82 protein-coding genes, 1 tRNA gene, 1 other RNA gene and 1 pseudogene are annotated in these 82467 nt (G+C 66.9%); 54 read left to right on the top strand and 31 right to left on the bottom strand.

What is annotated here, in order from left to right; translation table 11 throughout:
* The coding region (locus tag H623_RS21300) for a helix-turn-helix domain-containing protein (protein WP_245558830.1) at window positions 1-197 on the bottom strand (197 nt) is incomplete at its 3' end.
* Between the two features lie 319 nt (window positions 198-516).
* On the opposite strand from H623_RS21300, the gene H623_RS0100420 reads away from it, so the two are divergent.
* Window positions 517-1365, top strand: coding sequence for a carbon-nitrogen hydrolase family protein (locus tag H623_RS0100420; RefSeq protein ID WP_022898980.1), 849 nt, complete (start codon window positions 517-519; stop codon window positions 1363-1365).
* Between the two features lie 94 nt (window positions 1366-1459).
* Here H623_RS0100420 and H623_RS0100415 read toward each other — a convergent pair whose 3' ends face one another.
* Window positions 1460-2659: a pyridoxal phosphate-dependent aminotransferase gene (locus H623_RS0100415; protein ID WP_022898979.1), complete on the bottom strand. Its 1200-nt coding sequence runs from the start codon at window positions 2657-2659 to the stop codon at window positions 1460-1462.
* A 504-nt stretch (window positions 2660-3163) separates the two neighbouring features.
* Here H623_RS0100415 and H623_RS0100410 point away from each other — a divergent pair.
* From H623_RS0100410 to H623_RS16965, 7 genes are all read left to right on the top strand, one after another.
* Window positions 3164-3721: a hypothetical protein gene (locus H623_RS0100410; RefSeq protein WP_157560843.1), complete on the top strand. Its 558-nt coding sequence runs from the start codon at window positions 3164-3166 to the stop codon at window positions 3719-3721.
* Window positions 3722-3771: 50 nt separating this feature from the next.
* A complete protein-coding gene (locus H623_RS0100405; RefSeq protein ID WP_022898977.1) occupies window positions 3772-4476 on the top strand; it encodes a PKD domain-containing protein in 705 nt (234 codons plus the stop codon).
* Window positions 4477-4631: 155 nt separating this feature from the next.
* Window positions 4632-6650, top strand: a complete 2019-nt coding sequence (locus tag H623_RS16970; RefSeq protein WP_022898976.1) for a trypsin-like peptidase domain-containing protein — start codon at window positions 4632-4634, stop codon at window positions 6648-6650.
* Window positions 6651-6800: 150 nt separating this feature from the next.
* Entirely contained in the window at window positions 6801-7874 is a 1074-nt protein-coding gene (locus H623_RS0100395) for a glycosyltransferase family 2 protein (protein WP_022898975.1), read from the top strand.
* A gap of 1 nt (window position 7875) precedes the next feature.
* Window positions 7876-8685, top strand: a complete 810-nt coding sequence (locus H623_RS0100390) for a CDP-alcohol phosphatidyltransferase family protein (protein ID WP_022898974.1) — start codon at window positions 7876-7878, stop codon at window positions 8683-8685.
* Window positions 8682-9596, top strand: coding sequence for a glycosyltransferase family 2 protein (locus tag H623_RS0100385; protein WP_022898973.1), 915 nt, complete (start codon window positions 8682-8684; stop codon window positions 9594-9596). Before H623_RS0100390 ends, H623_RS0100385 begins: the two co-directional genes overlap by 4 nt.
* Window positions 9597-9685: 89 nt before the next feature.
* Window positions 9686-10984, top strand: coding sequence for a CDP-glycerol glycerophosphotransferase family protein (locus tag H623_RS16965; RefSeq protein WP_022898972.1), 1299 nt, complete (start codon window positions 9686-9688; stop codon window positions 10982-10984).
* Here the strand turns inward: H623_RS16965 and H623_RS16960 are convergent.
* On the bottom strand, window positions 10974-11837 hold the full coding sequence (locus H623_RS16960; RefSeq protein ID WP_022898971.1) for a hypothetical protein: 864 nt from the start codon (window positions 11835-11837) through the stop codon (window positions 10974-10976). The genes H623_RS16965 and H623_RS16960 overlap by 11 nt on opposite strands.
* 104 nt (window positions 11838-11941) lie before the next feature.
* On the opposite strand from H623_RS16960, the gene H623_RS20780 reads away from it, so the two are divergent.
* The 3 genes from H623_RS20780 to H623_RS16950 all read left to right on the top strand — a co-directional run bounded on the left by H623_RS20780 (window position 11942) and on the right by H623_RS16950 (window position 13939).
* Window positions 11942-12544, top strand: a complete 603-nt coding sequence (locus H623_RS20780; protein WP_157560842.1) for a tetratricopeptide repeat protein — start codon at window positions 11942-11944, stop codon at window positions 12542-12544.
* A 278-nt stretch (window positions 12545-12822) separates the two neighbouring features.
* Window positions 12823-13467: a hypothetical protein gene (locus tag H623_RS0100365; protein ID WP_022898969.1), complete on the top strand. Its 645-nt coding sequence runs from the start codon at window positions 12823-12825 to the stop codon at window positions 13465-13467.
* A 175-nt stretch (window positions 13468-13642) separates the two neighbouring features.
* On the top strand, window positions 13643-13939 hold the full coding sequence (locus H623_RS16950; RefSeq protein WP_022898968.1) for a helix-turn-helix domain-containing protein: 297 nt from the start codon (window positions 13643-13645) through the stop codon (window positions 13937-13939).
* Between the two features lie 69 nt (window positions 13940-14008).
* Here H623_RS16950 and H623_RS0100355 read toward each other — a convergent pair whose 3' ends face one another.
* The 4 genes from H623_RS0100355 to H623_RS0100340 all read right to left on the bottom strand — a co-directional run bounded on the left by H623_RS0100355 (window position 14009) and on the right by H623_RS0100340 (window position 16782).
* Entirely contained in the window at window positions 14009-14314 is a 306-nt protein-coding gene (locus tag H623_RS0100355; protein WP_022898967.1) for a hypothetical protein, read from the bottom strand.
* Window positions 14315-14402: 88 nt separating this feature from the next.
* On the bottom strand, window positions 14403-15182 hold the full coding sequence (locus H623_RS0100350; RefSeq protein WP_022898966.1) for an ABC transporter ATP-binding protein: 780 nt from the start codon (window positions 15180-15182) through the stop codon (window positions 14403-14405).
* Entirely contained in the window at window positions 15182-15985 is an 804-nt protein-coding gene (locus H623_RS0100345; RefSeq protein WP_022898965.1) for an ABC transporter permease, read from the bottom strand. Before H623_RS0100345 ends, H623_RS0100350 begins: the two co-directional genes overlap by 1 nt.
* A 98-nt stretch (window positions 15986-16083) precedes the next feature.
* A complete protein-coding gene (locus H623_RS0100340; protein WP_022898964.1) occupies window positions 16084-16782 on the bottom strand; it encodes a phosphocholine cytidylyltransferase family protein in 699 nt (232 codons plus the stop codon).
* Between the two features lie 528 nt (window positions 16783-17310).
* Here H623_RS0100340 and H623_RS22005 point away from each other — a divergent pair.
* The 3 genes from H623_RS22005 to H623_RS0100325 all read left to right on the top strand — a co-directional run bounded on the left by H623_RS22005 (window position 17311) and on the right by H623_RS0100325 (window position 21004).
* A complete protein-coding gene (locus H623_RS22005) occupies window positions 17311-19083 on the top strand; it encodes an ABC transporter ATP-binding protein (protein ID WP_022898963.1) in 1773 nt (590 codons plus the stop codon).
* The gene (locus tag H623_RS0100330) at window positions 19059-20639 is read left to right on the top strand and encodes a hypothetical protein (protein ID WP_022898962.1); all 1581 of its coding nucleotides are present in this window, start codon (window positions 19059-19061) and stop codon (window positions 20637-20639) included. The genes H623_RS22005 and H623_RS0100330 overlap by 25 nt, the downstream gene beginning before the upstream one ends.
* A gap of 77 nt (window positions 20640-20716) precedes the next feature.
* The gene (locus H623_RS0100325) at window positions 20717-21004 is read left to right on the top strand and encodes a DUF3039 domain-containing protein (protein ID WP_022898961.1); all 288 of its coding nucleotides are present in this window, start codon (window positions 20717-20719) and stop codon (window positions 21002-21004) included.
* Between the two features lie 41 nt (window positions 21005-21045).
* Here H623_RS0100325 and H623_RS0100320 read toward each other — a convergent pair whose 3' ends face one another.
* Window positions 21046-22302: a nicotinate phosphoribosyltransferase gene (locus H623_RS0100320; RefSeq protein ID WP_051143021.1), complete on the bottom strand. Its 1257-nt coding sequence runs from the start codon at window positions 22300-22302 to the stop codon at window positions 21046-21048.
* A gap of 189 nt (window positions 22303-22491) precedes the next feature.
* On the opposite strand from H623_RS0100320, the gene murI reads away from it, so the two are divergent.
* From murI to H623_RS0100300, 4 genes are all read left to right on the top strand, one after another.
* Window positions 22492-23316 carry a glutamate racemase gene (murI, locus tag H623_RS0100315; RefSeq protein WP_026939744.1) on the top strand — a complete coding sequence of 275 codons (825 nt, stop codon included), beginning with the start codon at window positions 22492-22494 and terminating at the stop codon, window positions 23314-23316.
* A gap of 97 nt (window positions 23317-23413) precedes the next feature.
* On the top strand, window positions 23414-24175 hold the full coding sequence (rph, locus tag H623_RS0100310) for a ribonuclease PH (RefSeq protein ID WP_022898958.1): 762 nt from the start codon (window positions 23414-23416) through the stop codon (window positions 24173-24175).
* Complete coding sequence (gene rdgB, locus H623_RS0100305; protein WP_022898957.1) at window positions 24172-24837, top strand: RdgB/HAM1 family non-canonical purine NTP pyrophosphatase; 666 nt, start codon at window positions 24172-24174, stop codon at window positions 24835-24837. Before rph ends, rdgB begins: the two co-directional genes overlap by 4 nt.
* A 73-nt stretch (window positions 24838-24910) precedes the next feature.
* Window positions 24911-25825: a cation diffusion facilitator family transporter gene (locus H623_RS0100300; protein ID WP_022898956.1), complete on the top strand. Its 915-nt coding sequence runs from the start codon at window positions 24911-24913 to the stop codon at window positions 25823-25825.
* A 147-nt stretch (window positions 25826-25972) separates the two neighbouring features.
* Here H623_RS0100300 and H623_RS16945 read toward each other — a convergent pair whose 3' ends face one another.
* Complete coding sequence (locus H623_RS16945) at window positions 25973-26779, bottom strand: DedA family protein (protein WP_084485439.1); 807 nt, start codon at window positions 26777-26779, stop codon at window positions 25973-25975.
* Between the two features lie 170 nt (window positions 26780-26949).
* A tRNA-Leu gene (locus H623_RS0100290) sits at window positions 26950-27031 on the bottom strand.
* 158 nt (window positions 27032-27189) lie between these two features.
* Here H623_RS0100290 and H623_RS0100285 point away from each other — a divergent pair.
* From H623_RS0100285 to H623_RS0100255, 7 genes are all read left to right on the top strand, one after another.
* A complete protein-coding gene (locus H623_RS0100285; RefSeq protein ID WP_022898954.1) occupies window positions 27190-28413 on the top strand; it encodes a TadA family conjugal transfer-associated ATPase in 1224 nt (407 codons plus the stop codon).
* Window positions 28410-29273 carry a type II secretion system F family protein gene (locus H623_RS0100280; protein WP_022898953.1) on the top strand — a complete coding sequence of 288 codons (864 nt, stop codon included), beginning with the start codon at window positions 28410-28412 and terminating at the stop codon, window positions 29271-29273. The genes H623_RS0100285 and H623_RS0100280 overlap by 4 nt, the downstream gene beginning before the upstream one ends.
* Window positions 29270-30208: a type II secretion system F family protein gene (locus tag H623_RS0100275; protein WP_026939741.1), complete on the top strand. Its 939-nt coding sequence runs from the start codon at window positions 29270-29272 to the stop codon at window positions 30206-30208. Before H623_RS0100280 ends, H623_RS0100275 begins: the two co-directional genes overlap by 4 nt.
* Window positions 30209-30284: 76 nt before the next feature.
* A complete protein-coding gene (locus H623_RS0100270; RefSeq protein WP_022898951.1) occupies window positions 30285-30530 on the top strand; it encodes a hypothetical protein in 246 nt (81 codons plus the stop codon).
* Window positions 30514-30927 (top strand): TadE/TadG family type IV pilus assembly protein, encoded by a 414-nt coding sequence (locus H623_RS0100265; protein ID WP_022898950.1) that lies wholly within the window; start codon window positions 30514-30516, stop codon window positions 30925-30927. The genes H623_RS0100270 and H623_RS0100265 overlap by 17 nt, the downstream gene beginning before the upstream one ends.
* Window positions 30902-31378, top strand: coding sequence for a hypothetical protein (locus H623_RS0100260; protein WP_022898949.1), 477 nt, complete (start codon window positions 30902-30904; stop codon window positions 31376-31378). The genes H623_RS0100265 and H623_RS0100260 overlap by 26 nt, the downstream gene beginning before the upstream one ends.
* Window positions 31375-31965, top strand: coding sequence for a pilus assembly protein TadG-related protein (locus H623_RS0100255; RefSeq protein ID WP_022898948.1), 591 nt, complete (start codon window positions 31375-31377; stop codon window positions 31963-31965). The genes H623_RS0100260 and H623_RS0100255 overlap by 4 nt, the downstream gene beginning before the upstream one ends.
* Before the next feature lie 106 nt (window positions 31966-32071).
* Here the strand turns inward: H623_RS0100255 and H623_RS0100250 are convergent, their stop codons facing one another.
* A complete protein-coding gene (locus tag H623_RS0100250) occupies window positions 32072-33502 on the bottom strand; it encodes a right-handed parallel beta-helix repeat-containing protein (RefSeq protein ID WP_022898947.1) in 1431 nt (476 codons plus the stop codon).
* 217 nt (window positions 33503-33719) lie between these two features.
* Window positions 33720-34985 carry an MFS transporter gene (locus tag H623_RS0100245; protein WP_022898946.1) on the bottom strand — a complete coding sequence of 422 codons (1266 nt, stop codon included), beginning with the start codon at window positions 34983-34985 and terminating at the stop codon, window positions 33720-33722.
* A gap of 115 nt (window positions 34986-35100) precedes the next feature.
* On the opposite strand from H623_RS0100245, the gene prfB reads away from it, so the two are divergent.
* The 4 genes from prfB to smpB all read left to right on the top strand — a co-directional run bounded on the left by prfB (window position 35101) and on the right by smpB (window position 39159).
* Window positions 35101-36207, top strand: a complete 1107-nt coding sequence (gene prfB, locus H623_RS0100240; protein WP_022898945.1) for a peptide chain release factor 2 — start codon at window positions 35101-35103, stop codon at window positions 36205-36207.
* Between the two features lie 56 nt (window positions 36208-36263).
* On the top strand, window positions 36264-37664 hold the full coding sequence (gene ftsE / locus H623_RS21285) for a cell division ATP-binding protein FtsE (protein ID WP_026939737.1): 1401 nt from the start codon (window positions 36264-36266) through the stop codon (window positions 37662-37664).
* The gene (ftsX, locus tag H623_RS0100230; protein ID WP_022898944.1) at window positions 37661-38575 is read left to right on the top strand and encodes a permease-like cell division protein FtsX; all 915 of its coding nucleotides are present in this window, start codon (window positions 37661-37663) and stop codon (window positions 38573-38575) included. Before ftsE ends, ftsX begins: the two co-directional genes overlap by 4 nt.
* A gap of 107 nt (window positions 38576-38682) precedes the next feature.
* Window positions 38683-39159: an SsrA-binding protein SmpB gene (smpB, locus tag H623_RS0100225; RefSeq protein ID WP_022898943.1), complete on the top strand. Its 477-nt coding sequence runs from the start codon at window positions 38683-38685 to the stop codon at window positions 39157-39159.
* 90 nt (window positions 39160-39249) lie between these two features.
* On the opposite strand, the gene H623_RS20770 is transcribed toward smpB, so the two are convergent.
* Both H623_RS20770 and clpS read right to left on the bottom strand, forming a co-directional pair.
* Window positions 39250-39747, bottom strand: a complete 498-nt coding sequence (locus H623_RS20770; protein WP_157560841.1) for a DUF2017 family protein — start codon at window positions 39745-39747, stop codon at window positions 39250-39252.
* A gap of 29 nt (window positions 39748-39776) precedes the next feature.
* Window positions 39777-40109 carry an ATP-dependent Clp protease adapter ClpS gene (gene clpS, locus H623_RS0100215; RefSeq protein WP_026939736.1) on the bottom strand — a complete coding sequence of 111 codons (333 nt, stop codon included), beginning with the start codon at window positions 40107-40109 and terminating at the stop codon, window positions 39777-39779.
* 123 nt (window positions 40110-40232) lie between these two features.
* On the opposite strand from clpS, the gene ssrA reads away from it, so the two are divergent.
* Window positions 40233-40628: a transfer-messenger RNA gene (gene ssrA, locus H623_RS21280) on the top strand.
* 80 nt (window positions 40629-40708) lie between these two features.
* Here ssrA and H623_RS20765 read toward each other — a convergent pair.
* The 7 genes and pseudogenes from H623_RS20765 to H623_RS0100180 all read right to left on the bottom strand — a co-directional run bounded on the left by H623_RS20765 (window position 40709) and on the right by H623_RS0100180 (window position 47330).
* Window positions 40709-41467, bottom strand: coding sequence for a recombinase zinc ribbon domain-containing protein (locus tag H623_RS20765; RefSeq protein ID WP_051143017.1), 759 nt, complete (start codon window positions 41465-41467; stop codon window positions 40709-40711).
* Window positions 41468-41498: 31 nt separating this feature from the next.
* Window positions 41499-42275: pseudogene (locus H623_RS22345) on the bottom strand (recombinase family protein); the annotation flags it as partial.
* A 106-nt stretch (window positions 42276-42381) separates the two neighbouring features.
* Window positions 42382-43395 carry an RES family NAD+ phosphorylase gene (locus H623_RS0100195; protein WP_022898937.1) on the bottom strand — a complete coding sequence of 338 codons (1014 nt, stop codon included), beginning with the start codon at window positions 43393-43395 and terminating at the stop codon, window positions 42382-42384.
* Window positions 43396-43430: 35 nt separating this feature from the next.
* The gene (locus H623_RS16925; protein WP_033370947.1) at window positions 43431-44384 is read right to left on the bottom strand and encodes a sce7725 family protein; all 954 of its coding nucleotides are present in this window, start codon (window positions 44382-44384) and stop codon (window positions 43431-43433) included.
* 1 nt (window position 44385) lies between these two features.
* Complete coding sequence (locus H623_RS0100185) at window positions 44386-45249, bottom strand: sce7726 family protein (protein WP_157560840.1); 864 nt, start codon at window positions 45247-45249, stop codon at window positions 44386-44388.
* A 330-nt stretch (window positions 45250-45579) separates the two neighbouring features.
* On the bottom strand, window positions 45580-46086 hold the full coding sequence (locus tag H623_RS21585; RefSeq protein ID WP_157560839.1) for a hypothetical protein: 507 nt from the start codon (window positions 46084-46086) through the stop codon (window positions 45580-45582).
* A gap of 68 nt (window positions 46087-46154) precedes the next feature.
* Window positions 46155-47330, bottom strand: a complete 1176-nt coding sequence (locus H623_RS0100180; protein WP_157560838.1) for a hypothetical protein — start codon at window positions 47328-47330, stop codon at window positions 46155-46157.
* 988 nt (window positions 47331-48318) lie between these two features.
* Between H623_RS0100180 and H623_RS16920 the strand changes: the two genes are divergently transcribed.
* The 5 genes from H623_RS16920 to H623_RS0100155 all read left to right on the top strand — a co-directional run bounded on the left by H623_RS16920 (window position 48319) and on the right by H623_RS0100155 (window position 51064).
* Complete coding sequence (locus H623_RS16920; protein ID WP_022898932.1) at window positions 48319-48882, top strand: sigma-70 family RNA polymerase sigma factor; 564 nt, start codon at window positions 48319-48321, stop codon at window positions 48880-48882.
* Entirely contained in the window at window positions 48839-49501 is a 663-nt protein-coding gene (locus H623_RS0100170) for a hypothetical protein (protein WP_157560837.1), read from the top strand. Before H623_RS16920 ends, H623_RS0100170 begins: the two co-directional genes overlap by 44 nt.
* The gene (locus H623_RS0100165; RefSeq protein WP_033370943.1) at window positions 49498-50511 is read left to right on the top strand and encodes an ImmA/IrrE family metallo-endopeptidase; all 1014 of its coding nucleotides are present in this window, start codon (window positions 49498-49500) and stop codon (window positions 50509-50511) included. The genes H623_RS0100170 and H623_RS0100165 overlap by 4 nt, the downstream gene beginning before the upstream one ends.
* A gap of 66 nt (window positions 50512-50577) precedes the next feature.
* On the top strand, window positions 50578-50733 hold the full coding sequence (locus H623_RS21870) for a hypothetical protein (protein ID WP_022898929.1): 156 nt from the start codon (window positions 50578-50580) through the stop codon (window positions 50731-50733).
* A gap of 70 nt (window positions 50734-50803) precedes the next feature.
* Window positions 50804-51064 (top strand): DUF3892 domain-containing protein, encoded by a 261-nt coding sequence (locus H623_RS0100155; protein ID WP_022898928.1) that lies wholly within the window; start codon window positions 50804-50806, stop codon window positions 51062-51064.
* 229 nt (window positions 51065-51293) lie between these two features.
* Here the strand turns inward: H623_RS0100155 and H623_RS0100150 are convergent, their stop codons facing one another.
* Window positions 51294-51872, bottom strand: a complete 579-nt coding sequence (locus tag H623_RS0100150; protein WP_022898927.1) for an RICIN domain-containing protein — start codon at window positions 51870-51872, stop codon at window positions 51294-51296.
* Between the two features lie 1104 nt (window positions 51873-52976).
* Here H623_RS0100150 and H623_RS0100140 point away from each other — a divergent pair.
* From H623_RS0100140 to H623_RS0100120, 5 genes are all read left to right on the top strand, one after another.
* Window positions 52977-53912 carry a LysR family transcriptional regulator gene (locus H623_RS0100140; RefSeq protein WP_022898926.1) on the top strand — a complete coding sequence of 312 codons (936 nt, stop codon included), beginning with the start codon at window positions 52977-52979 and terminating at the stop codon, window positions 53910-53912.
* Between the two features lie 58 nt (window positions 53913-53970).
* Window positions 53971-54570, top strand: a complete 600-nt coding sequence (locus tag H623_RS0100135; protein WP_022898925.1) for an NAD(P)-dependent oxidoreductase — start codon at window positions 53971-53973, stop codon at window positions 54568-54570.
* An 8-nt stretch (window positions 54571-54578) separates the two neighbouring features.
* Window positions 54579-56015 carry an MFS transporter gene (locus H623_RS0100130; RefSeq protein ID WP_022898924.1) on the top strand — a complete coding sequence of 479 codons (1437 nt, stop codon included), beginning with the start codon at window positions 54579-54581 and terminating at the stop codon, window positions 56013-56015.
* Between the two features lie 199 nt (window positions 56016-56214).
* Complete coding sequence (locus H623_RS0100125; RefSeq protein WP_211217950.1) at window positions 56215-56715, top strand: carboxymuconolactone decarboxylase family protein; 501 nt, start codon at window positions 56215-56217, stop codon at window positions 56713-56715.
* Window positions 56708-57154, top strand: coding sequence for a carboxymuconolactone decarboxylase family protein (locus H623_RS0100120; protein WP_022898922.1), 447 nt, complete (start codon window positions 56708-56710; stop codon window positions 57152-57154). Before H623_RS0100125 ends, H623_RS0100120 begins: the two co-directional genes overlap by 8 nt.
* 55 nt (window positions 57155-57209) lie before the next feature.
* Here the strand turns inward: H623_RS0100120 and H623_RS16915 are convergent, their stop codons facing one another.
* From H623_RS16915 to H623_RS16905, 3 genes are read right to left on the bottom strand one after another with little or no spacing between them, the layout of a single operon-like run.
* Window positions 57210-58163 carry a BadF/BadG/BcrA/BcrD ATPase family protein gene (locus tag H623_RS16915; RefSeq protein WP_022898921.1) on the bottom strand — a complete coding sequence of 318 codons (954 nt, stop codon included), beginning with the start codon at window positions 58161-58163 and terminating at the stop codon, window positions 57210-57212.
* A gap of 30 nt (window positions 58164-58193) precedes the next feature.
* Window positions 58194-59483 (bottom strand): ROK family transcriptional regulator, encoded by a 1290-nt coding sequence (locus H623_RS16910; RefSeq protein ID WP_022898920.1) that lies wholly within the window; start codon window positions 59481-59483, stop codon window positions 58194-58196.
* Complete coding sequence (locus H623_RS16905; RefSeq protein WP_022898919.1) at window positions 59480-62557, bottom strand: alpha-mannosidase; 3078 nt, start codon at window positions 62555-62557, stop codon at window positions 59480-59482. The genes H623_RS16910 and H623_RS16905 overlap by 4 nt, the downstream gene beginning before the upstream one ends.
* A 205-nt stretch (window positions 62558-62762) precedes the next feature.
* On the opposite strand from H623_RS16905, the gene H623_RS0100100 reads away from it, so the two are divergent.
* From H623_RS0100100 to H623_RS0100065, 8 genes are all read left to right on the top strand, one after another.
* Window positions 62763-64076 (top strand): ABC transporter substrate-binding protein, encoded by a 1314-nt coding sequence (locus H623_RS0100100; protein WP_022898918.1) that lies wholly within the window; start codon window positions 62763-62765, stop codon window positions 64074-64076.
* A 27-nt stretch (window positions 64077-64103) separates the two neighbouring features.
* Complete coding sequence (locus H623_RS0100095) at window positions 64104-65057, top strand: carbohydrate ABC transporter permease (RefSeq protein WP_022898917.1); 954 nt, start codon at window positions 64104-64106, stop codon at window positions 65055-65057.
* Window positions 65054-65962 (top strand): carbohydrate ABC transporter permease, encoded by a 909-nt coding sequence (locus tag H623_RS0100090; RefSeq protein WP_022898916.1) that lies wholly within the window; start codon window positions 65054-65056, stop codon window positions 65960-65962. The genes H623_RS0100095 and H623_RS0100090 overlap by 4 nt, the downstream gene beginning before the upstream one ends.
* 16 nt (window positions 65963-65978) lie before the next feature.
* Window positions 65979-66989, top strand: coding sequence for an SIS domain-containing protein (locus tag H623_RS0100085; protein WP_022898915.1), 1011 nt, complete (start codon window positions 65979-65981; stop codon window positions 66987-66989).
* 46 nt (window positions 66990-67035) lie between these two features.
* A complete protein-coding gene (locus H623_RS0100080; RefSeq protein WP_022898914.1) occupies window positions 67036-68718 on the top strand; it encodes a hypothetical protein in 1683 nt (560 codons plus the stop codon).
* Entirely contained in the window at window positions 68715-69896 is a 1182-nt protein-coding gene (locus H623_RS0100075) for a Gfo/Idh/MocA family protein (RefSeq protein WP_026939731.1), read from the top strand. Before H623_RS0100080 ends, H623_RS0100075 begins: the two co-directional genes overlap by 4 nt.
* A complete protein-coding gene (locus H623_RS0100070; protein WP_026939730.1) occupies window positions 69884-70744 on the top strand; it encodes a DUF6807 domain-containing protein in 861 nt (286 codons plus the stop codon). The genes H623_RS0100075 and H623_RS0100070 overlap by 13 nt, the downstream gene beginning before the upstream one ends.
* A gap of 125 nt (window positions 70745-70869) precedes the next feature.
* Window positions 70870-72312 (top strand): phytoene desaturase family protein, encoded by a 1443-nt coding sequence (locus tag H623_RS0100065; protein ID WP_026939729.1) that lies wholly within the window; start codon window positions 70870-70872, stop codon window positions 72310-72312.
* A gap of 17 nt (window positions 72313-72329) precedes the next feature.
* Here H623_RS0100065 and H623_RS16900 read toward each other — a convergent pair whose 3' ends face one another.
* The 3 genes from H623_RS16900 to H623_RS21580 form a co-directional block, all read right to left on the bottom strand.
* On the bottom strand, window positions 72330-72716 hold the full coding sequence (locus H623_RS16900; RefSeq protein ID WP_022898912.1) for a TraR/DksA family transcriptional regulator: 387 nt from the start codon (window positions 72714-72716) through the stop codon (window positions 72330-72332).
* A 15-nt stretch (window positions 72717-72731) separates the two neighbouring features.
* Complete coding sequence (locus H623_RS0100055) at window positions 72732-74006, bottom strand: Nramp family divalent metal transporter (protein ID WP_022898911.1); 1275 nt, start codon at window positions 74004-74006, stop codon at window positions 72732-72734.
* A 156-nt stretch (window positions 74007-74162) separates the two neighbouring features.
* Window positions 74163-74336, bottom strand: a complete 174-nt coding sequence (locus tag H623_RS21580; protein WP_022898910.1) for an SHOCT domain-containing protein — start codon at window positions 74334-74336, stop codon at window positions 74163-74165.
* A gap of 318 nt (window positions 74337-74654) precedes the next feature.
* Here H623_RS21580 and H623_RS0100045 point away from each other — a divergent pair, with 318 nt between their 5' ends.
* Both H623_RS0100045 and H623_RS0100040 read left to right on the top strand, forming a co-directional pair.
* Window positions 74655-77090: a LuxR C-terminal-related transcriptional regulator gene (locus H623_RS0100045; RefSeq protein ID WP_169514879.1), complete on the top strand. Its 2436-nt coding sequence runs from the start codon at window positions 74655-74657 to the stop codon at window positions 77088-77090.
* 214 nt (window positions 77091-77304) lie between these two features.
* On the top strand, window positions 77305-77505 hold the full coding sequence (locus tag H623_RS0100040) for a hypothetical protein (protein ID WP_022898908.1): 201 nt from the start codon (window positions 77305-77307) through the stop codon (window positions 77503-77505).
* Between the two features lie 38 nt (window positions 77506-77543).
* On the opposite strand, the gene H623_RS0100035 is transcribed toward H623_RS0100040, so the two are convergent.
* Window positions 77544-78383 (bottom strand): inositol monophosphatase family protein, encoded by an 840-nt coding sequence (locus H623_RS0100035; RefSeq protein ID WP_022898907.1) that lies wholly within the window; start codon window positions 78381-78383, stop codon window positions 77544-77546.
* Between the two features lie 154 nt (window positions 78384-78537).
* Here H623_RS0100035 and H623_RS0100030 point away from each other — a divergent pair, with 154 nt between their 5' ends.
* Together H623_RS0100030 and H623_RS0100025 are read left to right on the top strand one after the other, a co-directional pair.
* Window positions 78538-80412: an alkyl/aryl-sulfatase gene (locus H623_RS0100030; protein ID WP_022898906.1), complete on the top strand. Its 1875-nt coding sequence runs from the start codon at window positions 78538-78540 to the stop codon at window positions 80410-80412.
* Between the two features lie 64 nt (window positions 80413-80476).
* Complete coding sequence (locus H623_RS0100025) at window positions 80477-80755, top strand: DUF2277 domain-containing protein (RefSeq protein ID WP_022898905.1); 279 nt, start codon at window positions 80477-80479, stop codon at window positions 80753-80755.
* A 22-nt stretch (window positions 80756-80777) separates the two neighbouring features.
* On the opposite strand, the gene H623_RS0100020 is transcribed toward H623_RS0100025, so the two are convergent.
* On the bottom strand, window positions 80778-81095 hold the full coding sequence (locus H623_RS0100020) for a DUF7882 family protein (protein WP_026939726.1): 318 nt from the start codon (window positions 81093-81095) through the stop codon (window positions 80778-80780).
* Complete coding sequence (locus tag H623_RS0100015; protein ID WP_022898904.1) at window positions 81083-81337, bottom strand: hypothetical protein; 255 nt, start codon at window positions 81335-81337, stop codon at window positions 81083-81085. Before H623_RS0100015 ends, H623_RS0100020 begins: the two co-directional genes overlap by 13 nt.
* Before the next feature lie 151 nt (window positions 81338-81488).
* Here H623_RS0100015 and H623_RS0100010 point away from each other — a divergent pair, with 151 nt between their 5' ends.
* Window positions 81489-82139 (top strand): helix-turn-helix transcriptional regulator, encoded by a 651-nt coding sequence (locus H623_RS0100010; protein ID WP_022898903.1) that lies wholly within the window; start codon window positions 81489-81491, stop codon window positions 82137-82139.
* Window positions 82140-82285: 146 nt separating this feature from the next.
* A partial coding sequence (locus tag H623_RS16890) for a hypothetical protein (RefSeq protein WP_033370939.1) occupies window positions 82286-82467 on the top strand: 182 nt, incomplete at its 3' end.

Genomic DNA, 82467 nt, shown 5'->3' with positions numbered 1-82467 from the left:
TCCACGACCGCCGGCGAGGTCGCGTTCGGTGAGGTGACGGGACGTCGGGAATGCGGCTGAAACGCGCTCTCACCCTCGAGCCGATATCGGGCCACCAGTTTGGACACCCAACTCTGCGATACCCCGTAACGACGGGCGGCCTCCGACTGCGAAATACCGGACAGAACGGCACTAATCACGAGACGCTGCTTGGTCATGCCCCAGCGTCAGTCGCCCAGCTACTCCCACCTCCGCAGACACGGTATTCCAATGACGCGAGACACCCATTCCGATGACGCGAGACACCCATTCCGATGTCCTGAACCAGGACACTGTCCCCGCAACGAAAAAAGAGAAGGCGTCCCGTGAGGGGCGCCTTCTTCTTTTGCGTTCGGGTCAAGGCTTTGGGGCTTATCGGCCAGAAAGAGGGACTTATCGGCCAGACCGCGTTGATGGGTATGGGGTGCATGTATAAACCGACGAGGGCACGTTCACGCACCGGTTCACTCCGGCCGCGCCCGTTCTAGGCTGAACGGCATGGCGAGCATCCCTTCGGCCGATCCCTCGGCGCAGCCCGGCACATCCAGTGTCGGCGTCGCCGTCGCGCAGTTCGCGCCCACCGACAACACGGAGCAGAACCTCGCCGTCATCCGCGACCTCGCCACGGTGGCAGCGGGCCGAGGCGCGCGCATCGTCGTGTTTCCCGAGTACGCCTCGTACTTCGCCGACCCCGTCGATCTGCGGTTCGTCGATCACGCCGAACCGCTCGACGGCCGGTTCACCGCAGCCCTCGTAGGCCTTGCTGACGAGCTCGACGTCGCGATCGTGGCGGGATTCGCCGAGCGCGTGGATGTTCCCGACCACTTCTCGAACACGGTGGTCGCGGTCGTGCCGGGTGCAGGCATCCAGGCGGCCTATCGCAAGCAGCACCTCTACGACGCGTTCGGCGCGAGAGAGTCCGAGGTCGTGGTGCCGGGCCCACTGACCCCGCCCCAGCATTTCACCGTGGATGCCCTCACCTTCGGCCTACAGACCTGTTACGACCTGCGCTTCCCCGAGATCACGCGCACCATCGTGGATGCAGGCGCCGACGTCGTCCTCGTCCCGAGCGAGTGGGTGCGGGGCCCGCTCAAGGAACAGCACTGGCGCACCCTGATCACGGCTCGGGCCATCGAGAACACGGTCTTCGTCGCCGCGGCGGACCACACCGGGCCTATCGGTGTCGCCTCCAGCCTGCTGGTCGACCCGATGGGAGTCGTACTCGCGGATGCCGGCGAGCAGCCCGGCGTCGGCCTCGCCTGGCTCGATCGCTCGCGACTCGATCAGGTGCGTGCCGTCAACCCGGCACTGGCTCTTCGGCGCTACGCGGTGGTGCCGCAGCGCTGACGGCCGGTCGCACCCCTCGCAGGTCGGCGCGGTGATTCCGGCGTCATGATCGAGCGCGTTCCCGACGAGCCGGGCCTGTCGTGCTGCCTCGCCGTCACCCGAGTCGAGCGAGCTGCGCCGCCGCACGCTCGAGCACATCCACCCGCTTGCAGTACGCGAACCGCACCAGTGAGGCGGCCTCGTCCTTCAACACGGGTCCGCAGAACGCCGAGATCGGCACGGCGACCACGCCCGCCATCAGCGGGAGCTCGCGACAGAACGCGACGGCATCCGGGTAGCCGAGCGGGGCAGCATCCGCCACCACGAAGTATGACCCGTGCGCGTCGAACACGTCGAAGCCCGCACGCTCGAGGCCGCCGGAGAGCAGGTCGCGCTTCGCCGCCAGTGTGGCGGCAGCCTCGGTGAAGAAGCTGTCGGGCATCCGCAGTCCGGCCGCGATGGCCGGCTGGAACGGCGCGCCGTTCACATAGGTGAGGAACTGCTTCACGGCGGTGATGGCGGTCACGAGCTCGTGCGGCGCGACCAGCCAGCCGATCTTCCAACCTGTCGTGTTGAACGTTTTGCCGCCGGAGGAGATCGTGACGGTGCGATCGCGTGCGCCCGAAAGGGTGGCGATCGGAATGTGCGGCTTGTCGAATGTGAGGTGCTCGTACACCTCGTCGGTCACGATGATCGCGTCGTGCTCGTGCGCGAGTTCCACGATCGTCTCGAGCGTCTCGCGGCCGAACGCCGCGCCCGTAGGGTTGTGCGGATCGTTCACCAGGATGACGCGCGTCCGGTCGGTCACGGCTGCTCGCAGCTCGTCGAGATCCGGTTCGAAGCCGGGCGCCCGCAACGGCACGGTGCGATGGATGCCGCCGGCCAGCGCGATCGTCGCCCCGTACGAGTCGTAGAACGGCTCGAAGGTCACCACTTCGTCGCCGTTCTCGACGAGGGCGAGCATCGTCGCGGCGATCGCCTCCGTCGCACCGGCAGTCACCAGCACCTCCCGGTCGGGATCGACGGAGAGGCCGTAGAAGCGCGCTTGATGCTCGGCGATCGCCTCGCGCAGCACGGGCGCTCCCATCCCCGGCGAATACTGGTTCACACCGTCATGGATGCTCCGCACCGCCGCCTCGAGAACCTCCGCTGGCCCGTCTTCGTCCGGGAATCCCTGCCCGAGGTTGATCGCACCGGTGCGCGCCGCGAGGGCGCTCATCTCCGCGAAGATCGTCGCGGCCACCGAACCGTCGTCGCCCAACAGGCCGGCGCCGCGTGCTGCTCGCTGCCAGGGTCCCGATACCAGCTGGTTCATCTCGACTCCGTCTCGCCCTGGCCGCAACGCCGAGGGGAAGTGATCGCGCTCATCACGGCGGCGCGGGCCTGAACCGCGCCATCTCCGGGCGCGGCTGCGTCCCGAGCTCCACGGTCACCCTAGCGCCGGCGCCCGGAGGGCTGGCCCGTGCTGTCCCGTGCTCGCCGGCGCCCGGAGGGCTGGCCCGTGCTGGCCCGTGCTCGCCGGCGCCCGCCGTGCTCGCCCGTGCACGCCGGCACTTGCGTGGGGATTCTCAGCTCGCGACCTCTTGCGCCGGTACCCCTGTCCCTCTGCAGGTGTTCATATTTCAGGCCGGCGGCCGTGCGACCGAGCAGTCTCGCCGTGAATCTGGGCCGCCCGCGGTCGCGCCCGCCCTGGCCTCCTGAGTTGTGAACCGAAGCCGAGGCACATCAGTCGCGCGCCGCGGCTACTGCCTCCCTCTTCTGGCGCCTGCCCTGTGGAGAACTCCGGCGCGAGGGCCCGAGGTGTCCTACGGTGGTGGCCATGCCGCTTCGCCGATGGATGCTCGTGCCCGCCCTGGCCGCGTCCCTCGCCCTGCCGCTTTCCGGTTGCACGCCCACGACGCCGAAGCCGACCCCGACGAAGTCCGCGTCTCACGCCCCGCTCTTCTCGTCGGACGAGGAGGCGCTCGCCGCGGCGACGAAGGCATATGCGGCGTACCAGGCGGTCACCGACGAAGTACTCCATGACGGAGGAGAGTCGCCTTTCCGGTACCGAAAAGTTGCCGCGGGCAGCGCGCTCAGAGACGCGCTCACTGGCGCAAAGGATATGCGCGAGAGTGGTCTTCACACGGTTGGTAAGACCACGTTTGACTCAGCAAAGCTTCAATCACGCTCGCGGTTGGCGAAGACCCGCGTGCAGTTCTACGTTTGCGATGACGTCAGCGGGACGGACCTAGTTGACGCATCTGATGTATCTCAGGTGACGAACCCGAAGAACCGGCGGACTCCTTGGGAAGTTGAAATTCAGTTCAGCACCCGATCACATGGCCTGGTCTACGTGCGCGACTTTTGGTCAGGTGATGACTTCTGCGCCCAATAGTCTTAGCGATAGTCCTTCTAAGTCCCGTATCGATCGTGCACGCAGCAGGTATGGACAATTGTGGGCCTGTTGGGCAGTATGCGGGCACTTGCACCTCCTCCGGCTCCATCGCCGGCGACCATGTCGACGTCGGTGCCGAGACGGGCGGGAGCGGCGGCTCGCAGGCATCCGAGGGCCGCGACGGAAGCAGCGAGGACGACGCGACGTCGCCTGCCGGCAACGGCTGCCGACCCGACGTCGTGTGCGGGCTGACGGCGAACCTCGTGTTTCCGGACTTGTCGCTGTCCGACCTCGCGTCCTTCTATCCGTCGAAGCCGTCGGTGAGCGCGGAACCGAACGGGTGGGCCGTCATCGGGCTGGACACGAACTTCTTCTCCGACGCGAAGACGCACACGGCCTCCGGCACGCTGCTCGGGCAGAGCGCGAGCGTGCGCTTCAGTCCCGTGGGATTCCACTGGGAATACGGCGACGGCGGCAAGGCCACGACCACGAGCGCGGGCAGCAGCTGGCAGGCGCTCGGCGTCCCCGAGTTCAGCCGCACAGCCACCAGCCACGTCTATTCGACTGAAGGGTCTTATTCGGTGAGCCTCACGGTGTCGTACTCGGCCCAGTACCGTGTCGCGTCCGGCCCCTGGCTCGACGTGCCCGGTACTCTGACGCTGTCCGCACCGACGTTCACAGTGCTCGCCTCCGACGCGAAGACCGTGCTCGTTCAGCGCGATTGCCTGCTCGACCCGGGCGGTCCCGGCTGCTGAACCGCCGTGACGGATGAGGCGACTCGTCGGTCCAGCAAGCCTGCGAGCATCCATCATTCAGTGTCCATGGAATTGTTCTAGACGGTTCACAGACTTCCCATAAACCATGCCCAGCACGATGGCCGATGCTTGAAGTGCTTGGAAGGAGCACGACCATGACCGACACACCGAAGGACCCCGCGGAGACGCAGGAGCCGGCGCCCCACCAGACCGCCGCGCAGGGCTCGGTTGCCGACGCCGCGCAGCCCGCCGATGGCGAGAACATCACGCCCAGCGCCGAAGGCGACAACACCATGCCGCGCGCCGAGTTCGACGCCGTTCGCGAGGCGCACGCACCCCAGACCTCTCCCGGCTCCACTCGGGCCGCACAGGATGCCGCACCGCGGCCCGCCGACGCGTCCTCCGACACCGACGCCGCGGCATCCGCGCCCGCCCAGCCAGCGCAGCCTGCGGCCGGCCAGCCCTCAGCGCCGCAGCCGATGACGGTGCACCCGACGATCGAACAGCCCACCGTGCCGGCGCCGGCCGCGGAGCAGGCGGCGCCACAGTCGCCCGCTGCATACCCGTCGTATCCCGTCGCGAATCCGCAGGCTGCGACGAACCAGACCCAGCCCACCGAGCAGCTGCCCCCGTACGGCGCCTCCGCTCCGTCACAGCCCGCACCGGGAGCGCAGAACCCGTACGCCGCGCAGCAGGGCGGCTACCAGTACAACCAGAATGCGTACGGTCAGCAAGGCGGCTACCAGTACTCGGGCCAGCACGCCGCACCGCAGCAGCCTGCTGCACATCCCGGCCCCGCGGGCGCTCAGGCGAGCGGCCAGCACGTCGGTGACCCGCAGACCGGTGCGTTCGGCCAACCGGCCTACGCGGGCCAGCAGTACGCGCAGCAGCCGGGCCAGCCCGGTCAGCCCGGCGGTCCGGCCCGTCCCGCGAAGCAGAAGGACGGCAAGGGCAACCGTGCAGGACTCCTCGTGACCGGATTCGTGCTCGCCGGACTCCTCGGCGGGGGTGTCGGCGCGGGAGTGGTCGGCATCTACGCCGCGAACTCCAACAACGCGGCGCCCGTCACCTCCAGCGGCGCCACGAATGTCACGGTGAACGATCCGAAGACCGCCACCGCCGTCACGGCGATCGCGTCGAAGGTCAGCCCGAGCGTCGTCACCATCAACGTGACGGCAAGCAGTGAGGCAGGCACCGGATCCGGCGTCGTCCTCAGCTCCGACGGTTACGTGCTGACGAACACGCACGTGGTGACGCTCGACGGCGAGACCGGCGCGGGGAGCATCTCGGTCACCACGAACGACGGCAAGATCTACAAGGCCAAGGTGGTCGGCACCGATCCGATTCTCGACCTCGCGGTGATCAAGCTTCAGAACGCCAGCGGGCTGACGAAGGCCACGTTCGGAGACTCCGACAAGGTGAACGTCGGCGACACCACCGTCGCGATCGGCGCTCCGCTCGGTCTCTCCGGCACCGTGACCAACGGCATCGTGAGCTCGCTGAACCGAAGCATCCAGATCGCCTCGTCGGCCGCCCCCGACCAGGACCAGCAGGACAACGGCGACGACAGCAACCCGTACAACTTCTGGAACTTCGACAACGGAGACGGCAGTGGCGGCGATAGCGGTGGAAACAACTCCTCGTCGAGCCAGAGCACGATCTCGCTCCCGGTAATCCAGACGGATGCCGCCATCAACCCCGGCAACTCCGGCGGACCGCTCATCAACGGCAAGGGCCAGATCATCGGCATCAACGTCGCCATTGCGAGCGCGAGCTCCTCGAGCGACTCGAGTGACCAGTCGGGCAGCATCGGCGTCGGCTTCGCGATCCCGTCGAACGTGGCGCAGCGCGTCGCGAACGACATCATCCAGGACGGCAAGGCCACCAGCGGCCTGCTCGGCGCGACGGTGACCGACTCGACGGCCGACAGCGACGCCACCACGGTGGGTGCCCTCATCAAGTCGGTGACCTCCGGAGGAGCGGCAGCGAAGGCAGGGCTGAAGGCGGGCGACATTGTCACCAACTTCGACGGCAAGCCGATCACGAACGCGACCGACCTCACCGCTCAGGTGCGAGCGCTCGCGGGCGGCGCCGACGCGAAGCTGACCTACCAGCGCGACGGCAAGACCGAGCAGGTCTCCGTCACACTGGGCACGCTCTCCAGCGACGACTGATCTGACGTTCCGCACCGCGACGCTCGACGCGCGTGCCGGCATCCTGTCCCAGCACGGGCCTCGGATGCCGGCACGCGCGTTCGTGCGTGCGCCATGGGTCGGCCGATCGCGCGCTGATAGGCTGAGCCGACGGTTCGACGAGCGGATGTGATGGGCGAATCCAGCAGTACAGGTGCCACCGGCGCCGGCAGTGACGGCGCGCTTCCCGGTGTCTCCTACGTCATGCCGGTGCTGAACGAGGCGCCGTATGTGCGTGCCGCGGTCGAGCGCCTCCTCGCGCAGGACTACCGCGGTCCGTCCGACATCACGCTCGCGGTCGCGCCGAGCAACGACGGCACCGAGCAGGTACTGGCACAGCTGGCACGGGAACACCCCAACGTGCGCGTGGTGCCCAACCCGGCGGCATCCACGTCGGCCGGACTGAACGCCGCCATCCGGGCATCCGCGTACCCGATCGTCATTCGAGTGGATGCCCACTCTCTGCTTCCGCGCGACTACGCCAGCATCGCGGTCGACACGCTGCAGCGCACCGGAGCCGACAACGTCGGCGGACTCATGGATGCCCGCGGCACGACCCCCTTCGAGAAGGCCGTCGCACGCGCCTACGGTTCGCGCGTCGGACTCGGCGGCACCCAGCACCATGTCGGCGGCAAGGAGGGTCCGGCGCAGACCGCCTATCTCGGATCATTCCGGCGCGACCGGCTCGAGGCGGTCGGCCTGTTCGACGAGCGAGTGCGCCGGGGACAGGACTGGGAGCTCAATCGTCGGCTGCGCGCCGCGGGAGGCACGGTGTGGTTCACCCCGCGACTGGTGGTCACCTACCAGCCGCGGTCGAGCATCCGTTCGCTCGTCAACCAGTTCTTCGCCACCGGCATGTGGCGCGGTGAGCTCGTTCGGCGGTTCCCCTCGGCCAACTCGCTTCGGTACTTCGCGCCGCCGGTACTCGTGGTGCTGCTGATCGCCACCGTGATCCTCGGTCTGATCGGCCTCGCCGGGCTGATCATCGGCGCGTCGTTGGGCTGGCTGATCCTGGCGTTCGCCTTCCCTGTGCTCTATCTGCTCTTCGTCGTGATCGCCGCGCTCACGGCCGGCAGCAGGGACGGGTTCGCCGCTATGCTGCGGTTCATCGTGGTCGTGCCGACGATCCATGTGAGCTGGGGCGTCGGTTTCATCGGTGGATTCTTCGAGCTGTCGCACGACCTGCACAGCCGATCGGGGAGGTAGCGTGTCGGCTCCGGATTCGTATCGCCGGCCCGAGTCGATCGCGCAACTCCGCGAGGTGACCCAGCCGCCCGAGGTGCGTCAGCGCCGCAACGCCGAGCACTGGACGGCGCACCTCTACCTGCGCGACGTCTCGCCCTACCTCACCTGGAATCTGCTCAAGACGCGCATCAGCGCCAACGGCGTGACCGCGTTCATGATCCTGACCGGGTGGGCCACGGCGGCCGCCCTGCTCATCCCCGGAATCTGGGGGGCCGCGCTGGCCGTCGTGCTCGGCCAACTCCAGATGCTGTTCGACTGCTGCGATGGCGAGGTGGCCCGCTGGCGGCACAGCTCGTCGCCCGCGGGCCATTTCTTGGATGCCGTCGGCCACTACACGACGGAGACCCTGATCGCGATCGTGATCGGCCTGCGCGCCGCAGCGTGGCCGATTCAGTCGCCTGCCGACTACCTCTGGACGACACTGGGCTTCGCGCTCGCCGTCGTGCTCGTGCTGAACAAGGCGCTGAACGATCTGACGCGCGTTGCGCGCGCGTACGCCGGGCTGCCCAAGCTGGGGAATGCCGAAGCGGATGCCGTGCCCCAGCAACATCTCATCGCGCTCGCTCGCCGCGTGGTCAAGTTCTTCCCGTTCCACCGCATGTTCCACTCCGTGGAACTCACGCTCGTCACGTTCGCCGTCGCGATCATCGCCCTGTTCACCGGGACGCCCGGCACGGAGCGCGTGTACCTGGTCGTGCTGCTCGCCTTCGCGATTGTGGGACTCATCGGCCATTTCGTCGCGATCATGAGTTCGCGGCGCCTGCGCGCATGAGCGCCGCGAGGGCACCCGGGGTTGCCGGAACCAACCGGAGGGGCGCCGTTCCCACGGTCGGGGTCGTGGTGCTGACGCAGGGAACGCGACCCGAGGAGCTCGGGCGGGCACTGGCATCCGTGCTGGCACAGCGGGCCGTGCAGGTGGATGTCGTCTGCGTCGGCAACGGCTGGGAGCCCACCGGGCTGCCCGACGGCGTCAGGGCGCTCGCGCTGAGCGAGAACCTCGGCATTCCCGCCGGACGCAACGCCGGTGTTCCGCACACCACGGGGGAGTACCTGTTCTTCCTCGATGACGACGAGTACGTCCCCTCCGAGACGTTCCTTGCGGATGCCATCGCCCGCTTCGACGCGGACGCGTCGCTCGGCGTGCTCCAGCCGCGCGTGCGCACGATCGATGACTCCCCGGCGCCGCGGCGCTGGGTTCCCCGGCTGCGCAAGGGGGACCCGGCCCGGTCCAGCGCGGTGTTCGCGCTCATCGAGGGAGCGGTCGTGATGCCGCGGGCGGTATTCGAGGCCGCAGACGGCTGGGCCGCGCCGTTCTTCTACGCGCACGAGGGCATCGAGCTCGCGTGGCGGGTGTGGGATCAGGGCAAGCGCGCCTGGTACGCGGGCGATCTCGAAGCGCGGCATCCGAACGTTCCGACCACGCGGCACGCCGACTTCTACTGGCGCAACGCCCGCAATCGGGTGTGGCTGGCCAGGCGGAACCTTCCGGCGGTGTTCATCCCGCTCTACGTGGGTGCCTGGACCGGGGTGCACGTGCTGCGGGGCGCGAAGTCGCCGCGAACGCTGCGACCGTGGTTCGCAGGCTGGGCGGCCGGATGGCGCGAACACCCGGGGAAGCGACGTCCCATCAGGTGGCGCACGGTGTGGCGGATGACCCTGGCCGGCCGGCCACCCGTCATCTGACGTCGGCGCACCTGTGAAGCCCGACACCGTCGAGCGCAGGCATAGGGCATTCAGAGAATCCTGGGTCACCCACCAATATCCTGGTGCTCATGGGTCTGTTGCATGACGCGCGTTCCGGCGTGCGGCTGGTGAAGAACGCCTTCGTGCAGAGAAGGGCCAGAGCCGCTCTCGCGGCCAGACTCGCACAGGCCCCGGAACTCGAGCCGGGCACCTTCAAGATCGGCGTCTACTTCGCCGACAGCAAGGTGAACATGTACCAGATTCGGCAGTGGTACAAACCGCTGGTCGAGCTCAGCAAGACGTGGCCGGTGGTGATTCTCTCGAGATCTCCGGTGGGGGCATCCACGTTGCTCGACGAGTCGCCGCTGCCGGTGGCCTACGTGCGCACCGTGGTCGATCTGGAGAACACGATCGCCCAACAGGACCTGCGTGTGATCTTCTACGTGAATCAGAACACGCGCAACTTCCAGATGATGCGCTACGGCCGTCGCTGGCACGTGTTCATCAACCACGGCGAGTCCGACAAGATGTACATGACCACGAACCAGTTCAAGGCGTACGACTACGCCCTGGTGGCCGGAGACGCGGCGATCGCGCGCCTGAGCAAGGTGCTGTGGGACTACGACTTCGACAAGCGCGCCATCAAGATCGGGCGACCGCAGGCCGATCACTACTCGGGTGAGCTGCCCTACACGCCCGACGAGCGCACTGTGGTGCTCTACGCGCCGACGTGGGAGGGCGATCGCGCCGCGGCGGCGTACGGGTCGGTCGCTTCTCACGGCGTCGCGCTCGTGGAGGCGCTGCTCGCCACCGGGCGCCACCGGGTGATCTACCGTCCGCACCCGCGCTCCGGCGTGGTGGACGCCGAGTACCGAGACGCGAACAAGCACATCATCGAGGCGCTCGAGGCGGCGAATGCGGCCGACCCGTCTGCACACCACGTGTACGACGACGGTCCCGAGCTCGGTTGGCAGCTCTCGGCGCCCGACATGGCGATCGTGGACATCTCCGCGATGGTCTACGACCGGCTCGCGGCGGGCAAGCCGCTGCTCATCACTCACCCCGTGCATCCCGAGGCGGAGATCGATCGGGGCGGATACCTGTCGGCGTGCGAGTGGCTATACGCCGCCGACGCCGGGCGCATCGTCGAGACGATCGACGCGCTCGCGCACGACGAGGCGGCTGCCGAGCGGTTGCGGTTCTGGGTTCAGCGGTACTTCGGTGACACGACGCCGGGGGCGACGACGCGCCGGTTCCACGACGCGGTGCAGCACCTCATGGACGAGTGGGAGCGGTTCGCGGCTCTTCACGCCACCGACGACGTGACGCTCGAGCACGGTGACGGCACCGACGTCGCGGACGATCCCGACGCGCTGCTCAGCGACTGAGCGCGCCTTCCGGCTCGATCATCGCCTCGTCGGCGGATTGCGACGCAGTCGGCAGCGTCGCGCTCGGCAGTGAGCCGGCTGGCACTGACGCTTTCGGCGGAGAGTCGACGGGCGGCAGTGAGGCGGGGAAGACGTCCGGCGTCGCACCGAATGCGCTGCGCGCCGTGTGCACGACTCGGGATGCCGTGATGCGGTTGCCCACGCCGCCCACGACCGCGCCGACCCCGAACGGCAGTGCCTTGGCGAGAATGCCCTCGGTCCCCTTCGTCGCCAGACGCTTCGCGAACGCGCTTTGCAGTCGTTGCACGAGCGGACCGACGACGACGCGCGGGATGCTGCTGGAGACGACCTGACGCCAGTACAGTTCTCGGGTCACCTCGGTCTCGGTCATCTCGAGACCCCACTGGCGAACGAGCGTTGACCCTTCTTTGCCGAGCATGAGAGCGAGCACGAGCGCTCGCGCGCGATCCGGGTCGTCGACGGGCAGCCCATGGAGCTCGGCGATGGACTGCGCGTAGAGCGCGGTGGCCTCCAAGAACGTCGCGGTCTCCACGGCCGAGAGGGCGAGCGTGGCGATCGTCCCGACCGAAGGGACGACGGCCGTAGCGCCGACGGCGGCACCGCTCGCGGTCACGGCGAGCAGATAGCGGCGACCGACGAGGTAGGCGACCTCGTCGGGGGATGCGTCGGGGTGACGTTTCTGGATGCTGCGCAGGTGCGCGAGCACCACCGGGCGTTGCACCGCGAGGGCGCGATCGATCCCGCGATTGATCAGCGCAGGGATCGGCACGCCTCGCGACGTACTGGTGCCCGTGACGCCGACGAGCGGCTTGACCTTCTTCGAGCGAACCATGCGACCGAGTCTACGGACGCGTGCATGCCGACGGCCGCACACACGAGTCGATGATCCGACCCCGCACCTGCGTGGCCGGTGCGTCGCTCTCGTATGCTGTCGGGGTGGCCCGCCTGATCACCCAGAACGACTTCGACAACGCCCGTGACCGCGCGCACAACGGCGAGGACATCGCGATCGCCGAGACGCTGCGCTCGTGGGCCACCGACGCAGCCAGCTTCACTCTGGCGGACGACGTCTCGCGTGCTGCAGTGCTCGTGGAAGCGGGGGAGAACTTCGGCTACGCGGGAGACCACGCCGAGGCGTTGCGCATGTACGAGGCGGCTCGTGACGACGGCGGAGCCGCCTACGTGGATCCACGGGCGCTGATGGTCCAGGCGCTGTACCAGGGTGGGCACACGGATGCCGCGCTCGAGCTCGCCGACGCCTTACGCAAGGGAGCGCCGCAGCTGGTGAACACGTTCTTGGTTCTCGGCGGCTTCTTCGAGCTGGTCGACGAGTTCCGGCAGGCTCAGCGCTGGTACTCCATGGGCATCCGTGCCATGGACAGCGGCAACGTGCCCGGCGCGGAGTCGCAGTACGAGTCGATGCTGATCGGCCGGGCTCGGGTGCGCAGCGAACTCGGAATGCCGCGCGATGCGCTCGACGACGCTGCCGTCGCCATCGTCGACACATACGGCGCGCAGGGCCGGAACGTTCCCGAATAGAGGACGACCCCACATCGCGCTGCTGCTTCACGACTGCGCGCTGCTACGACACGAAGCCCAGCGCCGGAGGCTCTAGGTGGAGTCGCCGGGGAACACGCGGCTGAGCGTCTGTCACGGTGACCACCCTTCTATCGTGCCGTCTGAAAGCCCAGGATGCCAGAGCGCGACGCCGCCGAACGGCGACGGTGGAGCATCCGGGGACAACGTGGCCGAAGGTCGGGATGTGCACGGAGAGACGGGCGGCGCGACCGGCATCCTTGGTCTTCTACGATCGAGGGATGCCCCGCACCATCACCGCAGACGATCTCGCCGAGCTCGAGCGCTCGCGCCCCGCTCAGGGCCAGTCGCGCGAAAACAATCTCTCTGCACGCGTGCAGACCTTGCTCGAGTGGGCGTATGACGCCGAGACGGAGTTCGACGGTGTCTCACGCGCAGACCTGCTGGGTGCGGCCGCCGCGGGCTGTCTTGCACTCGACGATGCTCCGCGCGCGCTGGAGCTCGCGCGAGCGGCGAAGTCCGAAGGCGGTTCGGATGCCCTCGCCGCCATCCCCGATATCGTCACCGCTCTTCTTCTGCTCGAGCGCACGGAGGAGGCGCGGGCGGAGGTGGGCGAGGCTCGCGCGCTCGTCCGCAGTGACCCCGAGGCGTTCCGCTGGATCGTGCTGGAGCGCATCGGTGAGGAGCTGGCCTATTTCGGATTGCTCGAGGATGCCGAGCGCTGGTTCACGCTGTGCGTGCGCCAGTCCGAACGTGGTGACGTCGACGACCTCGCGGCGGATCGCGCGCTGACATTCCGCTGGGCGGTGCGTCGCCGGGCGGGAAAGCCGGTCGACGGTCTCGATGGGGAGGCGGAGTCGGCGGCCGCCGCACGCGGCTGGACCAATCCCGATCCGTTGGTCTTCCGCGAGGATGAGGACGAGTAAACCGTTCTCAACGGCGTACCTGGATGCGCCGTTCTGGCGTTCTCGAAGAGCTCGCGGGCGCGTTCTCGAGCGGCTCCCGCGATGGCGTTGTTCACTTGGGCGACGGTGGAGACGCCAATCGACCGGGCACAAACACTCTGGACCCATACGCTGTGTCGCTCTTAGACAAGACAGCATGGTCGAGCCGTTCTCCCGCGCCGCCGGCGTGGTCGGAGAGCGGCTTCGCAGCATCCGCACCGAACTGGGTCTGAGCCAGGAAGAAGTGGCGTTCCTGGCGGACATCCACCCGACGAACTACGGCAAGATCGAGCGCGGCCGTGCCAATCCGAGTCTGAGCACCGTGATCCGCATCGCCACAGCTCTCGACACGGATGCCGGCGAACTCATCGCGGGCCTCACGCTCGCGGATCTTCCGGGGCGTCATCGCCATTACACGGCGAAGGACTTCATCCGCGAGCGCGACGGTCGCTGATCGGTGGCCGCCCGTGGCGCATCTACCCGGCGGCGCGTCGGGTCGGGAAGCTTCGCTGAGCCCTCCGGATCAGAAGCTCGCCCGCCACAGGTACTCGTCGCCGTTCGCGCGGTGCCAGCGCACGACGAGCACGGTCGCTCGGGCGAGATCATGTCCGTGAATGCGGATCTCGGTTTCCTGCCTTGGCGCGAGCGTGATGGGTGCTTGCACCGGCATGCTGCCGGCGCCGAGCAGGGCGAAACGCACGCCCGTGAGTGTTTCGAGGCTCGCGTTGCGCAGTCGGTATCGGGGAGCGCCGCTGCGATCGAAGACGAACGGTACGGGGTAGGCGGGAGTCGGCTCTGGGCGCGTGTCGTCGGGTCGGGTTGTCGTCATGCAGGCAGGTTAGGAGGGGCGTCCGACGGCACGAGCATCACGGTGGAGAGCGACCGATCGTGGCCCGCGGGGGACGACGAGAAGCTCGTCAGGCGTGGAATTCGCCGTTGTATCGCTCCAGCACGGAGGCGATGTCGGAGTCGAGCTGAAGTGCACCGCCTTCCAGGTAGAGGCCGCGCGTGCAGAAGCGCCGCAGATCCTTCTCATTGTGCGACACGAAGAAGAGAGTGCGCCCGCCGGCGAGCAACTGCTCGATGCGCTTGTAGCACTTCTCGCGGAAGGCCTTGTCGCCCACGGCGAGCACTTCGTCGACGATGAGGATCGGCTCATCGAGCTGCGTGATCACGCTGAAGGCGATGCGCACCTTCATGCCGCTGGAGAGGTGCTTGTACGGGGTGTCGAGAAAGTTGCCGATATCGGCGAACGAGATGATGTCGTCGAACCGTTCGTCGATCTGACGCTTCGTCATGCCGTGCAGCCCGGCAGTGAGGTAGACGTTCTCGCGCACGCTGAGGTCGTCCACGAACCCGCCCGTGATCTCGATCAGGGGCGCAACGCCCTCATGCAACGTGACGGATCCCTCGTCGGGGAGGATGACGCCCGCCACCAGCTTGAGCAGCGTCGACTTTCCCTGTCCGTTGCGTCCGACCACCCCGATGGCCTCGCCCGATCGCACCGTGAACGACACGTCGCGCAGCGCCCAGAACTCGTCGGGACGTGCGCGGCGGGTGCGGCCCGAGAACAGGTCCTTGAAGCTGCGCCGCAGCCGTCGGTTCCTCTTGAAGCGGATGCCCACACCGGCCACGTCGATGACCGGACGTTCTGCAGGCGCCGAGTTCACGGCATCCGCGGTCGTCGTGTCGGCCATCACATCTCCTTCAGCACGGTACGGATCGTGCGTCGGTAGACCCACACGCCGATGGCCAGGAACACAAGAGCGCCGATCACGGAGACGAGCACGAGCTTCCAATCGAGGTCGGCAGGAAAGAACGCCGACCGGTAGAGCCCGAAGAGGCCGACGAGAGGGTTCAGCGCCACGAGCGTGCGGAACGGATCGGGCACCTCCGTCACCTGGAACACGATCGCCGATGCGTAGAACAGCAGCCGGAGGATGAGCCGCACCGCGCGCTCGAGGTCTTTGAAGAACACGACGACGGGGGCGATGATCAGACCGAGGCCGACCATCATCACGCACTGGATCGCCATGGCGAGCGGCCAGAACACGATGTTCCAGTTCAGCTGGGCGCCGGCGAAGATCGCGAAGACGGCCAGAACGGGCAGCGAGAACAGGAACTCGATGCCTTTGCTCAGCACGATGCGATTGATCCAGATGGTGCGTGGGATGGCCGTAGAGCGGATGAGCTTCGAGTCGCGGCTGAACGCCTTCGTGAAGTCGAGCACCGCGCCGTTGAACCACGTCCACGGCAGCAGACCCGAGAGCAGAAACACGATGTACGGGGCCTCACCGGCGTTGCCGCGCTGAAAGATCACCACGAACACGAAGTAGTAGATCCCGGCCATGAGCAGCGGGTCGAGGATCGACCACACGTACCCGAGGGCGTTCGTGGCGTAGCGCACGTGCAGATCGCGCTTGGTCAGCAGCCAGAGCGAGTGACGGTAGCGCGCGATCGGTGTGCGCTGAGTCGGGCGCACGTCGGCGTAGGTGGTCACTCGATGATCGTACCGGCGGCAAACTGAACGGTCGCATCAACGGCGAATGCCGCCGGCCGCGATGGCCGACGGCATTCGCCGCGTCTGCGTGATGTGCGTCACACGAAGAGGTTCGCGCGCTCCAGGTCTTCAGCGAAGTCGACCTCGACCGCGTAGAGGTCGGAGATGTCGATCGGCTCGACGAGCATGCCGTCGTGCTGGATGGCCAACTCGATGCCGCCCTCGAAGTACTCCTGGTCGTCGACCCGCTGCAGGTGGTAGAGCAGCGCCGCCTTGTCGCGGCTGGACACGTAGTTGATGCCGACGGCCTCGCCGAGTCCGCCCTTGACCGTCTTCGAGAGCTTCTCGATGAAGCCTTCCGCGCCGGTCGTGTACTTGACCTCTTCGTCGGAGACCTTGGCAGTGTTGACGGTGACGAAGGACTGGTCGCGAGCGATGGCCTCGGAGACGCGTACGAGGAGCGCCGGGTCGAAGACGACGTCACCGTTCATCCAGAGAACGCCGCCGTTGCCGCTCGACTTGAGCGCCCGCATCAGGCTCTTCGACGTATTCGTCTGGTCGTACTGTTCGTTGTAGACGAACGACGCGTCGGGGAACGCCTCGACGATGTGCTCCAGCTTGTAGCCGACGACGATTGTGACCTTGACCTTCGGACCGAAGGCGGCATGGATGTTGTCGAACTGCTGCTGCATGATCGTGCGGCCGTCGTTGAGCTCGGTCAGCGGCTTCGGCAGCGACCGACCGAGGCGGCTCCCCATGCCTGCCGCGAGAATCACGACCTGAGGTGTGGTGGTCACGTTTCGTCTCCTGTCATTCGTGCGCATAGTCGACCCCCCAATGAAAGTTGAACTGTGTGACTTGACGGATGACAGTCGATCGGCGGCTGTTCGGACTCTCACCCGGGCCGACGGCTTCCGTTCACCGAAGTGTCACTGATGCGTATGTACTAAGACACCGCGCTGTGCCGATGATTGAGTTTACCGAGGTGCTATCCCTCGAATGCGGGACGTTGCCGTTTCGTGATCGTTTTCTGGGAGGCTTCTTAGGGTCGCGGATGGGGTCGTGCGAGCATCCAATAGTCTACGGACGTCTATTCGTTGCGCGACTTCGCCGTCCAGGGCTGTGGGCGGGCAGATTCGTGCGTTAGCGTAAAGACTTCGAAGGCTCCGATGGGGGAGGGTGCCGCAACGCCGTGCCCCTGTCGTCGCCGCAGACGAACGCGAATCTATCGGGACGCGTCCCGGTAGTTCGAGGGGACCACCACGACGGGGGTATGGCGCGTGCAAGATGACCCGCAGGGACCAGCCACCGCCGAGCCATCGGCGATGAAGGGAGCGGACTCCGTCGCGCGCGGTTCATCGTCCGCGCCGTCGTCCGGCGCGGGTCCCGTGGTCAGTGTTCGGACCGCGCGATCGGATGCCCGTGGCTCCGGCCGTGCGCGTACGACCGGTCTTTCGGCGGGAGCGTCGGCGGTCGTCGAGGCGCCGCAGGCCGACGGTGCGTCGGTCGTCGTCGCGACCGGACCCCGTTCGGCACGGGGGGGTTCGCGCTCGAGAGCGGCCAAGGCTGCGGAAGCGGCCTCCGGTCGGGCCGCCGCCGCACCGGCCGACACGCAGACTTCCGCCACGACGACGGGCGGCGTCCCTGCTGCCGCGGCTGCGGGGGACGAGGTGTCCACGACGACGAAGCCCGCGAAGAAGACCCGGCAGACTCGCACGGGCGGTACCGCGCCGGCGGCATCCGTCGCGGTACCACCTGTCGATGACACGGCGCCCGCCATCATCACGTCCGATGAGCCGGCATCACCGGAGTCCGTGCCGCCGCGCGCCGCATCCCCGGACGCGAGTTCAGGCGAGGAGGTCGACACGGGACCCATGCCGGCGCACTCGGCACCGGTCGACGAGAAGACCGGATCGCGGCAGCGCATCACTCTGTTCGGTCGTCGTCGTCGGGGCGCCGCGGCTGCCGCGGGGACGGCAACCGCTGATGCCGCATCGGACGAGACGGGTTCGGAGCTTCTCGCCGAGCTCGTGCGCGAGACCCAGACCGAGCACGCAGATGACCAGACGGGCGCGCTCGCGCCGGCGCCGGCATCCACTCCGACTTCGGACGATGCGGTGCCCGAGTGGGTCGTCGAGCAGGTGTACGAGTCCGACGAGCCGGACGCGGAGCTCGCGTCCCTCGAGGTCGTGGATGCCCGGCCGGCGAACGCGGAGCGAGTCGTTGCCGAGGATTCGGCCGTGGATCGGGGCCTGGAGGCTGCCGCTCCGGCACGGGCACGGCGCGCGGCCGAGACTCGGGCATTCCCGCCTGCGCGGCCCGCGCCACCCGACTCGGCGCCGGTCGTGCTCGCGGTGACGGGCCTGCACAAGCGCTACGGCGATGTCGTCGCGGTCGACGGGGTGCATCTGGCGGTGCGGGCAGGCTCGCTGTACGGCATCGTCGGGCCGAACGGCGCGGGCAAGACGACGACACTGTCGATCATCACCGGGCTGCTGCGGCCCGACTCCGGCTCCGTGTTCGTGAACGGTGTGGACGCCCGCAAGCGCTCGCGCGACGCCAAACGCGCGATCGGCGTGCTGCCCGATCATCTCCGCACCTTCGATCGGCTGACCGGCGCGCAGCTCCTCTTCTACGCAGGCACGCTGCGCGGGTTGGATGCCTCGACCACCCGCCAGCGCTCGGCCGATCTCGCGGCCGCGTTCGGCATCGACGACGCCATGGGGCGACTCGTGGCGGACTATTCCGCCGGCATGACCAAGAAGGTGTCGCTGGCCGCCGCCATGATCCACTCGCCACGGCTTCTCGTGCTCGATGAGCCGTTCGAGGGAGTCGACCCCGTGTCGGCGGCGACGGTCACGGGCATCCTGAAACGCTACGTCGATGCGGGCGGAACGGTGTTGCTGTCCAGCCACAGCATGGACCTCGTGCAGCGCATCTGCGACAGCGTGGCGATCATCGTCGGCGGTGTCGTGCTGGATTTCGGACCGGTGGACGAAGTGCGCGGCGAGAAGACGCTCGAAGACCACTTCATCGAACTCGCGGGCGGTCGCAAGGCCGTGGAGGGGCTCGAATGGTTGCACAGTTTCTCCGACTGAGGCTCGTCTCGCTCGGCAGCGGGTTCCGTCGCGGAGGCTGGCACGCGTTCGGGCTGATCGTCGGCTTGCTCTACGTCGCGGCGGTCACGGTGGTGGTGTGCTCGGTGCTCGCGTCGGCGCGTACGGCCAGCGACCTGCGACTCGTGCGGGACATCCTGGTGCTCGCCGGCGCACTGACGGCGCTCTGCTTTCTGCTCGTGCCGCTCTTCGGGCGCCATGACGGCACGTTCGACCCGCGCTCGTACGCCACTCTCGGTGTCGACTCGCGAACGATCGCTACCGGGCTCGGCGTCGCGTCGCTCATCTCCGTGCCCGCGCTGGTGCTTGCGCTGTGCTCGATCTTCACCGTGGTGACCTGGTCGGCGCACCCGGGCGCCGCCGTTCTCGCGTTCATCGCCGCGATCGTCGCCGTGCCGACATGGATGCTCGTCGCGCGGCTGGCCTCTTCTGTCGCCTCGTTCGCGCTCTCCAGTCGGCGCACCCGCGAGTTCAGCGGCACGGTCACCGTGCTGATCATCGTGATGCTGTCGCCACTCGCGTTCTTCTTCGCCACACTGAACTGGGCACGTGACGGCCTTCGTGTCGTCCACGCCGCCGCGGATTGGGTGAGTTGGACGCCGCTCGGCGCGGTCTGGTCCGTCGGCGGCGACGCCGCGACGGGACAGTGGGGGACGGCAGTTCTCAAGCTCGTCATCGCCATCGCGACGCTCGCGCTCGTGGCCCTGGCGTGGTGGGCGCTCGTCGCGCACATGGTCGTGACGCCCGACCGACAGGTGAGCACGAAGGCGACGGTCGGGCTCGGTTGGTTCGGCCGGATGCCGGCTCGTCCCGCCGGCGCCATCGCGGCGCGCAGCCTCACCTACTGGGGGCGTGACTCCCGCTACGCCGTTCAGCTCGCACTCGTGCCCCTCTTCGCGCTGGTGATGGTGGCCGCTCTGCTCATCTCCGGCGCCGTGCGTCCACAAGACGTCGCGCTCATCCCGCTTCCCGTGATCTGCCTCTTCGTCGGCTGGGTGGCGCACAACGATCTCGCTTTCGACGGAACAGCCGTGTGGCTGCACATCGCGGCCGGCACGCGGGGGGTCTCCGACCGGCTCGGACGACTGGCCCCGGTCATCCTGATCGCCGTCCCGGTCGTGGCCGTGGGCACGGTGCTCACCGTGGTCGCGTACGGCGACTGGGCAGTGCTGCCGGCGGTCACGGGCGTGAACGTCTGTCTCGTGCTGGCCGGCCTCGGGCTCTCCAGCGTGACGTCGGCGCTCGTGCCCTACGCCGCTCCTCGGCCCGGCGACAGCGCGTTCGCGCATCCTCAGCACACGGGTGGCGCTGCCACGTTCGCGCAGTTCGTCAGCCTGCTGCTCACTGCGGCGCTCGCAGCCGTGCCGGGCACGATGATGGTGCTGGGCGTCGTCGAAGATCCCGTGTGGTTCCTGCGCTGCCTCTGGGCGGGTCTCGGCATCGGCGTCGTCGCGTTCATCGCGGGTGTCTGGCTCGGTGCGGCCGTCTACAACCATCGGGGACCGGAGCTGATGTCCTTCGCGCTGCGGAACGCATAGCCCAGCGGGGTTGGCACGGGCGAGCCGTGCCGAAGATCCCGGAGCTCCGGATGGGACCGAGGATTTAGACTGAGCGGATGGTCGACAACAGCATCGCAGAACCCGGCGGTCCCGACGGCGAGGGCGGCGGTGTCGCGACCCTCGACCGCGAGCTCGAGGAGCTGCTCCAGAACGAGCAGTTGGACCCGGGCGACCACGAGCGTTTCTCGCACTACGTGCGCAAGGAACAGATTCTCGAGTCGGCGGTGACCGGCAAACCCGTGATCGCCCTGTGCGGCAAGAAGTGGACGCCGAACCGCGACCCGCAGAAGTTCCCGATCTGCCCGGACTGCAAGAAGATCTACGAGGGCCTCAGCGACGAGTAGAACGCTGAGACCGCGCTCGACATCGCATCCAGCGGCCCTCGTCAGACGAACTCGGTGCGGATAGCCGGCTCACCGCGTCGCAGCCGGAACGCCGACTCGGGGAGTTCCTCGCGTGCGATCGCGTGGTGGCGACGCGCCGACTCCACGCCCGCCGCTCCCAGATGCTCGGCAACCGCGACACCGCCCGTCATGAGGGGCACGTGAAGCGGCCGCCCGGCCGGTAGGTCTCCATGCCCCTGCACCACGTGGATCTCCTCGGCCACGGCGATGCCGACTTTGTTGGTCGCGCGAACCGGCACCTTCGTTCCGCCGATGGATGCCTTGCCCGTCGAGGCTTTCGCCACCGGGATCCAGGTGCCCGTGTCGTCCTTGCGCGCCACGAGCTTGTAGACCATGCCGGCGGTCGGGGCGCCGGATCCGGTGACCAGAGACGTCCCGACGCCGTACGAGTCGACGGGCGAAGCACGCAGCGCGGCGATGGAGAACTCATCGAGGTCGTTCGTCACGGTGATGCGCGTGTTCTTCGCTCCCAATGCGTCCAGCTGCGCGCGCACCGAGGCGACGAGCACGGGCAGGTCCCCGGAGTCCAGGCGCACGGCTCCGAGCTCTGTTCCGGCCACCCGCACCGCGGTCTCGATGCCCTTGTGCACGTCATACGTGTCGACAAGCAGCGTCGTTCCGGGGCCTAGCGAGCGCACCTGGGCTTCGAAGGCATCCTCTTCGGAGTCGTGAAGCAGCGTGAAGGCGTGCGCCGCGGTGCCCATGGTCGGGATGCCCCAGGTGCGGCCCGCCTCGAGGTTCGAGGTGGCGCTGAATCCGGCGATGTACGCCGCACGGGCGGCGGCGACCGCAGACTCCTCCTCCGCGCGGCGTGAGGCCATCTCCGCCAGCGGACGCCCGCCGGCCGCCGTCACCATCCGAGCGGCGGCCCCGGCGATGGCGGAGTCGTGGTTGAGCACGCTGAGGATCAGGGTCTCGAGCAGCACGCCTTCGCCGAACGGGGCATCCACGACGAGCACCGGGGAGCCCGGAAAGTACAGTTCGCCCTCGCGATACCCGCGGATCGTGCCGTTGAACCGGTAGTCCGCGAGCCAGTCGAGGGTCTCGTCGCGCACGACGTGATGGTCCCGAAGCCAGGTGAGCTCGGCATCCTCGAAGCGGAACCGCTCGATGAGTTGCAGGAGGCGGCCGGTGCCCGCCACGACGCCGTAGCGCCTGCCCATCGGCAGCGACCGAGCGAAAACTTCGAACACGCATTCGCGCTCGTGGGTTCCGGAGAGCATTGCAGCGTCGAGCATGGTGAGCTCGTAGCGGTCCGTCAGAAGAGCCGAGGAGCGCTCGGGTGATGGCGTCACGACTCCAAGCCTAGGGGAGCAGCATCCGTCCGCCCGGGCACCGGCCGGAAGCGACAGAGGAGTCGGCATGGCACAGATGGATGCCACGGTCGCGCGGCGATCGATCTCGCACGCGTCGTAGGCTGGGTGACCGTGACAGACGCACCGATCGGGATCTTCGACTCGGGAGTGGGCGGGTTGACCGTCGCCCGCGCCGTCCGCGATCAGCTGCCGAACGAGTCGATCCTCTATGTCGGCGACACCGCCAACTCCCCCTACGGGCCCAAGCCCATCGCGCAGGTGCGTTCGCTCGCGCTGGAGGCGCTCGACTTCTTGGTGGAGCAAGGCGTGAAGATGCTCGTGATCGCCTGCAACACGGCGTCCTCAGCCATGCTGCGCGATGCGCGGGAACGCTACGACGTGCCGGTCGTCGAGGTCATCCAGCCCGCGGTGCGCCGCGCGGTCGCCACCACCCGCACCGGCCGCGTCGGCGTGATCGGAACGCTCGGCACCGTCAACTCGCGCGCCTACGAGGATGCCTTCGCCGCGGCCCCGTCGCTGCGTCTGTTCACGCAGGCGTGCCCGCGATTCGTCGACTTCGTCGAGGCGGGCGTCACGAGTGGCCAGGAGCTCCTGGATGTCACGGCCTCCTACCTGCGCCCGCTGCAGGAAGCAGAGGTGGACACGCTCGTGCTCGGGTGCACGCACTACCCGTTCCTCAAGGGCGCGATCTCGTACGTGATGGGTGAGGGCGTGAGCCTGGTCTCCAGCGATGTCGAGACCGCCAACGACGTGTACCGCGTGCTGGTGTCTCAGGGCCTGGAGCGGCGGGCGGCGGGGGAGCCGAGTCTGCGCTACGAAGCGACGGGCGCCGACACCGAGCGCTTCGTCCGCCTTGCCCGCCGCATGATCGGCACCGACGTGAGCGACGTCGATGTCGTGCGCACCGGCGCGATCGATCTGCGAGCGCTGCGGTAACGGCCGGGCGCCGGCCATCCAGGTCGCTCCGGATGGTGCCCGTGGCAGGAGATCTCGACGCGAGGAGCATGACGATCTGCGCCGATAGGGTGAGGGGATGAGCGACACCAGCAGAGCCGACGGAAGATCGATCGACCAGCTCCGCCCCATCGTCATCGAGCGCGGGTGGAACGAGCAGGCCGAGGGGAGCGCGCTCATCTCGTTCGGGCGCACACGGGTGCTGTGTACCGCATCCTTCACGAATGGCGTTCCGCGCTGGCTCACCGGCAAGGGCAAGGGCTGGGTGACGGCGGAATACGCGATGCTGCCCCGGTCGACCAACTCGCGCAACGACCGTGAGTCCGTGAAGGGACGGATCGGCGGACGTACTCACGAGATCAGCCGTCTCGTCGGACGCAGCCTGCGCGCGGTCGTCGACATGAAGGCGCTCGGAGAGAACACCGTGGTGCTCGACTGCGACGTTCTGCAGGCCGACGGCGGCACGCGCACGGCAGCGATCACCGGCGCGTATGTCGCACTGGCGGACGCGCTCGCCTGGGGCAAGGCGCACAAGTTCATCGCGCAGAAGGCCACGCCCCTGCTCGACAGTGTCTCGGCCGTGTCGGTCGGCATCATCGACGGTGAGCCCATGCTCGATCTGGCGTATGTCGAAGACGTGCGTGCCGAGACCGACATGAATGTCGTGATGACCGGAAGCGGTCAGTTCGTCGAGGTGCAGGGCACCGCCGAGGGCGCGCCGTTCGATCGCAGCGAGCTCGGCGCGCTGCTCGACCTCGCCGAGACCGGCTGTGAGAGGCTCGCCGAGTTCCAGACCGCGGCCCTGACCGAGCCGGACGGATCGGTCGCGGCGCAGCAGTGAGCGCATCGAGCGTGCCGGCCGGGAGCGGCACGGATGCCCGGGTGCGCGTCGTGCTCGCCACCCACAACTCCCACAAGCTCCGCGAGTTCGCGGCGATCATCGCGCAGCACCTGCCGCAGGTCGAGCTCGTGGAGTACGACGGGCCGGAGCCGGTCGAGGACGGCATCACTTTCGCCGAGAACGCCCTGATCAAGGCGCGGGCGGCGGCCGAGCACACCGGCCTCGTCGCGCTCGCCGACGACTCCGGCATCTGTGTCGACGTGCTCGGGGGAGCGCCCGGCGTCTTCTCCGCGCGCTGGAGTGGACGGCACGGCGATGACGCCGGCAACCTCGCGCTGCTGCTCGCCCAGCTCGGCGACGTGCCCGACCGGTTTCGCGGCGCACACTACACGTGCGCGATCGCGCTGGTGCGTCCCACGGAAACACGGACCGCGGGTGCGGAGTCCACGGGCGCCGAGCGCACGGTGTCGGGAGAGTGGCCGGGCACTCTGACGCGTGAGCCGAGAGGCGCGAACGGCTTCGGCTACGACCCGGCGTTCGTTCCGGAGGGCAGCGACCTGACGGCTGCCGAGCTCGACCCGGACACGAAGAACGCAGACAGCCACCGCGCCCGGGCGTTCCGCGCCATGGTGCCCGCGCTGCAGGAGCTGCTGCAGGCGTAGCCGCCGGGGTTTCCGAGCGGAGCCGCACGCCACCTGGTGCTTCGTCCGTCACCGGACCTACCGTGGAAGAGACATGTCACACGATCCCGGCCACGACCATGGCGCGCACGGCGCGAGCAGGAGCCGCCTGCTCGCCGTGATCTGCATCGTGCTCGCGGTCTTCGTCCTCGAGATCGTGGGTGCGCTTCTCAGCGGTTCCCTCGCGTTGCTCGCGGATGCCGGGCACCTGGTGAGCGACCTGCTGGGGCTGCTGGTCGCCCTTGCCGCGGCCACGGTCGCCGCTCGGCCGCCGACCGATCGTCAGACGTTCGGCTTCCAACGCGTCGAGGTCTTCGGCGCCCTCGTGAACGGCCTCATCCTGGTCGCGGTCTCCATCTCCGTCGCGATCGGGGCCGTGCTGCGGTTGGAGGCACATCCTCAGGTGCAGGGCGGGTGGATGCTCGGGGTCGCCGTGCTCGGCCTGGCCGGCAACGTCGCCGGCCTGCTGATTCTGCGTGGCGGGGCGAAGGCATCCATCAACATGCGCGGCGCCTACCTCGAGGTGCTGGGTGACGCGCTCGGCTCGCTGGCGACCATCGCGGCCGCGGTCGTCATCCTGACGACCCGCTTCGCCTACGCGGACGCGATCGCGTCGCTCGTGATCGCGGTGCTCATCGTGCCGCGTGCCGTTTCGCTGCTGCGCGAGGTGGTGCGGGTGCTCAGCGAGTCGGCGCCGGCATCCACCGACGTGGCGGCGATCCGCCGGCACATCCTCGGAACTGCGGGTGTCGTCGACGTGCACGATGTGCACGTGTGGGCCATCACCTCAGGCGCTCCGGTGTTCTCCGCTCACGTGGTGGTGTCACCCGACGTCTTCGCGCGAGGCCGCGCGGGCGCGCTGCTCGACGAGCTGAACGGATGCCTGTCCCACCACTTCGACGTCGCCCACTCGACGTTCCAGCTCGAGCCTGCCGAGCACGCGGCGCACGAAGGCGACACGCACCGCTGACGCGCGGGCCGTCGCGAGCGTCCGTCCGTGTAGTTGGGTGCTTCGTGCCGGCGTAAGCGCCGCGCCGGTGGGGCCTTGGTTCGGGCGGGCTCCATGCCGGCCGGAGGTTTGCGTCGGTCGGGCCTTCGTGCCTGCCGCGGCCTCGCGTCAGTCGGTGCGACTGCCGGGCTTGCCGAAGACGTCGGTTTCGGCGGAAAGGCGCGCGGCGGCATCCTTCGGCGCGGCCTCGTCACGGGACGGATGCTCCGGTTCGGTGTCGGCCGCCTGCGCCGACTTGTGCGCCTTGCGGACGCCGAGCAGGTAGTGGATGAGTGCCGGGATCACGGTGAGCAGCACAGCAAGCACGAGGATGAGATCGATGTATGTCTCGACGAAGTGCGCGACAGGCTTGATGAAGCCGATGAGGTAGGCGAAGAAGGTGAGGCCACCGCCCCACAGGACGGCGCCGATCGCGTTGTAAACCGAATAGCGGCGGTAGTTCATGTGCCCGACGCCGGCCGCGACGGGAGCGAACGTACGCACCACAGGGACGAAGCGGGCCAGGATGACAGCGAGCGGCCCGAACCGTTCGAAGAACTGGTTCGTTCGTTTCACGTTCTCGATGCTGAACAGACCGGTCTCTTTGCGTTCGAAGATGGCTGGTCCGGCCTTATTGCCGATCAGGTAGCCGACTTCTCCGCCGAGGAACGCCGCCAGGGCGATGAAGAGGCAGACCCACCAGATCTGCAAACCGAAGACCACGTCGGTGGCCGTCAGGATCCCGCTGATCACCAGAAGCGTGTCGCCCGGAAAGATGAAGCCCACGAGCAGGCCGGTTTCGGCGAACACGATCGCGCACACGACGAGCAGAGCCCAGGGCCCCACCGACTGGATGATCACGCCGGGATCGAGCCACGGGATCAGAGCGGAATGGAACACATGTCTCCTGTCGTCGGCGCCCGCGTGGCGTGGCATCCGGTCGTCGGCGGCTTGGCTGAATGATGTGACGACGAACAGTGCGTCGATTACGTGTTTGCAGTGAGTCTAGCGAGGACGGGTGGCGGTCTGCCGAGCATTCGCCGAGTGCAGGAAGGGGCGCCAAGCGCGGGACACTTCGTGAACGGATGTCTCGGGTCGTCGCGGCGTGCGGGAGAGGGGACTTGAACCCCCACGCTCGAAAGCACAGGAACCTAAATCCTGCGTGTCTGCCAATTTCACCACTCCCGCGAGGGTGCTGATCAGCATAGCTGCCGCGGGTCGGTCGCCTGGCGAGACTCCGGGACGTGCTGTCTGAGTCACAGTGCCCGTATCCCCTGAAACACGGAGAGGGCGAGGGCTGTGGATAACTTCTGCGAGACATCCGCGCTGTCCGCCACGATGTCGGCATGACAGACCCGGTGCGCGTGATCGCCGACCGCGTGCGGGAGCGGGTGCGCCGGGACGGCGTCGACCTCACCGCCGACGCCCCGCGAGCCGCGGCCTACACCCGAGACGAGGTGCGCCGCTACACCGAACGCTCGCTGGGCGGCGTGCTGCCGCTGGTCGCTGATGAGGCGAGGGCCGAGAGGGAGGTGCTCGCCTCGCTCACCGGCTTCGGTCCTCTGCAGCCCTATCTCGACGATCCCGAGGTCGAAGAGCTTTGGATCAACGCTCCGGATCGCATCTATATCGCCCGCGACGGGCGGCCCGAGCCGACCGGGCTGCGGCTCACCGATGCGCAGGTGCGCGATCTCGTGGAACGCATGCTGCAGGCGACCGGACGGCGGGTGGATGTCTCGTCACCCTTCGTTGACGCCTCCCTGCCCGACGGCTCGAGGCTGCACGTCGTCATCCCCGATGTCACCCGCGCGCACTGGGCCGTGAACGTGCGCAAGTTCTCGCGACGCATCCGCGACCTCGGCGCTCTCGTGGCGCTCGGCTCGCTCACGCGGCAGGCGGCGGAGTTCCTGCGGATGTGCGTGCTCGCGAACCAGAACATCCTCGTTTCGGGTGCGACGCAGAGTGGCAAGACCACGATGTTGAACGCGCTGCTGGCATCCGCACGGCCTACCGAGCGCATCGTCACGGTCGAGGAGACGTTCGAGCTCGATCTCTCGGCGCCCGATGTCGTCGCGATGCAGTGTCGGCAGCCGAGCCTGGAAGGAACTGGCGAGATCACGCTGCGTCGGCTCATCAAGGAGGCGCTGCGCATGCGACCGGACCGCCTCGTGGTCGGGGAGGTGCGGGAGGCGGAGAGTCTCGACCTGCTTCTCGCGCTCAATTCCGGGCTGCCGGGCGCGTGTTCGATCCACGCCAACAGTGCTCGTGAGGCGCTGGCGAAACTGTGCACGCTGCCGCTTCTCGCAGGGCGGAACATCGACGCGGATTTCGTGCTCCCGACGGTGGCGTCGTGCGTCGACATCGTGGTGTTCTGCACGCTCGATCGCGAAGGACGGCGCAGCGTGACGGAGATTCTCGCCCCCACCGGTGCGGTCACGGGCGGACTCATCGAAGCGAGCCCCGTATTCGCGCAGCGGGACGGCGAGCTGCGCCCGACCGGCGGCTATCCGGCGAAGAGATCCAAGTTCGAGGCGGCGGGGCTCGACCCTGCCGTGGTGCTCGCGCGATGATCGCCGGCATCGGGCTCGGCGGTGCGCTCGGCATCGGAGTGCTGCTGATCGCGTCGCCCTTTCTCTGGCCGGGGCTCGAGCAGCGGCGGCGCGACCGGCTCGGCGACGGCCTGCGCCGACGGCTCGTCCAGGCCGGGATGCCACGCCTCGCACCGTCGGCGTTCCTCGCCGCGAGTCTTCTGGTCGCGCTCGTGTTCTTCGCGGTGAGCCAGGCCGTGTTCGGGGTTCAAGCACTATCAGCAGCGCTCGCGACCGTCGGCTGCTGGCTGCCGTGGAGCCTGGTGTCGTGGCGGGCCGCGGCGCGCGCCAAGGCGAACCGCACGCTGTGGCCGGACCTCGTCGATCAGCTCGTGTCGGCGGTGCGCTCGGGGCTCGCCCTTCCCGACGGTGTCGCCGCGCTCGCCGAAACCGCCCCGCTCTCGACGCGGGAGGCGTTCGCGGTGTTCGAGAAGGACTACCGATCGAGCGGTCTGTTCTCTCCGGCGGCCGACCGTCTCAAGGCAGCGCTCGCCGATCCCGTGGCCGACCGCATCATCGAGACCCTGAAGATGGCACGCAAGGTGGGCGGCGGCGAGTTGGTGACCGTGCTGAAGGCGCTCGCGGCTTCCCTCCGCGACGACGCGGCGGTGAGGTCGGAGATCGAAGCGCGCCAGTCGTGGACCGTCGGGGCCGCACGGCTGGGCGTGGTGGCGCCCTGGCTCGTGCTGGCGCTGCTGGCCACACGACCCGAGGCATCCGTCGCGTACAACACTCCGGCCGGCGCCGTCGTGATCGTGATCGGCCTCGTGGTGTCGCTCGTCGCCTATCGCCTGATGTTGGCGATCGGGCGGCTTCCCGAGGAACGCCGGTGGTTCCGATGAGCCCGCTCGGCGCGTGGGGCGTGCTGTGCGGACTGGGCCTCGGTCTCGGGCTCTGGTCGCTCGCCGGCCTCCTGCCCTCGATGCACCGCCCTCGACTCGTCGATCGGGTAGCCCCCTATCTCGTCGACGTGTCGGAGGCAGCCAGGGAACATGCCCGCCGGAGGACGGCTTCGTCGCTGCCAGTGCTCGGGTCGTTGCTGGTGCCCGTGCTCGGTGGCCTGCGATCGCGGGCGTCCAGCATGCTCGGCGGTGGCGAGGCCATTGCGGTCCGGCTGCGGCAGAGCGCGAGCACGCTGACTATCGAGGAGTTCCGGCTACGGCAGCTCGGCTGGGCGCTCGGTGCAGCGGGAGCAGGCGGTGCGCTCGGTGCGTGGGCGAGCGCGACCCGCCCGGTTCCGGCCGCCGTGCTCGTGGCGGGACCGCTCGTGCTCGCTGCCGCCGGTTTCCTCGTTCCGGATCGGATGCTGTCGGTGCGCGTCTCGCGCCGCCTCGCTCGCATGAGCGAGGAGTTCCCGACGGTTCTGGAACTGCTCACGCTCTCTCTGAGCGCCGGTGAGGGAATCGTGGATGCGATCCGCCGCGTCGCCCGCACCGGATCCGGCGAGCTCGCGGGCGAGCTCGGCCGCGTCATCGCGGAAACGTCCATGGGGACGCCGCTGGCGGTGGCGCTCACGCAGGCGAGCCGTGATCTCCGTCTTCCCGCGTTCACGCGGTGCGTCGATGCCGTGGTGACCGCTCTGGAGAGAGGAACTCCGGTCGTCGAGGTGCTGCGAGCGCAAGCGACCGACGCCAGGGAAGCGGCCAAGCGCGACCTGCTCGAGCAGGCAGGCAAGAAAGAGATCGGCATGCTTCTTCCACTGGTGTTCCTGATCCTGCCGGTCACCGTTCTGTTCGCGGTGTATCCGGGGTTGGTCGTGCTCGAGACCGGATTCTGATGGAGGTCGCAGACCCGTTTCGCCCAGGAGCGAGTCGGGTGACGGAAGCGACGAATTGAGTGAAGGGAAACACAGCATGATCGGCAAGGGGATAGCCCGTGCACGCGCCTTGATGACGGTAGGCGCCTCGAAACGGCCGACGGCGAAGGAGAACGTCGCCGGACCCGCGATGGCGGCGGTGTCGGACGAACGAGGCGACGTGCCCGGCTGGGTGCTGATCACGCTGATGACGGCGGGCTTGGTGATCATCATCTGGGGTCTCGCCGGTCCCGCGCTCAGCGGCGTCTTCGAGCAGGCCATCGAGCGTGTCAGCTCGTTCTGATCGGCAGCAGGAACCGTGGCTGGGTGACGAGCGAGGGTCCGCACCCGCCGAGTTCGTGATGGTCGGCGCGCTGCTCACCGTGCTCACCGTGGCCGTCCTCCAGCTCGGCTTCGCGCTGCTCGTACGGAACACGCTCATCGATGCTGCGGCAGAGGGTGCCCACGTGGCGGCGCTCGCGGACAATACCCTGATCGACGGGAGAGAGCGCACCCGTGCGCTCATCGACACGGCAGTCGGTGAGCGGTACGCGAGCGACGTGAGCGCGACGTACAGCAGATACCGTGGGATGCCCGCCGTTGAGGTCACGGTGCGAGCGCCGTTGCCGCTTCTGGGACTCTTCGGCCCCGATCATGCCCTGGAGGTGTCGGGGCATGCGCCTGTTGAGACGCTTCCCTGAGCGACCGCGTGCGCTCCTCGGGTCCGAGACGGGCAACGCCGCCCTCGAGTTCCTGACGGCCGGACTCATCCTTCTCGTCCCCACGGTGTATCTCGTGATCGCGCTGGCGAGCATCCAAGGCGCGCAGCTCGCCGCGGCGGGTGCTGCGCGTCAGGCGGCACGTGTGTATGTGCAGGCGGCGAGCGACGAGGATGCCTCGGGCGAGGCATCCTCGGCCGTCGCGTTCGCGCTCGCCGACTTCGGACTCGCTCCCGATGCCGCCAGCGTCGCCGTGCGATGTGAGCCCCACCCCGATGTCTGCCTCACCCGGCGAGGAACCGTGACGGTCACCGTGCGTGTGAATGCGGCGCTCCCGCTCGTTCCCGACGTGCTCGATCTGCGTCGGGATGCGACCGTGGCGGTGCAGGCCACCAGCACTCAACGAGTGTCGAGACTTTGGAGCGGACGGTGAGGGCCGCGGCGGAGCTGATGGCGAAACCCATGGCGGAGCGGCTGGCGTTCGTCGGGGAACGGCCGGTGCAGCGCACGCTGAAGCCCGCGGTGAGGCGCGTGGCGGAGTCGACGGCAGGTCCGATCGGGAAACCGGGGCGGAGAGGCACGACGCAGGCGGCTCTGCGCGATGACACCGGATCGATCTTGCCGCTCACGATCTTCTACGGCGTGCTCTGCATCGTCGTCGTGCTGCTCGCGGCATCGGCCACGTCGCTCTATCTCGAGCGCGAGCGACTGTTCGCGCTCGCCGACGGGGCCGCGCTCGCCGGAGCCGAATCGTACGATCTGAGCTCGGTCACACTCGCCGACGGCAGTCCCCACCCCGTGCTCGAGCCGACCGAGGTGCGCAAGGCGGTCGCGGACTACCTCGAATCCGCCGTCGCGGACGGCTTCGACGGGCTCCGAATGGAACGAGCGACGACCGAGGACGGACGCAGCGCGAGCGTGCAGATCTCGGCGGTATGGCATCCGCCCGTCGTCTCTCTCCTCGTGCCTGCCGGATACCGGCTCGACGTCACGTCATCGGCCAGGAGCGTCTTCGGGTGAGCCGCGCGGCCGTGCTGCGCGCATGCAGCTCAGCACGGCACAGCAGCCCAGCACGGCAGACCGCGGCACGGCACACCGCGGCCCAGCACGAGGCCAGCAACACGACCTAATGCAGATCGCGGTTGCGACGCACCGTGTAGAGCACGCCACCCGCGCAGATCATGAGCAGCAGGGCCACGCCCACGGTGACGAGCGCCGATCCGATCTGAGCCGGGATGCCCGCGGTACCGTCGTCGTGCCCGTCGTGCCCGTCGTGCCCGCCGACCACTGCCTCGGGAGCCTCGGTGCTGCTTGCGGTGGGCGCGGGCACCGCGGGAGGGGTCGGACTCACCGTCGGTGTCGCGCCGCCGGTCGCGCTCCCGGCGGCGCCGGACGTCACGGTTGGGCCGGTGCTGGTGCTCGTGCCGGCGCCGCAGTTCTGCTCGCGATAGCTCACGAGCCGGCCGGGATCGTCGATTCTCGCGCCGCCACCGTCGTAGCCGTGGTCCGGAACGCCCGGCCCGCAGCCGCCGAAATAGTCGCCGAACGTGGCATCCACCCGGCCACCGGCGCGCGGCGCGATCTCGACCGCCGTGCGCGTCACGCTCTGGAACGCGGAACTCATCACGGTGACCGTCCCGCTGATGCTCGAGGGCTCGGCCGAGATGCCGACCGCGAAGTGGCCGAGATCGGAGTTCTCCACGTTCACCACGGAGGACGGGCCGTCGAGAGCCGTCAGTGCGATCGCGGTGCCTTTGCCACCGCCCGATGCGGTGCGGTCGAGCGCGGACACCTCGACCCCGCGGGACCCGCTGATGCTCACGGCGGCGTGCGAGACGTGGACGGCGACGGTGCTGTCCACGACCGCGTTCGACACGGACCGCAGGTCGATGCCTGTGCCCACGTCGACGAAGGTGTTGGCATCGAGCGCCGGGGCGTCCGTGTGCTGCACGAGCATGCCGGTATCGTTGGACTGGAACGTGTTGTCGAGCATGGTGAGGTCATCGGCGCGGTCTGCCCATACCCCGGTCGACGTGCCGGAGGCGCCCGCGCGGCCGAGGAGCGCATCCGAGTGCAGGTAGGCGCCGGCGGCGCCGTCGAGCACGATGCCGCGGTGACACTGCACCGCTGAGGAGTTCACGATGCGCACGTGGTTCGACGTGACGCGGATGCCCCGGGTTGCGCCCGACGCGTCCGCGCACGTCGTTCCGACGGAGTCGATCGTCACACCGTCTGCGGTGACCGAGACGGCGGTGCCTGCGGCCGGTGCGCGGACGGTGGCCTGCAACGACTCCAGAACGATCGGCTTGTCCACGCGCACCGGGCCCCGGTACTCGCCCGTCTGCAGAAAGACGGTGTCGCCCGGCTTCGCGCTCGCGATCGCGGCGTTCACGTCGCCTCCCGTGTGCACGGTGATGCGGCGCACCGAGGCGGATGCCGTCGGGGCGAGGAGGGCGGCGCCGACCAGCGCCGCGACGGCCGCGCCTGCGGCCGCCACGGCCGTGCGCCGCACGAGAGGGATCACGTGCGCGCCGAGGGCTCTCTTGCGCCGAGACATCCTGTCTTCCAGCATCCTCCCGCCGCCACGGCAAGGGAAGAGAGCGCAGACGCACAGGAAGAACGTTGACACGCAAGCCAAGAACGAGGGGTCGAGGAGAGACTCCGCGAACACGGCCGGCAGACCTGGCCGGGTGCACCCGCGACGAACGCGAGGCGCGGGACCGAAGGGAGAAGGACTTGAGGAAGGGAGGCCTCGAAGAGAAGGCGCCGGGGCGTCAGGCGCTCGCCGCGGCGCGGCGCTTCGGCACGTACCGAGGCACGAAACGAATGAGCATGACGACGCCGACGAGGCCGAGCACGCCCATGCCGATGCTCGCGGCGCCGAGCGAGAAGACGGCGGTCACGCCCGAGACGAGCAGCGGGGCGCCCGCCTGCCCGGCATCTCCGGTGAATCGCCAGGCGCCCAGGAACGGCGCAGGATCGGCGCGAGGCGCGAGATCCGCCCCGAGGGTCATCAGGATGCCGCTGCCCACCCCGTTCGCGACAGCCATCGCCACCGCGACGACCGTGAACCAGGTCTGGTCGACGACGAAGGCGAGCGCGATGTGGGTGATGCTCAGACCGAGCATGGAGGGCAACGCCGACCACAACCGGCCGAACCGGTCCATGATCTGCCCGGATGTGTAGAACAGGGCGAAGTCGACGGCGCCCGCGATGCCGATGATGAGCGCGGTGTTGGCCGCGGACATCCCGATCGCGACGGCGAACAGCGGCAAGATGACGGTGCGGGATGACCGCAGCGCGGCGATCAGAGCCCCGCACGTCCCCATGCGCGCCAGCACCGCGCGGTTCGTCCAGATGGTGCGGAAGAGGCCCTCGGTGCGTTCCTTCGCCTCGGCACGGCCGGCATCCGGCGTACTGGCGGCCTTCGTCGGGACCGCTGCGCCGCCGGCCACCACTGTCGCGGTCGGGTCGGGCACGATGAGCAGCACCACGGTCGCCGCCACGCACATCACGATATGCACCCAGAACACGGCGTGCGCATTGCCGAACAGGGCGATCACACCCGCGCTGATGAACGGGCCGATGAACCAGCCGCCGCGGAACACCCCGCCCAGCGTCGACAGCGCCCTTGCGCGGTAGCGCAACGGCACATAGCCGGTCATGAAGGCATGCCGGGCGAGCGCGAACACGCTGGTGGCGAGACCGATCAGGAACACGCCGATCGTGAGCATGAGGTCCCCGGGCGCGAGCAGACACACCACGAGGCCGACGATGCAGAGCATCGCAGAGGCGATCATCGATGTGCGCTCCCCGAACCGGGAGACGATCCATCCGCTCGGGATGTCGCCGATCATCTCGCCGACCATGATCATGCCGCCGATGAATCCTGCCAGCGCGAGCCCCGAGCCGAGGTCGTGCGCGAGCACCGGAATGATCGGGATGACCGCACCCTCGCCGATGGAGAACAGTGCGGTCGGCAGGAACGCGGCGAGTGCGACGTCTCGAATGCTGAAGTTCGTCTCGCCCGTCGTGCTCATGTCGCCTGACAGCCTATGCGGGCTGCCGACGACGCGCTGGAACTCGCAGTTCCTGCGTAGCGCGTGCTCCGGCGCGGCGCGGCAAGACGCGTGCCCCCGGTATCCTTGAGCGGTCATGATCGAACTCGACCTGAGCGCGCAGATCGCAGACGTGCGCGCGACCTTCTCCGACATCCGTGCCGTCGTCGATGTCGACCGCCTTCGCGCCGACATCGAGCGGCTGAGCGAGGAGGCGGGCGTCCCCGACCTCTGGGACGACCCCGAGAAGGCGCAGAAGGTCACCAGCGCGCTGAGCCACCGGCAATCGGAGCTCGCGCGCATCACCGGCATCGAGCGGCGGCTCGACGACCTCGAGGTCCTCGTCGAGCTCGCCAATTCCGAGGGCGACGACGAGTCTGCCGAGGAGGCCAAGAACGAGCTCCTCGAGCTGCAGAAGACCGTCGGCGACCTCGAGGTGCAGACGCTGCTCGACGGCGAGTACGACGAGCGACCCGCCGTCGTGACGATCCGCGCGGGAGCCGGGGGAGTGGATGCCGCCGACTTCGCCGAGATGCTCCTGCGCATGTACCTGAGGTGGGCGGAGCAGCACGGCTACTCGGCGCGGGTCATGGACACGAGCTACGCCGAGGAGGCGGGCATCAAGTCCGCCACGTTCGAGGTGGACGCTCCGTACGCCTTCGGCACGCTCTCGGTCGAAGCGGGCACGCACCGGCTGGTGCGTATGAGCCCCTTCAACTCCGCGGGCAAGCGACAGACGTCGTTCGCGGCGGTCGAGGTGATCCCGCTGATGGAGGAGGCGCAGGAGGTCGACATCCCCGAGACCGACATTCGCGTGGATGTCTTCAGGTCGTCGGGTCCGGGCGGCCAGTCGGTGAACACCACGGACTCCGCGGTGCGCATCACGCACCTGCCGACGGGCATCGTGGTGTCGATGCAGAACGAGAAGTCGCAGATCCAGAACCGTGCCGCGGCCATGCGCGTGCTGCAGTCGCGACTGCTTCTGCTGCAGCGCGAGGCGGAGGCGGCGGCCAAGAAGGAGCTCGCCGGCAACATCACGGCCAGCTGGGGCGATCAGATGCGCTCCTATGTGCTCGCGCCCTATCAGATGGTCAAAGATCTGCGCACTGAGCACGAGGTGAACAACCCGCAGGCGGTGTTCGACGGCGACCTCGACGGATTCATCGCGGCGGGCATCCGCTGGCGCAAGCAGGACCACGACTGACACGGGGTGAGTCGCTCGGTCGCATCGGCCGGACGTGTGCTTAGGCTGGGCGGGTCATGATCCGATTCGACCACGTCAGCAAGAGCTACAAGGGAACCCCCCGCCCGGCCCTCGACGACATCTCGACCGAGATTCTCCGCGGAGAATTCGTGTTCGTGGTGGGCGCGTCCGGCTCGGGGAAGTCCACCTTTCTGCGCTTGATCCTGCGCGAAGAGAAGGCCACACGCGGCAAGCTGCACGTGCTCGGCCAGGATCTCGGCAGCATCTCGAACCGCAAGGTGCCGTACTTCCGCCGCAATGTCGGCGTGGTCTTCCAAGACTTCCGGCTGCTCACCAACAAGACAGTCTTCGACAACGTCGCGTTCACGCTGAAGGTGATCGGCAAGTCGAAGGGGTTCATCCACGAGGCCGTGCCCGATGTGCTCGCCATGGTCGGGCTCGAGGGCAAGGCGCAGCGCTTTCCGCACGAGCTCTCCGGTGGTGAGCAGCAGCGTGTGGCGATCGCACGTGCGGTGGTGAACAAGCCGCAGATCCTGCTCGCGGACGAGCCGACCGGAAACCTCGACCCGGCCACCAGCGCGGGCATCACGGCGGTGCTGGAGCGCATCAACGCCGCCGGCACCACGATTCTGATGGCCACGCACGAGGCGGGCATCGTCGACCGCATGCAGCGCCGCGTGATCGAGATCAAACAGGGCGTTCTGGTGCGCGACGAGCGCCACGGCGGCTACGGCTTCACTGCCGCGATCCCGGTGCAGAGGGGTGAGCGCGAGGCGGTCGTCGCGTCGTATTCGCCCGACGCCGCTGACAGTGCCGTTGCCACGCCGGCCGCGGCCGCGACGTTGGTGACCGCCAAGCCGTCGCGCGCACAGCGCAAGGCGGAGAAGAAGGCGGTGAAGGATGCCTCGCGCGGCTCTCGCTCCGCGCGTCACGCCGAGCCCGCTGTCGCAGCTGTCGTCACGAGCGCAGGCGAGTCGGCTTCGAAGGAACGGCCGATGCCCGCGCAGAACACGCCGGCGCAGAACACGCCGGCGCAGAACGTGCCGGCGCAGGCGGCACCGCCGACCGTTCCGGCGCCCGAACGGTCGGCGACCACGTCGTCCGTGCCGATCGTCTCGGGAGCCGGAGCCGGAGCCGGAGCCGCAGTCGCCGCGCCCGAGAGCGCCGGGGCGGCGCATCGTCGCACGTCGCCGCCGGAGGCGGCGGAGGAGCGCCGCGCGGCATCCGCGGACGAGTCTGCGGAACGCGAGCCGGTCGCCGCGGTGGTGCCGACGGCATCCAGGAGCGCGGGAGCCGCGGTCGACGCCCACTTCGCGGGACCGCCGACGGCGCCCGTTCGCAGACCCGAGTCGGACGACGTCGCCGAGCTGTCTCTCGCGGAGCGCCTCGGCTTGCGTGCGCCGGAGAGGCGCGACCACGACGACGACTCGAACCAGGATGTGGGGCCGGTGTCATGAGATTCGCTCTCGTCATGTCTGAGGCGGGCAGCGGTCTCAAGCGCAACCTGTCCATGGTCATCTCGGTGGTGCTGGTCACCTTCATCTCGCTCACGTTCGTGGGCACGGCCATTCTGATGCAGATGCAGATCGGCCAGATGAAGACGTACTGGTACGACCGTGCACAGGTGGCGGTGTACATGTGCACCGAGACCGACGTGAGCACGACCTGCCAGGGCCAGGACGCCACGCAGGATCAGATCGACGCCGTGAAGGCGAAGCTGAAGTCCGCAGCGCTGTCGCCGTTCATCGAGAAGTTCTACTTCGAGAACCACAAGCAGGCCTACGCGGATTTCAAGAAGCAGTTCAAGGGCAACCCGGTCGCTGACTACGTGACGCCGGAACTGCTGAACCAGACCTTCTGGATCAAGCTCAAGAACGAGCAGCAGTCCGACGTCATCGCGCAGAGCCTGAGCGGCGTCGCGGGCGTGCAGTCCGTGACAGACCAGCGAAGTTACCTGGACCAGATCTTCCGCATCCTCAACGCGGCCAGCTTGACGGCGATCGCGATCGCGGCGGTCATGCTCGTCGCCGCGGCACTGCTGATCGCCACCACTATCCGGTTGTCGGCGTTCTCTCGAAGACGGGAGCTCGGCATCATGAGGCTGGTGGGGGCATCCAACGGCTTCATCCAAACGCCGTTCGTGCTCGAGGGCATGCTGGCGGCACTGATCGGCTCGCTGCTCGCGGTGGGCGCGGTGTTCGGCATCGTGCAGTTCTTCGTGCGCGGATACCTCGCGCAACGCATGCAGCTGACGTCGTTCGTCGGGCTCGACAGCGCCTGGATCGTGGCGCCGATCCTGGTGATCGTCGGCATCGGGCTCGCCGCGCTCGCCTCGAACATCGCGATCACGCGCTATCTCAAGGTCTGAGTCAGGGTTTCGTCGCGCTATGCTGGTGGGCTGCTGTGCCCGACGGCGCAGCGTCGTGCGGCGTCGATGAGCAGCGCGGCAACGAGAGCGATGAGGAGACGTGAGCCATGCCCAGGGAACGTGGTCAGAAGGTGGTGGCGACGAACCGCCGCGCCCGCCACGACTACCTGATCGAGGACACGTATGAGGCAGGCCTCGTGCTCACCGGCACCGAGGTGAAGTCGCTGCGCGAGGGACGGGCGTCACTGGTGGACGGCTACGCGTTCATCGACGGGGGAGAGGCGTGGCTCGATGCCGTCTACATTCCCGAGTACCTCGACGGCACGTGGAACAACCACGCGCCGCGTCGCAAGCGCAAGCTGCTGCTGCACAAGCAGCAGATCGTGAAGATCGCGAACAAGATCAAAGACGGCGGTTACACGGTGATCCCGCTGCAGCTGTACTTCTCCGACGGCCGCGCCAAGGTCGAGATCGGCGTCGCGAAGGGCAAGCGCGAATACGACAAGCGCCAGGCGCTGCGCGAGCGGCAGGACAAACGCGAGGCGGAGCGCGCCATGGCGAACAAGAACCACCTCGGCGAGTAGCGCGTTCAGGGCGGGCGGCTTCCTCCCCAGGAAGAGCCCGACGATCTTGCGCGAAATCGTGAGCGGCACTGCCGGTCGGGGCGCGGATGCTTAGAGCAAGCCGCCGGCGAGCGCCTGCACGAGCGCTTCCTGCGTCTCGCCCAACCACCAGTAGAGCGCGCGATCGAGCGCGAACTCCTCGCCGGGGCGGCCGAGATCCTCGTCGTGTTCGATTCCGAGTCGTTCGGCCGTGAGCAGGCGCAGATCCGTGAGATTGCGCAGCAGCGCGTGCGCCAGCTCTGCATCGAACTCGACGGTGCGGGCCGGTACGCGACGCCACGGCGGACCCCAGTCGTGCCGGGGAGCCGCGGAGAAGGCATCCATGATGCGGCGCGCGCCGTCGCTCTTCGTGCCGGCGAGGTCGACATCGGTGAGCGAGTGGAATTCTCGGGCCGCCTCCGGATCAGCCGAGTACGCATCGGGAAAGAGCGGATGCTCTCGCACCGTTCCGTCCGAGACGTCCTGTAACCGTTGCGCGAGCGTGCCCATCAGGTCGGCTTCGAGCTTGGTGAGCGCGGCGAACTCGGGCTCGGTCAGGACGACGGTCACGCCCCCGCCGCCCAGCGACCGCACGGAACTCACTTCTCGGCCCGCTCGACGGTCGCCGTGAGCCCGAACGAGTGCATGGCGTGCACGTGCGCCTCCATCGCCTCGCGGGTACCCGTGGCGACGATAGTGCGGCCGTCGTGGTGAACCTGGAGCATCAGCTTGGTGGCCTTCTCCTTGCTGAACCCGAAGTAGCTGCGGAACACGTAGACCACGTACGACATCAGATTGACCGGGTCGTTCCAGACGATGGTCTGCCAGGGCGTGTCGAGGCTGTGCCGAGGGGTGAGGTCGACGGCCTCCTCGGTGCGCTCGATCGTCGCAGGGCTCGAGGCTGCGGATGCCTGGAGAACGGTGGATGCCACCCCTCCAGATTCGCACATCGGGCATGACAGGCGCACGTTCGGTGTTGTACCCTAGAAGGCCGCCACGTTGTGACGGATGCACCTTACAGAAACTCAACAGCGCGTGACAGTGGCCCGCCTCATGGGGATGATCGGTTTCGACATCGTCTGCGAGATTACGAGAAGCGGGTCGAGGATGCAGGGTTATCTCGTTAACGCTCCTTGCAAAACAATAAGTGCCAATTCCAACAGCACTGTCTCCGCTAAGGCCCAGGTCGCTCTCGCGGCCTAGTCGTTCTTAGCGACTCAAAGAGACCGTCAGACCGGGGACTTCTCTCTACCCGGATCCTGGCGTCAGTGAGAGAGATTGCTTCTGCGCATCGTCAGGGGGCGTAGGAGGACACTTACCGTGACTGGGTTCGTCGGATCAGCTGCCCATGGCAAGTTCCGGGACCGAGCAAAGCGCCCTCATGGGATACGCCCGTAGAAGGCGTATGACCACAGCGATGGACGGGGGTTCAATTCCCCCCATCTCCACTTAGATGCTCTTATCAAAAGCGCATCTGGCCGTTGTCGCGTGACTGTTGAGTGGATGAGGGACTGCCCGTGAGAGTGGTCCCTCATCCAGTTTTCGGCTTTGTGTGGGGCGTCGGAGCGTTGATGAGTTCGTCGTAGACGTCGTTGAGTTCTATCCAGATCTGGTCAGGTTGCGGGCCGAGGAGGATGCGCTTGAAGAGCGCGCGGTTGAGCTGCTCCCGCGTGGCTTCATCAGCTTGGAGATAGTGGTCGACGCTGTGCTGGAGCAGATCCAGCGCAATGCGCAGCTTCTGCTCGAGTGCGTTGTCATCGATTTGGACAGCAGCGAGTTCTTGCTGGATGCGCGTCGTCTCGGAGTTGAGCTTTCGCTGGTGCTTGAGGAGGGACTCGCGGGGGAGCACGTCCTCGTAGTAGAGCTCGAGGAGCTTCTCCCGACGGGAGTCGATCTTGCGGGTCTCGTTCTCCAGCTCCTCGCGTCGTTGCGCGTGGAGAGCGTGCTGTCGTCGGAGCTTTGCGAGGGCGATGTCTTCGATGCCTTGGCGCTGTTGCTCGGTGAGCGTGATCGTCCGATAGGCGTCTTCGACGCGCTTCTCCACATCGGCAACGGGGAGGGCTTTGCGCTGTAGACAATCGTCGCCTTGCCGACGAGAGCAGATGAAGTACTGGTAGACACGTCCACTCTTCGAGCGTGTGTTCTGGATGATCAGGCGCCGGCCGCACTCGATGCAGTAGACGGTGCTCTTGAGGTAGTGATTGTGAATGCGTGAGCGCTGCCCGTTGCGTCGTGCCGTGAGTATGTCTTGGACGGGTCGCCCAGGTGACCGGGTCGACCAGCGGTTCATGGCTGCCGGGATATTCGACGCCGTTAAGAGCGACGACGCCCGTGTAATACGGGTTCTTCAGCAGATAATGTACCGTCCGCAGGGTTACCGGCGTGGCCGGTGTGCTGGGTGTCGACCGCGTGCTCAAGCCGCGGCTGTTTAACGCCTCCACCAACTGCATCACGCTCCAGTTCCCGGTCGCGTAGGCGTGGAACGCCCAAGCGATGTGCGGGGCGCGTTCGGGGTCCACGGTCACGATCCGCTGCTCTGTGCCGTCGGCGTTGCGCGTGCGCGTGTTGAGGTAGCCGAGCGGCGCGCGGCCCACGCTTCCTCCTTGGATCACCTTCTGACGCATCCCCTTCTTGACTTCGGTCGCGAGGTTCTGTGAGTAGAACTCCGCGATGGAAGCCATGATCCCATGCAGCAACCGGCCACTCGGCGTGACGTCGATTGCCTCGGTGCTGGAGACGAGGCGAGCACCGCTGCTGTGGATCGTGTTCGTGAGACTCGCATCGTCGGCACGGTTTCGCGCAAGTCGGTCGATCTTGTGGACGATGACGAGATCAACCGCATGAGCCTGCACATAGTCGAGCATTCGCTGCAACTCGAGACGTGCGAGCGAACGTCCGGATCGGCCGCGCTCGACGAACTCGACGATGACCAGCGCCCCGAGCTCGTGCGCGCGTCGCTTGTTCGCCTCGCGCTGCGCAGGAATTGAGAATCCATCGCCGTCGGCTCCCCCCGCAGCCTGCTGGTCGGTGGAGACACGAACGTACGAGACCGCGCGTAACGGAGACGGAATCTGCTTGTCCTGAGGGATATGTGTCATCCATCAACCGTCAGGTTGCTTTATCGTGATGCGCCAGGTGACATGCGGTGTGCCGACTACCGTGCGATGTGTTGAGGGCGTTCTCGCGTCCGGATGAAGCCGGTGTTTACCGGCCCACGAACCGCCAGTCGGCGCTCAAGGACGTAATCTCGATCACCTTGATCTCGTGGTCGCAAGCTGCTGCGTCCACGTCGAAGAGAACCACGTTGCGTCCATCAGCATGGAGTGAACTGGAGTAGAGCACTCCATCGAGTCCGAGCGATTTCGCAAGTTCGCACAGGTATTGCGTGGGGATGTAGTCGGTTGGCTGATCGGACACTCGTACTGGCTTTTTGAGTTCATGACCCAGAGCTGAGAGATATCGGTGGAATGAGACTCTGCGGATCTGTTCAGCCACCGAGTCAACTTCCTCGATATCGAAGAAGTCGGGGGCCTCAACATCGGCGAGGTTAAGGACCGAGAGGTCACGCGTGGCGTGGAAGGTTCCGATAGCTACTTGAGTGTGGTTGGCGACGCGCGTCTCATAGATGCAGGTTTCTAAGGCGAACGACAGGTACAAATAAGGAATGCCGACGGGGTTGGCACGTCCCGCCGCCGCCTTGATCGCTGGTGGCGCGCCCATTTCGATCGCAGACGGCGCTGTCTCCTCGAAAACCCTGGCTCGGTACAGCGCTATGTCCTTCTGAATGTGTTCGACACTTTCGAGCAGCACGCGCTCAAGGATCTTTCGGTCAGGGACGGTTTGCGGGAAGTATCGATTGCGCGTCCGTATCTCGTCAGAGAACTGTGCCCAGGAGAGTAGCGGGTCTGTTCCGCCGTATTCGCCTGTAGTCTTCAGCCGAACTTTCGTACCGTAGTCGGCCAGCGGATGCTCGTCTTGAATGGCGGAGACGAGAAACTGTCGGAGCTTTCGGGGCTCATCGAAGCTGAAGATCCGCCAGTCCTGTTGGATTTGGAGGTGTAGTTCCAGACCGTATCCGACGCGATCCTCTAACTCATAAATCTCGAAGAGTCGGATGAAGCTGTCGATCCATGCCGTGGTAGGCCAGGTGTGTGGATCGTAGCCGTGTCCAAAGTCGCAGTTTCCTGGTGAAGACTGTGGCGGACTCGCATTCAACACCCATGTGCTTGCAGAGAAGCACTTCGCGCAAGCTCTCACGGTCTGCTCAGGATTCCAGACATCAACTCAAGGTGGTTCTGGATAGATAGCTTCTTCACGATTCCGAGCCCGGGGTACGTGCTGTTTGCCACATGGGATCGGAAGACCTCCGATGCTTCCGTGTGAATGTCATGGAGATCGAGGAAGGCGACGAGCTTTCGAGCTGCTTCAAGGAACTTGCCGCCGACGTTCGCGGTGTCGCCGTTACTCTCCGATGTGAAGTGTCGGATCAGGATAGGAGCACCAGGGTGAGGCTCATATGTCCAGTGAATCGCCACGGCGCGTGGCGTGAAGCCGCCGTCGGCATAGGGTTCACCGATCGTCAAGTAGTCGGAGAAGCCAAACCAACTCTCCTCGACGTAAAAAAGGTGGTCGTCGGTGAACACTGACTCTTCCTTACCGAGGTAGGCAGCGTTCCGCTCTTCTCCAGGGAAGCCGTCGCGGAGTGTTATGCCTTGTGAACTTGCCAAGAGATCACGGAAGTACCTTCTTCTCCAGCGGTCATCGATAACATCGAACTCACGACGCAGATCGCTGGTGAGGGACGGTAGCTCGCCGAGCCCCTCAGCGATCCCTTTATGGATTAACGTTAGGCGCCCCTGTCCAGCAATCTGCTCCCGGTAGTTCGCGATTAAGTCTGCAACGTTAGTGCGCTCATCTATAAGAAGTCCCAGGTTCCAGTTCGTTGACCGGTTCTGTTCCGAGAGATACTGCGCAAGTTCGGGCGCTACATGGGGGTTGCGAAGTTCACCTACGCTCGGATTCAGCACCAGTACAAATCCGATCGAGGCATCGTGCATCGCGGTCAAACAGCGGTCGAGACCGGATCCGTTGGGAGAGCGAACCGGCTCGATGATCGGGATGACTTTCTGCTGTTTTCCCAGCAGGACGCTGAGTTCTTTTAGCGCAAGCAGCTCATATTGCTTTCCGCGTAAGTACGGGAAGTACAATTCAGGATCCCTTCGACTTGAGCCAACGCATCAGGTTCTCTTGTTGGCGCGCATCGGGGTCGAGCTGCACGACGAGCGCTCGCAACGGCAACATGGTGGAACTAAGCATCATCCGACGACTGTTTCGTAGCTGCCGGGCTTTCAGTGCCTGCTGCATCAACTTCTGAAATTCAGTAGCGGGTATCTGCTCGGCCAGCGAGAGGAACCGTTCGTAGCGGAGTCCGTTAGGAGCGTCTGGGACGTTCCCGAACCATTGTTCCAGCACCGCCGTTACCTCGTTCATTCGCAGCATGTTGAACATGGTTCTGAGGTCAAAGGAGTCCAATTGCGGCGTCGCGGGCTTCACCGTTGAAAGGCGATCCCGCGGTCCGACTGCAATCAAGCCAGTCGGGGTATCGTCGAGTATTCGTTGATATTTCTCGACATCGCCGATGTGGGCGACTACGTTGACGTACGGAAATGCGCGATAGTAGTTATCAAGTTGGGTATTCAACTTCTCTGGCGAGTCGAACTCCGTCTTGATTTCGTACACGGCTCCTCTGCCATTTACGAGGACGCAGTCGGCGATCGAGTCGCCGACCCGGAACTCGTTCAGGAGCGCCGAGTTTGCGGCGCGGTGCTGTCCAACGAAGACTTTGCTGGCGATCAAATTGCGATAGAAGTACTCGCTGCGATAGCCCTGCCGCATCAACTGGTAGGCAACGTCAACGACATCGTGGTTTGTCGCGTCGCTGTCCAGGTTGAGTTCTACGCGAAGGCGGTACGCAGTTGCATCGGCTCGCGTCGACGACTTCCCGCTTGCGAGTGGACGGAACACCGCTGTTGAGAAGAGTCGCGACGCCTCACGTTCGAGTACAGTCGGCACGGTCGATCCTCCCAGGTATCGTCCTCATCGTAGTGTGTGGCCGGCTCTGCTGGGCATCTTCGTCCGCGTGAGCCGTCAACGTCGTCCGGTTTTCGCGGAGCCTGTTCAGTCACTAGGGATCATCTCATTGGCATGCGACAGGCTGAGCCGCTAGAGCGGGTTCCTACGCCGGTGTCATGAGCCTTGATAACCGCTTCGCCCCACTCTCTCCTCAGGGTTCGGCGACGGCACGTCCTCATGGCGTCTTAGGCTCGACGGTGTGGCTTGGCGAGACGGCTGTCGGCCGGAAACACGATCACCTGGCGTCCGGCACAATCTAGATCGGGAACCCTACAACAGCAATCGGACCCATTCGCGTACCTGATCGGTTGTCGCGAAACTTGCAAGGTGAGCACCGCCTACAGATCCGAACCTAATGCTGCCGATCTCCGATATGGATTGTCTCGATCCCCGGGTTGGGTCAGGGATCGCTTCCGAGTCCATGATTAGTGCTTCATTGAGATGCTCAAGTGCATTTCGCCAATTCCGTAGGTTGGCGGAGAAGGGCGGCGCGACTGCATCATCTGCGATTGCTTTTTCAACCCAAATCGCAAGTTGCATAACCATCCAGACGAAGGTGTGGTTCGTTACCCATAGGCACCGGAAAGAGGCGCCCTCATCCGGTGGATAGTCGTAATCCATCCTCTCGAGCATGGATAGATTTGCGTTGTGCTGCTTCTCCGCGGTGTCAAGGGCGTCCGCTTGATTGAGAACCGCCTCTGCCCAAGCAAGCGCGAGAACTGTTGGGATGTCCTCGTCGTTGGCCGCTGAGTAGGCGAACAGGCCGGATAGTCCCATGTGTCGACTGTAGTGGTGGGTGCAGATGGCTGATGTTCCGTAGGCGAACCAAGGCTATGATTCCGGGGTCACCAGTCCATGTTTTGCTGACGCTCCCATTCGTCTGCGCTACGAGAACAAAATGCTTCGAACTCGGCTGGCGGCAAGCGGTATGACTCGATGTCTTCGGCATACAAACTGACATCGAACCCACCGGTGATCCACCTCGCCGCGTTGCCGAGCGCTGGCCCCATCATGAGCACCTCGACGTCGTCGAAGACCGACTTGATGTCGTCAAGTCCTTGTTCGCCGAATGGGTCAAGCTTGAACGCGGGCGTCTCCTCAATGCCTGTGAGCATTAGCGGAACCGCGCCAACTCCCTCCAAATACACCGCACTGGTCGAACCCATTTTGTCGTGCCCATGGGCTCGCGGATTTCGGAACGTCTCTGCGATCCTGAGGAGCCGATCGTAAAGCAGCTTCGGCTCGCGTGCATGTACTACATCCAGCACGGTCTTGAACTTTTCACCCCACGGTGCGGCAAGAAACCGGATCAGATCCAGCGAGGCGGGGTCAGCGCCCGAAAAGGGCAGCGCAAGTGCAAGGTATCGCTCCAGATACGCGAAGAAGGCGACGATCATGGAGTCAGACAGGTAGCGGCGCTCTTGAACGCGCCGCAATTCACGATTCACCCCATCGATCCATCGAGACATGAACTCGTCGTCGCCAGGCGATGCATTTTGCGGAGTGCTTGATCCCTTTTCCTCAGCAAGCATCCGGAAGTAGAGATACGCGCGCTGCAGATCTGCGACGTTGTTCTTCAGGATGAGGCGTCCGCGCTTCACCTCGGACTTGATGGCGGGGTAGAAGATGTCGGTTTCGGCTACCCGGATCGCACGCTGGAGAGTCGCCATCACTCGATCGCCAAGAGAGGTCGCTGCTGGGTCGTCCCATTCATCGGGCACCCAAAGGTAGAGGTTGACTCCGAGCTTCTGGTCTTCGAGCGCACACGGGATGCCTTCGAAATCGAATGGGACGCGCCAGGCAACTTTTTCGAATCGTCCGGCGTCAGAGCATCCGAGCGCAAGCAGAGTCGTGCGTGCAATTGCCGGCAGCGGCACCTGCTCTGAAGACACATCAATGTGCACCAAGCGACGCTTCACTGTCTTGTCGGTGCTCTGCCCGTGTGCGACGGGATTGATTGCAGCTCCTACACGGCGGACGCGATCCGCCTTGCCCTCGTATATCCCACCTTCGCCGAACATAGGACATTGATATCAGAGAAGTAGCAGCACGGTCCGCGCGTCGAGACCCCGCACCGGAGGCCTCCTACTTCTCGCAGGTAGTCTTTGCACTGTGTCCAAAGAGTCGCAGCAAGACCGCGCACTACGAGCGCGGCACGCTCGCGTCCGGCTATTGAATGAGGAGCTCGACCGGCTGACTACAGACGTTGGAGAGCGCTCCGTTAGCGTAACCAGCAAGGCCTCGTTCCTGGCTGTGTCAGCTGGGGTTCTTGTCGCGGCGTCGACATCGCAGATCTGGTCCACCCAGGCTTGGTTTGGGATCGCGGCGCTCGTGTTTGCCGGCGTTGCCGTTCTGTGCGCCGCGGTCGCGCTTCGTCCCGCGCGCCGCCTCGGGCTTGTGGCACAGCGGCTCACGGATCGATATCTTGATACGAACAAGACCGCATTGGCCATTGAGACAGAGATCGTGCAAGGTAAGTCACGGGCAATAACGTCACGCGAAGCCGACTTGGTCACGCGGGCCACTTGGGTCTGGTGCGGCTTTGGCGCCCTCGTCTTGTCTACAGCTTCTCTGGCGACCGTCTTTGCCGCTCAACTACTTGGAGGATGAACGTGGGGCGACCGGACTTCGAGGACAGCATCATCGGAGACAATGACGCATCCGACGATGGCGGTGAGATCGTTGGATTCTTGCAGGAGAGCGATGGAGGCGCCGGCTTTCTCATGGCCAGTGGGGCACCCCAAGAGGCAATAAGTATCGGAGAATCATCACCTGACGAACAGTAGGTGAGACTCTCGACCATTGAACGGTTTGAGTAGATCCCGTCGTTGTTGCTCCCGGCGCAGCGTATAGCGCTGAGAGCATCTCGTGCGTGAGAGTTGGTTCCGTCTTCGTTCCTGAAGTGTGCCGCTAATTCAACTGCGCCCGCGTCCGACTACCTTGTAACCACCGAACATCGAGGGTGGCAGGAAGGCGGCGGGATGTGCACACATTCGCTGGAGCGTACTCATGGCTGACGCCTCGATAGATTGGGCGGCTCTGTATCAGAAGCATCGCAATGCGATGTACGGGGTCGCCTACGAAGTGCTACGTGGCAGCGGTCGCGTCGACCTTGCAGAAGACGCGGTGCAGGATGCCATGCATTCACTCATGAAGGCACCACCGAAGGAAGCCCCGAAGAGCTGGGAAGCGCTCCTTGTAGCGACGGCCAAGCGCCGGGCGCTCGACATGATCCGCTCGGCCGCGATGACGCGTGGTGTGGGGTATTCCGAGGAGTATGCGCCGGTGGCGCTGCCTACAGGCGAGGACGATGTTCTGGAACGGCTCGAGAAGATCGCTCGTGCACGATCAGCCATCGCCCGCGCACACCTGGACAATCAAGAGAGCTTTGTTCTTGCGCAGTACATCGTCGCGGACCGTCCCAGGGTGGACGTGGCTGCGGATTTGGGCGTGACGCCGGCCAGGGTCAGTCAGATTAGTACGAAGGTCTTGTTCAAGATCAGTGTCGCTGTGGAGGAAGGGGGTACAGATGGTTTCAGAAAGCCGGGACGACGAGATTGCGGAGATCCTTGATGCCCGAGCGGGGCGACCAGCCTTGGCGTCGGGCGCGGAGTTGCTCACTGCCCACCCCGAGATTCGCAAGCTGGTAGAGACGGCCGATCTGGCGTGGGCAAGTCAGCAGAGTGCTCCTCCTCTCGAGGAGGATCCCGTCGCGGCGATGTTGGGGCTCGTGCCCGATCCCGAGACAGAGCTTGATGGCAAGGCGCTCGCCACTGCACGTAAGCAATCAGGCCTCACGGTGAGCGGACTGGCGGCGAAGCTCACAGTTCGCGGCTGGAAGGTCACGAGCAAGGACGTCTTCGCCTGGGAGACCGGCCGGAATGCTCCACAGATGCCGGCGCTTATCAAGGCGCTGGCAGAGGAGACGCACGTAGACGCAGATCGGCTTCGCCGGCGTGCGGGAGAGGATCCCGAGCGTGCACGGCTAGCAAACGTAGTGGCTTCGGCTGCGTTCAAGAGCCTGGCGGAGCGGTGGGCGAGTATTCAGGGCACAACGGTTGCCTTGGCAAGTTCGGCGCTTGAGTCTCGTATGGTCGTTGCGGTGCACCGTGGTAGCCCCCCGGAAGCGGATGTTCTCATCGAGACGCTCGAAGCGATGGTGAGCGCGGTTGAAAGCACGGACAACGAATGAGACTTGGCCCGTGGGCAGATCGTGCTATCAAGATTCTTGATGAGGCGACGCGCGAAGAGTTTGTTCTGGACCCTCAGCAGGCGCTTACGGCCAGGCTTGGTCTAAAGGTTCGTGCCGTTGGTTCGTTGTCGGAGCGTCGGGACGATGGGGGATTCTGCGACGGAATGTCGTTCCTCGAGGATGGCGTGATCCTATACGCGCCAACGCATAACAGTCGCCGGCAGAATTTCACGTTGGCTCACGAACTCGGACATTGGCTCGTCGAGCAGGACACCGGACTCTTCGATTGGATCGCCGATGAGGCGGACCCGCCGGCTTTGCTCGAGACCGTATGCGATCAGATTGCCCAGCGACTCCTCTTGCCCGAGGATCTCACTTCTGAAGTCGTCGGATCGAGTCTGATTCGAGCTCATCATGTTCAAGATCTCTACGACGGCAGCCAGGCGAGCTATCAGGCGTGTGCGATCGCCATCGCTCAACGTATTCGCGGCCTTGGCGCTGTCGTCCTAATCAACCGTTACGATGGCGAGGTCCACCATGTCAGCATCCATCCGGACCCGGAAGATGGCTGGCCCAAGGTATACCCCTGGCGCGGGCAATTGGTGCCGGAGGGGCATGGCCTACGTACGATGCCATCTGGCGGAAACCTCACGAGGCGCGTGACCTGGCGCGACTCATGGGATCGCACAGCCGACTTCTACGCAGATGCCATCACGGATGATAGGCGGATCATCGCCATCCTGGCCGGTGACGACGTCTGGAAGGTCGAGCCGAACTACGTTCTCCAGCCACGCGACTTCGACGTTCGCCCCCTGCTGCACATCCACTGTTGTGGTCAGGACCGCACATTCCGTGGCTATCCCTGTGATAGGTGCGGCCAAGGCTTCTGCCCAGTCTGCAAACAGTGCCGCTGTGATCACGGAGCAAAGACAGAGGCGACTTGCGACGGATGCTTCATGATCTTCCAGCGTCATCTGCTCGTAGATGGGCTCTGCGAAAACTGCCGCTAACTCAACCGCCTCTTGCTCCGACTACTTGATGAGGGGCCGACGGTCGGCTTCGGAGATGGAGCCAAAGTGGCGAAGAACACGGGACGCGGTCACCGCGTAGGAGCGGTCAAGGGACGGAGCGAGTTCCAGGTGGGAAAGACCTGGTTCAAGCGCGACACCTCGACCGGCCGGATCGTGAACGGCAGCCCGAACCAGCACAAGGGCGTTCGCAACGAGAAGTGACCGAAGCGGAGTCGGCGCCTTTTGGCGCCGACTTGCTTGATCACGAAGCATCGAGAGAAATGAGAACATCATGGCAGATCGTCAAGTAACTCACACCAGTAAGAATCGTGATGGCGACATCACGGGTATCGGGAACCCCGGCCAGTTCTGGTCACCTCGGCTGAAGGCGGGGGCGATAAGCGACATCGAACTAGGCATCAACACCTACCACGTGCAGTGGCCCGAGAAGCGGACCGAGATTCGAGTCGTGAACGGACCGACCGGCAAGTACCTGCGCACGGATCGGGACAACACGACAAGGAACAACCTCGACGACCTCCCTGACTTGTAGTGGGGGAACGACGGCGGGATGCGGACGATCGCACCTGGAGGGCATCCGGGCGCGATCGTCCGCATTTAGATTGGACTTTCCCAGTACTGATAGGTGAATGCGGCCGGATCAACTATGCGGGTAATCAGGAGGCATTCCTGGTCGAATACGCGCCCACAATAGGTGCACACGGACTCATCACCACAGCATGCGTCGATCAGGCCCCGCAAACCAGCCCTACGGCTCGCGGTCAGAGGCTCACCTCATTAGATGACTGGCATCTACAGTGGCGCCGTAAGTCTTCCGACAGGAAGTACAAGGAACGTTTGGTGCGTACGTCCATGTGCTTCCCAAAGCCAAACTTCATCCGCATTGGTTGGCCGCCAACCGACGTCAATGTTGCGATGCGATCCATGAACTGTCTGGAGCTGCCAGCCGAGCCCATCCGCGCTCGCATGAAGAGTCCAGCGTTGCTGCGGCACCCATGTTCTGTCCATACGATCAGCGGTCGACCATCGTGATCGTCCTCGGTTGCGTCAAGAGCGAGGCCATTGGCAAGCGAGAGAATGATGAATTCGTCATTGTTGCTAGTTCGCCTGAAGCCCCATTGTTGGCTTAACGTGCCATGAATGGAGGACAGCACCGGCCGGCTTCCGACGTCGTCTCGTGCATCTGAGGTGAGCGCGAGTCCGTTTCTGAGCTCGACGATCAAAAATGGGCCGGCCACGGGCTTGTCATGCTTGTGGGCGAAGAGGTTCGCAACGTCCTGTACCTCGATGTCGATGAAGGGCAATTTGACCGTAACGTTCACGCCGCGCCGAGTCGCCATGTCAATAAGCTACTTCTTGGAGGGACGCGGTTCCAGGAGCTGACCAGCCTCGCAGCCGTGCTCAACGTGACACACGTCGACATTCCCGTCTCGTCCTACACGGCACCGAGGAGGTTGTCACTCTCGCCTCGGCACCCAAGTCGCTTGCCGCGCGGCCATCGCATAGGCATGTCCAACCTGTCCACGGCGACAATCGCTTTCCCCAGACGGAGATTTACGATCACGTCAACGCACGATCATCGGCGACTTTTATCTCACCCCCGACCCTCTTTTGGAGAGCGAGATCGAATACCGGATAAGATCGCCGATGACGCCGCGCGATCTGGTGCTCGGTATCGTCAATCAGTTTGCGTACGATCGGCTCCAGCTCATCCAAGAAGACATGTCGTAGCGGTACTCATTTGGCTGGACGAAGCCGAGTGCGCTCCACGCGGGCATCGTCGAGTGTCCTGGCAACGATCCGTTCCGTCAGTCCGAGCTGCGCGGCTATTTTGTGCACCGACCATTTGGACGTCCCAAGGCCGATAACGGCCTCACGCGTCTCGGCATCCAGTTGGACACGGTGATTAGCCCGCCGCTCGACCCCGTGACGTTCAAGGTGGGCGACGACGGTCGCTCGACGTATCCCGAAGCGACGGGAGAGCGTGTATGTTGAGTTGCCGCCCTGGTAGGCGCTCACAAGCTCAGCGACCTCGTCAGCGGACAGGTGTCGCACCTTGTTCTGTAGCGGCCTGTCGTTTCGATTCCCCGAAGGTATCTGCCACCTCCGGGCGTCGTCGATCAGTGAAAGTACCGGGTTTCCGGCGCCTCTATGATTCGAGTAAGTTCCCAGCACTTCCACCATGGCTCTGATGAGAAACACCGTGCAATGAGGCGGTGAAGATCTGAGCCCGGGCCGTTGTCGCAGCTGTTGAGCTTGAAAGGCCGCCCTCCGGGGCGGCCTTTCGCTTTGGTGCTGTGCTGGCAGGGAACTCGATCGTGCAGGAGGCGTTGGCTGCTTTCGCGCAGAGGCGGCAGCGGCGGTGCGATAGGCGGACCCGGTGGTAAAGAAGTGTCGGGAAGATTGCTCGTGCGGCAATAATCGAGTGTGTAACATTCAGGCGTATGCAACTGGATCTGAACCTCTTGGTGGTTTTCGAAGCGCTTCTGGAGGAAGGCAGCGTGGGCGGCGCTGCTGATCGGTTGCACCTCTCTTCGCCGGCCGTGTCGCGAAGTCTCGGTCGTCTCCGACGTCTCACGGGCGACGAAATCCTGGTGCGCACCGGGCGCAGCATGGTCCCCACGCCATACGCGCTCGCGATCCGGGGCGAAGTCGCGCAGTTGGTCCGAGGGGCGCGATCCGTGCTCGCACCCAGTCCTGAGCTGAATCTCGCCGATCTTGATCGAACCTTCACGCTGCGCTGCCACGAGGGGTTGGCCACAGCAGTGACCCCGGTGTTGCTGGACAGAGTGCGCGAGCAGGCGCCTGGTGTGCGATTGCGCATTCTCGCGGAGGACTCCGTCGATACCGACGACCTGCGCCGAGGCCACGTGGACCTGCAACTCGGGCAGCAGAGTTTGTCCGGTCCGGAGTTCCGTTCCGAGATTCTTGCGCACGATCGGCTGGTCGTCGCGATGCGTTCCGGACATCCTGGAGAGGCGCGCCTCAGTCTCGACGAGTTCGTGTCTTTCCCGCACGTGGTGATTTCGCGGCGTGGACGGCTGCAGGCTCCGATCGATGATGTCCTCGAGGCCCACGGGCTGCACCGGCGGATCATCGCCGCGGTCGGCACGAGCACGATGGCGTTGCACGCGGCCAGCCGAAGCGACGTCCTCGTCCTGACCACGGCGATGGTCTCTCGTCCGCTGATCGAGGCGCTCGGGCTCGCCATCCGCCCACTGCCGGCACCTCTCGAAATTCCGGCGGCACCCGTGGCCAGCACCTGGCACCGGCGCTGCAACAACGACCCCGCTCACGCGTGGCTCCGGCGACAAGTGCTGGAGTCCGCACGGCAGCTGGAAGCGCCCGAACAAGAGCTTTCACAAATTTACCGTGCGTAAATCATTGGGTGCAGAACATGCACTGGAGTAATGCGCCGCTCGTTCGTACCGTGAAGGCATGGACATCACGATTCTCGGCGCAACCGGCCGTACCGGCCGCTTCCTCATCGAGGAGGCTCTTCGACGAGGCGATGGCGTGACCGCTATCGCTCGTCGCCCCGAACGGATCATGGCTCCGGGGGTACGCGTGGTTGCCGGCGACGTCGAAGACCCTGCAAGCATCGCGGCCGGGGTCTCGCACGACACCACTCTCGTCTCTGCGCTCGGCACCGACCATGCCGGAATTCTCACGCTGGGAGCTCGCGCAGCCGTCGCGGCGGCGCCCGCGCGCCTGATCTGGCTCGGCGCCTACGGAACAGGTGAGTCCGCACGGGCCGCCGGTCCGGTTGCGGACAAGCTCGGGGCGCTGCTCGGTGACAGGCTCCCCGACAAGGTTCAGGCAGACGGCATCATCCTCGCCGCGGGCGGCACCGTCTTCCATGCCGGCCTTCTCAGCGAAGACGCGGCCGGCCCCGTACGGCGGACCGTCCGGCTGACCCAGGCACCACCACTGGACCTGGCTGTGTCGATCGGGCGAGCAACGGTCGCTGCCGCGATGCTCGACGAGGCGCACGATCAGCGCTTCCCGGGTGAAGTCGTCGTGCCGCTCGTCGCATGAGACCGGCCATGAAGAGCCCCTCGCCCCCCGCAGTCATTCCTCGATCGCCACTACTGAAGCCGGCGTCGCGGATCTGGGCCATCACCGCGGCCGCCGCACTCGCGCAGTTCATGATCGTCCTCGACGAGCGCGTCGTGAACATCGCCCTGCCCACCATCCGCGTCGATCTCGGCATGGGCACCGCAATGATGCAATGGGTCATCACCGGTTATTTGGTGACCTTCGGCGGTCTTCTCCTCTTCGGTGCCCGCGCGAGCGATCTGTTCGGGCGCCGACGTATGTTCCTGATCGGCGTCGTGGTCTTCACCATGGCAAGCCTGGCCGGGGGCCTTGCCCCGGGCGGCAGCGTGCTGATCGGGGCGCGCCTGCTGCAGGGCATCGGCGCGGCGATCATCGCGCCCTCGAGCCTGACGTTGATCACGGCGGTCAACCTCACCCCGCAGGCCCGAGCACGGGGCATGGGCGTATGGGCGGTCATGACGTCCGCCGGAGCAGCGACAGGGGTGGTACTCGGCGGCGTGCTGACCGAATGGCTGGGCTGGCGATCGGTCATGTTCGTCAACGTTCCGATCGGAGCCGCTCTCGTCGTCGCGGCACTGGCGACCCTCGTTCCCTCCAAGACGCTTCCTCGTCCGAACATGAAGCTCGACATCGCCGGGGCTGCGCTCGTGACGATCGGCGTCGGCGCACTGGTCTACGGCATCGCCGTCGGTGCCCGGCTTGGATGGGTCTCGATTCCTGTGCTCGCCTCTCTCACCGGAGGCGTGGTGGCACTCGTCGTGTTCGTGCTCGTCGAGCAGCGCAGCTCCGCGCCACTGCTACGGCTCGGGTTGCTGGGCATCCGCTCGGTTCGACGAGCCAACATCAGTCTTGTCGCCTTCGGGGCCGCGTTGACGGCATCCCTCTACTACCTCTCCCTTTACCTCCAGCGCGGCATGGAATACGACCCGTTGCAGGCCGGGCTCGCGCTGCTGCCGATGAGCGTTCTGCTCGGAGCCGGCGCGCTTGTTGCGCCCCGGCTCGTTCGTACCGGAATCCGTGGCCTTCCGGTCTACGGATCAGTCACCGCTGCGGCAGGGTTGATCTGGCTCGCCCTTGCCGGCACAGGACCCTTCCTCACCACGGTCTTGCCCCCGACGCTGATCCTCGGCGCCGGGCTCGGAGTCGTACTCGTGCCGATCACCGTGGCCGCGACGACGGGAGTATCCGTCGACGAACTGGGCACCGCCTCCGGCCTGCTCAATGTCTCGCGGCAAATCGGTGGTGCGGTCGGGCTCGCCGCGCTGGTCACGATCGTCGATGCGATCGCCCCATCGTCGGCGGCCGGCAATGACGGCACCGGTATCGCCATGACAGCGGCACTCTGCGCGCTGACCGCGGTGAGCGCCATCGGACTGACACGGACGACGAGTCCGACCTCGCGACCGCGGGGCACCAGACCATAGACGACGATCGGGCGGCTTCTCAGCCCACCGCTGGCGATCGGGCAGAGGGCCTCGGCACGAGGGAACGCAGACTCGTTGCGTGGCCGTACGGACAAGACCTGCGCGGTACGCTGAGCACACGGGCAGCAGTTCTGCCCGGCAGTGATCGCACCGTGCAACCGCTCATTCTCGATTCTCGCGGCGTCAGTGACGAGTGCACATGCAGATCCTCGACGACCGAGAAGGTCTGCGGCGATGCCGCACGGCTTTCGACTCCCGGGACGGCATCCGGAACAGCCATGCGGCCGCCGAAGTCGACAGGCGGTCCTGCGCGGCGTGCCGTACGCGCGCGCTGCTCGACGTCGAAAGGAGACGCTGTATGGCTGATTCGCTCTATCACCCCACCTCGCCGGAGATCGCTCAGCGGCGCAAGGATCTCGCACCGGGCATCCATGACGCGTTCGAAGCGTTCAGCCGCTCGGTGTTCGCGGACGGGGCTTTGCCCGAGCAGACGAAGCAGCTGATCGCGGTCGCGGTGGCGCACACCACGCAGTGCCCGTACTGCATCCAGGGTCACACGCGGCTCGCGCACCGCGCAGGCGCGACCGACGAGCAGATCATGGAAGCCATCTGGGTGGCCGCAGAGATGCGGGCCGGCGGGGCATACGCGCACTCGACCCTGGCACTGGACGTATTGGAGAAGAAGGGACATCATGACTGAGCGTCTTGACATCCACGCTATTGATCCGAAGGCGCAGCAGGCGGTCCTCGCGATGGAACGCTATGTGCGCGAGAGCGGACTGGACGCAGGGCTGTACGAGCTCGTCAAGATCCGAGCCTCACAGCTGAACGGCTGCGCCTATTGCCTCGACATGCACACTCGTGATGCCCGAAAGGGCGGCGAAGACCAGCGGCGCCTCGACGTGCTCTCCGCCTGGCGAGAGGCGCCGGAACTGTTCACGGACCAGGAGAGAGCGGCCTTCGCGTTCACCGAGGCCGTCACGCGCATCGGTGACGGCGGGGTTCCCGACGACGTCTGGAACGCGGTGGCGGCCGAGTTCGATCAGCAGACCGTCGTGCAGCTCCTGATGGCGGTGGCCACGATCAATGTCTGGAACCGGCTCGCGGTCGCCACTCACCAGGAGCTGCCCGACGCCTGACAGGGTGCTGCTCCCGGCCGCGGAACGACCATCGGGACTACCGCCGTTACCGGAACTACCGCCGTTGTGGAGACTGCTCTCGCGCGTTGCCGTTCTGCTGCTGTTCCTCGGCCAAGGCGAGAGCACCCTCCACCGGCGCCACGCCGAGCAGCTCGAGCTCTAGCGGTCGGGGCATGCCGCGAAGCCGTCGCGCGACGGCCTCGTACAGCACCGGCTGATTCACGATGACGCCTCCGGCGGCGACGACCACGTCTCCGAGGCCGCCGCGGCGGGAGACCGCCGCCACGCTCGCGGCCAGCCGGTCTGCGGCCGCCGAAATGGTGTCGGCGGCCAGCGTCGACCCCGCGGCGGCCGCTGTGAAGACGCCGGCCGCCGCGGACCCCCAGTGTGCGGGATCGGCGGCGATCGTGGCGGCGGCCGAGAGTTCAGCGGCACTGTCGGCACCGAAGCGGGCCAGGAGTTCGGGAACGAGCGGGTCCTCGGCGGCGGAGGGGGAGGCATCCAGTGCGATGAGCACGCGAGTGATCGCGTCGCGCACCAGGGCGGGGCCGCTGCCCCAATCGCCGAACAGCCAGCCGTGGCCGTCCGCTGTGATGCGACGACCGTGAGCGTCGCGCGCGCTCACGATGGCACCAGTGCCCACGATCATCGCGATCGCGTGCTCGTGGCCGGCCGCCGGTGCGAGCAGGTCTGCGTCGTTCTCGATGCGGAGGCTCCCGCCGAGTCGTCGCGCCAGCTCACGGCGCGCTCGCTCGAGGTCTGCGTCGGTGTCGCAGTCGCGCAGTCCGATCGCGACTGCCGTCGCAGCATCGACGGAGGCGTGGGCGGCGATCCACTCGGCCAGACGTGGCAGGTTCTGCCGGTCGGAGAACAGGTGCCCGCGCCGCCACTGCGACGACGGGAGGATGACGTCGCGACGGTCGCCACGCGCATCCACCGCGGCCAGATGCGTCTTCGTTCCGCCGACGTCGACTCCCACGAGGCGGTCGGCAGCGGCGCGAGTGTTCACGCGATGTCCCTGTTCATGCGCGGTACGTGCTCATGCGAGGTACGTGGTGTGGCGGGCGCGCTCGATCGCAAGATCGCCTATGCCGGTGATCGCGGCGTCGAAGCCGAGCCGGCTGGGCACGATCGAGGGCACCGACGGGATGCGGCCCACCAGCCGCCGCGTGATCTGCTCGGCCGAGAGCTCGCTGTACTGCGCGAACGCGCCGGCGAGCACGATCACGCTCGGTGCCAGTACCACCGTCGCCGCGGCGCAGATGAGGGCGATGTTGTCGAAGAACTCGTCGCGTGCCTTCGCGGCCTCGGCGTCGCCCTGCTCCACGAGCGCCATCATCGCGCGGAATGCCGGGCCGATGCGGCGGTCGACATGCCCGTCGTCCGTGCGCAGGTACGGCTGCACCTGGGCGGAGATGGTGCCCTCCACATCACCCAGATCGGTGAAATAGCGTGAGAACGCCTCGGAGGAGGTGAGCAGGTACCCGACCTCGCCCGCCGCCGATCCGAAGCCGCGGTGAATGCGTCCCTCGCTCACGATCCCGGCGCCGATGCCGGTGCCGAGCACGAGCGCGACGGCGCTCTCAGCATGGCGCGCCGCACCGTGCAGCAGTTCGCAATACGCCGTGGCGTTCGCGTCGTTCTCGGCGAGCACCGGAAGACCCGTGCGCTCCGAGACGATGCGCGCGACCGGCACGTTGCGCCAGTCCAGCTCGATCGCGTTCACGACGGTGCCGTCGTTGGTGATGCCGGGAAGCGCGATGCCGATGCCGGTGAGTGGTGCGCTCACGCCCGTCTCGTCCGAGGCGATGCGGTCGACCAGCGCGAGCAGCCCGTCGAGGCGAGCAGTCGACGGATTCGACGCGGTGAAGTCGAAGGACTCGTACGTCTCGTAGAGAACCGTTCCGCCGAGATCGAGGATGCGCCCGCGCGCGTTGTTCTCCGTGACGTCGATCGCCGCGACGGTGCGGATGTCTGCCACGTACTTGAGCAGGTTCGACGGCCGCCCCGTCGATGAGCGGTCCAGGCCGCCGTTCTCCAGCGCGCCCTCCTCGAGCAGCGCCTGGCACAGTCGTTCGACCGTGGCGGAGCTCAGCCCCGTGCGATGTCTGATCTCGCGGCGGGAGAGCGGACCCGCCGATCGGAGCAGGTCGAGGATGGCCGTGCGATTGATCAGCGTCACGTCGCGCGTCGTCGCCGTGCGTGGTGGCGCCGACTCCGGATGCCTGCCCGCGCCCGACCGTCGTCGCGCCGCCGCGCGCGTGGTCGCCGTCGTCTCGTTCGACGTCATCGCGCCGTTCCTCTCGCCCGGGTTCTCTGTCGTGGTCACGAGAGCGCCTCCTTCGACGATCCCCGGTCCTGACCTGCGGGGCTCGGGGCACGGTCGGCGGCTGCCGGATAACGCAGTGTGAGCACTTCGAACGGTGAGAGCGTCACAGCACCGTCGGCGTTCGGCGACGTGCCGACCGCGGCGTCGGTGTCGTCTTCGAGCAGTGTGACCGCACGTGCCGGACCGTATCCCCCCGCGACCTGAATCCTGGCGCAGGCGCGCCGACCGTGCGGCTCGTAGAGCCGCACGACAAGGTCGCCGGAACGATCATCGGCCAGTTTGACGGCCGACACGAGCACGCCCTCGCCCTCGATGCTCACCAGGGGAGCGACCGTGTCGCCGCCCCTGAACGACCGGAGCGGGACATCCAGGTCCACCGCCGCTCGCGTGGTGCCGGCGATGTCGGAGCCGACCACGAGCGCGTACTCGTGCGTGTGCTCGCCCTGATCGGCCATCGGGTCCGGATAGCGGGGCGAGCGCAGCAGCGAGAGCCGCACGGTCGTGGTGACGCCGTGCTCGTCGTCCGAGTTGCGCAGCACGTCGTAGCCGTAGGTGGAGTCGCCGATCAGGCCCGCACCGTAGCCGGCCTCCTGAGTGTGCACGTACCGGTGCATCGAGTGCTCGAACTGGGCCGTCTGCCAGCTGGTGTTGGCGTGCGTGACACGAGTGACGTATCCGTACTGCGTCTCCGCGGCGGTGTGCGTGGCGTGCAGTGCTAGCGGGAACGCCACCTTGAGCAGCCGCTCGTGCTCGTGCCAGTCGGTGTGCTGCGCGAAGTGCACGCGGTTCGACCCCGGGGCGATCGTGATGACCTGCCGCAGGCTCGAGTGAGAGAAGCGTCGTTCGACCGTGACGTGAACCCCGTCGTCGTCGGATGCCAGCGACCAGCTTTCGGCCTGAGTCAGGTTCTCGACGGTGTGGCGGTAATGCTCGTCGAGGTCCCACGCGTCACGCGTGTTCGGAAAGTCCTGATGCAACTGAAGGAGGCCTGCCGGGCGACCGGCGGCGATGGCATCCCGGCCCGTGGCGATGTCGACGGCGGAGGTCACGAGGCCGTTTGCCGAGATCGCCACACGGATCACACCGTTGTCGATGACGACCCCGTCGGCGGCGTGCTCCACGACCGGTGCCGCCTGCACGTGCGCCGGCGATTCCGCGATGCCGAACGCCGCCACGCCGCCACGGCGGATCGGGGCCCCGTTGGCGACCAGCGGCGTCTCGCCGTCACCCGCCAAGGCGCTCAGCGCGCGAACGATGATCCGCTCGGCGCCCTGCGCGAGCGCGGCGTAGGTGGCGACCGCCTCACGGTGCACCCACGCGATCGAGCTGCCGGGAAGGATGTCATGGAACTGGTGCAGCAGCAGCGTCTTCCACAGGGCATCCAGCTCGTCATACGGATACTCGGTGCCGGTGCGGGCCGTCGCCGTCGCCGCCCACAGCTCGGCCTCGACGAGCAGCTGCTCGCCGCGCCGGTTGCCCTGCTTCGTGCGGTGCTGGCTGGTCAGCGTGCCGCGATGAGCCTCCAGCACGAGCTCGCCGACCCAGACCGGGGCATCCGGAACTTCGGCGCGCGCCCGGTCGAAGAAGTCGTCCGGCTTCTCCCAGACCACTCGTGGACTGCCCTCGAGCGAAGCCAGGCGCCGCGCTCGCCCGACCATCTCGCGCGTGGTGCCGCCTCCGCCGTCGCCCCAGCCGACGGCCGCGATCGAGCCGGATGCCTGCCCCGCCTGCGCGAAACGCCTGCGGGCCCCCGCCAGCTCGCCGACTTCGAGCCGGGCGTTGTACGTGTCGATGGGCGGGAAGTGGCTGAATACCCGCGAGCCGTCGATGCCCTCCCAGAAGAACGTGTGGTGCGGAAAGGCGTTCACCTGGTTCCAGGACAGCTTCTGGCTGAGGAACCACTCGAAGCCCGCCCGGCGGATGAGCTGGGGAAGAGCGCCGGAATAGCCGAAGCTGTCGGGCAGCCAGACGCCCTTGCAGGTGATGCCGAACTCCCTCCGGAAGAACGACTGGCCATGGGCGAACTGCCGCACCATCGACTCGCCGCTGGGCAGCACGGCGTCGCTCTCGACCCACATGCCTCCGAGCGGCACGAAGCGGCCTTCGCGCACCGCTTCGGCCACGCGCGCGTAGACCTCGGGCCTGTTGTCCTTGAGCCATGCGTACTGCTGCGCACTCGACATGCCGTAGAGGAACCCGGGCTCATCGTCGAGCAGTTGCGTCATCGACGAGGCTGTGCGGGCCACCTTGCGCACCGTCTCGCGCACCGGCCAGAGCCACGCCGAGTCGATGTGCGCGTGGCCGATCGCCGACAGCGTGTGCTCGCTGGCGGACGCAGGACGTTCCAGCACCGGCCGGAGCACAGCCCGGGCGGCACTCGCCGTCTCGCTCACACGGTGCGTGTCGATCGCATCCATCGCGGCATCGATCGCTCTCAGCACGGATGCCCGGCGCGGCCCCTCGCCGAGCTCGCCCTGCAGCTCCAGCAGCACCTGCACGTCGAGTGCGAGTTCGTGGCATCCCTCGTCGAACACGGTGAGATCGGCGCGTCGCAGCGTGTACAGCTTTTCGTCGGTGGCCGTGAGCGTGTCTCCCTGCCAGGTCGGAAAGAGCGGCAGATGATCGAGCAGGTTCGGGTTCGCCGCTGCTTCGATGAAGAACTCGATCTCGTCACGGCCGGTTGCCGCACGGGTCATCGGAACCCACTGGTTGCGCGGGTTGATCGCCTTGATCGGCTCTCCCCGCGGCGTGTAGGCGAGGCCCTCGCACTGAAAACCGGGGAGCGTGCTGTCGAAGCCGAGATCGACGACGGCCTCCAGCCGCAGGCCGGTCCATTCGGCGGGCACCTGACAGGTAGCGTGGAACCACACGGTCGACCAAGCCGGCCCCCACGGCGTGCCGACGGTGTACGGCGAGTAGTCGAGCGCGAGAGCCTCCGCCACACCGATCGGCTCGCCCGGCAGCGCGGCCGCCCGAAGCGTCAGCGGAACCTTTCGTGCGCTGATCGCCGGACGGATGCGTTCGTCGAGGATGCGCTGGGCTCGCTCGATGACGAGCGTGTCGGCCGGTTTCATGCCTGGGTCCGCCTTCCGCGTCGAGGGTTTTACATCAGGTCGATAGAGCTTATCTTCCCTGATGCACAAAGGGCGACGATACCAATACGCGTGATCTCGCGTTGCTACTTATCGCTCACAGTGATATGAATATCTGCAACCCACCCCCGCAGGTCGTCCGCCTTGTGCGACAAGGACACGCTCTGCCACATCGAAGGAATCAAAGATGACTCTCAAGAAATCGCCGACGGGGCCCTCTCGCCTCCGCCGCGCGCTGGCAGCCGTCGCCGCCGTTTCCGCCGCGGCGATCGTGCTCGCCGGATGCTCCTCGTCCGGTTCCAGCTCCTCCGACTCGGACAAGAAGCTCACGCTCTGGCTGTCGTCGAGCGCCGCCCAGCAGGCGGGCTACGACCAGCTCGTCAAGGAGTACAAGCAGAAGACGGGCGTGCAGGTCAAGATCGTGAACATCCCGTACAGCGGGTATTCCACGAAGCTTCGGGACGCCGCGCAGGCGAATGCGCTGCCCGACATCGCCAGCGTTCCGGCGCTCGACCCGATCTGGACCAAGAAGCTCATCGACCTCTCGTCGATCGTCGATACGAAGTCGAACAAGATCAACAAGAACTTCATCGCCAAGACGTCCGACGGCGACGTGCTCGCCATCCCGTCCGACGTGACGGCGTCCGGCCTCTTCATCAACAAGAGCCTGTTCGAGAAGGCCGGCGTCTCGTACCCGACCTCCCCGGACAAGACCTGGACGTGGGAGGAGTTCATCAAGGCCGCCGATCAGGTTCGTGAGTCGACCGGCGCCAAGTACGATCTGACGTTCGACGCCTCGCCGTCGCGTCTGCGGGCGATGGTCTACGAGATGGGCGGCAAGTACGTGCACGCCGACTCGAGCGGAACGTTCTCCACCGACAAGAAGACGCAGAAGGCGGTCGACTACTTCGTCAGCCTGAACAACGACACCATCATGCCGAAGTCGGTGTGGACGAGCGGCGCCGACCCCTCGGCGCTCTTCCAGAGCGGCCAGGTCGTCGCGTACTGGTCGGGTGTGTGGCAGGTGTCCTCCTTCGCGGAGAGCATCACGAAGTTCGACTGGGCCAGCGTCCCGACCCCGGCCCAGCCCGTGCAGGCCAGCGACGTGAACTCCGGCGGCCTCGTGGTCGGCTTCAACAACAGCGACAGCGAGTCCACGGCGGCGAAGGCGTTCCTGAGCTGGATGTACAAGCCGGCGCAGTACAAGAAGCTCACCGAGGTGAACGGTTACCTGCCGGTGGAGAGCGGGCTCGACCCGCAGTATCCGTTCAAGTCCACGGCGGCGCAGGATGCCTTCAAGCTGTACAACGATGAGCTCCCGCTCTACGCACCGATCTCCGGCTACTTCAACCAGGCTCAGACGAAATGGGTCCTCAACGGCAAGTCCCTGACCACCGATCCGAGTGTCACCGAGCTCGGCAAGGCGATCAACGGGCAGGAGAGCACGTCGGAGGCTCTGAAGAACATCGTCGACGGATACAACCAGCAGGTCGGCAAGTAGCCGATCCGCGCAACCGCGGGTAACACCATGACAGTCACCGGAACCGCGGCGACGGCGGCGCCGGAGCGGGGGACACGCACCCTCGCTCCGGGGCCGCACCGGCGTCGCGTGCGACTCAACCACTACACGATCGCTCCGCTCGTCCTGATCGCGGCGAACGTGGTGCTCTTCGCCCTATTCTTCGTGTGGCCGGCCGTGATCGGCTTCGGCTATTCGTTCACGGACTACACCGGCGTGGGCGACCCCACGTTCATCGGCGGGCAGAACTACGTGGAGCTTGTCGGAGATCCGAGCTTCTACGCGGCTCTGCTGCGCACGCTGCTGTTCACGGTGATGGTCGTGCCGCTCAGCTTCGTGGTGTCGTTGTTCATCGCCAACCTCATGGTGAGCGACTACGCCAAGGGCAAGCCGGTGGCGCGGGTCATCTTCTTCCTGCCGTGGCTCGTCTCGCCGATCATCACGGGCGTCGTGTGGCGCTGGCTGTTCGGCGAGAACTTCGGCCTCGTGAACTTCGTGATCGAGTCCTTGGGCGGCAAGGCGGTGCCCTGGCAGTCCAACGCGAACCTGTCGCTGATGGTCGTCGTCTTCGCCGCCACCTGGGCGGGCATGGCGTTCTCGATGCTGCTCTTCATCGCCGCGATCAAGAACGTGCCGACCTCGTACTACGAGGCGGCCTCGCTCGACGGCGCCGGTCCGGTGCGTCTCTTCTTCTCCATCACGCTGCCGAACATCGCGCCGACGTCATTCATCGTGGTGCTGCTGACCACCATCGGCACCATGAAGGAGTACGCGCTCTTCGTGTCGCTGAACAACGGCGGCCCCGGCACCGAGAACAACCTCCTCGTGCAGTACATCTACCAGACCGGATTCCAGCGCGGCCAGATCGGCTACGCGAGCGCGGCCAGCTTCGTGCTCATGATCATCCTGATGGCGATCGCTCTCATCCAGCTCGCCGTGAACAAGAAGGCGGGTTCCCGATGAGCGCGTCGAGCGACATCCTGCGCACCGGCGCACTCGCGGCCGAAGGCCGACGACGCACACCACACCGCAAGAAGAACATCGCGTCACGGCAGATCGGGCGGCATCTGTCGGCCACCACGCTGCTGTGGGTGTTCGCGATCGGGTTCGCTTTTCCGCTGCTGTGGTTCGTCCTCAGCTCGTTCAAGCCATCGGGCGACCTCTTCTCCTACCCGTTGACGCTCTTTCCGAAGCAGTGGACCCTGAGCGGCTACACGACGGCGTGGCAGAGTTTCGACTTCGCGCAGTACTTCATCAACACCATCATCGTGGCGTGCGTGACCACTGTGCTCACGGTGGCGGCGAGCTGTGCCTCGGGATACGCCCTGGCCAAGTATCAGAACCGCTGGCTGAAGGTGTTCTTCGTCTGCATCCTCGCCACGACGATGCTGCCCACCGAGGTCATGCTCGCCCCGTCGTTCCTCGTGATCCGCGATCTGGGCCTCTACAACGCGCTGGCCGGCATCATCGTGCCGTCGATCCTCACCGCGACCGGCGTGCTGATGTTCCGCAGTTTCTTCTTGACGGTTCCCGATGACCTCGTCGAGGCAGCGCGCATCGACGGCGCCCGAGAGCTGTCGATCTTCTTCCGAATCATGGTGCCGCTGTCGCGACCGATCATGCTCACACTGGCGATCTTCTCGTTCCAGTGGCGGTGGAACGACTACATCTGGCCGTTGCTCGTGCTCAACGACCCGAGCAAGTTCACACTGCAGATCGGCATCCAGAGCATCGTCGGTGCCCAGAACATCAACTGGTCCGTGCTGCTCGGCGCATCGGTCATCTCGATGATCCCGCTCGTGATCCTCTACCTCGTGTTCCAGAAGTACGTCATGGGCGCCAACATCAACGCGGGACTCAAGGACTGACGGGAGTCGATCGCCGATGGAGTTCATCACCTTCGACGCGGCCATGCGGTCGCAGCCGACGGTACTGGCGCGCCTGCGCGATCGCCTGACCGACGAGTTGCGCCGGTTCCCGGCGGAGATCGCACCCTGGCGACGCGGCGACACCGTCGCGCTCCTGGCCATGGGTGCGGCGCATCACTCGACGCGGGCGCTGGCGCGCGTGCTTCGGGAAGCGGGGATCCGCGTGCTCGATGTTCCGGCATCGGAGGTCGTGTCTCCAGAGGGCATCGCCCCCGCTGACCACGCCCTCATCGTCTCGGAGTCCGGCCGCAGCCCGGAGCCGATCGGGGCCGCGCGCCGGTTCCCGGTCGGACATCGGCTGGTGATCACGAACGTTCCGGATGCTCCGGTGCGACAGGTCGCGGACGCCGTCATCGACCTCGGCGGTTTCGACGACTCCCGCGCCTACACGGCCGGGTACACGGCCACCCTGCTGGCCTTCGACGCGCTCATGCATGCGCTCGTGCCGGCGGAAGCGGAGCGAACGCCGGACGCCGGCAGAGGATCGGTCGCGGATGCCGTGGCCGACGCACTGCAGGCATTCGGGGGACCTGCTGAGGACTGCGCGTCCTCACTGGCCGAGGCGACCGCCGTCGACGTCGTGGGGTCCGGAATCTCCGCGTCCTCAGCCGCCGAGATCGCACTGCTCGTGCGCGAGTGCCTGCGGATTCCGGCCACCGCGTTCGAGACCCAGCAGTACCTGCACGGGCCGATGGAATCCGTGCGCGAGGGCACGACGGTGATCGTCGTGGGAGACGGCCGAGAGCGTGCGATCCCGCGGTCGTTGGACGGCAGCGGCGCGCGGTTCATTGTGATCGGCCGGAACACGGCATCCGACGCCCCGCAGTTCGATGTGGGCGACCGAACCGGTTTCGCCCGAGCAGCGGCCGAGGTCGTGGCAGGACAACACCTGATGGCGGCGGCGATCCGACGGCTGCCGTTCGCGATCGAGGAGTTCGTGCACAGCCAGACGGACACCAAGGTGTGAGGCGACGCGTCACCCCTTCTCACCCTTGATCTTCGAAAGGCTCTCCGTGCTCGACCAGCAATTCCACGAGGCGGTCACCCGTGCCGCGCTCGATCACGCGCGCGATCTGCTGCCGAGCGCGGCCGGGCAGGGCGGACGCCCGCACCGGGAACTCATGCGGGAGGCGAAGGTGCTGCTCTCCGTGATCGCGGCGGACGTTCCGGTCGAGCGCGGGCCCTTCCTGGCTGCCGCGCGCTCGCGTCTGGACGCACTTCGCTCGCTGCAGGCCGCTACCGGGCTCTTCGCCGGAGGCGACAACCTGCAGTCGCCGCCCGACAGTGCCTTCACGATCAACGACGCGTGCGACGCGTACGCACTTCTCGGCCCCCTCGCCGGCGACCCCGAGATCGACGATGTGCGCTCCCGGATCGCCGCGATCATCCACGCGACCACCGAACCGCTGCTGCACGGAGGCGTGCACACGCCGAACCACCGCTGGGAGATCAGCGCGGCGCTGGCGCGCATCCATCGCTCGTTCCCGGATGCCCGGCTCGTCGCGCGCGCACAGGAATGGCTCGCCGAGGGGGTCGACGTCGATGCCGACGGGTTCTATTCGGAACGGAGTCCGAACTACGCGGCATACGTGAGCAATCCGTCGCTCACGGTGCTGGCGGACATCCTGAATCGCTCGGAGCTGTGGGAGATCGTGCTCCGCAACCTGGAGGCGACGCTCGGGCTGCTGCGCCCAGACGGCACGGTGGAGACAGTGCAGTCGCGCCGACAGGACCAGAACGCGCCTTTCCCGCTCGCGCCGTACCTGTCCGCGTTCCGTGCCGCGGCCGTCGCCACCGGGCGTGGGGACTTCGCCGACGCCGCGCGGCGTGCAGCGCTGCCGGGCGTGCACGACCCGGAGTTGTTGGCGCAGACACTGCTGCGCCCGCAGCTGCTCGAGCAGTTGCCGGAACCCATCGCACGGGCTCAGGCGGCGTCGACATACTTCCCCGCAGTCGCACTCGCGTCTCGCGTCTCGCCGATCGCCGAGACCGTGCTGTACGGCGGCTCCGACTATGCCGCACGGGGCCGCATCCGCTCGGGGCTCGCGAACAACCCGACGTTCTGTCGAGTGTTCGCGGGCGACGCGGTGCTCGACTCGGTTCGGCTGTCGCGGGCGTTCTTCGACCTGGGCCCGTTCCGCGCCTCGACGCTGCGCCGCCTCGGCGACGACGTCTACTTGTTGGAGGAGACGATCGACGCGGCGTACTATCAGCCGCTCGGGCCCTCGGACCGCCGCGCTGACGGGCTGTACGACCTCGTGGACGACGGGCGGTTCAGCGCCTCAATGTCGTTCCAGAATCGCCATCGCGACGTGGTGAGGATGACCACCGCGATCGAGGCTGCGCTCGTGCCGGACGGCGTGGACCTGCGCGTGCGCATCGACTCGCCGGAGCTGCCCTGGTCGCTCGAGTTCGGCTTCCGCGAGGGAGGCGCCGTCGTCGGCGGGGTTCGTGAACCCGACGGCACCTGGGTCCTTCCCGCCGGCGAAGGGGAGTACCGCGTCGGCGGCTCCCGCATCGCCGTCCGACTGGACGGAGCAGCGCTGTCGCAGAGCCCTCTGCCGTATGAGCCCGGCCAGGACTACGGCTTCCTCGGTGCGACGGATGCCGTGGACGGCGTTCGCGTACGGCTCGGTGGTACTGCTCCCACGGAGTTCGCGGTGCATATCCGTGCCGAACGTGAGGACGTCCGATGAGCGGCATGGTCACACGGCGCGCGCACGCGGAGGCGCGTCCGCTGCGCATTGCCGTGGTCGGCGTGCACGGGTACGGCGCGGCGCACGTGCTCACGGCGCTGCGGCTGCAGCAACAGGGGCGAGCCGAGTTGGTCGCGCTCGTCGATCCGCTGGATGGCCCGATCGTGCGCGAGGGACGACGGATCGAAGCGGAGCTGCCCGCCATCGTGCCCGATCTCGACGATGTGCTGGAGCGACGCGACATCGACGTCGCGGTCGTGGCGACGCCGCTGCACACGCACGCCGGCATCGCGGCACGGGCGCTGCGCTCCGGTGCCGATGTGCTTCTCGAGAAACCCCCGGTGACAGACCTGGCGACGTTCGAATCGCTGCGCGCCGTGCAGCACCAGACGGGCGGGCTCATTCAGGTGGGCTTCCAGAGCCTGGGGTCGCTCGCGCTGGTCGAGCTGAAGAGGCTCATCGAAGCCGGCGAGCTCGGAGTCGTCGAGGCGATCGGGGCCGCCGGTACGTGGACGCGCGATCACGCCTATTGGACGCGGGCGCGCTGGGCAGGTCGCCGCGAGCTCGACGGCGTGCGCGTCTCCGACGGTGCAGTCTCGAATCCGTTCGCCCACGCCGTGATGACGGCGCTGCGCATCGCAGGCTGGAATGATGCGTCCGCGATCGACGCGGTCGAAGCGGATCTGTACCGCGTCAACGAGATCGACGTGGATGACACGTCCACGCTGCGTGTACATCCGAGCATCACCGGCCGCGGCTCGTTCGGCGGCGTGATCACGTGTGCGTTCACGCTCGCCGGTCCTCGCGAAGACGTCCCGTTCATCCGGGTGCGCGGGTCGAAGGGCACCGCCGTGCTGCACTACACCGAGGACCTGCTCGCGGTGAACGGCGGGCAGGGGCGCCGGTTCGACCGGGTCGATCTGATGGAGAACCTGATCGACGCACGGGCCGGCCGGGCCGAGCTGTTCTCGCCACTGGACGCGGCGGGAGCCTTCGTCTCGATCATCGAAGAGGTAGCCCGCACACCCGTGCGCCCGATCGCGCCGTCGTTCGCGCAGTGGCACGGTTCTGACGAGTCGCGGCACCCGGTCGTCGAGGGCGTCGTGACGGCCGTTGAGCGTGCCCTGAAGAGCGAGAGCCTGTTCCGGGAGCTCGACGAGGCGCCGTGGGCGCGCTGACGCAGCGCGTGGATGCCAACGGCGTCGACATTCTTCTCGACGGCACGTCGGTCGCGCGATACGTGTTGCACCCGACCATGCCTGGCGACGAGTCGCCGAGACCGTTCTTGTCGGCGCTGCGCACGCCGAGCGGCGTTCGGGTGTCGGATGCTGCGCCCCCCGACCACCCGTGGCACCGCGATCTCTCGCTCGCCCTTCCCTACGTCGGTCCGGCGAACCTCTGGGGCGGCCGAACCTGGGACGCGACGCGCCGCGAGTACCTCGACCTCGGCAACAACGGCGCGATGTTGCACGAGTCGCTCGAGCCGGCGGCCGGAACGGATGGCATCGGCTTCACCGAACACCTGCGCTGGGTGGACGCCCGCGGCGGCGAGCTGGCGCGAGAGCGACGCGAACTGCGGTTCTCGACACAGACATCCGGATGGCGCGTGGAATGGTCATCGCACGTCACCGTGAGCCGTAGCCTCGCCTTCGGCAGCCCGGCCACGCACGGGCGGGAGGGCGCGGGCTACGGCGGCATCTTCCTGCGTGCGGCGCCGTCGTTCCGCGACGGGACGATCACGACATCCGAGACGAGCACCGTCGACGATGGCGCGCTGATCGGCACGAGCGCCGAATGGATGTCCGTGCGAGCCTGGGACGCGTCGGCCACCGTCGCCCTCGCCGTTCCGTCGGCTGCACCGTGGTTCGTGCGCACCCGCGAATATCCCGGCCTCGGGCCGGCGCCGTTCTTCCACGACGAACGAGCGCTGCACGCCGGCGAGACCCTCCACCTGCACTGCCGCGTGCTCGTGGCGGACGGCGCGCTGACGCGGGGGACGCTCGAGCGCGATCTTCTCCGGCGCTGACGCCTCGAGCGGCGCGACCGACTTCGGCCGGCGTTTCGACGATCGCTTCAAGGGGGTTGGGCAGCGCGCACGCGTCGGCTAGAACGTAAGAGGGCGCCGTGCGTGCGCCCCGCGGGAGGGTGGACGTGCAAGACGTCGTCGTGGTGGGATCCGGTCCGAACGGGCTCGCGGCCGCGGTCACACTCGCCCGAGCGGGTCTGGCCGTCACGGTGTTCGAGGGTGCCGATTCGATCGGCGGCGGGAGCTCCTCGGCGGAGCTGACCATTCCCGGGGTGCTGCACGACGTCTGTTCGGCTGTGCATCCGATGGCGCTCGCCAGCGAGTTCTTCCGCCGGTTCGAGCTGGAGCGGCGCATCGACCTCCTCGTTCCCGAGATCTCGTACGCGCAAGCGATCGACGGCGCCCACGCGGCGGTCGCGTACCGCGACCTGGAGCGCACGGCCGCCGGGCTCGGTGGCGACGCGGGCGCCTGGCGCCGCCTGTTCGCGCCGTTCGTCCAGGACGAAGGGCGAGCGCTGGGGGAGACGATCGGGGCTTCCCTGCTCGGCGTGCCGAGGCATCCGTCGACCCTCGCACGGCTCGGGCTTCGAGCGCTGCGACAGGGCAGTGCTCTGTGGCGGAACGCGTTCACGGGCGAGGATGCGGCGGCGCTCCTCACGGGAGTGTTCGCGCACACGATCCAGCGCATGCCGTCGCTCGGCAGCGCTGCCGCGGGGCTCGCGCTCGCGGCCTTCGCGCACGGGCGCGGCTGGCCGATCCCGCGCGGGGGCAGCGGCGCGATCGCGCGAGCCCTCGCCGACGACCTGATCGCGCACGGCGGGCGCATCGAGACCGGCGCCTGGGTGCACAGCCTCGACGAGCTACCGCCGGCCAGGGCGACTCTGCTGGATGTCACTCCGCGCGCCTTCCTGCAGCTCGCCGGCGACCGCCTGCCCGGCCGTGCGCCGTACCGCCGCTTCCGCTACGGAAACGCGGCCGCGAAGGCGGATTTCGTGCTGTCCGATCCGGTGCCGTGGAGCAATGCGGAGCTGCGCCGCGCCGTCACGGTGCATGTCGGGGGCACGCGCAGGCAGATGGCCGAGGCGGAGCGCGTGGTGGCCGCCGGCGGGCATCCGTGCGAACCCTACCTGCTCACGGCGCAGCCGACGCTGCTGGACCCGGAGCGCGCTCCCGGACGCCATGTGCTGTGGGCGTACACGCACGTGCCTGCCGGGTCGGGCGAGGACCCGACGGAGGCGATCACCGCCCGCCTGGAGCAGTTCGCTCCGGGATTCCGCGACACGATCGTGGCGAGCGAGGCGCGGAGCGCGCAGCAACTGGGAGCGCACAACCCGAACGACGTGGCAGGAGACATCGCTGCGGGTGCTGTCACGTTCGGGCAGCTGATTGCTCGGCCCACGCTCTCGCCGCAGCCGTGGCGCACCCCCGTGCGCGGTGTGTACCTGTGCTCCGCCTCGACCGTGCCCGGGCCAGGGGTGCACGGCATCGCCGGCTGGCGCGCCGCGCTTCTCGCCCTGCGCACCGAGTTCGGCATCGCCCGCGAGCCGGACCTCTCGCCCGAGGCGTGACACCGCCGGGCGTGTGTTCAGTGCGCCTCGGCCGCTCGAGCACAGTCGATGCAGAGCTCGGCATACGGCCGTGCGCGCAGCCGGGCGACGCCGATCGGCTTTCCACAGCGCTGGCAGAGCCCGAAGGTTCCGGCCTCGATGCGGGACAGCGCATGCTCCACCTCGGTCATCTCGACCTCGAGATCGTCGTGCATGCCCGTCAACTGCGACCAGGTCGCGGCCATGGTCGGGCCCTCGGGATCGTGCTCGTCGTCGGCCTGCCCGTCGGAGCGTGCCTCGCGCGCATCGCTGAGCGAGGCATCCAGTCGGCCCTGTCTGGCCAGCACCTCCTGCCGGCGCGCTTCGAGCGCGTCGTGGAACTCGCGTCGTTGGGCGTCCGTCAGGCTTCGTCGCACGGAAGGCACCCGCCGATAGTACGTCTACTCGAGACCGAACACGGTCAGGCCGATCAGCGCGCCGTTCAAGGCGATGATGGCGGCGGCCACCGTGATGCCGGCGACTCGTAGCGGAATCCGGTTCACGAACTCGCCCATCGTGGAGCGCCGCGACGTGAACCACACGAGCGGCACGACCGCGAACGGGATGCCGATGCTCAGCACCACCTGGCTGATCACCAGCGCCCAGGTGGGGTCGACGCCGACGCCGAGCACGATGAGTGCGGGCGCGAGCGTCACGAGCCTTCGCAGCGCCAGCGGCACCCGCACGCGCAGCAAGCCGGACATCACCGCCGCGCCGGCGTAGCAGCCGACCGACGTCGACGCGAGCCCGGATGCCAGCAGACCGATCCCGAAGACCACCCCGACGGCAGGTCCCAGGGCCTGGGTGATGGCGAGGTGGGCGCCCTCGATGCTGTCGGTGCCGGTGACTCCAGGGAGGCTCGCCGCCGCGAGCAACAGCATGGCCACGTTGACGGAGCCGGCCACGATGAGCGCGAAGATCACGTCCCAGCGGTTCGCGCGCAGCAGGCGTCGCACGCGTACCGGATCGTCGGATGCCCCGTGCCGGTCGAGCGCCAGAGTCGAGTGCAGGTAGACCGCATGCGGCATGACGGTGGCGCCCAGCATGCTCGCCGCCAGCAGGACGGAGCGCGCGCCGTCGAACCGCGGAACGATGCCCGCGACCGCCTCGCCCCAGTCGACGGGGCTCACGGCGAGCGAGGCCACGAAGCCGATCGTGATGATGGCCAGCAGCCCCATCATGACGAACTCGAACGTGCGCTGCCCTCGCCGTGACTGCACTGCGAGAAGCACCATCGAGACCGCGCCGACGATGACGCCGCCGGCCAGCAACGGCAGGCCGAAGAGGATCTGCAGCGCGATCGCGCCGCCGATCACTTCGGCCAAGTCGGTGGCGGCGGCGATGATCTCGGCCTGCGCCCAGTAGAGCAGTCGGCCGGCACGGGGCATCCGATCACCGAGCAGCTCGGGCAGGCTGCGTCCGGTGACCAGGCCGAGCTTCGCGGAGAGGTACTGCACGACGACCGCCATCACATTCGCGGCGATCAGAACCCAGACCAGCAGGTAGCGGAACTGTGCGCCGGCGGTGAGGTTGGCCGCCACGTTCCCCGGATCGACGTAGGCGATGGCCGCCACGAACGCCGGTCCGATCAACCAGAGCAGCCGGCGTTCCGGCGCGGACGAACGGATGCCCGTGCCCCCGCCCGTGCTCTGCTCGGCGACCGATTCGCGCGTCATTCGCCACCCCTCGACGCGGAGAGTTAGGCGCGTCTAACTTTCGGTATAGCACGTACTGACGAGAATGGTGGACCCCGTCTTCACTCCGGACCGACGGAAGGGGCGAAGCCGTCGGCCGCGCCCCTTCCCTTGCCGCTCGAGCGGCGTTCGTCGCTGTCAGTACCGCCCGGTGAGCGCCTTGTTCTTGATCGCATCGAACTCGCCCTGCGAGATCGCACCCTGGGCGAGAAGATCCTTCGCTTTGGCGATGTCACTGGCCGGATTGGCCGACGGGCGCGGGCGGTACGTGTCGTCCTCGGGCACCACACCGAAGTTGTTCCAGAAGTCCACGGCGACAGTCCTTTCCTCGTGTGCGCGGTGCCCGAAGCGCATCGTGGAACGCGCGATCCGCCTCACGGTAACGAGGGAGCGTCGAGGTGCGTCACACCTGCTTCGGGTGATCTGCGCGCGCGAAACACGTGCGAAGGCGCGGTGGCCGGGGCTAGTGTGAGGTCTGTTCATGCGATAGGGGGAATACGCATGTCAACGGCTGGCGACGATTCGGGCAGATCACCCGCCACAACGCGAACCACAGCACAGGGGGTCGTCTCGGCGATGTCGCCGAGCGGTGTTCCACGTGAGAGCGCATTCGAGGTCGTTCGAGCATCCTTGGACGAGCCGATCGAGGCTCTGGCACGGGGGGAGCTGAGATCGGTGGCGGTCTGGGCCGCCGCCGGTTCGGGCAAGAGCGTTCTTCTGGCGCACTGGGCCCGGCTCCTCGAGGAACGCGGCGAACAGGTGCGCTGGATCGACGGCGCGAGCCTGACGACGGCGCTCTCCGAGGAGCGCCACCGCACGGAACGCCCCATCTACCTCTTCGTCGATGACGCGCACACGCTCCGGTCGGCCACGGCGAAGGCCAGGTTGGCGGCGGTGATGGAGGGGCCGGGACAGGTTCGGGCCGTCGTCGCGGGACGGTATCAGCCGGTGGCAGGACTCGCGTACCTCCAGGCATCCGGTGACCTCGTCGAGCTGCGCACCGAGGATCTGGCGTTCGAACGCGAGGACGCAAAGGCGTTCGCTTCCCGGCACGGCGTTGAGATGTCGGATGCCGTCGCGACGGCTCTTCTGCACCGTACCGGCGGGTGGGCGACCGCCCTCGCCCTGGCGATGCCGTGGCTCGCGCGCAGTACGGATGTCGAGGCCGCGGTGCGCGAGTTCAGCGGAGACGACAGTGCGGTCGCCGACTTTCTGCTCACGGAGGTGCTCGCCGCGTTCGATGATGACACGCGCGAAGTTCTGACCGCGGCGGCCGTCGCCGAATACGTTCCGACCGAGCTCGCTGTCGCGGTCGCCGGCAGCGACGCGGAGGGCACGCTGCACCGCGTAGCGGCGACGAACGCGCTCCTGATGGAAGACGCGCACGGGTTCCGGTTCCACACTGTGCTGCTCGCATTCCTGCAGGCCGAGGCGCGTCGGCTCAGCCGCACGGCCGCGACACGTGCTCACGCGGTCGCGGCGGAGTGGTTCGTCGTGCACGAGCAACCCGCGCAGGCACTGCGACAGGCGATCGCAGCATCCGACCTCCCGGTTCTCGCGGAGATTCTGGAGCGCGTCGGGCTCGAGTTGACGCTCGCCGGCCGGAGCCGGCTCGTCGCGGCGGCGCTGAGCCGTTTTGCCGCCGAAGACGAGCAGCCGCTCAGCGTGATCGTGCTGCGGCTGCTGCTGGACGCGCCCGCGTTCGCGGACCCGCGCCGCACGCGCCACCTGCTGGCACTCGCCGAACGCGCGGCGGCCTCTCCGAGTGCCGAGCCGTGCCCGTGGACCGTGATCCTGGATGCGCTCCGCTGCTTCTCCGACGCGCGTGACGGTTCACCGTCGGCGGGCGTCGCGCGTCTCACCACCGTCGCCGCGCAACGGTGCAGGGAGGCGGACCTCGGCCTCGACCTGCTGTGTGCGATGGCCGAGGGCCGGCTGCTCGCGCTCATCGGCGAGGCCGCTCGCGCGCAGGCCGTGATGCGTGACGTGCGGGTCTCCGCCTACCGGGCCGGGCTGGACTGGCTGTTCCTCGTCGCCAGCGAGCTCTCCATCGGCATTCTGAGCGATCTGGGCCGTTGGGACGAAGCCGTCGTCATCGAAGACAAGCTGGTCGATGCCGCAGACCGTTTCTCCGCGGTGCCTCACGACCGGGCACGGCGTCGCGTCGAGGTGATCGCCGCAATGCGACGGTATCTGCACTGCGTGGAGAACGATGCGTTCGCACTGCGTGACGTTGCGGCATCCGACCCGCTCGGACTCGATCCGGAGCTGAGCACGACGGCGCGGATCATCGAGCTTCTCCCCGAACTCGACCGCGCCCGCAATCCGCGTCGCGCTCTCGACGAGATCGAGCGGTTGATGCGCGAGACCGGACTCTACGTGTCTCGGGTGTTCGCTCTCGCCGCCCCGCGCATGGTCGCCACGCGACTCGCGTTGGACGGTCGCGCGCGGGCGAAGGAGACGGCGGAGCTCGTGTCGTCGGTGCTCGGCCCCGACGGGGTCGAGACCGCCATTGCACGCTTCGTGCTGAGTTCTCCACTACGGAACACGGAGCCGGTGGCGCGCGGACTGGAGGAGGCGCTGGGTGCCGGGCGGGCGAGGCATCCGGCGTCGTTCGTCACGGCGGAACTGCTGTTGGCGCACTCGGCGGAGGAGAACGGTCGGCACACCGATGCCGATCAGCATGTGCAGCACGCGGTGGAGCTCGCCGTGCGCTACCGCGTGGAACGGCCGTTCCTCGCTCCGGCCGTGAACGGCATCCATCTGGTCAGCAGCAGGCTCGGCAGGTTCGGACATCTGGACGACGACGCGCGGCGCATCGTGGCCTGTGCGCCGACCGACGCAGCCGATGGCAGCTCCGCTGCCGCCCTCGCGGAGTCGCTGACGGTGAAGGAGCGCGAGATTCTGCTGGAGCTGCCCGTGCACCAGTCCGTTGCGGAGATCGCGCGCAAGCACGCGCTCAGCGTCAACACGGTGAAGACGCATCTGCGGAACATCTATCAGAAGCTCGGCGTCTCCGATCGCGGTGGGGCGGTCGACGTGGCGCAGGGCCTCGGGCTTCTCTGAGCTCACATCGCGGGCTCACATCGCGGGCTCACATCGCGGGCTCACATCGTCGGCGCACATCGTCGCGACGGACCGCGGCGCGAGGACGCTCTGACGGCCTACGCAGCGCGCCGATCTCGTACGGCGTCGGATGCCCATGGGTGATTCACCCGGGCTAGGTGACGACCGCCTGTCCGCCGTGGGCGACGCTGAACGTGCACGGGGGAGGTGCACGGTGAAGCGCTATGAGATCCGACTTCCCTACGCGTGGTCCGAGCGACTGGCGGCGGCGTTTCCCGAGATGGAAGCGGTGCAGATCGCCCCGTCGACGACCGTTCTGTCGGGAACGTTGCGCGATCAGGCGGAGCTTCACGGCCTGCTGGCCCGCATCGCAGACATGGGGCTGGAGATCCTCGAGGTGCGACAGACCGAGTGAGCTGCTGGTCCCGGCTGAGGCGGTCGACTCTCGGATGGTCAGCGCTCGCCGATGAGGTTCAGCAGCTCCTCGTGGATCGCTCCATTCGTCGCGACAGCACTGCCGTCCCAGAGCGCCGAGCCGCCATCGGCGGCGGTCAGTCGGCCGCCCGCCTCCTGCACGATGGGGATCAGCGCGGCGATGTCGTACGGATGCAACCGGAACTCGGCGACCGCCTCGATGAGCCCCTCGGCGAGCAGTGTGTAAGCCCAGACATCCCCGTACGCCCTGTCGCGCCACACTGTGCGGGTGAGCTCGATGAGCGCCTCGAGGTGCCCGGCGTGATCCCACTGCTGGATGCTCTGATAGCTGACCGCTGCATCCGACAGCTTCTGGATGCCCGACACGCGCAGCGGCGTCGCCTCGCCCGCCTGCTCTCCCGGGCCCTCGCGCACCCAGGCGCCGGCGCCACGGGCGGCCCACCACCGCTTGCCCAGTGCGGGGGAGCTGGCGACCCCGACGACGGCTTCCCCGTCGACGACCAGGGCGATCAACGTGCCCCACATCGGCAGTCCCCGCTCGTAGCTGTGGGTGCCGTCGATGGGATCGATGATCCAGAGGCGATGAGCGCCGGGGGCGTCGTCGGCGTCTCCGCCGTACTCCTCGCCCAGGATGAGGTCGTCGGGCCGTTCGGTGCCCAGGAGCTCACGGATCGCGCGCTCGACGGCCTGGTCGGCGTCCGTCACGTGCGTGCGATCCGGCTTGGTCGTCACGTGCAGATCGTTCGCGCGAAAGCGTGCGGCGGAGATGGTGTCGGCGGCGTCGGCGAGCCGGTGGGCGAGGGCGAGGTCGGAATCGAGGACGGTGTCACGGGCGGGTTCGAAAGCTGAGGCGGCCACGGATCAAGGTTACCGACGCCCCGAGCGGGCCGAGCCTACGCCTGTCGTGCTCCCGTCACCTGTGCGGGGTGATCGGCAGACATCCATCGCTGCGGGCGTGTGAACGAGACGAGGATCGTAGAACAGGATTCGCACGGCAGAGGGGGAAGCGCACGTGCAGCAGAACGAGGCGACGGAGGCCATCAGGGCGGCGCAGCGATCGGTGAAGGAGGTGCTCCCGTTCGCCGATACGGCAGACTTCGACGCCGTCGAACGAGGGTTCCTGGGCACCATCGAGCCGGGGGTGATCAAGGATGCCGACGGTCGCGTCGTGTGGGATGCCGACGGCTACGACTTCGTGCGGGGTGACGCCCCGGACACGGTGAACCCGAGCCTCTGGCGGCAGTCCCTGCTCGTCGCCAAGCACGGCCTCTTCGAGGTCGTCGAAGGCGTCTATCAGGTGCGCGGACTGGACCTGTCGAACGTCACGTTCGTCGAGTCGGATACCGGTGTCGTCGTCATCGATCCGCTGATCTCGAAGGAGACCGCGGCAGCGGCGCTGGCGCTCTATCGACGCCACCGCGGAGACCGACCGGTGAAGGCCGTGATCTTCACCCACAGCCACATCGACCACTTCGGCGGGATCTTCGGGATCGTCGGCACGGACGCCGTCGCGTCCGGCGAGGTGGAGATCATCGCGCCGCAAGGGCTGGTGGCGGAGGCCGTCGCCGAGAACGTCTATGCGGGAACGGCGATGGGACGCCGCGCCGGATACATGTACGGCGCCGCCCTCGGCCGTGGCCCGAAGGGCGCGGTGGGCGCGGGCCTGGGAGCCACGACGTCGACGGGACAGCCCGGCATCGTCCCGCCGACCAAGGAGATCACGACGACGGGCGAGACGTACACCGTCGACGGCGTCGACATCGAGTTCCAGATGGCTCCCGGAACAGAAGCGCCGGCCGAGATGCACTTCTTTTTCCCGCGGTACCGAGCGCTCTGCATGGCCGAGAACGCCACTCACACCCTGCACAACCTCCTCACGCTCCGGGGAGCTCTCGTGCGAGACCCGCACGTGTGGTCGCGTTATCTCACGGAAGCGATCGAGCGTTACGGCGACCGCGCGGACGTTCTCTTCGCGTCTCATCACTGGCCGACCTGGGGCCGGGAGCGGATCGCGGACTTCCTCGGACAGCAGCGCGACCTCTACGCCTACCTTCACGACCAGACGCTCCGCATGCTCAACCTCGGCATGACCGGCGCGGAGATCGCCGAGGAGATCGAGCTTCCGCCCGTCTTGGAGAATGCCTGGAACGCCCGCGGCTACTACGGCAGCGTGAGCCACAACGTGAAGGCGATCTACCAGCGCTACATGGGCTGGTTCGACGGCAATCCGGCGCGACTCTGGCCGCATCCGCCGAAGGCGCTGGCGGAGCGCTACGTCGCCGCGATCGGGGGAGTGGCGCGCGTTGTCGAACAGGCGCGCGCCGCGTACGACACCGGCGACTTCCGCTGGGCGGCCACGCTGCTGGACCACGCCGTGTTCGCCGATCCGGAGAACGCGGCGGCCCGCGAACTCTATGCGGCCACCCTGGAGCAGCTCGCGTACGGCGCGGAGAACGGCACCTGGCGCAACTTCTTCCTCTCCGGTGCCACGGAACTGCGCGAGGGGAACTTCGGAACGCCGACGAAAACGAACGCGCCGGAGATCCTCGCTCAGCTGAGCGTCGAGCAGCTCCTCGACTCCGTCGCGATCGCCGTGGACGGACCGAAGGCCTGGGACCTCGATCTCGCCTTGGACATCACACTCGTCGACGAGAACCGCAATTTCCGCGTGACGCTGCGCAACGGGGTGCTCGTGTACGTGCAGAAGGATGCCGATCCGGCAAGTGCCGGAGTCACGCTCGAGTTGACGAAGCCTCGGCTTCTGGCGCTCGTGGCGGGGGACCAGACGAGCCCGGGGTTGTCGATCGCCGGAGACCCGTCAGTGCTCACATCGCTGACCTCTGTTTTGGGGCGGGGCGACCCGGACTTCAACATCGTGCTGCCGTAACGGAGCGCTCCGAAGCGGGTCCGAGACCTTGAGACCCGCTCGGGTGGCGCCTAACTTCGATGGCATGTGCCGCAACATCCATACTCTGCATAACTTCGAGCCCGCCGCGACCACCGAAGAGGTGAGCGCTGCCGCCCTTCAGTACGTTCGCAAGATCGCCGGGACGACGAAGCCCTCGAAAGCCAATCAGGAGGCGTTCGAGAAGGCCGTGCACGAGATCGCGCACGTCACGCAGCACCTGCTCGATGACCTGGTCGCCACGACTCCGCCGAAGAACCGTGAAGAGGAGGCCGCGAAGGCACGAGCACGTGCTGCGCGTTCCGGTCGCTACGCGACGGCGTAGCGCGCGAGCCAGGGCGCGACGATCATCGGTTGTGGGATACCGCAGGCGTGCCGTCTTCGTTTCGAACGATGAGCCCTCGTGGACCGTTGGCCTCAGCCTCGAGCACGGCGATCCACTCTCTGTTCAGCGAAGGGACCCGGGAGCCCACGTATTTGAAATAGATCGGCGAGCTGACGTTCAACCACATCGACTCGCGACTGGTCGCATTCGCTGTCGCAACGAGCCACGACATCATGAACGATTCACCCCGCCTCAGCTTGTTCACGATCACGAATTCGAGGTGGGTCAGGAGCCGGTCGTCGAACTCGACGTCGCGCGGCCCGTAGATCAGGACTCCCACGCCGCTGCCTTCTGATCGGTCGAGTCTTCATGCCGCAAGGAGCCCATTCCGGCTGCCCGCTTCCGGAGTTCCCCGATGATCAACGGCTCACGCTCCGAGGTGACGTGGGTCGCATGGGCATCCTCCGCCGAAGTCGTCACGTCTGCTGTCACGTCCTCGATCCGGCTCAACTCGAGGACGAGCTCTCGGATCGTCAGCGACTCGAGCGCTTGCGTATCTGGGACGCGGTGCCCGTCGATCACGGTGTTCCTCTCTGATGCGGGGGCCAGGCGCACCGCCGGGAAATGGGGGATGCGGGCGCTCGGGACTCCTCGCGCATCATCAAAGCTAGAGAACCGAAGGGGATGAAAAAACCACCCCTGCGGGTGGGAAGACGATCAGTAGCCTGGGTTCATGGCTGTCACGCTGGCACTCGTCAACGACTACGAGGTCGTTGTGCAGGGACTCGCGTCGATGCTGCGCGCATATGAAGGCCGGGTCCACGTTGTGGAACTCGACATGGAACAAGCGGTGAGTGTTCCTGTCGACATCGCGCTCTACGACACGTTCGCCGCGCCCCAGGGCGATCAGGCGCAGCTTCACGACCTGGCCGCCGACCCGATGGTCGGCAAAGCGGTCGTCTACTCGTGGAACATGGACGCCTCGCTCGTGGAAGCCGCGCTGGCCAACGGCGCCCAGGGGTACATCTCCAAGGGCCTCCCGGCCAGCCAGCTCGTTTTGGCCCTCGAAGAGATTCGGGCGGGAACCGGTCGCATCTACCCGGCCGCGGGCCGCGATCTGACCTCGGCCGGAGACTGGCCCGGCCGGCACGAAGGGCTGACCCAGCGAGAAGCCGAAGTGCTGTCGTTGATCACACAAGGCTTGTCCAACGCTGAGATCGCCGATCGAACGCACCTGTCGATAAACACGGTCAAGTCGTACATCCGTAGCGGTTACCGACGAATCGGCGTCGACAACCGCACGCAAGCCGTCCTCTGGGGCGTCTCACACGGGTTCCTGCCCGATCGCGGCCGGATCACTCGGGCGTATACAGAATCCCCCTGATCAAGAATGCTTTTGACCAGGGGGATCTTTATCTGGTGCACCCCCAGGGACTTGAACCCTGAACCCACTGATTCAGGTTCGGACGCCGTCGTAACGCCGATCGACTTCGCGTTCGAGCTGCGCTCCGCACGGAGCGGTGACGCGGCATGAGCGCGACGGCGATGCCCTACGTCGGCGAGAACATGAGCGCCTGCTGCCAGCGCACGGAACGAGAGTGCGTGCCCGGCGCGCGATGGCTCCAGTGCGCTGAGTGCGGCACGGTGCTCGTCAACATCGACGGGCTGATCGCGGCGCCGGCGGTCGTCGAGGTCGCGCTCTTCGACGTTGA

It is taken from the genome of Humibacter albus DSM 18994, assembly GCF_000421825.1.
GTDB lineage: Bacteria > Actinomycetota > Actinomycetes > Actinomycetales > Microbacteriaceae > Humibacter > Humibacter albus.
Note: the sequence above shows the minus strand (reverse complement) of the source record. Positions and strands in the feature narration are given on the sequence as shown.

Excerpts from the sequence above, each read along its gene's own strand:
- H623_RS20765 (WP_051143017.1), bottom strand. The coding sequence starts at position 41,467 with ATGAACCGCTGGTCGACCCGGTCACCTGGGCGACCCGTCCAAGACATA.
- H623_RS0100125 (WP_211217950.1), top strand. The coding sequence starts at position 56,215 with ATGCAGATCCTCGACGACCGAGAAGGTCTGCGGCGATGCCGCACGGCT.
- H623_RS0100395 (WP_022898975.1), top strand. The coding sequence starts at position 6,801 with ATGGGCGAATCCAGCAGTACAGGTGCCACCGGCGCCGGCAGTGACGGC.
- H623_RS0100275 (WP_026939741.1), top strand. The coding sequence starts at position 29,270 with ATGAGCCCGCTCGGCGCGTGGGGCGTGCTGTGCGGACTGGGCCTCGGT.
- H623_RS16970 (WP_022898976.1), top strand. The coding sequence starts at position 4,632 with ATGACCGACACACCGAAGGACCCCGCGGAGACGCAGGAGCCGGCGCCC.
- ftsX (WP_022898944.1), top strand. The coding sequence starts at position 37,661 with ATGAGATTCGCTCTCGTCATGTCTGAGGCGGGCAGCGGTCTCAAGCGC.
- H623_RS0100270 (WP_022898951.1), top strand. The coding sequence starts at position 30,285 with ATGATCGGCAAGGGGATAGCCCGTGCACGCGCCTTGATGACGGTAGGC.
- H623_RS0100350 (WP_022898966.1), bottom strand. The coding sequence starts at position 15,182 with ATGGCCGACACGACGACCGCGGATGCCGTGAACTCGGCGCCTGCAGAA.
- H623_RS0100095 (WP_022898917.1), top strand. The coding sequence starts at position 64,104 with ATGACAGTCACCGGAACCGCGGCGACGGCGGCGCCGGAGCGGGGGACA.
- H623_RS0100330 (WP_022898962.1), top strand. The coding sequence starts at position 19,059 with ATGGTTGCACAGTTTCTCCGACTGAGGCTCGTCTCGCTCGGCAGCGGG.
- H623_RS0100170 (WP_157560837.1), top strand. The coding sequence starts at position 48,839 with ATGGTTTCAGAAAGCCGGGACGACGAGATTGCGGAGATCCTTGATGCC.
- H623_RS0100325 (WP_022898961.1), top strand. The coding sequence starts at position 20,717 with ATGGTCGACAACAGCATCGCAGAACCCGGCGGTCCCGACGGCGAGGGC.
- H623_RS0100130 (WP_022898924.1), top strand. The coding sequence starts at position 54,579 with ATGAAGAGCCCCTCGCCCCCCGCAGTCATTCCTCGATCGCCACTACTG.
- H623_RS0100365 (WP_022898969.1), top strand. The coding sequence starts at position 12,823 with ATGCCCCGCACCATCACCGCAGACGATCTCGCCGAGCTCGAGCGCTCG.
- H623_RS0100100 (WP_022898918.1), top strand. The coding sequence starts at position 62,763 with ATGACTCTCAAGAAATCGCCGACGGGGCCCTCTCGCCTCCGCCGCGCG.
- H623_RS0100415 (WP_022898979.1), bottom strand. The coding sequence starts at position 2,659 with ATGAACCAGCTGGTATCGGGACCCTGGCAGCGAGCAGCACGCGGCGCC.
- H623_RS0100285 (WP_022898954.1), top strand. The coding sequence starts at position 27,190 with ATGACAGACCCGGTGCGCGTGATCGCCGACCGCGTGCGGGAGCGGGTG.
- H623_RS0100355 (WP_022898967.1), bottom strand. The coding sequence starts at position 14,314 with ATGACGACAACCCGACCCGACGACACGCGCCCAGAGCCGACTCCCGCC.
- prfB (WP_022898945.1), top strand. The coding sequence starts at position 35,101 with ATGATCGAACTCGACCTGAGCGCGCAGATCGCAGACGTGCGCGCGACC.
- H623_RS0100410 (WP_157560843.1), top strand. The coding sequence starts at position 3,164 with ATGCCGCTTCGCCGATGGATGCTCGTGCCCGCCCTGGCCGCGTCCCTC.
- H623_RS0100250 (WP_022898947.1), bottom strand. The coding sequence starts at position 33,502 with ATGTCTCGGCGCAAGAGAGCCCTCGGCGCGCACGTGATCCCTCTCGTG.
- H623_RS0100245 (WP_022898946.1), bottom strand. The coding sequence starts at position 34,985 with ATGAGCACGACGGGCGAGACGAACTTCAGCATTCGAGACGTCGCACTC.
- H623_RS0100010 (WP_022898903.1), top strand. The coding sequence starts at position 81,489 with ATGGCTGTCACGCTGGCACTCGTCAACGACTACGAGGTCGTTGTGCAG.
- H623_RS0100120 (WP_022898922.1), top strand. The coding sequence starts at position 56,708 with ATGACTGAGCGTCTTGACATCCACGCTATTGATCCGAAGGCGCAGCAG.
- H623_RS0100055 (WP_022898911.1), bottom strand. The coding sequence starts at position 74,006 with ATGACGCGCGAATCGGTCGCCGAGCAGAGCACGGGCGGGGGCACGGGC.
- H623_RS16945 (WP_084485439.1), bottom strand. The coding sequence starts at position 26,779 with ATGCCACGCCACGCGGGCGCCGACGACAGGAGACATGTGTTCCATTCC.
- H623_RS0100165 (WP_033370943.1), top strand. The coding sequence starts at position 49,498 with ATGAGACTTGGCCCGTGGGCAGATCGTGCTATCAAGATTCTTGATGAG.
- H623_RS16920 (WP_022898932.1), top strand. The coding sequence starts at position 48,319 with ATGGCTGACGCCTCGATAGATTGGGCGGCTCTGTATCAGAAGCATCGC.
- H623_RS0100300 (WP_022898956.1), top strand. The coding sequence starts at position 24,911 with ATGTCACACGATCCCGGCCACGACCATGGCGCGCACGGCGCGAGCAGG.
- H623_RS16965 (WP_022898972.1), top strand. The coding sequence starts at position 9,686 with ATGGGTCTGTTGCATGACGCGCGTTCCGGCGTGCGGCTGGTGAAGAAC.
- H623_RS16960 (WP_022898971.1), bottom strand. The coding sequence starts at position 11,837 with ATGGTTCGCTCGAAGAAGGTCAAGCCGCTCGTCGGCGTCACGGGCACC.
- rph (WP_022898958.1), top strand. The coding sequence starts at position 23,414 with ATGAGCGACACCAGCAGAGCCGACGGAAGATCGATCGACCAGCTCCGC.
- H623_RS0100180 (WP_157560838.1), bottom strand. The coding sequence starts at position 47,330 with ATGTTCGGCGAAGGTGGGATATACGAGGGCAAGGCGGATCGCGTCCGC.
- H623_RS0100140 (WP_022898926.1), top strand. The coding sequence starts at position 52,977 with ATGCAACTGGATCTGAACCTCTTGGTGGTTTTCGAAGCGCTTCTGGAG.
- H623_RS16905 (WP_022898919.1), bottom strand. The coding sequence starts at position 62,557 with ATGAAACCGGCCGACACGCTCGTCATCGAGCGAGCCCAGCGCATCCTC.
- H623_RS0100385 (WP_022898973.1), top strand. The coding sequence starts at position 8,682 with ATGAGCGCCGCGAGGGCACCCGGGGTTGCCGGAACCAACCGGAGGGGC.
- H623_RS0100075 (WP_026939731.1), top strand. The coding sequence starts at position 68,715 with ATGAGCGGCATGGTCACACGGCGCGCGCACGCGGAGGCGCGTCCGCTG.
- H623_RS0100150 (WP_022898927.1), bottom strand. The coding sequence starts at position 51,872 with ATGGCGACTCGGCGCGGCGTGAACGTTACGGTCAAATTGCCCTTCATC.
- H623_RS22005 (WP_022898963.1), top strand. The coding sequence starts at position 17,311 with ATGAAGGGAGCGGACTCCGTCGCGCGCGGTTCATCGTCCGCGCCGTCG.
- H623_RS16950 (WP_022898968.1), top strand. The coding sequence starts at position 13,643 with ATGGTCGAGCCGTTCTCCCGCGCCGCCGGCGTGGTCGGAGAGCGGCTT.
- H623_RS0100025 (WP_022898905.1), top strand. The coding sequence starts at position 80,477 with ATGTGCCGCAACATCCATACTCTGCATAACTTCGAGCCCGCCGCGACC.
- H623_RS0100405 (WP_022898977.1), top strand. The coding sequence starts at position 3,772 with ATGGACAATTGTGGGCCTGTTGGGCAGTATGCGGGCACTTGCACCTCC.
- H623_RS0100090 (WP_022898916.1), top strand. The coding sequence starts at position 65,054 with ATGAGCGCGTCGAGCGACATCCTGCGCACCGGCGCACTCGCGGCCGAA.
- ftsE (WP_026939737.1), top strand. The coding sequence starts at position 36,264 with ATGATCCGATTCGACCACGTCAGCAAGAGCTACAAGGGAACCCCCCGC.
- H623_RS0100135 (WP_022898925.1), top strand. The coding sequence starts at position 53,971 with ATGGACATCACGATTCTCGGCGCAACCGGCCGTACCGGCCGCTTCCTC.
- H623_RS21585 (WP_157560839.1), bottom strand. The coding sequence starts at position 46,086 with ATGGGACTATCCGGCCTGTTCGCCTACTCAGCGGCCAACGACGAGGAC.
- H623_RS0100280 (WP_022898953.1), top strand. The coding sequence starts at position 28,410 with ATGATCGCCGGCATCGGGCTCGGCGGTGCGCTCGGCATCGGAGTGCTG.
- H623_RS0100420 (WP_022898980.1), top strand. The coding sequence starts at position 517 with ATGGCGAGCATCCCTTCGGCCGATCCCTCGGCGCAGCCCGGCACATCC.
- smpB (WP_022898943.1), top strand. The coding sequence starts at position 38,683 with ATGCCCAGGGAACGTGGTCAGAAGGTGGTGGCGACGAACCGCCGCGCC.
- H623_RS0100320 (WP_051143021.1), bottom strand. The coding sequence starts at position 22,302 with ATGCTCGACGCTGCAATGCTCTCCGGAACCCACGAGCGCGAATGCGTG.
- H623_RS0100260 (WP_022898949.1), top strand. The coding sequence starts at position 30,902 with ATGCGCCTGTTGAGACGCTTCCCTGAGCGACCGCGTGCGCTCCTCGGG.
- H623_RS0100085 (WP_022898915.1), top strand. The coding sequence starts at position 65,979 with ATGGAGTTCATCACCTTCGACGCGGCCATGCGGTCGCAGCCGACGGTA.
- H623_RS0100155 (WP_022898928.1), top strand. The coding sequence starts at position 50,804 with ATGGCAGATCGTCAAGTAACTCACACCAGTAAGAATCGTGATGGCGAC.